General features: G+C 45.4%; 136 protein-coding genes, 2 tRNA genes, 1 pseudogene and 2 riboswitches (1 of these 141 running past the window's edge). Of the genes and pseudogenes, 20 read left to right on the top strand and 119 right to left on the bottom strand.

Annotation, left to right across the window (positions count from 1 at the left end):
- Positions 1-1,402, bottom strand: partial view of an adenine deaminase gene (locus ACNFN4_RS13345; RefSeq protein WP_202729454.1) — the 5' portion only. 341 nt of this gene lie to the left of the window's left edge; the window shows 1,402 of its 1,743 coding nt (coding positions 1-1,402); its start codon is at positions 1,400-1,402; its stop codon lies beyond the left edge, outside the window.
- Between the two features lie 121 nt (positions 1,403-1,523).
- Between ACNFN4_RS13345 and ACNFN4_RS13340 the strand changes: the two genes are divergently transcribed.
- Complete coding sequence (locus ACNFN4_RS13340) at positions 1,524-1,754, top strand: YgaP family membrane protein (RefSeq protein ID WP_032872536.1); 231 nt, start codon at positions 1,524-1,526, stop codon at positions 1,752-1,754.
- A 156-nt stretch (positions 1,755-1,910) separates the two neighbouring features.
- Here the strand turns inward: ACNFN4_RS13340 and purD are convergent, their stop codons facing one another.
- The 29 genes from purD to ACNFN4_RS13195 form a co-directional block, all read right to left on the bottom strand.
- Positions 1,911-3,179, bottom strand: a complete 1,269-nt coding sequence (gene purD, locus ACNFN4_RS13335; RefSeq protein ID WP_127070314.1) for a phosphoribosylamine--glycine ligase — start codon at positions 3,177-3,179, stop codon at positions 1,911-1,913.
- A gap of 15 nt (positions 3,180-3,194) precedes the next feature.
- The gene (gene purH, locus ACNFN4_RS13330; protein WP_232489398.1) at positions 3,195-4,733 is read right to left on the bottom strand and encodes a bifunctional phosphoribosylaminoimidazolecarboxamide formyltransferase/IMP cyclohydrolase; all 1,539 of its coding nucleotides are present in this window, start codon (positions 4,731-4,733) and stop codon (positions 3,195-3,197) included.
- Positions 4,730-5,317, bottom strand: coding sequence for a phosphoribosylglycinamide formyltransferase (purN, locus tag ACNFN4_RS13325; protein WP_007408902.1), 588 nt, complete (start codon positions 5,315-5,317; stop codon positions 4,730-4,732). Before purN ends, purH begins: the two co-directional genes overlap by 4 nt.
- A complete protein-coding gene (purM, locus tag ACNFN4_RS13320) occupies positions 5,314-6,354 on the bottom strand; it encodes a phosphoribosylformylglycinamidine cyclo-ligase (RefSeq protein WP_065180626.1) in 1,041 nt (346 codons plus the stop codon). The genes purN and purM overlap by 4 nt, the downstream gene beginning before the upstream one ends.
- Positions 6,355-6,445: 91 nt before the next feature.
- The gene (gene purF, locus ACNFN4_RS13315) at positions 6,446-7,876 is read right to left on the bottom strand and encodes an amidophosphoribosyltransferase (protein ID WP_007408900.1); all 1,431 of its coding nucleotides are present in this window, start codon (positions 7,874-7,876) and stop codon (positions 6,446-6,448) included.
- On the bottom strand, positions 7,852-10,080 hold the full coding sequence (gene purL, locus ACNFN4_RS13310) for a phosphoribosylformylglycinamidine synthase subunit PurL (protein WP_029973747.1): 2,229 nt from the start codon (positions 10,078-10,080) through the stop codon (positions 7,852-7,854). The genes purF and purL overlap by 25 nt, the downstream gene beginning before the upstream one ends.
- Positions 10,064-10,747, bottom strand: coding sequence for a phosphoribosylformylglycinamidine synthase subunit PurQ (gene purQ, locus ACNFN4_RS13305; RefSeq protein WP_014417103.1), 684 nt, complete (start codon positions 10,745-10,747; stop codon positions 10,064-10,066). Before purQ ends, purL begins: the two co-directional genes overlap by 17 nt.
- Complete coding sequence (gene purS / locus ACNFN4_RS13300; RefSeq protein ID WP_017419024.1) at positions 10,744-10,998, bottom strand: phosphoribosylformylglycinamidine synthase subunit PurS; 255 nt, start codon at positions 10,996-10,998, stop codon at positions 10,744-10,746. The genes purQ and purS overlap by 4 nt, the downstream gene beginning before the upstream one ends.
- Complete coding sequence (gene purC, locus ACNFN4_RS13295) at positions 10,998-11,717, bottom strand: phosphoribosylaminoimidazolesuccinocarboxamide synthase (RefSeq protein WP_007609852.1); 720 nt, start codon at positions 11,715-11,717, stop codon at positions 10,998-11,000. The genes purS and purC overlap by 1 nt, the downstream gene beginning before the upstream one ends.
- Positions 11,718-11,792: 75 nt before the next feature.
- Positions 11,793-13,085: an adenylosuccinate lyase gene (gene purB / locus ACNFN4_RS13290; RefSeq protein WP_014417100.1), complete on the bottom strand. Its 1,293-nt coding sequence runs from the start codon at positions 13,083-13,085 to the stop codon at positions 11,793-11,795.
- A complete protein-coding gene (gene purK / locus ACNFN4_RS13285; protein ID WP_022552700.1) occupies positions 13,085-14,266 on the bottom strand; it encodes a 5-(carboxyamino)imidazole ribonucleotide synthase in 1,182 nt (393 codons plus the stop codon). Before purK ends, purB begins: the two co-directional genes overlap by 1 nt.
- Positions 14,220-14,708 carry a 5-(carboxyamino)imidazole ribonucleotide mutase gene (purE, locus tag ACNFN4_RS13280; RefSeq protein ID WP_007609846.1) on the bottom strand — a complete coding sequence of 163 codons (489 nt, stop codon included), beginning with the start codon at positions 14,706-14,708 and terminating at the stop codon, positions 14,220-14,222. Before purE ends, purK begins: the two co-directional genes overlap by 47 nt.
- 132 nt (positions 14,709-14,840) lie before the next feature.
- Positions 14,841-14,942: riboswitch (purine riboswitch) on the bottom strand.
- Positions 14,943-15,020: 78 nt separating this feature from the next.
- Positions 15,021-15,218, bottom strand: a complete 198-nt coding sequence (locus ACNFN4_RS13275) for an NETI motif-containing protein (RefSeq protein WP_007609843.1) — start codon at positions 15,216-15,218, stop codon at positions 15,021-15,023.
- Positions 15,215-15,769: a DUF2179 domain-containing protein gene (locus ACNFN4_RS13270; RefSeq protein WP_014469850.1), complete on the bottom strand. Its 555-nt coding sequence runs from the start codon at positions 15,767-15,769 to the stop codon at positions 15,215-15,217. The genes ACNFN4_RS13275 and ACNFN4_RS13270 overlap by 4 nt, the downstream gene beginning before the upstream one ends.
- Positions 15,770-15,891: 122 nt before the next feature.
- The gene (locus ACNFN4_RS13265) at positions 15,892-16,065 is read right to left on the bottom strand and encodes a Fur-regulated basic protein FbpA (RefSeq protein WP_003155777.1); all 174 of its coding nucleotides are present in this window, start codon (positions 16,063-16,065) and stop codon (positions 15,892-15,894) included.
- Positions 16,066-16,203: 138 nt separating this feature from the next.
- Positions 16,204-16,986, bottom strand: coding sequence for a hypothetical protein (locus tag ACNFN4_RS13260; RefSeq protein ID WP_094296458.1), 783 nt, complete (start codon positions 16,984-16,986; stop codon positions 16,204-16,206).
- A gap of 197 nt (positions 16,987-17,183) precedes the next feature.
- Positions 17,184-18,506 carry an NCS2 family permease gene (locus tag ACNFN4_RS13255; RefSeq protein ID WP_007408891.1) on the bottom strand — a complete coding sequence of 441 codons (1,323 nt, stop codon included), beginning with the start codon at positions 18,504-18,506 and terminating at the stop codon, positions 17,184-17,186.
- Between the two features lie 131 nt (positions 18,507-18,637).
- Positions 18,638-18,739: riboswitch (purine riboswitch) on the bottom strand.
- 123 nt (positions 18,740-18,862) lie between these two features.
- Positions 18,863-20,305 carry a DUF4179 domain-containing protein gene (locus ACNFN4_RS13250; RefSeq protein WP_053285250.1) on the bottom strand — a complete coding sequence of 481 codons (1,443 nt, stop codon included), beginning with the start codon at positions 20,303-20,305 and terminating at the stop codon, positions 18,863-18,865.
- A complete protein-coding gene (locus tag ACNFN4_RS13245; protein WP_014417094.1) occupies positions 20,287-20,820 on the bottom strand; it encodes a sigma-70 family RNA polymerase sigma factor in 534 nt (177 codons plus the stop codon). The genes ACNFN4_RS13250 and ACNFN4_RS13245 overlap by 19 nt, the downstream gene beginning before the upstream one ends.
- Positions 20,821-21,137: 317 nt before the next feature.
- Complete coding sequence (locus ACNFN4_RS13240) at positions 21,138-22,370, bottom strand: MDR family MFS transporter (protein ID WP_014417093.1); 1,233 nt, start codon at positions 22,368-22,370, stop codon at positions 21,138-21,140.
- Positions 22,371-22,434: 64 nt separating this feature from the next.
- Positions 22,435-23,634: a pyridoxal phosphate-dependent aminotransferase gene (locus ACNFN4_RS13235; protein WP_014417092.1), complete on the bottom strand. Its 1,200-nt coding sequence runs from the start codon at positions 23,632-23,634 to the stop codon at positions 22,435-22,437.
- 57 nt (positions 23,635-23,691) lie between these two features.
- Positions 23,692-24,579: an isocitrate lyase/phosphoenolpyruvate mutase family protein gene (locus ACNFN4_RS13230; protein ID WP_020861284.1), complete on the bottom strand. Its 888-nt coding sequence runs from the start codon at positions 24,577-24,579 to the stop codon at positions 23,692-23,694.
- A gap of 11 nt (positions 24,580-24,590) precedes the next feature.
- A complete protein-coding gene (locus tag ACNFN4_RS13225) occupies positions 24,591-25,802 on the bottom strand; it encodes an ATP-grasp domain-containing protein (protein WP_061861924.1) in 1,212 nt (403 codons plus the stop codon).
- On the bottom strand, positions 25,765-27,027 hold the full coding sequence (locus ACNFN4_RS13220) for an ATP-grasp domain-containing protein (RefSeq protein ID WP_061861923.1): 1,263 nt from the start codon (positions 27,025-27,027) through the stop codon (positions 25,765-25,767). The genes ACNFN4_RS13225 and ACNFN4_RS13220 overlap by 38 nt, the downstream gene beginning before the upstream one ends.
- A gap of 363 nt (positions 27,028-27,390) precedes the next feature.
- Positions 27,391-28,932 carry a glutamine-hydrolyzing GMP synthase gene (guaA, locus tag ACNFN4_RS13215; RefSeq protein ID WP_061861922.1) on the bottom strand — a complete coding sequence of 514 codons (1,542 nt, stop codon included), beginning with the start codon at positions 28,930-28,932 and terminating at the stop codon, positions 27,391-27,393.
- A 162-nt stretch (positions 28,933-29,094) separates the two neighbouring features.
- Positions 29,095-31,302, bottom strand: coding sequence for a DUF4129 domain-containing transglutaminase family protein (locus ACNFN4_RS13210; RefSeq protein ID WP_448200240.1), 2,208 nt, complete (start codon positions 31,300-31,302; stop codon positions 29,095-29,097).
- A gap of 18 nt (positions 31,303-31,320) precedes the next feature.
- Positions 31,321-32,505, bottom strand: coding sequence for a DUF58 domain-containing protein (locus ACNFN4_RS13205; protein WP_419691142.1), 1,185 nt, complete (start codon positions 32,503-32,505; stop codon positions 31,321-31,323).
- Positions 32,505-33,467 carry an AAA family ATPase gene (locus ACNFN4_RS13200; RefSeq protein ID WP_160182450.1) on the bottom strand — a complete coding sequence of 321 codons (963 nt, stop codon included), beginning with the start codon at positions 33,465-33,467 and terminating at the stop codon, positions 32,505-32,507. The genes ACNFN4_RS13205 and ACNFN4_RS13200 overlap by 1 nt, the downstream gene beginning before the upstream one ends.
- A 138-nt stretch (positions 33,468-33,605) precedes the next feature.
- Complete coding sequence (locus ACNFN4_RS13195) at positions 33,606-34,478, bottom strand: cation diffusion facilitator family transporter (protein WP_014417084.1); 873 nt, start codon at positions 34,476-34,478, stop codon at positions 33,606-33,608.
- Between the two features lie 385 nt (positions 34,479-34,863).
- Here ACNFN4_RS13195 and gabP point away from each other — a divergent pair, with 385 nt between their 5' ends.
- The 4 genes from gabP (at position 34,864) to ACNFN4_RS13175 (ending at position 38,566) form a co-directional block, all read left to right on the top strand.
- Positions 34,864-36,249, top strand: coding sequence for a GABA permease (gene gabP / locus ACNFN4_RS13190; RefSeq protein ID WP_012116987.1), 1,386 nt, complete (start codon positions 34,864-34,866; stop codon positions 36,247-36,249).
- A 108-nt stretch (positions 36,250-36,357) separates the two neighbouring features.
- Complete coding sequence (gene cotA, locus ACNFN4_RS13185) at positions 36,358-37,896, top strand: outer spore coat copper-dependent laccase CotA (RefSeq protein WP_182072388.1); 1,539 nt, start codon at positions 36,358-36,360, stop codon at positions 37,894-37,896.
- A 203-nt stretch (positions 37,897-38,099) separates the two neighbouring features.
- Positions 38,100-38,309, top strand: coding sequence for a cold-shock protein (locus ACNFN4_RS13180; RefSeq protein ID WP_007408879.1), 210 nt, complete (start codon positions 38,100-38,102; stop codon positions 38,307-38,309).
- A gap of 98 nt (positions 38,310-38,407) precedes the next feature.
- Positions 38,408-38,566, top strand: coding sequence for a hypothetical protein (locus ACNFN4_RS13175; protein ID WP_003155794.1), 159 nt, complete (start codon positions 38,408-38,410; stop codon positions 38,564-38,566).
- Between the two features lie 30 nt (positions 38,567-38,596).
- Here the strand turns inward: ACNFN4_RS13175 and ACNFN4_RS13170 are convergent, their stop codons facing one another.
- Both ACNFN4_RS13170 and ACNFN4_RS13165 read right to left on the bottom strand, forming a co-directional pair.
- Complete coding sequence (locus ACNFN4_RS13170; RefSeq protein WP_182072386.1) at positions 38,597-39,643, bottom strand: TolB family protein; 1,047 nt, start codon at positions 39,641-39,643, stop codon at positions 38,597-38,599.
- Positions 39,644-39,708: 65 nt separating this feature from the next.
- Positions 39,709-40,077 (bottom strand): RlpA-like double-psi beta-barrel domain-containing protein, encoded by a 369-nt coding sequence (locus ACNFN4_RS13165; protein WP_182072384.1) that lies wholly within the window; start codon positions 40,075-40,077, stop codon positions 39,709-39,711.
- Between the two features lie 363 nt (positions 40,078-40,440).
- Here ACNFN4_RS13165 and ACNFN4_RS13160 point away from each other — a divergent pair, with 363 nt between their 5' ends.
- From ACNFN4_RS13160 to ACNFN4_RS13145, 4 genes are all read left to right on the top strand, one after another.
- Positions 40,441-41,481, top strand: a complete 1,041-nt coding sequence (locus ACNFN4_RS13160; RefSeq protein ID WP_007408876.1) for a 2,3-butanediol dehydrogenase — start codon at positions 40,441-40,443, stop codon at positions 41,479-41,481.
- 188 nt (positions 41,482-41,669) lie between these two features.
- Entirely contained in the window at positions 41,670-42,167 is a 498-nt protein-coding gene (locus ACNFN4_RS13155; RefSeq protein WP_182072382.1) for an RNA polymerase sigma factor, read from the top strand.
- Entirely contained in the window at positions 42,167-43,027 is an 861-nt protein-coding gene (rsiV, locus tag ACNFN4_RS13150; RefSeq protein WP_014417080.1) for an anti-sigma-V factor RsiV, read from the top strand. Before ACNFN4_RS13155 ends, rsiV begins: the two co-directional genes overlap by 1 nt.
- 271 nt (positions 43,028-43,298) lie before the next feature.
- Positions 43,299-45,230 (top strand): acyltransferase family protein, encoded by a 1,932-nt coding sequence (locus ACNFN4_RS13145; RefSeq protein ID WP_022552693.1) that lies wholly within the window; start codon positions 43,299-43,301, stop codon positions 45,228-45,230.
- Between the two features lie 42 nt (positions 45,231-45,272).
- Here the strand turns inward: ACNFN4_RS13145 and ACNFN4_RS13140 are convergent, their stop codons facing one another.
- The 8 genes from ACNFN4_RS13140 to gutB form a co-directional block, all read right to left on the bottom strand.
- A complete protein-coding gene (locus tag ACNFN4_RS13140) occupies positions 45,273-46,277 on the bottom strand; it encodes an SPFH domain-containing protein (RefSeq protein ID WP_029973761.1) in 1,005 nt (334 codons plus the stop codon).
- Between the two features lie 26 nt (positions 46,278-46,303).
- A complete protein-coding gene (locus ACNFN4_RS13135; RefSeq protein WP_014417077.1) occupies positions 46,304-47,065 on the bottom strand; it encodes a TPM domain-containing protein in 762 nt (253 codons plus the stop codon).
- Positions 47,065-48,090 (bottom strand): TFIIB-type zinc ribbon-containing protein, encoded by a 1,026-nt coding sequence (locus ACNFN4_RS13130; RefSeq protein WP_017419002.1) that lies wholly within the window; start codon positions 48,088-48,090, stop codon positions 47,065-47,067. The genes ACNFN4_RS13135 and ACNFN4_RS13130 overlap by 1 nt, the downstream gene beginning before the upstream one ends.
- 50 nt (positions 48,091-48,140) lie before the next feature.
- On the bottom strand, positions 48,141-48,827 hold the full coding sequence (locus ACNFN4_RS13125) for a PspA/IM30 family protein (RefSeq protein ID WP_021495204.1): 687 nt from the start codon (positions 48,825-48,827) through the stop codon (positions 48,141-48,143).
- A gap of 113 nt (positions 48,828-48,940) precedes the next feature.
- Entirely contained in the window at positions 48,941-49,258 is a 318-nt protein-coding gene (locus tag ACNFN4_RS13120) for a YjdJ family protein (protein WP_038463695.1), read from the bottom strand.
- A gap of 232 nt (positions 49,259-49,490) precedes the next feature.
- Complete coding sequence (locus tag ACNFN4_RS13115) at positions 49,491-50,453, bottom strand: carbohydrate kinase family protein (protein WP_167409188.1); 963 nt, start codon at positions 50,451-50,453, stop codon at positions 49,491-49,493.
- A gap of 101 nt (positions 50,454-50,554) precedes the next feature.
- Complete coding sequence (locus ACNFN4_RS13110) at positions 50,555-51,931, bottom strand: MFS transporter (RefSeq protein WP_025284356.1); 1,377 nt, start codon at positions 51,929-51,931, stop codon at positions 50,555-50,557.
- 73 nt (positions 51,932-52,004) lie between these two features.
- Entirely contained in the window at positions 52,005-53,066 is a 1,062-nt protein-coding gene (gene gutB, locus ACNFN4_RS13105) for a sorbitol dehydrogenase (RefSeq protein ID WP_448200239.1), read from the bottom strand.
- A gap of 200 nt (positions 53,067-53,266) precedes the next feature.
- On the opposite strand from gutB, the gene ACNFN4_RS13100 reads away from it, so the two are divergent.
- The 3 genes from ACNFN4_RS13100 to ACNFN4_RS13090 all read left to right on the top strand — a co-directional run bounded on the left by ACNFN4_RS13100 (position 53,267) and on the right by ACNFN4_RS13090 (position 57,848).
- Positions 53,267-55,768: an NB-ARC domain-containing protein gene (locus ACNFN4_RS13100; protein ID WP_448200238.1), complete on the top strand. Its 2,502-nt coding sequence runs from the start codon at positions 53,267-53,269 to the stop codon at positions 55,766-55,768.
- Positions 55,769-56,775: 1,007 nt separating this feature from the next.
- Entirely contained in the window at positions 56,776-57,123 is a 348-nt protein-coding gene (locus ACNFN4_RS13095) for a DUF4064 domain-containing protein (RefSeq protein ID WP_014417068.1), read from the top strand.
- A gap of 536 nt (positions 57,124-57,659) precedes the next feature.
- Entirely contained in the window at positions 57,660-57,848 is a 189-nt protein-coding gene (locus ACNFN4_RS13090) for a hypothetical protein (protein WP_205161048.1), read from the top strand.
- Between the two features lie 767 nt (positions 57,849-58,615).
- Here the strand turns inward: ACNFN4_RS13090 and ACNFN4_RS13085 are convergent.
- Positions 58,616-58,696, bottom strand: a pseudogene (locus ACNFN4_RS13085) (peptidoglycan-binding domain-containing protein); the annotation flags it as partial.
- Positions 58,697-58,816: 120 nt separating this feature from the next.
- The gene (locus tag ACNFN4_RS13080) at positions 58,817-59,317 is read right to left on the bottom strand and encodes a hypothetical protein (RefSeq protein ID WP_088612288.1); all 501 of its coding nucleotides are present in this window, start codon (positions 59,315-59,317) and stop codon (positions 58,817-58,819) included.
- Positions 59,318-59,398: 81 nt separating this feature from the next.
- Here ACNFN4_RS13080 and ACNFN4_RS13075 point away from each other — a divergent pair, with 81 nt between their 5' ends.
- Positions 59,399-59,614, top strand: a complete 216-nt coding sequence (locus ACNFN4_RS13075; RefSeq protein ID WP_088612287.1) for a hypothetical protein — start codon at positions 59,399-59,401, stop codon at positions 59,612-59,614.
- Between the two features lie 13 nt (positions 59,615-59,627).
- Here the strand turns inward: ACNFN4_RS13075 and ACNFN4_RS13070 are convergent, their stop codons facing one another.
- The 64 genes from ACNFN4_RS13070 to ACNFN4_RS12755 all read right to left on the bottom strand — a co-directional run bounded on the left by ACNFN4_RS13070 (position 59,628) and on the right by ACNFN4_RS12755 (position 96,374).
- Positions 59,628-60,791, bottom strand: coding sequence for an N-acetylmuramoyl-L-alanine amidase (locus ACNFN4_RS13070; RefSeq protein WP_205161047.1), 1,164 nt, complete (start codon positions 60,789-60,791; stop codon positions 59,628-59,630).
- A gap of 55 nt (positions 60,792-60,846) precedes the next feature.
- Positions 60,847-61,110: a phage holin gene (locus ACNFN4_RS13065; protein WP_095315831.1), complete on the bottom strand. Its 264-nt coding sequence runs from the start codon at positions 61,108-61,110 to the stop codon at positions 60,847-60,849.
- Positions 61,111-61,125: 15 nt separating this feature from the next.
- On the bottom strand, positions 61,126-61,353 hold the full coding sequence (locus ACNFN4_RS13060; protein WP_411859513.1) for a hemolysin XhlA family protein: 228 nt from the start codon (positions 61,351-61,353) through the stop codon (positions 61,126-61,128).
- Positions 61,354-61,466: 113 nt separating this feature from the next.
- On the bottom strand, positions 61,467-61,688 hold the full coding sequence (locus ACNFN4_RS13055; RefSeq protein ID WP_202274251.1) for a hypothetical protein: 222 nt from the start codon (positions 61,686-61,688) through the stop codon (positions 61,467-61,469).
- 13 nt (positions 61,689-61,701) lie between these two features.
- Positions 61,702-61,869, bottom strand: a complete 168-nt coding sequence (locus tag ACNFN4_RS13050; RefSeq protein ID WP_014471524.1) for an XkdX family protein — start codon at positions 61,867-61,869, stop codon at positions 61,702-61,704.
- An 18-nt stretch (positions 61,870-61,887) separates the two neighbouring features.
- Positions 61,888-62,175, bottom strand: a complete 288-nt coding sequence (locus ACNFN4_RS13045; RefSeq protein WP_007408580.1) for a hypothetical protein — start codon at positions 62,173-62,175, stop codon at positions 61,888-61,890.
- Between the two features lie 11 nt (positions 62,176-62,186).
- Positions 62,187-65,381: a phage tail spike protein gene (locus tag ACNFN4_RS13040; protein ID WP_448200237.1), complete on the bottom strand. Its 3,195-nt coding sequence runs from the start codon at positions 65,379-65,381 to the stop codon at positions 62,187-62,189.
- Between the two features lie 12 nt (positions 65,382-65,393).
- Complete coding sequence (locus ACNFN4_RS13035) at positions 65,394-66,158, bottom strand: distal tail protein Dit (protein ID WP_448200236.1); 765 nt, start codon at positions 66,156-66,158, stop codon at positions 65,394-65,396.
- Entirely contained in the window at positions 66,151-71,295 is a 5,145-nt protein-coding gene (locus ACNFN4_RS13030; RefSeq protein WP_448200235.1) for a hypothetical protein, read from the bottom strand. Before ACNFN4_RS13030 ends, ACNFN4_RS13035 begins: the two co-directional genes overlap by 8 nt.
- Before the next feature lie 4 nt (positions 71,296-71,299).
- Entirely contained in the window at positions 71,300-71,608 is a 309-nt protein-coding gene (locus tag ACNFN4_RS13025; RefSeq protein WP_041481949.1) for a hypothetical protein, read from the bottom strand.
- A 47-nt stretch (positions 71,609-71,655) separates the two neighbouring features.
- Positions 71,656-72,162 carry a tail assembly chaperone gene (locus tag ACNFN4_RS13020; RefSeq protein WP_448200234.1) on the bottom strand — a complete coding sequence of 169 codons (507 nt, stop codon included), beginning with the start codon at positions 72,160-72,162 and terminating at the stop codon, positions 71,656-71,658.
- A gap of 57 nt (positions 72,163-72,219) precedes the next feature.
- Complete coding sequence (locus ACNFN4_RS13015; RefSeq protein ID WP_223609737.1) at positions 72,220-72,507, bottom strand: fibronectin type III domain-containing protein; 288 nt, start codon at positions 72,505-72,507, stop codon at positions 72,220-72,222.
- A complete protein-coding gene (locus ACNFN4_RS13010; protein ID WP_031378544.1) occupies positions 72,476-72,757 on the bottom strand; it encodes a fibronectin type III domain-containing protein in 282 nt (93 codons plus the stop codon). The genes ACNFN4_RS13015 and ACNFN4_RS13010 overlap by 32 nt, the downstream gene beginning before the upstream one ends.
- Positions 72,732-73,256 (bottom strand): phage major tail protein, TP901-1 family, encoded by a 525-nt coding sequence (locus ACNFN4_RS13005; RefSeq protein WP_017417511.1) that lies wholly within the window; start codon positions 73,254-73,256, stop codon positions 72,732-72,734. The genes ACNFN4_RS13010 and ACNFN4_RS13005 overlap by 26 nt, the downstream gene beginning before the upstream one ends.
- 13 nt (positions 73,257-73,269) lie before the next feature.
- Entirely contained in the window at positions 73,270-73,668 is a 399-nt protein-coding gene (locus ACNFN4_RS13000) for a DUF3168 domain-containing protein (protein WP_053574172.1), read from the bottom strand.
- 18 nt (positions 73,669-73,686) lie between these two features.
- Positions 73,687-74,103: an HK97 gp10 family phage protein gene (locus ACNFN4_RS12995; protein WP_266024811.1), complete on the bottom strand. Its 417-nt coding sequence runs from the start codon at positions 74,101-74,103 to the stop codon at positions 73,687-73,689.
- Positions 74,096-74,434 carry a phage head closure protein gene (locus tag ACNFN4_RS12990; RefSeq protein WP_003155851.1) on the bottom strand — a complete coding sequence of 113 codons (339 nt, stop codon included), beginning with the start codon at positions 74,432-74,434 and terminating at the stop codon, positions 74,096-74,098. Before ACNFN4_RS12990 ends, ACNFN4_RS12995 begins: the two co-directional genes overlap by 8 nt.
- Positions 74,431-74,739, bottom strand: a complete 309-nt coding sequence (locus ACNFN4_RS12985; RefSeq protein WP_003155853.1) for a phage head-tail connector protein — start codon at positions 74,737-74,739, stop codon at positions 74,431-74,433. Before ACNFN4_RS12985 ends, ACNFN4_RS12990 begins: the two co-directional genes overlap by 4 nt.
- A gap of 8 nt (positions 74,740-74,747) precedes the next feature.
- Positions 74,748-75,020, bottom strand: a complete 273-nt coding sequence (locus ACNFN4_RS12980; RefSeq protein ID WP_014304502.1) for a hypothetical protein — start codon at positions 75,018-75,020, stop codon at positions 74,748-74,750.
- 1 nt (position 75,021) lies between these two features.
- Positions 75,022-75,357, bottom strand: coding sequence for a hypothetical protein (locus ACNFN4_RS12975; RefSeq protein WP_115998546.1), 336 nt, complete (start codon positions 75,355-75,357; stop codon positions 75,022-75,024).
- A gap of 4 nt (positions 75,358-75,361) precedes the next feature.
- Positions 75,362-76,279 (bottom strand): phage major capsid protein, encoded by a 918-nt coding sequence (locus tag ACNFN4_RS12970; protein ID WP_115996162.1) that lies wholly within the window; start codon positions 76,277-76,279, stop codon positions 75,362-75,364.
- A gap of 14 nt (positions 76,280-76,293) precedes the next feature.
- On the bottom strand, positions 76,294-76,875 hold the full coding sequence (locus ACNFN4_RS12965) for a DUF4355 domain-containing protein (protein WP_202274327.1): 582 nt from the start codon (positions 76,873-76,875) through the stop codon (positions 76,294-76,296).
- Between the two features lie 90 nt (positions 76,876-76,965).
- The gene (locus ACNFN4_RS12960) at positions 76,966-77,247 is read right to left on the bottom strand and encodes a hypothetical protein (RefSeq protein ID WP_202274328.1); all 282 of its coding nucleotides are present in this window, start codon (positions 77,245-77,247) and stop codon (positions 76,966-76,968) included.
- Positions 77,248-77,253: 6 nt separating this feature from the next.
- A complete protein-coding gene (locus ACNFN4_RS12955) occupies positions 77,254-78,174 on the bottom strand; it encodes a phage minor head protein (RefSeq protein WP_101605526.1) in 921 nt (306 codons plus the stop codon).
- On the bottom strand, positions 78,161-79,564 hold the full coding sequence (locus ACNFN4_RS12950; protein ID WP_448200233.1) for a phage portal protein: 1,404 nt from the start codon (positions 79,562-79,564) through the stop codon (positions 78,161-78,163). The genes ACNFN4_RS12955 and ACNFN4_RS12950 overlap by 14 nt, the downstream gene beginning before the upstream one ends.
- Entirely contained in the window at positions 79,564-80,772 is a 1,209-nt protein-coding gene (locus tag ACNFN4_RS12945) for a PBSX family phage terminase large subunit (protein WP_044802087.1), read from the bottom strand. Before ACNFN4_RS12945 ends, ACNFN4_RS12950 begins: the two co-directional genes overlap by 1 nt.
- A complete protein-coding gene (gene terS / locus ACNFN4_RS12940; protein ID WP_202274330.1) occupies positions 80,759-81,520 on the bottom strand; it encodes a phage terminase small subunit in 762 nt (253 codons plus the stop codon). Before terS ends, ACNFN4_RS12945 begins: the two co-directional genes overlap by 14 nt.
- 163 nt (positions 81,521-81,683) lie before the next feature.
- Positions 81,684-81,866 carry a hypothetical protein gene (locus tag ACNFN4_RS12935; protein WP_202274331.1) on the bottom strand — a complete coding sequence of 61 codons (183 nt, stop codon included), beginning with the start codon at positions 81,864-81,866 and terminating at the stop codon, positions 81,684-81,686.
- Between the two features lie 132 nt (positions 81,867-81,998).
- Positions 81,999-82,211 (bottom strand): helix-turn-helix domain-containing protein, encoded by a 213-nt coding sequence (locus ACNFN4_RS12930; RefSeq protein WP_072177182.1) that lies wholly within the window; start codon positions 82,209-82,211, stop codon positions 81,999-82,001.
- A 298-nt stretch (positions 82,212-82,509) separates the two neighbouring features.
- Positions 82,510-82,647, bottom strand: coding sequence for a hypothetical protein (locus ACNFN4_RS12925; protein ID WP_014304494.1), 138 nt, complete (start codon positions 82,645-82,647; stop codon positions 82,510-82,512).
- Between the two features lie 105 nt (positions 82,648-82,752).
- Positions 82,753-83,268: a sigma-70 family RNA polymerase sigma factor gene (locus tag ACNFN4_RS12920; RefSeq protein ID WP_342005286.1), complete on the bottom strand. Its 516-nt coding sequence runs from the start codon at positions 83,266-83,268 to the stop codon at positions 82,753-82,755.
- A gap of 13 nt (positions 83,269-83,281) precedes the next feature.
- Positions 83,282-83,410, bottom strand: a complete 129-nt coding sequence (locus ACNFN4_RS12915) for a hypothetical protein (protein WP_003155870.1) — start codon at positions 83,408-83,410, stop codon at positions 83,282-83,284.
- Between the two features lie 95 nt (positions 83,411-83,505).
- Complete coding sequence (locus ACNFN4_RS12910; protein WP_053574182.1) at positions 83,506-83,688, bottom strand: hypothetical protein; 183 nt, start codon at positions 83,686-83,688, stop codon at positions 83,506-83,508.
- Positions 83,689-83,698: 10 nt separating this feature from the next.
- Positions 83,699-84,133, bottom strand: coding sequence for a hypothetical protein (locus ACNFN4_RS12905; RefSeq protein ID WP_448200232.1), 435 nt, complete (start codon positions 84,131-84,133; stop codon positions 83,699-83,701).
- Positions 84,133-84,444, bottom strand: a complete 312-nt coding sequence (locus tag ACNFN4_RS12900; RefSeq protein WP_448200231.1) for a hypothetical protein — start codon at positions 84,442-84,444, stop codon at positions 84,133-84,135. Before ACNFN4_RS12900 ends, ACNFN4_RS12905 begins: the two co-directional genes overlap by 1 nt.
- Before the next feature lie 4 nt (positions 84,445-84,448).
- Positions 84,449-84,631, bottom strand: a complete 183-nt coding sequence (locus ACNFN4_RS12895) for a hypothetical protein (RefSeq protein ID WP_053574155.1) — start codon at positions 84,629-84,631, stop codon at positions 84,449-84,451.
- Positions 84,628-84,993, bottom strand: coding sequence for a hypothetical protein (locus tag ACNFN4_RS12890; RefSeq protein WP_319921069.1), 366 nt, complete (start codon positions 84,991-84,993; stop codon positions 84,628-84,630). Before ACNFN4_RS12890 ends, ACNFN4_RS12895 begins: the two co-directional genes overlap by 4 nt.
- Complete coding sequence (locus tag ACNFN4_RS12885) at positions 84,990-85,190, bottom strand: hypothetical protein (RefSeq protein WP_319921070.1); 201 nt, start codon at positions 85,188-85,190, stop codon at positions 84,990-84,992. Before ACNFN4_RS12885 ends, ACNFN4_RS12890 begins: the two co-directional genes overlap by 4 nt.
- 12 nt (positions 85,191-85,202) lie before the next feature.
- Positions 85,203-85,430: a hypothetical protein gene (locus ACNFN4_RS12880; protein ID WP_063636452.1), complete on the bottom strand. Its 228-nt coding sequence runs from the start codon at positions 85,428-85,430 to the stop codon at positions 85,203-85,205.
- The gene (locus ACNFN4_RS12875) at positions 85,431-85,850 is read right to left on the bottom strand and encodes a YopX family protein (protein WP_448200230.1); all 420 of its coding nucleotides are present in this window, start codon (positions 85,848-85,850) and stop codon (positions 85,431-85,433) included.
- A complete protein-coding gene (locus ACNFN4_RS12870) occupies positions 85,847-86,122 on the bottom strand; it encodes a hypothetical protein (RefSeq protein WP_448200229.1) in 276 nt (91 codons plus the stop codon). The genes ACNFN4_RS12875 and ACNFN4_RS12870 overlap by 4 nt, the downstream gene beginning before the upstream one ends.
- 56 nt (positions 86,123-86,178) lie before the next feature.
- On the bottom strand, positions 86,179-86,397 hold the full coding sequence (locus ACNFN4_RS12865; protein WP_073982313.1) for a hypothetical protein: 219 nt from the start codon (positions 86,395-86,397) through the stop codon (positions 86,179-86,181).
- Between the two features lie 11 nt (positions 86,398-86,408).
- Positions 86,409-86,546 carry a hypothetical protein gene (locus ACNFN4_RS12860; protein WP_448200228.1) on the bottom strand — a complete coding sequence of 46 codons (138 nt, stop codon included), beginning with the start codon at positions 86,544-86,546 and terminating at the stop codon, positions 86,409-86,411.
- A 109-nt stretch (positions 86,547-86,655) separates the two neighbouring features.
- Positions 86,656-87,480 (bottom strand): DNA adenine methylase, encoded by an 825-nt coding sequence (locus ACNFN4_RS12855; RefSeq protein WP_448200227.1) that lies wholly within the window; start codon positions 87,478-87,480, stop codon positions 86,656-86,658.
- Between the two features lie 3 nt (positions 87,481-87,483).
- Positions 87,484-87,744 (bottom strand): hypothetical protein, encoded by a 261-nt coding sequence (locus tag ACNFN4_RS12850; RefSeq protein WP_017417489.1) that lies wholly within the window; start codon positions 87,742-87,744, stop codon positions 87,484-87,486.
- Positions 87,741-87,962, bottom strand: coding sequence for a hypothetical protein (locus ACNFN4_RS12845; RefSeq protein WP_123117358.1), 222 nt, complete (start codon positions 87,960-87,962; stop codon positions 87,741-87,743). Before ACNFN4_RS12845 ends, ACNFN4_RS12850 begins: the two co-directional genes overlap by 4 nt.
- A complete protein-coding gene (locus tag ACNFN4_RS12840) occupies positions 87,959-88,288 on the bottom strand; it encodes a VWA domain-containing protein (protein WP_123117359.1) in 330 nt (109 codons plus the stop codon). The genes ACNFN4_RS12845 and ACNFN4_RS12840 overlap by 4 nt, the downstream gene beginning before the upstream one ends.
- 31 nt (positions 88,289-88,319) lie before the next feature.
- Positions 88,320-88,523, bottom strand: coding sequence for an XtrA/YqaO family protein (locus ACNFN4_RS12835; RefSeq protein ID WP_448200226.1), 204 nt, complete (start codon positions 88,521-88,523; stop codon positions 88,320-88,322).
- 81 nt (positions 88,524-88,604) lie between these two features.
- A complete protein-coding gene (locus tag ACNFN4_RS12830) occupies positions 88,605-88,757 on the bottom strand; it encodes a hypothetical protein (RefSeq protein ID WP_169509751.1) in 153 nt (50 codons plus the stop codon).
- A gap of 119 nt (positions 88,758-88,876) precedes the next feature.
- The gene (locus ACNFN4_RS12825) at positions 88,877-89,335 is read right to left on the bottom strand and encodes a DUF1064 domain-containing protein (protein ID WP_448200225.1); all 459 of its coding nucleotides are present in this window, start codon (positions 89,333-89,335) and stop codon (positions 88,877-88,879) included.
- A complete protein-coding gene (locus ACNFN4_RS12820; RefSeq protein ID WP_448200224.1) occupies positions 89,322-89,723 on the bottom strand; it encodes a YopX family protein in 402 nt (133 codons plus the stop codon). The genes ACNFN4_RS12825 and ACNFN4_RS12820 overlap by 14 nt, the downstream gene beginning before the upstream one ends.
- A 57-nt stretch (positions 89,724-89,780) precedes the next feature.
- Positions 89,781-89,942 carry a hypothetical protein gene (locus ACNFN4_RS12815; protein WP_193551603.1) on the bottom strand — a complete coding sequence of 54 codons (162 nt, stop codon included), beginning with the start codon at positions 89,940-89,942 and terminating at the stop codon, positions 89,781-89,783.
- 93 nt (positions 89,943-90,035) lie between these two features.
- On the bottom strand, positions 90,036-90,179 hold the full coding sequence (locus tag ACNFN4_RS12810; RefSeq protein ID WP_013351200.1) for a hypothetical protein: 144 nt from the start codon (positions 90,177-90,179) through the stop codon (positions 90,036-90,038).
- Positions 90,176-91,147: an ATP-binding protein gene (locus ACNFN4_RS12805; RefSeq protein ID WP_448200223.1), complete on the bottom strand. Its 972-nt coding sequence runs from the start codon at positions 91,145-91,147 to the stop codon at positions 90,176-90,178. Before ACNFN4_RS12805 ends, ACNFN4_RS12810 begins: the two co-directional genes overlap by 4 nt.
- Positions 91,032-91,751, bottom strand: coding sequence for a DnaD domain protein (locus tag ACNFN4_RS12800; protein WP_448200222.1), 720 nt, complete (start codon positions 91,749-91,751; stop codon positions 91,032-91,034). Before ACNFN4_RS12800 ends, ACNFN4_RS12805 begins: the two co-directional genes overlap by 116 nt.
- A 164-nt stretch (positions 91,752-91,915) precedes the next feature.
- Positions 91,916-92,758: a recombinase RecT gene (locus ACNFN4_RS12795; protein WP_053574365.1), complete on the bottom strand. Its 843-nt coding sequence runs from the start codon at positions 92,756-92,758 to the stop codon at positions 91,916-91,918.
- Positions 92,759-92,760: 2 nt separating this feature from the next.
- Entirely contained in the window at positions 92,761-93,711 is a 951-nt protein-coding gene (locus ACNFN4_RS12790; protein WP_053574364.1) for a YqaJ viral recombinase family nuclease, read from the bottom strand.
- Complete coding sequence (locus ACNFN4_RS12785) at positions 93,711-93,899, bottom strand: hypothetical protein (RefSeq protein ID WP_014304477.1); 189 nt, start codon at positions 93,897-93,899, stop codon at positions 93,711-93,713. Before ACNFN4_RS12785 ends, ACNFN4_RS12790 begins: the two co-directional genes overlap by 1 nt.
- A 102-nt stretch (positions 93,900-94,001) precedes the next feature.
- Positions 94,002-94,199: a YqaI family protein gene (locus ACNFN4_RS12780; protein WP_095315792.1), complete on the bottom strand. Its 198-nt coding sequence runs from the start codon at positions 94,197-94,199 to the stop codon at positions 94,002-94,004.
- Complete coding sequence (locus ACNFN4_RS12775; protein ID WP_014304475.1) at positions 94,196-94,453, bottom strand: YqaH family protein; 258 nt, start codon at positions 94,451-94,453, stop codon at positions 94,196-94,198. The genes ACNFN4_RS12780 and ACNFN4_RS12775 overlap by 4 nt, the downstream gene beginning before the upstream one ends.
- Positions 94,450-95,022, bottom strand: coding sequence for a helix-turn-helix domain-containing protein (locus ACNFN4_RS12770; protein ID WP_003155916.1), 573 nt, complete (start codon positions 95,020-95,022; stop codon positions 94,450-94,452). The genes ACNFN4_RS12775 and ACNFN4_RS12770 overlap by 4 nt, the downstream gene beginning before the upstream one ends.
- 57 nt (positions 95,023-95,079) lie before the next feature.
- The gene (locus tag ACNFN4_RS12765) at positions 95,080-95,808 is read right to left on the bottom strand and encodes a Rha family transcriptional regulator (RefSeq protein ID WP_071181571.1); all 729 of its coding nucleotides are present in this window, start codon (positions 95,806-95,808) and stop codon (positions 95,080-95,082) included.
- Positions 95,805-96,110 carry a hypothetical protein gene (locus ACNFN4_RS12760; RefSeq protein WP_071181570.1) on the bottom strand — a complete coding sequence of 102 codons (306 nt, stop codon included), beginning with the start codon at positions 96,108-96,110 and terminating at the stop codon, positions 95,805-95,807. The genes ACNFN4_RS12765 and ACNFN4_RS12760 overlap by 4 nt, the downstream gene beginning before the upstream one ends.
- Positions 96,111-96,122: 12 nt before the next feature.
- The gene (locus ACNFN4_RS12755) at positions 96,123-96,374 is read right to left on the bottom strand and encodes a helix-turn-helix transcriptional regulator (protein WP_071181569.1); all 252 of its coding nucleotides are present in this window, start codon (positions 96,372-96,374) and stop codon (positions 96,123-96,125) included.
- Positions 96,375-96,539: 165 nt separating this feature from the next.
- Between ACNFN4_RS12755 and ACNFN4_RS12750 the strand changes: the two genes are divergently transcribed.
- The 4 genes from ACNFN4_RS12750 (at position 96,540) to ACNFN4_RS12735 (ending at position 99,646) form a co-directional block, all read left to right on the top strand.
- Positions 96,540-96,917: a helix-turn-helix domain-containing protein gene (locus tag ACNFN4_RS12750; RefSeq protein ID WP_205161025.1), complete on the top strand. Its 378-nt coding sequence runs from the start codon at positions 96,540-96,542 to the stop codon at positions 96,915-96,917.
- A gap of 288 nt (positions 96,918-97,205) precedes the next feature.
- Positions 97,206-97,766 (top strand): DUF4352 domain-containing protein, encoded by a 561-nt coding sequence (locus ACNFN4_RS12745; protein ID WP_088612256.1) that lies wholly within the window; start codon positions 97,206-97,208, stop codon positions 97,764-97,766.
- Between the two features lie 183 nt (positions 97,767-97,949).
- A complete protein-coding gene (locus ACNFN4_RS12740) occupies positions 97,950-98,423 on the top strand; it encodes an ImmA/IrrE family metallo-endopeptidase (RefSeq protein ID WP_448200221.1) in 474 nt (157 codons plus the stop codon).
- A gap of 11 nt (positions 98,424-98,434) precedes the next feature.
- Entirely contained in the window at positions 98,435-99,646 is a 1,212-nt protein-coding gene (locus ACNFN4_RS12735; RefSeq protein ID WP_448200220.1) for a site-specific integrase, read from the top strand.
- A 78-nt stretch (positions 99,647-99,724) separates the two neighbouring features.
- Here ACNFN4_RS12735 and groL read toward each other — a convergent pair whose 3' ends face one another.
- Both groL and groES read right to left on the bottom strand, forming a co-directional pair.
- Positions 99,725-101,359, bottom strand: a complete 1,635-nt coding sequence (gene groL / locus ACNFN4_RS12730) for a chaperonin GroEL (protein ID WP_003155941.1) — start codon at positions 101,357-101,359, stop codon at positions 99,725-99,727.
- A 41-nt stretch (positions 101,360-101,400) separates the two neighbouring features.
- Positions 101,401-101,685 (bottom strand): co-chaperone GroES, encoded by a 285-nt coding sequence (gene groES, locus ACNFN4_RS12725; RefSeq protein ID WP_003155970.1) that lies wholly within the window; start codon positions 101,683-101,685, stop codon positions 101,401-101,403.
- A 236-nt stretch (positions 101,686-101,921) separates the two neighbouring features.
- Here groES and ACNFN4_RS12720 point away from each other — a divergent pair, with 236 nt between their 5' ends.
- Together ACNFN4_RS12720 and ACNFN4_RS12715 are read left to right on the top strand one after the other, a co-directional pair.
- Complete coding sequence (locus ACNFN4_RS12720; protein ID WP_429774556.1) at positions 101,922-102,656, top strand: CPBP family intramembrane glutamic endopeptidase; 735 nt, start codon at positions 101,922-101,924, stop codon at positions 102,654-102,656.
- A complete protein-coding gene (locus ACNFN4_RS12715; RefSeq protein ID WP_003155975.1) occupies positions 102,653-102,844 on the top strand; it encodes a YdiK family protein in 192 nt (63 codons plus the stop codon). Before ACNFN4_RS12720 ends, ACNFN4_RS12715 begins: the two co-directional genes overlap by 4 nt.
- A gap of 38 nt (positions 102,845-102,882) precedes the next feature.
- Here the strand turns inward: ACNFN4_RS12715 and tatC are convergent, their stop codons facing one another.
- Genes tatC through moaC form a run of 4 tightly spaced genes read right to left on the bottom strand, consistent with a single transcriptional unit; the run spans position 102,883 to position 104,993 of the window.
- Positions 102,883-103,641, bottom strand: coding sequence for a twin-arginine translocase subunit TatC (gene tatC / locus ACNFN4_RS12710; protein WP_007609791.1), 759 nt, complete (start codon positions 103,639-103,641; stop codon positions 102,883-102,885).
- Positions 103,642-103,647: 6 nt separating this feature from the next.
- Positions 103,648-103,818 carry a twin-arginine translocase TatA/TatE family subunit gene (locus ACNFN4_RS12705; RefSeq protein WP_003155981.1) on the bottom strand — a complete coding sequence of 57 codons (171 nt, stop codon included), beginning with the start codon at positions 103,816-103,818 and terminating at the stop codon, positions 103,648-103,650.
- A gap of 18 nt (positions 103,819-103,836) precedes the next feature.
- On the bottom strand, positions 103,837-104,484 hold the full coding sequence (locus ACNFN4_RS12700; RefSeq protein ID WP_003155984.1) for a redox-sensing transcriptional repressor Rex: 648 nt from the start codon (positions 104,482-104,484) through the stop codon (positions 103,837-103,839).
- Positions 104,481-104,993: a cyclic pyranopterin monophosphate synthase MoaC gene (gene moaC / locus ACNFN4_RS12695; RefSeq protein ID WP_003155986.1), complete on the bottom strand. Its 513-nt coding sequence runs from the start codon at positions 104,991-104,993 to the stop codon at positions 104,481-104,483. Before moaC ends, ACNFN4_RS12700 begins: the two co-directional genes overlap by 4 nt.
- Positions 104,994-105,132: 139 nt before the next feature.
- Here moaC and ACNFN4_RS12690 point away from each other — a divergent pair, with 139 nt between their 5' ends.
- Positions 105,133-107,061: an ABC-F family ATP-binding cassette domain-containing protein gene (locus tag ACNFN4_RS12690; protein WP_448200219.1), complete on the top strand. Its 1,929-nt coding sequence runs from the start codon at positions 105,133-105,135 to the stop codon at positions 107,059-107,061.
- A 222-nt stretch (positions 107,062-107,283) separates the two neighbouring features.
- On the opposite strand, the gene tsaD is transcribed toward ACNFN4_RS12690, so the two are convergent.
- The 7 genes from tsaD to ACNFN4_RS12655 all read right to left on the bottom strand — a co-directional run bounded on the left by tsaD (position 107,284) and on the right by ACNFN4_RS12655 (position 111,268).
- Positions 107,284-108,324 (bottom strand): tRNA (adenosine(37)-N6)-threonylcarbamoyltransferase complex transferase subunit TsaD, encoded by a 1,041-nt coding sequence (gene tsaD, locus ACNFN4_RS12685; protein WP_046559393.1) that lies wholly within the window; start codon positions 108,322-108,324, stop codon positions 107,284-107,286.
- Positions 108,317-108,772 carry a ribosomal protein S18-alanine N-acetyltransferase gene (gene rimI / locus ACNFN4_RS12680; protein ID WP_003155993.1) on the bottom strand — a complete coding sequence of 152 codons (456 nt, stop codon included), beginning with the start codon at positions 108,770-108,772 and terminating at the stop codon, positions 108,317-108,319. The genes tsaD and rimI overlap by 8 nt, the downstream gene beginning before the upstream one ends.
- Before the next feature lie 10 nt (positions 108,773-108,782).
- On the bottom strand, positions 108,783-109,472 hold the full coding sequence (gene tsaB / locus ACNFN4_RS12675; protein WP_070081451.1) for a tRNA (adenosine(37)-N6)-threonylcarbamoyltransferase complex dimerization subunit type 1 TsaB: 690 nt from the start codon (positions 109,470-109,472) through the stop codon (positions 108,783-108,785).
- A complete protein-coding gene (tsaE, locus tag ACNFN4_RS12670) occupies positions 109,453-109,929 on the bottom strand; it encodes a tRNA (adenosine(37)-N6)-threonylcarbamoyltransferase complex ATPase subunit type 1 TsaE (RefSeq protein ID WP_014417064.1) in 477 nt (158 codons plus the stop codon). The genes tsaB and tsaE overlap by 20 nt, the downstream gene beginning before the upstream one ends.
- A gap of 15 nt (positions 109,930-109,944) precedes the next feature.
- Entirely contained in the window at positions 109,945-110,922 is a 978-nt protein-coding gene (thiL, locus tag ACNFN4_RS12665; RefSeq protein WP_061861911.1) for a thiamine-phosphate kinase, read from the bottom strand.
- A gap of 182 nt (positions 110,923-111,104) precedes the next feature.
- Positions 111,105-111,181, bottom strand: a tRNA-Asp gene (locus tag ACNFN4_RS12660).
- Positions 111,182-111,191: 10 nt separating this feature from the next.
- Positions 111,192-111,268: transfer RNA gene (locus ACNFN4_RS12655), tRNA-Met, on the bottom strand.
- Positions 111,269-111,287: the final 19 nt, after the last annotated feature.

Here is a 111,287-nt window from a genome sequence, read left to right as displayed (position 1 = left end):
CAGTTGTCGTGTAGGAACTGACAAAGCCCTGCACCCGATCGGCAAAACCTTTCAGCATTGTATTAACCCGCCATTTTCCATGCTTATCGAGAAGCGTGAGATAGCATTCATCATGATCAAAAGAAAGCTGGTCAACAGAATTATCAATCGCAATCATATACGGCTCCATAATGACCGCGTTGCGCATGGACACACCCATCGGCATTGAAAACTGTAAATCATCCATCGTCATATCATATGAAAGCTCAAGAGGGACAAGACCGCCCTTTTTCCAATCCGTTTCTGTAAACGCATTCATATTTCGGCCGTCTTCCCTCAGCAGGATGCCTTTGGAGATCACCGTGACCGGGTCAGGATTCATCGGGTCATCGAGAATGTTCAATGAAGCAAGCCGGCCCGGACCGATCACACCGAGAAAGTCGTCCATCTGATAATACTTCGCGATATTAAAGGACGCCATATTGTAGGCATCGATCGCCGGAACCCCTTCCTCCAAAGCGATTTTGATCAATTCATTCGTCATGCCGCCTTTATAAAAATGCGGCGTCGCTCCATCCGTCGTGTAAAAGAAATGATCATAATGCCGGAAGCCTTTTTGATGAAGATCCTGCAAAATCGTTCTCAAATCAGGGCGGATGGATGAATGTCTGAGCGAAACATAGTAGCCCAATTCAAGCCGTCTCATTACCTCGCCGCCATTCATCGCCTCGTGGTCGGAATCAGCTCCGAACAGTTTCATCTTCGTCAGTGTTTTTTCAGAGGCTCCGGGAAAATGCCCTTCTATCCGCTTGCGCAGTTTCTTTGTCGCCTGCATGCAATGAAGCATCAGGTCATCGCCGTCCATGAGGCGCGGCCATCCGGTCAATTCTCCGCCTTGAATGACATCCGGGTGCTCAATCCATTGCTTTCGGACATCAAAAGAAAGAAGCTGATCCTCATTCAGCACTTCAGTCTGCAGATCATATCTGGACCACCAGAAATATTGCACCGGCTGTTTTTTCAGTTCTTCCAATATAGTAAGCGCTTTCTTTTTACCGCTGTGCAAAAGAAAAAACAAGTTATCATTAACAAACGTCGTTGTTCCGAATTGAGACACATATTCGGCGAGCGTTTGGGGATTATATATTTGAAAAGGATGTGTATGCGGTTCAATGTAACCTGGCACAATGTATTTTCCTTCACAATTTATGGTATGAATGTGCTCAGCTGCATCAGGAAGCTCATGACCAACATATACAATTCGGTCTCCGTAAATCCAGACGTTCTTTTTCAGCCATTGTTTTAAAAAAGGATTTAATACGAGAGCATCCCGTAAAAGTAGCGTTGGAAGCAGCTTTGAGTCTACAACATCCGCCTGTGATCTGATGTCTTTATTTTTCCAGTTAAAGGTACGTTCGGACATTCACATACTCTCCTTCGCTTATATTAGACCCATCGTATCACATCCGCACAATTATCGCACGGCTAAAACGTTACAAATTATTGAAGATGAATGAAAAACTTTTTCTAAGGGAGCTGAAATGATGAAACCGAATATCAGTTTATTAAATGCCGTTATGCGCATCACTTGCGGCCTCACCATTTTGTCTGCTGCTTCAGCGAAATACACGAGAAAACCTTGGTGCAAGATGCATCTCTTCTGTATGATAATGGGCGCGATGAAAGCGGCGTCCGGCATCCTCCGCTTCTGCCCGGTGACATATATGTTCCAAACCGGAATGAATCAGGATGACAGCCATCAGCAAGAAAAATAACAAGCCGTTTCGGCTTGTTATTTAATTTCTCCTGTCCCGCGAGTCTGAGAAGAATCCGTCTATACGCCTTCATCGATGACTGGCAAGCCGACAACCTAGGCCGTCCTCAGCTTACGTAAAAAACCCCGCAGCTCGGGTGCTGCGGGGTTCTGCTTTCTATCGTTGAGAAGCTTTCAGCGCACGGGCGCCGATGTCGCTTCTGTAAAACAGTCCGGGTTTTGTCAGCCCTGAAACGGCGCTGTACACTTTATCTCTCGCCGCTTCAAATGTCTCAGCAAATGCGGTGACATTGGCGACCCGACCGCCGTTTGTAACAAATTGGCCGCCGTCTTTTTTCGTTCCGGCATGAAAAACAGCGATCCCGTCTTCAGCGGACGTCAAACTGCCGATCGGCGTCCCTTTTGCATAGCCTTCCGGATAGCCTTCAGAAGCCAGCACAACGCTGACAGCGGCCGTATCCTTCCACCTTAGGTCAACATCCTTCTCATGCAGAAGATCTAAGAGCACCTGAATGAGGTCAGATTCCATTCTCGGCACGACAACCTGTGTTTCCGGATCTCCGAAGCGCGCGTTGAATTCAATGACTTTTGATCCGTTTTCCGTCAAAATCAGCCCCGCGTACAGCACGCCCGTGAAGGAGCGTCCCTCTTTCACCATTGCTTTTGCCGCCGGCTTCACAATCGTTTCGACTGCGCTTCTGACGATATCATCGGAAATGTGCGGCACCGGTGAGTAGGCGCCCATTCCGCCCGTATTCGGCCCTTTGTCTCCATCGAAGGCGCGTTTATGATCTTGAGCGATTACCATCGGATAGACGGCCTCCCCTTTTACAAACGCCATTAAAGAAAATTCTTCGCCGGCGAGGAACTCTTCAATGACCACAGATGCGCTCGCCTCGCCGAATTTCTCATCTTCAAGAAAATCGTGCAGGCATTCAATCGCTTCTTCTTCCGTCATCGCGACCGTGACACCTTTTCCGGCGGCAAGCCCGTCCGCTTTAATGACAATCGGCGCGCCTTTTTGCTGCACATATGCTTTCGCCTCTTCAAATGAAGTAAACGTCTCATACTCCGCCGTCGGAATGCCGTATTTTTTCATTAAATCCTTGGCAAACTGTTTGCTTCCTTCAATGATAGCCGCTTTTTCAGACGGTCCGAAAACAAGCAGTCCGGCTTTTTCAAACTCGTCGGCTATCCCTTCAATCAGAGGAACTTCGGGGCCGATAATCGTCAGGCCGACATGATGTTCTTTCGCAAACGCAATGAGTGCGGCATGATCGCTTTCTTCAATGTTGACCAGCGTCGCGCAGTCTGCCATACCGTCATTTCCGGGCGCGGTGTACACCGTGTCAACAAGCGGGCTTTGCGCCGCTTTCCAAGCCAATGTATGCTCTCTGCCGCCTTTTCCGATAATCAATACATTCACGCTTCGTTCCCCCTCTTAATGTTTGAAATGTCTGATGCCGGTGAATACCATGGCGATGCCGTATTCATCCGCTTTTTTAATCGAATCTTCATCGCGGACCGATCCGCCGGGCTGGATAATCGCCGTGACACCGGCTTTTGCGGCTTCTTCGACTGTATCCGGCATCGGGAAAAACGCGTCTGATCCGAGCGCGCTGCCTTTTGCTTTTTCTCCGGCCTGCTCAATGGCGATTTTAGCTGAACCGACGCGATTCATCTGTCCTGCGCCCACACCGACCGTCATATGGTCTTTTGCAAGAACGATCGCGTTGGATTTCACGTGTTTGACGACTTTCCAGGCGAGCTTCAGATCTTCCCATTCCTGCTCGTTCGGCTCTCTTTTTGTCGGGATGCTGATGTCGGCGTCATCAAATCCATGGACGTCTAAATCTTGAATCAAAAGGCCGCCCTGTACGGATGTCAGCTGTTTTTCTTTCTTCCCTGATGCGGTCACGTCAAGCGTGAGCAGACGAAGGTTTTTCTTCGCCGTCAGCACGTTCAGCGCTTCTTCACTGAAAGAAGGGGCGATAATGATTTCTAAAAAGATGCCGTGAAGGGCTTCAGCCGTTGCCTGATCAACTTCACGGTTCAGCGCGATGATGCCGCCGAAAATGGAGGTTTTATCAGCTTCTTTCGCTTTATTGAATGCTTCCTCAATTGAAGCTCCCGTACCGACTCCGCACGGATTCATATGTTTAACGGCAACAGCTGCGGGTTCTGTAAACTCCCGGACGATTTGAACGGCCGCATCCGCGTCCTTAATATTGTTGTAAGAAAGCTCTTTGCCGTGAAGCTGTTTTGCCGCCGCGATGGAACCGGAGACAGGGAGTGCGCTTTGATAGAAAACAGCCTCTTGGTGAGGGTTTTCACCGTAGCGGAGCGATTGTTTTTTCTCAAATGTAACGGTGAATTGCTCAGGGTCTTTCTCACCGGCCTCGCGTGTTAAGTAATCAGCGATTAATGCGTCGTATGCCGCGGTATGGCGGAATACTTTGGCCGCAAGCTCGCGTTTTCTTTTAAGCGAAACACCGCCGTGTTCTTTAATCTCATTGAGCACGGAGCTGTAATCGGCCGGATCTGTGATGACCGTCACATCCTGATGGTTTTTCGATGCGGCGCGCAGCATGCCGGGGCCGCCGATATCAATGTTTTCTATCGCTTCATCGTATGTTACATCTTCTTTTGAAATCGTTTCTTTAAACGGATAAAGGTTGACAACCACAAGGTCAATCGGTGCAATGCCGTGCTCATTGATCTGCGCCATATGCTCTTCATTGTCTCTTACGGCAAGCAGGCCGCCGTGAATATTAGGATGGAGCGTTTTTAACCGTCCGTCCATAATTTCAGGAAATCCGGTCACTTCTGAAATGCCGATGACATCCACACCGTTTTCCTGAAGTAGTTTTTTTGTTCCTCCGGTCGAAATGACTTCGACGCCGATCTCTGTCAGTTCCTTTACGAAAGGTACGAGATTTGTTTTATCAGAAACACTGATTAGTGCGCGTTTGATTGTCATGCCTTTTCACCTCTGTTATTTAGTCCCAGCAGCTGTTTCACAACGCTCGGATACCATTTGTGCTCAAGCTCGTGTATTGTATGCTCTATGTCTTCAAGCGTATCGTTTTCCTGTATTTCGAATGCTTTTTGCGCGATAATCGGTCCTGTGTCCATGCCTTCGTCGACGTAATGAACGGTAATGCCCGCCACTTTCACACCGGCCCGATACGCCTGTCCGACAGCGTCAATCCCGGGGAATGCCGGAAGAAGCGAGGGATGTATATTAATAATGCGGCCCCCGTATGCTTCAAGCAGCGTATCTCCAATCAGTCTCATATAACCGGCGAGAACGATTAATTCCGCCCCGTGCAGGCGCAGCTGTTCAATAACGGCCCGTTCAAAGGCCGCTTTGTTTTCAAAAGATGACGGTTCAAAGGCAAATGACGGAATGTGTAAAGCCTCCGCCCTTTCCACCGCCTTTGCCTGAGGCTTATCCGTCACGAGAAGCGAGAGCTCCGCATCCCACTTCTCTTCTCTCATGCGTTTGGCAATGGCCTCGAAGTTCGATCCGTTTCCTGAAGCAAATACCGCAAACTTTTTCATGAAAGAGCCGCACCGCCGAAAGAAATGCCTTCGCCCCGCTTGACCCGGCCGATCAGATAAGCCTTCTCGCCCTGAGCTTCAAGCGTGTCGATGACGTCTGTCAGGTTTTCTTCTTTAACGGCAAGGACAAAACCGATGCCCATATTAAAAACATTGAACATTTCTTCTTCTTTCAGCTTGCCGTGCTCCTGCAGAAACGAAAAAATCGGCGGGATCGGCCATGATCCGTGATCAATTTCCGCACTCAATCCGTCCGGCAGCATCCGCGGGATGTTCTCGATGAATCCTCCGCCTGTCACATGCGCCATGCCGTCCACCTTACCGCTTTTCACCGCCTTGAGCACCGGCTTCACATATATTCTCGTCGGTTCCAGCAATTCTTCTCCGAGAGGACGCGCAAACGGTTCATAGACAGTATCCAAATCAAGTCCGCCGTCATCAAGAAGCACTTTTCTCACAAGGGAAAATCCGTTGCTGTGAAGGCCGCTTGAAGTAAGTCCGATTAAGAGATGCCCCTCTTCGATATGTTCACCGGTGACGATTTCGTCTTTTTCCGCGACGCCGACTGAAAAGCCCGCAATATCGTATTCATCAACCGTATACAGTCCCGGCATTTCCGCCGTCTCACCGCCGATAAGCGCTGATCCTGACTGCTCGCATCCGTCCGCCACGCCCTGAACGATCTGCTCAATTTTTACCGGATCAGCCTTGCCGACCGCCAAATAATCAAGGAAAAACAGCGGCTCCGCTCCTTGGGCAAGCACATCATTTACACACATCGCGACCGCATCGACGCCGATCGTGTCATGCTTATCCATTGAAAATGCGAGTTTCAGCTTGGTGCCGACACCGTCTGTTCCGGAAATTAAAACAGGCTTTTGATACGGAAGCTCTGACAGATCAAACATTCCGCCAAAACCGCCCAGGCTTCCCATAACGCCGAGCCTTTTCGTGCGCTCCACGTGTTTTTTCATTCGTTTGACGGCTTCGTATCCGGCTTCGATGTCAACTCCGGCATTTTTATAAGCATCAGACATCCCTATCACTCCTTGTCAATTCGTTTCTCCTTAAAAGGCAGAAAGAGAAAGGCAGCCTGAATTCCCGCTGCCTTTATGTCATTTTCAGATTTTATTTTGTCAGCACCGCTTCTTTTACGTGAGGAAGCACTGTATCCTGATAAATTTCCGTCGGATATTTGCCCGTAAAACAAGCGAGGCATTGTCCGCAATTGGTGTCTTCAAATGTTCGGCCGACTCCTTTTAACAATCCGTCTACACTTAAGAAAGAAAGCGTGTCGGCACCGATGATCTGGCGGATTTCTTCCACGGAATGAGAAGAAGCGATCAGCTCCTCATGGGTTGATGTGTCGATGCCGTAGAAGCACGGATGAGCGATCGGCGGTGAACTGATCTTGACGTGCACCTCTGTCGCTCCCGCTTCTCTGAGCATTGTGACAATCCGGCGGCTTGTCGTCCCGCGCACGATGGAATCATCAACCATGACGACCCGTTTTCCTTCAACAACCCCGCGCACCGCAGACAGCTTCATTCTCACGCCTTGCTCACGCAGAGCCTGGGACGGCTGAATAAATGTTCTGCCGACATAACGGTTTTTAATGAGACCGAGTTCGTACGGAATGCCCGTTGCCTCGGCATAGCCGATGGCTGCAGAAATACTGGAATCAGGCACGCCTGTGACGACATCCGCTTCAACCGCGGACTCCTGGGCAAGCATTTTTCCGAGGTTTTTTCGGGCGCTGTGCACGTTAATGCCGTCGATATTGCTGTCAGGTCTTGAGAAATAAATGTACTCCATGCTGCAGATGGAACGGTTGATATTCATGGAGAAACGCTCTGATTTCATGCCTTCATCATTGATGATCAGCATTTCGCCCGGCTCTACCTCGCGAAGGTATGTCGCGCCGACCACATCGAATGCGCACGTTTCTGAAGCGACGACGTAAGCATCACCCATCATGCCGATTGACAGCGGTCTGAGTCCGTTCGGGTCAAGCGCTACGATCATTTCTGTTTCAGTCATGATTAAAAAGGCATAAGCGCCTTTCAGCATAGACAGCGAATTTTTGATCTGATCCTTCAGCGAAAAGTGTCCGCTGCGTTTAATCAGATGAGCCAGCACTTCCGTATCGGAGGAAGTCTGAAAGATGCTCCCTTGGTTTTCAAGCTGCTGCTTCAACTGTGTGGCGTTGACCAAGTTGCCGTTATGAGCAAGCGCGAGGCTGCCGTTGTTTTGCGAACGGAACAGGAGCGGCTGGACATTTTCATATCCGCCTCCGCCTGCCGTCGCATAACGGACGTGCCCGATCGCGCCTTTTCCCTTCACTTTGCTCAGTTCGCCGTTTTGAAAAACCTCGGTAATAAGCCCCTGTCCTTTGTGCGCCGTCAGTTTTTCACCGTCAGTTGCGACAATTCCCGCGCCTTCCTGTCCTCTGTGCTGGAGGCTGTGCAGGCCGTAATATGTGATCTGCGGAGCTTCTTCATGTCCCCAGATGCCAAACACACCGCATTCTTCATTCAGGCCTTTGATTTCAGCAAGCATGGAATAGCTCCTTTCCACGCGCGCTCAAGTTCTTTCGTTTGCGCGTGAACCAATTGTTGTCCGTCCTGGTTTTGAATCGCCAGAAGTCCGTCAGCCGTTACCTCACCGATATGAACCGCATCAGCCACAGCCGCTTCAAACGCCGCTTGGTGTTCTTTTTTCACCGAAACGACGAAGCGTGATTGAGATTCAGAGAATAATAATGCCGCTTCCCCTTCTACAGTCACGTTGGCGCCAAGGTTTTCCGTCGTCATGACGCTTTCTGCAACCGCCACGCCTAAGCCGCCTTCAGACACATCATGCGCTGATTGAACGAAGCCTTTTTTAATCGCGTCAAGCAATGTTTTTTGGCGTGACAGCTCTATATCAAGATCGATTTGCGGCGCTTTGCCGTAAATGCGGCCTTCTGTCATTTTTTGCAGTTCGCTTCCGGCAAACTCAGGTTTTGTTTCGCCGATCACGTATACAAGATCCCCCGCTTGTTTGAAATGCTGTGTCGTAATATGAGCGGTATCTTCAATTAAGCCGACCATGCCGATCACAGGCGTCGGGTAGATCGCCGTTCCGTTCGATTCATTATAAAGTGATACGTTACCGCCGATGACGGGAGTGCTGAGAACATTGCACGCCTCGCTGATGCCGTCGGCCGCTTTTTCGATCTGCCAGAAAATTTCAGGTTTTTCCGGGTTTCCGAAATTCAGATTATCCGTGACCGCAAGCGGTTCGGCGCCGGAGCATACGATGTTGCGCGCCGCTTCGGCAACGGCGATTTTCCCGCCTTCTTCTGGATCAAGATATAAATAACGCGCGTTGCAATCCGTCGTCATCGCCAGCGCTTTTTTCGTGCCGCGGATTCTGAGCACACCGGCGTCAGAGCCCGGAGCGACCACCGTATTTGTGCGCACCATGTAGTCATATTGATCGTACACCCACTCTTTGCTGGCGATTGTCGGCTGCTGCAGCAGGGCAAAAAGCGTCTCTGTCGCATCTTTTACTTCAGGCGCGGGAACTTCCGTTTCCTGAAACTCGCGGTAGTACGCGGGTTCTGCTGACGGCTTGTGGTATACAGGCGCTTCTTCCGCCAGCGCGTCGACCGGAAGCTCGCAAACAACCTCTCCGTTATGGCGGAGGCGGAGCATTTTATCATCCGTAACATGACCTACGGAAACCGCTTCAAGATCATATTTATCAAAAATATCGACAATTTCCTGTTCACGTCCGCGTTCAATGACGAGAAGCATGCGTTCCTGAGACTCGGAAAGCATCATTTCGTAAGCGGTCATACCTGTTTCCCGCTGCGGAATGAGATCAAGGTTCATTTCAATGCCTGAGCCGGCTTTGCTTGCCATTTCAGCACTCGAACTTGTCAGACCGGCCGCCCCCATATCCTGAATGCCGACTAAGGCGTCGCATTGGATGACTTCAAGGCATGCTTCCAGGAGAAGTTTTTCCATGAAAGGATCGCCGACCTGCACCGCGGAACGTTTTTCTTCAGATGAATCTGACATTTCTTCTGATGCGAAAGTAGCGCCGTGTATGCCGTCGCGGCCCGTTTTAGCGCCGACGTACATGACCGTGTTGCCGACACCTTTCGCCTGGCCTTTTTTAATATCTTTATGATCAATTAAGCCGACGCACATTGCATTGACAAGCGGATTGCCCTCATAGCTTGCGTCAAACTGCACTTCTCCGCCGACCGTCGGAATGCCGATACAGTTTCCGTATCCCGCGATTCCCGCCACTACTTCTTCAAACAAGTACTTCACACGAGGTGAAGTGAGCTCACCAAATCGAAGAGAGTTTAATACAGCTATCGGACGGGCGCCCATTGAGAAAACATCACGGATGATGCCGCCCACTCCCGTCGCAGCACCTTGGTATGGCTCAATCGCTGACGGATGGTTATGAGATTCAATTTTGAACACGACCGCCTGATTGTCACCGATGTCAACGATTCCCGCGCCTTCTCCGGGACCCTGCAGCACGCGTTCGCCGCTAGTCGGGAATTTGCGTAAAACCGGTTTTGAGTTTTTATAGCTGCAGTGCTCTGACCACATGACGGAAAAAATCCCGATTTCCGTGTAGTTCGGCAATCTTCCGATAATAGATTCAATGAGTGCGAACTCGTCATCACTGACACCCATTTGCTGATAGAGTTTCTCTTCTTTTATTTGTTCTTTACTTGGTTCAAGCAGTAGCGACATGAGTTTCCCTCCAATTTTTCACGATAGACCGGAACAATGTAAGACCGTCTGCGCTGCCGAGCAGTTCATCGACTGCGCGCTCAGGGTGAGGCATCATGCCTAATACGTTGCCTTTCTCATTCACGACGCCGGCAATGCCGCTGACGCTTCCGTTAATATCGCCGCCGTATGTGAAGGCGATTTGATCGTTTTCTTTTAATCTTTCAAGTGTTTCGTCATCACAGTAGAAATTGCCTTCGCCGTGGGCAACCGGAATCGTAATCGATTGTCCTTTTTCATAGGAAGATGTGAATAACGTGCCGCTGTTCTGCACGATTAATTCAACCGGGCGGCAGATGAACTTTAAATCTTTATTGCGTCTCATCGCGCCGGGCAGAAGTCCGAGCTCCTGCAGAATCTGGAATCCGTTGCAGACGCCGAGAACCGGTTTTCCTTCGGCAGCCGCTTTTTTCACAGCCGGCATGATGTTTGCGAATCTGGCGATGGCGCCGCATCTCAAGTAGTCGCCGTATGAAAACCCGCCGGGGATGAGCACGCCGTCAAATCCGTCAAGGCTTGTTTCCTCGTGCCAGACATACTCGACTTCTTCGCCGAGTTCGTCCTTTACGGCGTGGAACATATCAATATCACAGTTGGAGCCGGGTAACACAATCACCGCAAATTTCACTGTGCGACAACCTCCTCAACTTCATATCGGTAGTCTTCAATGACTGTATTGGCAAGGAGCTTTTCACACATTTCTTTCACGAGCGCGTCAAGATCGCGGTCAGATTTTTCGATCGTCAGCTCCATGTATTTTCCGATGCGCACATCCTGCACTTCATTGTAGCTCATGCTGTGCAATGCATGCTGCACCGCGCTTCCTTGAGGATCGAGCACACTTTCTTTTAAGCTGACATAAACTTTCACTTTATACATTATGAAATGCCTCCCAGTCTTTTGAAAATCTCTTCATATGCGTCGGTTAAGCTTCCCAGGTTCCGTCTGAACAAATCTTTATCGAGCTTTTCGTTTGTGTCTTTGTCCCACAGACGGCACGTGTCAGGAGAAATTTCATCTGCTAAAAGCACCCGTCCCTCTGCGTCTAAGCCGAATTCCAGCTTAAAATCTATTAATCTGACGCCGCAGTCTTCAAAAATATGCTGCAGCTCTTGATTGACCTGTTTTGTAATCGATTTGATCGTTTTGACCTGCTCAGGAGCAGCCGCTTTCAAGAGCCAGATATGATCTTCTGTGATGAGCGGATCGCCCAGCGCGTCATCCTTGTAGTAAAATTCGATAATCGGCTGCGGAAGCTCTGTTCCTTCCGGGATGCCGAGACGTTTCGACATGCTTCCGGCGGCAATGTTTCTGACCACGACTTCAAGCGGAATGATGCTCACTTTTTTGATAAGCTGCTCTGATTCTGAAACACGCTCCACAAAGTGGTTGTCAATTCCTTTGGCGTGCAGATGTTTGAAAATCAGGCTTGAAATTTCATTGTTCAGACGGCCCTTTCCGCTGATCTCCGCTTTTTTCTCACCGTTAAAGGCTGTTGCGGAATCCTTGTAGACCACGCGGAGAATCTGTTCGTCTTCAGTTTGATAAATCCGTTTCGCTTTTCCTTCATAAAGAAGATTATTGTTCACAATATTCACGGAAGGCCTCCTAACCCGAATGTTGGGAATATTCAATCTATGGCGGCTGAAGAAGCCGCCTCCGGCTGGCTTCTTCTATAAACCTAAACGATCAAAGATCAAGTCGACGTTTTTCAGATGATAATTGTAGTCAAAGCAATCGGCAATCTGTTCCGGTGTGAGACGGGACGTGATTTTTTCCTCCGCTTCGACAAGCTGGCGGAACGGCACTTGTTTTTCCCACGCTTCCATCGCTTTCGGCTGAACCGTGTCATATGCTTCTTCACGAGGCAGACCCGTGTCGATTAAAGCGAGCAGCACGCGCTGAGAGTAGATTAAACCGAGTGTGCGGTCCATGTTGCGTTTCATATTTTCCGGGAATACCGTTAAGTTTTTGACGATATTGCTGAATCGGTTCAGCATGTAATTCAGCGCGATTGTCGCGTCAGGAAGAATGATGCGCTCAGCTGATGAATGAGAAATATCACGCTCATGCCATAAAGGTACATTTTCGTATGCCGTCAGCATGTACCCGCGGATCACGCGCGCCATGCCCGTCATATTTTCCGACCCGATCGGATTCCGTTTATGAGGCATAGCCGATGAACCTTTTTGTCCTTTCGCAAAAAACTCTTCCACTTCACGTGTTTCACTCTTTTGCAGACCGCGGATTTCCACTGCGAATTTTTCAATGCTCGTCGCGATCAAAGCCAGTGCCGCCATGTAATCCGCATGACGGTCGCGCTGTAATGTCTGAGTGGAAATCGGCGCCGCTTTCAGGCCGAGTTTTTCACAGACATACTGCTCTACGAACGGATCAATATTTGCATATGTGCCGACCGCGCCGGAAAGCTTCCCGACTTCGATCCCTTCTTTTGCCTGCTTGAAACGTTCAAGGTTGCGTTTCATTTCTTCATGCCAAAGCGCGAGTTTCAGGCCGAATGTCGTCGGTTCCGCGTGTACGCCGTGCGTGCGGCCCATCATGACCGTGTATTTATGTTCTTTCGCTTTTTCTTTTATAATGTCAACAAATCTCTCAATGTCCTTGAGCAAGATCTCATTCGCCTGTTTTAATAGATAGGAAAGAGCGGTATCCACGACATCTGTTGACGTCAGGCCGTAGTGAACCCATTTTCTTTCTTCGCCTAATGATTCTGAAACCGCGCGGGTGAATGCAACGACGTCATGGCGCGTATCCTGCTCGATTTCCAAAATGCGGTTGATGTCGAAAGACGCGTTTTCGCGCATGACCTTGACGTCTTCTTTCGGAATGACGCCAAGCTCAGCCCAGGCTTCACAGGCTAAAATCTCGACTTCCAGCCATGCCTGGTATCTGTTTTCGTCCGTCCAGATCGCGGACATTTCAGGTCTTGAATAACGTTCGATCATTATGCTCGTCCTCCGTCTCTATTCATCCATATGTTCGTGATGTCCTGAATCCATGTTTCATCAGGCTTCCGCAAAAATGTCATATGCCCCATTTTGCGGCCTTTTTTAATCTCGTGTTTTCCGTACAGGTACAGTTTGGCTTCCTTTAAAAGCTCCGTATGCTCCTCCGCAAGCTTCACTTCATCACCGAGCAGATTCACCATCATTCCCGGTTTGAGAAGATCGGTTCTGCCGAGAGGAAGTCCGCAGACCGCTCTGATGTGCTGTTCGAATTGGCTCGTTTCACAAAGGTCGAGCGTATAATGCCCTGAATTGTGAGGACGCGGCGCCAGTTCATTAATCAAAAGGTCTCCGTCTTCCGTGACGAACATTTCCACCGCAAGCGGCCCGACAAGTTCCAATTTCTCCGCGAGCTGAACGGCAAGCGCCTCTGCCCGCTTCTGAACCGTTTCCTCCGCTCTCGCGGGCACGATGCTTTGGAACAGAATATTATTTTTGTGGATATTTTCAGCAGCCGGAAAGGTTGAAATCTCACCGTGCACCGATCTCGTCACGATAACGGAAAGCTCCATCCGGAACGATACCCAGCTTTCAAGTATGCACGTGCCGTTTTCTAACAGCGCAGCCGCTTCATCTGTCTGTCCTTCTTCCTTAATGACAAATTGGCCTTTGCCGTCATATCCGCCGCGGCATGTTTTCAGCACCGCCGGGAGCCCCAGTGCCTGAACGGCTTCCTCAAGCTCCCGTCCGCTGTTTACGATCCGATAAGGAGCGACTTGACAGCCTGCTGACTGGATCGCCTTTTTTTCCGTTTCCCTGTTTTGGGTGATGAGCAGCAGCTCGCTTCCCTGGGGAAGATATGCATGTTCTTTGAGCCAGTTGAGCGCCTCGTAATCGATATTTTCAAATTCGTACGTAATGATGTCACTGACTCCGGCCAATTTTTGAATCGCTTCACGGTCATTGTACTGGGCGGTAATCTCAATATCGGCGATCTGTCCGCATGGCGAGTCTTTCACGGGATCGACGACAGCGACTTTATAGCCCATCTGTTTTGCGGCGACAGCCATCATTTTTCCGAGCTGTCCGCCTCCGATAATGCCGATGACGGCGCCGGGAAAAATCGTTTTTTTATCAGACAAGCTGATCACTGCTTTCCAGCACCGTTTGTTTTGTCGCATTTCTTCTCGCCTCTAGTTTATCCGCAATGTCATCGTCAAATGCCGACAAAATTTGCGCGGCTAACAGACCCGCGTTCACTGCGCCCGCTTTCCCAATCGCCGTCGTCGCGACCGGCACGCCGCCGGGCATCTGTACGATAGACAGAAGAGAATCAAGCCCGTTAAGCGATTTCGTCTGAACCGGTACGCCGATCACCGGCAGCGTCGTTTTGGCCGCCGTCATTCCCGGCAGATGCGCCGCTCCCCCGGCTCCGGCAATAATGACTTTTAAGCCCCTGTCTCTGGCGCTTTCTGCATATTCAAACATCAAATCAGGCGTCCGGTGCGCGGATACCACCTGTTTTTCATAAGGAATGTGAAGTTCGTCAAGTATGTCGCATGCATGTTTCATTGTCTCCCAATCGGAGGTGCTTCCCATGATGATTCCTGCTAGCGGCTGCATTCTGTTCCCACCTTCTCATGCTTTGTTTTTCAGAAAAAAAAGCCCGGCTTATATTGCAACTATGAGGAAGCAATACAAACCGGGCATGGCGCGCGTATCGTCAGTCGTTCGCTTCTGCGATATCCATGTCAGCTGTTTATCACTTTCCTGCATAGTCCGGCCGTTTACGGCAGCCGGGTAGAAACTTATGGGCCATATTCCCAAGATTATATGAGGTCGTGTTTTGATTTCATGTTTATCTTAACAACGGACTTGGATAATGTCAACGACATTATCGAACGATATAAAAATTCTTTCTTTTAATGTTCGTGTTTAGATCAATTTCCCTTCAAATACGATTTTTTTCCCGCAAGGAACGACTTGAATTGATCCATTTTCTTTCTTTTCTGTAAAGATCGGCTCTTCCATCCGCCGGACCGGCATATAACCCTCTTCCTTCATTAAAGTGAGAATGGTGTCAATCGTTTCATCTTCCGTTACTTCAAACCGTTTCTTTTTTGGCTTTGTCATTCCTTAATTCTCCTCTTCTTCACTGCTTTCACCCAGAATCCGCCGTGGATCGTTTTCGGCTCAAAGGCGATAATAAACGCTTTTTCATCAAGCGTTTTAATCGTATCATAAAGCTGAAGCTCATATTTGCGCGGCGTCAGAATCTGCATGGCGGTCCGGTCTCCTTCAAGTCCGCCCGCAACCCAGCTTGTAACCCCGTATCCTTTTTCCCGGAGCTGTTTCGGCAGGTCCAGATCGAGCTCCTTCGTAATGACGTTGACTGTAATATAGCCGAGCGCCAGTTTCTCTTCAATTTTCATTCCCACTATGACGCCGAGGCCGTAGCCGAGCGCATAGGCAATGACGTTTTGAATTTGATTCAGATTGCCGAGCACGAGACTCAGGCCGGTCACATACACAAGGATTTCAATCGTACTGATGCCTGCGGCGAAATAGCGCTGTCCCTTTAATGTCAGAATCATCCTGATCGTAAAGAAAGAGACATATATAATGTTAATGATGAGAATAATGAGAACCATACCTATACTGTTGGATAAAATCGTCTGCATCACTGATTCCCCTCCTCTGATACTTTGAAAAGCATCAATCCTTCAATTAAGGATAGTTTACCCTCTTTTCATCATTTTCAAAAGAAAAAAAAGCCCGCCCCGCAAGGCAGACTGTTAAGCTCTTATCAGTGAAGCTCGGCTTTTTTCAATCGTTTGACGGCTTCATATTCCTTCTCAAGTTCACTAAGCGTGTACCCGGACAGTTCCTGAACATGGTCTTGATAAAACCCTGAGCGGATCAGCTTTGTCCTCAGGTGCTGTTTTTTCCGATTAATGGCTTCTCGCAACAACGGGGCCATCTTCATCATCCCTTTCCGAATCATAAAGAGTAGTGCCGCTTTCGAATTGCTGTTGCTCTCATCATATCTCGGCCGGGTCCTCAAAACAATACGCTTTATTAGAAAAATTTGTAAACATTGTGAAAGACAAATTTCGACTTATAAAGGGATCAGCGAAGCAGTAAAGTACTCGGAAATGAGCGGCCATGTCACAGCCGTAAAAACGAGCATGATGATGACCGCCGCGGAAATACAGTACATCACGTCAGCCGCAGGCTTTTCAGCCGATTTGTATAGAATCTGCACAAACTGCACCATCGCCGAGGCGGCCAGAAACAAGGTCAGCGCCGTAAACACCACGGTGATGACCGGCAGATTCAATATCGCGAAAATCATCCACACGATAGAGCAGGCGACAGCCGGAACCAAAAGCGATCCGACCCCCGCGGCCGCATCCCGCATCGTAATTTTCTGTTTCATCATATAACGTGATACAAGCCAGACCGCGCCGGCCGCAGCGGCAAAAAAGACGAGCGTATACACGAGAACGACGGTAAAGCCGTCAAAAAACGTATGATGCCGCTCCCCGTATCCGAGAGGCCTTTGCTGGCTTGCCCTCAGCTGAAACCAATTTCCGATTGAGAAAAAGATACTGAATACAAGCATTGAAATAAGAGCATATTTAAAGCGGGAAAAGCCGTCTTCCCCAACGACCTTCACCGGTGATGTCAAAATGCGCAGCGCGAAACGGCAATAACGTTTGACCGCGGCCCATGCAGAAGCGAGTTTTTCCGTAAAAGCCGGAGCCGGGCGCCGTTCCTTTACTTTTTTCTTTTGCTTTTGATAACGTCCCGCATTTCTGGACATTCTCGACAGCGGTTCTTCATCAGTCCCCTGATGCTGTTTTTCTTCTTCCAACGTTTCTTTTCTTTCTTCCGTCATGTCAGCAACTCCTATCAAAAAAATACGGCGGAATTTGTTAAACAAGAAAATAAAACACTTATATAAGGTACCGAAGCGTCCTTAAACAGTCAAGCGGTTTTCTTCACCCGGACACCCACATGACGTTTTATAGTATGTATTGGTTTTACGGAATAGGACAAAAACAAAAAACCGGCTTTCCTCAGCCGGTTTTTCCGTTATTTCAAGAAGATGAAATACAGGATAAAGATGACGAACAGCCCGTACATAATCGGGTGAACGCTTTTTCCTTTTCCTTTGCAGATCATTGTAATCGGGTAGAATATAAAACCGATCGCAATCCCCGTCGCAATGCTGTACGTCAGCGGCATCATAATCATCGTTAAGAATGCCGGCACAGCCACCTCGAATTTATCCCAGGCGATCTTACCGAGCGGCGCCACCATCAGCGCGCCGACAATAATTAAAGCCGGAGCCGTCACATTCGTGGTGACAACTGACAGAAGCGGCGAGAAAAACATCGCCAGCAAAAAGAGAATGCCCGTCACAACAGCCGCGAAGCCGGAGCGCGCCCCCGCCGCAACGCCTGAGCTGGATTCAACATAAGAAGTCGTTGTAGACGTACCGAGTACGGCTCCGATAACGATTGATGTTGAATCTGCCAGAAGCGCTCTTCCCGCACGCGGAAGTTTGTTTTCCTTCATCAGCCCGGCCTGTGTCGCTACAGCCACCAGCGTTCCGGCCGTATCGAAAAACCCGACGAACAAGAAAGTTAAAATGACAATCAGCATTTGTACGGAGAAGATATCCGGAAGATGCATCCACGCCTGTCCGAAAGTCGGCGCAAGACTCGGCACGCTGCCGACAATGTGCGTCGGAACCGGAATCAGCCCGCAGACCATGCCGGCAACCGCCGTCAGAAGCATTCCGATAAATACGCCGCCGTTTACGCGAAGCACCATCAGAATGACAGTCACAATAACACCGAAAACCGTCAGAAGCACAGGGCCGCTGTGAATATTGCCGATAGACACCAGAGTCGATGAGTTCGCTTCAATAATGCCCGAACCCTGCAAACCGACAAATGTGATAAACAAACCGATACCCGCGCCGACCGCCAATTTCAGCTCAGGCGGAATCGCATTAATGATTTTTTCCCGCAGTCCCGTCAGCGAAAGCGCCACGAAGATAATTCCGGAAATCAAGACGCCGGAAAGCGCAGCCTGCCATGAAATCCCCATGCCGAGGACGACAGAGAAAGCAAAAAACGCATTTAATCCCATACCCGGCGCAATCGCGATCGGATACTTTGCAATGAGCCCCATTAAAATACAGCCGGCCGCAGACGCCAAGGCTGTAGCGGTGAACACCGCGCCCTGATCAATTTTTAATGCTTCCGGAAATCCCTTCACACCGTTTAAAGACAATGTCAGCGGATTGACGAACAGAATGTACGCCATTGACAAAAAGGTCGTTAAACCGCCGATGATTTCATTACGATAGCTTGTCCCCAGCTCATCAAACTGAAAAAATTGCTTCAAGCCAATTGCCTCCTTCATTCTCTCCCATTTATTCTGCCCGTTATCCGCCAAATAAAAAACGCCCCAAATACATTTGGGACGCTTGACTACATACGTTCAGTCTGAATAAATAAGAATGGATTATTTATATCAAACGATTGAGATTGATCCGTAGTCAAGCCATTTACGGTAGCTTGGTAGAAACTTGCGGGCCATATCCCCGCCATTATACGATATCTGCATATTTGATTTCTGAGTCTATTGTATCAATTCAATTTTGAAAACTCAATAAAAAAAACGAACAATCCCGTTAAAAAAATTTGGTTTATTCGTTAATTGACCAAAAATGGAAGACGGCAAAAGCCGCCTTCCAGACATCATTTTCCGTCCGCAGGCCGAACCGGCACCGCGAATGTGATCCCCTTATCATCCGCCAGCAAGTTCATAACCGTTTGATTGACGTACAAAGCGTATGAATCGAATGAGAAATCGCGCAACGAATAGTCTTTATCGGTTGAATCATCTAATTCAAAAACGGATTCCATTTCACCCGTTTTAAGGTTCGTGACTTTCGCCTTATTCCCTTTCAGATAATAGCCTTTTTCATACTCATTAAGCGATGGCCAGGTTTTCATTTTTTTCGTATTACCGAGACCGATTGACTCACCGACATTGATCAGCTGATCTTCATCCGCCTTGCTGTAATTGATTCCGGTGAATTGATAATCGACGATTACCGTTCTGCCTTGCTGTTTGATCTTTTTGATGGTAATGCCGACATGATGATGTTTCGTTTTATAACTGACGGGCAGTTTTGTTTTCAGAGGCACGATTTCTCCCGGCTCTGATTCTGTTTTTATATCGCCCGTTATGAAAAGTGTTTTCGCTTTCGGGTCTATCGGTTTGCTGAATTGAGTTTGGCCGCGTATTCTTTTCCCGCCGCCGGGAAGATTCTTTCTGCCGCCAAGTTCAATATTCGACGCCGTCATTTCATAATGGTTTCCGGCATCATCCGTTGCCTCGTAAATCGAGATGGCATCATTTTTGGCTGCATCATAGAAGTCGATAGAATACAGGAGAGCCGATCCCGTCGTTCCGTTTTCCGCCCGGATATCGAAAAAGCGGTATAATCCGTGATTTACATTCACAGCTTTCGTTCCTTCCAGAGAAACGGACTTTTGTTTTTTAATAGGGAGTGTAAAGCGCCAGTTTCCCGGGATGTCCTTGATTTTTGTAATGACAAGCGGAAGCTTATCACCGTCTTTCAGCTTTGAGCCGTCCGTGAACAGGCGAAGCTGTCCCGCGTACCGTCCGTCTTTCATTTTTTTCATATCACTGTTGTCATAATCCTCTGCTAACATATTCCATGGATCTTTATAATCAACTTGAAAAGAGATGCTCTCCTCATCTGATTTCAAATTGTCAACGGTAAAATTGTAAACGAGCTGTCCGCTGTCGTAATACACACTTTTCACTGTCACCGTGATTCCGCGTGATTCCGCTTTCTCATTCAGTTTTGTCACCAAATTGCTTTTAAACAGCGCAGAACCTGCCTTATCCTGAAACAGACTGTAAATTTGTCCGGCAACAGGAATGTTTCCCATAGCCGTATTAACGGAGGGCATGAATAAGCCTGAGGACAGATACAGAATAAACAAAGCAGCAGCAACCGCGAGTCCGTTTATCAGTTTTCTTCCCCATCTCCGTCTGACGGCGCCTTCTTTTCCGACACGGACAGCGGCGCTGTGTATCACATTTTTCAATTCAGCTTTCGGCACGTCAATGTCCTGATACAATTGCTTCATTTGATGCTTTTCCATATATGTTTATCCTCCTTTTCCAGCTCCTGCTTCAATGCTTTTCTCGCCCTGTGCAGATGCGTTTTTACAGTGCCTTCCGCCATACCGGTCTGTTCAGCGATCATAGCAATCGAGAAATCTTGAAAATAATAAAGCTGAATGGTCAGCTGTATATGTTCGTCAAGCGTTTCCAGGGCATTCCGAAGATCTATGTATTCTTCAATGTTCTTATTCTCCGCGCGCGTATCATGCTGCGGCTCAAACGGGATGACGTCTCCGTGCTTTTTCCTCATCGCAAAAATCGTATGAAGCAAAATCCGGATCAGCCACGTTTTAAAATATTTCGGCTCCTTCAGCTGCGCGATATGAAGAAAAGCCTTGTAAGCCGTTTCCTGAACAGCGTCCAGCGTATCTTCCTTGTGATGCGAATAGAGATAAGCTGTTTTATATAAAGTATCCTGGTGTGCGGTGATCAGTTTTTCAAAGGCTGCGGCATCACCTTTTTTCGCCTTTTTGATCAATCGTTCTTCCTTCACCTTATCCACCTCCTATGCTGTTAGATATGAATCAAGGCAAAACGGTTTCAAAAAGATGAAAAAAAACGCCTCAAAGTCTAATTTCGGATAACAACGATCCGTTTTCAAACTTGAAGGTGTTTTTTATTTGTCTCATCTTATGGTGTCAGTCCCTTAGATTAATACCTTCTTTGTTCGCCGTTCAGTCTGTATTCCTCTCCCCAAAAATATAAACACTCTTGTTTCCCATTCTGATGGGGCGCTGCTGAAAAGAAAAAAGCCTTTAAACCTTTGAGGTTCAAAGACTTTGCCATTAATTCTTCATTGTGTTAAAACATTTAACTCCTATGAGATTCTGTTACATCAACTTTTGAACGTCCGCTCTTATCAAGATGTTTTTTTGCCAAAAATAAAACCGGAATTCCCGAGGCTGTCGTTATAAAAATGATCAAAAACATATAGAAGGACCCGTTTACACCAAAAAAGGAAAGAAGAATCCCTCCCAGCCAAGGACCGATTACATTTCCTAAACGGTTAAAGCCTGCTGCTCCAAAGTATGTCCCTTTGAAGCCTGGTTTTGCAATTTCATCCACCAGCATATCAACCATCGAAAAAATCAAAACTTCCCCTATTGTGAAAAACACGACGATAGAGCCCCATATGAATGGGTTGGACGATAGCGAAAAAAATAATAAACTGAAACTAATTAAAGCATTTCCCAGAATGATTGAATGAATCGGCGGGAACTTTTTCATGATATTCACAATAGGGTATTGAACAATTAAGACGACAATTGCATTCAAAGCTAAAAGCCATGAAAATATGGTCACCCCGTCCTCTATTTTGGCGGCAAAATATTGGGGCAATGTTGTAGAAAAGTGCGCATATCCGGATATTGATAATATCACTCCAAGTAATGTGATAAGAAAAACCTTGTCTTTCCTTGTCACATTAAAGGCCGTAGCAATAGTCGTTTTATTTTCTTTTCGATTGTTCTCGTCTAATTTAAATTTTCGGAATGAAAATAAGAGAGATAGACCATAAAGAAAATATGTAAAACCTGCGAACAGAAATGGGAGAGCCGTCTTGGCAGCTCCCAATCTAAGGCCTAAAAGAGGACCGAAAACTACGCCGATATTAATCGCAGTATACCGCAAATTAAACATCTTCAAACGATTTTCTTCTTTGCTTATATCGGATAATAATGCTCTTGACGCCGGTTCAAAGATAGATTGACACAGCCCGTTAAGCGCATTGATGACAAAAAATGCGAGTACACTATCTGCAAACATAAAACTTACAAAAACAAGCGCCCAACAAAATACAGACGTTATCATCACAATTTTCCTGCCAAAAAGATCAGACAAATACCCTCCGTAAAAGCTCATTACAATCCCAGCCAGCGAACTTACTGAAACAATGATGCCGGTTAAAGCAGGAGAAACACCTTTTACTTGTGTTAGGTAAATAGAAAGGAAGGGAATGCTCATCGAGACTGACATTCTGCTAAACAAGGTGCCTAAAATGATATTCCAGCCCACAGGGTGAATTCTTAATCGTATGCCTTTCAAAAAACCACCTGCCTAAACATTAGATGCAGATATAAAGAGGCTCGTTTAAGCTTTCAGCGCTCTGTTATACCTTAACTGCCAGCTGAGTTGTAAAATTATTAATTCTTTTCAAAGCCTCTGTGATAAGATCCTTTGGGATGGCAAAATTCAAACGAATGTTGTTCGGCTCTCCGAATGCTGTGCCGGGAACAGCTGACACGTGCTGTTTTTCCAACAGAAGATGACAAAATGTCTCCGCATCAATTATTTGTTGATCTTCAAACATTGTTCCGAAAAATTGTGAAACATTCGGAAACGCATAAAAGGCTCCATTTGGTTTGGCGCATTGAATGCCCTCAATTTGATTTAAACCATCGACTAATATATCGCGTCTTTTTTTGTATTCTTCGACCATCGACTTGTCAAAACCGTTTAAAGCAGAAATACCGGCATATTGAGAAATAGTTGACGGGCTGCCTGTAGCATGGCTTTGAAAGCTGGCAATGGCTTCGGCTATATCCGATGGGGCTGCGATATAGCCGAGCCTCCATCCAGTCATTGCAAAGACTTTGGAAAATCCATTCGTTATGATGGTCCGATTCAGCAATTCGGGAAAAATGAGCGGCAGACTGATATGCTTGCCCTCATACACAAACTGATCATAAATTTCGTCGGAAATAATAAAAATTTCAGAATAATCTTTCAACACATTTCCTAAAGCTTTCAGTTCATTTTCTGAATAAACGGACCCTGTCGGATTATTGGGAGATGTGATAACAACAGCTTTTGTCTTAGGGGTAATTACTTCTGCAAGCTTCTCGGGTGTGATTTTAAAATTTGTAGTTTCATCACAGCTTACAATAACAGGAACCGCCCCCGACAGTTTGATTTGTTCCGGATAAGATACCCAGTAAGGTGAAGGGAGGATAACTTCGTCGTCTTGATCACAAATTGCTTGAAAAACATTATATAGCGGCTGTTTTCCCCCGGCAGATGCAATTATTTGGTTTGGTTTATATTCTAAACCTCGTTCGTTAAGCAGATATCGCACAATGGATTCTCTTAATTCAATCAGCCCTGCTGCCGGCGTATACCCGGTTTTCCCCTTCACTATTGCCTGAATTCCTGCATATGAGGCTGTTAATGGCGGATGAAGATCCGGTTCTCCGACACTCATATTTATAATGTCTTTTCCTTCTTTTACCATTATCTTCGTTTTGGCATTTAATGACATAGTGGCCGAAGGTTTTATATTCATGACTCTATCGGATAATCTTTTATTCAATTCAAACGCCTCCAATGTCTTTATGGGCCATTCTTAAAATAGCACGATACAAAAACCTCAGTTAGCCGGCTGTCTATGGATCAAACGCTCCAGTTGCTTCATCCCCGGAACGTCTTGAATGTCAAATATCTCATTAACGCTCACGATGTCATTTTCAATCTGCAAAGACGATTTATTATTTATAATGCTTTCGAATGTATCATTTATAGCCTTAACAGAAGCGCGCAACGCCTGATTCGCATAGATGGAAACCTTCACTCCCAATTTCTCAAGCTGTTCCATTGAGAGCGTCGGATATTTAGTCGGAACCACAACCAACGGCGCATCCACGTCCCAATTGTTAACAAACTCAATAATTTCATCAGGCGATTGTTCTTTTGAATGAATTAAAATTGCATCTGCTCCAGCATGAACATAAGCTTTTGCTCTTGTATAGGCTTCTTCTTGACCCAATTTAGCAATTAAAGCTTCGACACGGGCAATCAATACAAAATCGTCATTTTGCTGAGCCATCTTTGCGGCTCTAATTTTTGCGCAAAATTCTTCAGTACTGACAAGGATCTGTTGTCTGTCGTCAAATGAGTTTAATTTTGGATATACTTTATCTTCAATACAAACTCCGGCAATACCAGCAGCTTCGTATTTTTTGATCATGCGGGTGACATTGTGAATGTTCCCGTAGCCGGAATCACAGTCAGCGATGACCGGCAAATTGCATGATTCATTCATAATGACGGCGGCTTCAAGAAATTCAGTCATCGTTAATATACTGGCATCAGGTACAGTTTGCACAGCCGAGATTCCCAAACCGCTTGCCCATACGGCATTAAATCCGTTTTTCTCTGCTAATTTGGCGCTTAAACCGTCATGAGCTCCCGCAACTTTCACCAAACCTTTACTGTTTAAAGCATCTCTAAAAATTGATGATTTTCTGTTTTTCACCATCATTCTCCCCTTCACCTAATGATTATTTTTATTTTGTCAATCGCATCATGTAATGCGTGATTGACTTCTCGCTCATTTTTCCCCTTTACAATCATCCATCCTGCTCTATCGTAGCTGTTTTTGATCGGTCTGATTCTATCACCGACACTGCAATTTACATGAAAATCTACTACATTCCCCATCATTTTGAGATCGCTGATCCCTTTGATTGCGCGTACAACCCCTTGGTTCGTTTCTAAAAAACGAACGGCGCATACTTCGCTTTGAGCATGTTTCCTTTCCGGTTGATATGGGATGCCCGCCAGTTCCGCAAAAATAGGTGTATGCATATCACAATTCATGGCGATTTCTGTAATGGTCACTATGTTGTCTCCGCCATAGCGGGTGTGTACCTCGCCAACCACAAATCCTTTATTTGTGTGATACCCTTCAATATGCAAGGGCCCAAATACGATCCCCATGGCATGAACAACTTCCTTGACCAGATTCTTATACAAATCCTGATGTTTTTCTTTATGTTTATACGGCGATATATGCCCGGATTCTACAAAAGTCCCGGGGTATAGCAGCTTTTCGGTCACACCAAATATGTCGGCCTTGCCTTGGCAGACAACGGCTTCTATTGAAATTTCCTGCCCTTCTATAAATTCTTCGGCTAATACCGACTTCTCCTCGTCATGTTTTGAACACTCTTTAAAATACGCCTCAATGTCCTCTTTTTTCTCAACTTTTATGACGCCTATACTGCCTTGCTGAGATCTCGGCTTTAAAATGATAGGATGTTGAGATGTATTCCAAAAATCGTATACGTCTTCCACGCTCCTGCACAATCCAAAATCGGGAGAGTTTAGTCCTGCCTTTTTTAAAAGCCGGCGCGTTGTATATTTATCAAGGCATGCTTGCACCACAGACGGAGGATTTCCTTTTAAATGAAATGCCTGCTGAAGTTTGGATACATTGAATAAGCCGGCTTCTTTGAAAGTAAATATGGCATCTAAAGGCTCTTTGTCATGGATTTCTTTAGCGACTGAGAATAGATTCTCATGATTGGTATAATCTAATGCGATTTTTTGGTCAGCTTCCTTTATTAAATGCTCATATTTTTTTAATGAAGCTTCTGTATCTCCTAATAAGACGTCAAAACCAAGTTGTTTTGCCCTCGCAACGGCCTTCTCAATATGCGTTTCAGGAATCCCGATCAGGAACAGTCTTTTCCTCTCCATTGATGAAACACCTCACTTCAGATAAAGCATTTTGAGCATATTCGATCGCTTTTTCTGTATCTTCGGCTTCTGTGATGACATAAGCAATCCGGGAATCATGAAACTTTTCAGGCGGCAGGCCAACATGATCGCCCGGCTGCTTTTCTAAAACAAATTCAACGACCCCGGGCATTTCTTTGATCGATTCGACACCTTCCCACTTTTCTATCACACCAGCACGGTCTGCAATTAAAAACCTGACGCAGGCAGCTCTTCTTTTCGAAGCTTCAAAGCTTATTGTTTCTCCTAATACAGCCAATAGGTTTGCGCGCGTTATATTTATACCTTTGGCTAGAGGAACCAAATGGGTAGTAATAAAATCGCCGCCCAGACGACCGTTGATCTCGATAATCTTGCACCCTTTCTCTGTGATCATGACCTCGGCATGAAAACCACAATTGTTCAGCTCCAAAGCTTTTATCCCTTCACTGGTGATGTGGAATAATTCACGTTCCACAGCCTCCGGCAGCCTGGCGGGAAATGCATGCTGGTATTCTTCGAAATACTGATCCGTCCATTTTTCAGTAACACCTGCAAAGTGAATGACTCCGTCGGAAATCACTCCCTCAATGCTGACTTCTTGTCCGTTCATAAACTCTTCAACAATATACTCGTTTTGATAAAAAGAAAACATTTTATCGTTTTCCGGCACCGCAGCGTTTAACAGCTGCTGATATGCGCGATTTAAATCTTCAGGCTTTGATATTCGGAATACGCCTTTACTGGCAGAAGCACCCACAGGTTTAACGATCAATGGGTATTCCATATCAATGCTTGCATGATATAATTCGGTCCAATTTGTAAATTTGCAATATTTTGGATGAGGAACTTGTGCGCAGTTCAAAAATTGACGCATCTTCCATTTATTTCGAGCCCGTTCTGCCGCTTCCACCGGACTGCCCTTTAAGTTAAGTTCTCGGGCAGTTACCGCCACCGGAACCACATCTCTATCCCAGAATGTAATGACTCCATCAAAAGGATTTTCTTTGGCAGTTTCCTTCAGAACAGCTATAGTCTCATCAATCTGATAAGTATTTGCGGAAATGTAATGGTCAACGAATGGCCGCGACCATTCAGGCAGTTCAGGTCCGACAACAGAAACCGTCAAGCCCAAATTTTTAGCAGTCTCCAAAGTAGAAATTTTTTTAATATAAGTAGCATTAAAAAATAAAATATGTTTTTCCATCCTTCCGAGCCTCTTTCAACATTTTTTTCTGCAAATTAGAAACCTTCTGCGTTTCTAAAGAACTGAATGCAGAAGATAAAAAAACCCCTTGGAAAACACAAACCATCATATGTTTTATTTGTATATATTCATAATAACATACATTATTTGTTATTAAATGAATATTTTATGAATTCAGTTTTATTAGAAAAAATGAAATTATAGGGAGAATATTAGGAATACAACTGATTAAAAAACTCGAATATATAAAAAACTGCTGCACATCTTCTCCGGTGTTAATGATAAAAGGCCCATTATTCCTAGAACCATGTAAATTAAAAAAGCCTCAAATCTTTATAAATAAAAGATTTGAGGCTTTTCTCATTATTCCCACTCAATCGTTGCAGGCGGCTTGCTCGTAATGTCATACACGACGCGGTTGATGTGTTTCACTTCATTGACGATCCGTGTCGAAATCACTTCAAGCACATCCCAAGGGATACGCGCCCAGTCAGATGTCATGCCGTCGATTGATGTTACGGCACGGATACCGATTGTGTAATCATACGTTCTCGCATCTCCCATGACGCCGACGCTGCGGATGTCAGGAAGAACCGTGAAGTACTGCCAGATGTCGCGCTCAAGGCCGTGGTTCGCCACTTCTTCACGCAGAATCGCGTCTGATTCACGAACGATCTCAAGTTTTTCGTCCGTTACTTCGCCGAGTACGCGGATGCCAAGTCCAGGGCCCGGGAACGGCTGACGCCATACGATATCATCCGGGATGCCGAGCTCTGTGCCGAGCGCGCGCACTTCATCTTTGAAAAGGGTGTTCAGCGGTTCGATCAGTTCAAACTGCATATCTTCAGGAAGTCCGCCGACATTGTGGTGCGATTTGATCGTTTGCGCAGTTGCCGTTCCGCTTTCAATAATGTCTGTGTAAAGCGTTCCTTGCGCAAGGTAGTCGATTCCTTTGAGCTTGTCCGCTTCATCATCAAACACGTAAATGAATTCGTTGCCGATGATTTTGCGTTTTTGCTCAGGATCAGAAACACCTTTCAGCTTGTTTAAGAATCTGTCTTTCGCATCAACTTTAATGACATTCATATTAAAGCCTTCGCTGAACGTTTTCATGACGCCTTCCGCTTCGCCTTTGCGGAGAAGGCCGTGATCTACGAAAATACAAGTCAGCTGGTCGCCGATCGCTTTATGAATCAAAACGGCTACGACAGAAGAATCGACTCCGCCGCTCAAAGCGCAAAGCACTTGTTTGTCTCCGACGGTTTCGCGGATTTTTTGCATTTCGATTTCGATAAAGTTTTCCATTGACCATTCGCCTTTACATTCACAAGGCCCGAAGACAAAGTTTTTCAGAAGGTCATTTCCGTATTCTGAATGACGGACTTCCGGATGGAACTGAACACCGTACCATTTTTTGTCTTTTTTGCTCATCGCCGAGTTCGGGCAGTGATGGCTTGTCGCGTCTACCGTAAACCCTTCCGGCACTTGTACGACTAAGTCGCCGTGGCTCATCCAGACAACTTGTTCTTCCGGAAGATCTTTGAACAAGTCAGGAGTTCCTTGAATCTGGATGTTCGCTTTTCCGTATTCGCGCTGGCTTGCCGCCTCGACTTTCCCTCCGAGGTAATGAGTCATCAGCTGCATGCCGTAGCAGATGCCCAATACAGGAATATCAAGTTCAAAGATTTTTTCATCACAGCGGAAAGATCCTTCATCATATACACTGTTTGGTCCGCCTGAAAGGATAATTCCTTTTGGATTCATTTCTTTGATTTCCTCAGCTGTCAACGTATGGGGATGCAGCTCGCTATATACGCCAAATTCACGGATCCGGCGGGTAATCAGCTGGTTATACTGACTGCCGAAATCAAGAACAAGAATCATTTCATTCACTAACTTCGTCATGGTTGTCACCTAATCTCCTCTAAGTTTTTGACACAGAAAAAACGGAGGACACACGTTCAGCCCTCTGTCGGCAAGACTTGTCCGGAAGCCCGGCTTTTTAACGCTCCCGGGCTCCCATTTAACATTCATTTATTCTAACAACAGGACGATATGCGGTCAAGACTATCTTCTTTTAATTATATTTTCCCACAACTGTCCCGATTCATTCCAAAGCTTTGCGGCATTATCGCTGCGGTATAACGCACGCTCATAGCGCAGCGTCAGCTCGGACATGTCGTTTGTATGGTGCGCCTCGTCAACCCTCGCGGCAAAATCACGGAGCGTTTCTCCGTCTCCCCTGCTGAACCCTTTTCGTTTCAGCTGTCGGAGCAGTGCGGCATATGCGTCGAAAAAGACGTCTTCATCCGTTCGCCGCTTCAATCTGGCTGCTGTAACGTGCGGAATCCAGCGCGCCCGGAGCAGCCAGGCGAGTGCCGCCGCGGCTGAAATCAAAATGACGATGGCTGCATACGGCCATAGCTGTGCCGCGGTTTTGTTGCGGATCACAGGCTGCGGTGCCGCGCTGTGATCCCGCTTTTTCGGCTTTTCCTCTTTTTCCGGCTTTGTTTCCTGACGCTGCTTGTCAGACGGTTCATCCGAGTTCCCCGCTGAGCCTCCGCTGTCTTTTGCCGCGGTATGATTTTGCTCTGACGTAAACTCCGTCGGATTGGTGAAGCCTTTCGTCGGCTCAAACGTCACCCAGCCCTGATCCGGAAAATACACTTCTACCCACGAATGGGCGTTGTTGTTCGTGACTTCATAAATGTGGCCGTTATGGTCGCCTGCCCCTTTATACTCGCCGGATGTATAACCCTTCACCCAACGGGCGGGAATACCCGCAGATCGGAGCAGCACGGCCATTGCCGATGAAAAGTTATCACAATATCCTCTTTTCGTTTCAAACAGAAATTGATCGACATAATCCTGATTGTGCTCCGGAACCGCGACATCCTGTGTATGATACGAAAATGCGGAAGATCCGAGATAATCCTCGATCGCCTTCGCTTTATCGAACATATTATGATGATCCCGCGTCAGTCTGTCCGCAAGCTGTCTCACTCTTTTCGGAAGGCTGTCGGGGACCTGTAAATACCGGTCATTGAATTGATTCTGCTCACGGTATCGTTTTACTTTCACTTTTCTGAGATCATTCAGCTTAAAGACGGGCGCCTGAAAAGTCACCGTGTACCGTCCCATATTGCGGATGTTGCCCACTTGTTCACTGACCGGCGTAATTTGCTCGGTGTTTCCGTTCATTTCAAGCTGAATCGAGTGCTTCGGTTTAATATTGGAGACGCCGATCGGATACATGACGTGATTATAGAGATAATTCTCATCAATGGACACCTGTGCCGTATATCGTCTCGTCTGCACACTCCGGTCAAACCATATATCTTCCACGTTGCCGCCGTTCAGTTTATAGGACATGCCCTGATCGGTCTCCACCCAGCCTTTCCCCGTGTATGTATCCTTCGTTTCCACCCGGAAGTACGCCCGTTCTTTTCCCTTCCATGTGAAAACCGGCGTATCATCCTCCTGAAAAGGGCCGCCCAATGTTTCATCATGATTGCCGTAGCCGATTTTGCTTTCGGCGGCGGGCACTTCTTTGTGGTTTGTTATTTTTTTAAGAAACGGCACGGGGTCCGGCCAGTTCGGGTCTGATTTCGGAGCCGCCAGACCGAATACGACGGAAGCGCAGATAAACAGCATCAGCGGCAGAAACCATTTGAGTATCAATCTTTTTTTAAACGCTATGTGTTCCGTAAGCCGGATGCGCTCCATATACAAAAGCCCCATCATCAAAAAGCCGATAAAGACGATCCGGATGACGGCGTATGCGGCATCATAGGGAGTAAACGTATCAAGCACGGTGATATACGCCACCGTCATGATAAAAAAGAATAAGATTTTCCGCTGATAGATCACCCAGTAATGCAGCAAATACACGAGCAGCCATAAAAGCACAAAAAACAGCAATGTGCGGAATGACGGATTCATATCATTCCATCTTCCGTTCCCGATGTGGCGGGCATTTTGCATCACGTCCCGCAAAAAAGAAACGAGCCATTCCGGCTGAAAAACCGAACCTTTATAAAACAGGATGTGAATACTGATCAACGTAAACAGAATGCAGGACGGCACGGTTACGTACCACCTCATCCGGAAGAATGACAGCAGAAATGCCAAACCGATAAAAACGATGAAAAAACCGGTATGTTTTGTATCCGTAAAATTGTGCAGCGGCCTGAGCCATTCCCATAACAATAAAAAAGCGAGAAAATAAAACAGCAGCAGACTCAGCCTGCTTCCCTGGTTCTCGTCATGCGGCATGGCGCGCCACCTCTCTTTCTAAACAACATGGGACACCCGTTTGTCCCTGATCATTTGCACCTTAATATTTTTTTGAGCGAAGATGAGAGCGAGTTTCCGTTCTTTCTCCGAAAGCGCGGCATTCGTTTCTTTCGCCAAAAACACCGTCATGTCAGCACGGCCGGGCTCAGCCTGTTTGAGAAGGTCTTCTGTAAGACTGCCCGTCACGACGGCAATGGAAGCTTTGCGGACGCGCGGATCCGCCAGCTCTTTTCCTAAACGCCCGCCTGCATCAGCTTCTTCCGATTCTGAAGCTGATGCCAGGTAACGCAGCATCTTTCTGAAATGCCGGTCTCCCTCCCCGACGGGAAATACGGTCCGGTCGCTCCCCAATGAAATAAACCCTGCGGGAGAGCCCTTCATAAGCGCCGTGTAAAGCAGGGATGCCGAAGCTGACACCGCGGCTTCAAACGAAGGGGACGGCCTGCAGTCCAAAAGGAGAATCATATTCATACTCTGCAGCGGGTCAAATTCCTTCGTCATCAGCTCATTTCGCCGCGCCGATGTTTTCCAGTCAAGTGCGGAAAACCGGTCGCCCGGCTGATAATTTCTGACGCTCGCAGCCATTGCGGAACGGTGTACCTGAAACGGAGCGCCGGCACCCGCACCCTCTTCTCCGGATACGGCCTGCGGCTTATAGTGAACAGACCCGTACGCCGGGAAAACCAGAACCGTATCCGTTACGGAAAACGACGCCGTCTTGTCCAAAAGCCCGAGAACATCTCCCGTCCGCACTCTTATCGTATGTAAATGATGCTCTCCGCGCGGCACCTGCGGCAGCTCATATTGTAACGTCAGCTTCCTTTGAAACCACGGAAACACGAGCTGTTTCGCACTGCGCCTCTCGCCAAGCGTTTCCGGCATCACATCTTCAATGACCATATATGTCAGCGGAAACGGCAGGCGCCTCGTCAGCCTGATGGTGACAGACAGCCTGTCGCCTGAGGTTAACTGGGCAGAGGACACGTCACGCGTCACCTGAAACGCCCGCAGCGGGTACACAGCGACCAGCCCGGCGTAAACGGTAAACGGCAAAAACGCATAAAATAAAAACCAGCTCACAAATCCGCCCTGAAACATGGCATAAGAAAAGACAGCCGCCGTCAGTACGGCCAACATAAGCAGCTTCCAGCCATATAGAAGCCAATGCATCTTCTTTCTCATTAGCGGACCGACATCCTTTGGACGGGCACTTTTTCCGTTTGCATGATGTCTTCTATAATCGCTTCCGGCGTCACATCGTTAAATTTCGCCTCGGCGGTCAGGATCATTCTGTGCGGCAGCGTATACGGAGCCAAATACTGGACGTCATCAGGAATGACGTAATCGCGGTCATGAAGCAGCGCGTACGCCTGCGCGGCTTTCATTAATGAGATTGAACCGCGCGGACTTACGCCCAGATGTACGGACGAATGCCGGCGGGTATGCTGAGTAATGCCGACGATATACGCTTTAATTCCCTCATCCACCCGCACCTTCTCCAGTTTTTGCTGAAGGCTGATAAACTGTTCTTTAGAAATGACGGGCTCGATTGTTTCAAGCAGATTGCGCCCTTCCTGCAAAGACAGAACTTGAAGCTCTTCCTCGGCAGTCGGGTAGCCCATGCGCAGCTTAAATAAAAACCGGTCAAGCTGGGCTTCGGGAAGCGGATACGTTCCTTCATATTCAACCGGGTTTTGTGTGGCCATGACGAAAAACGGCTCAGCCAGCCGCATTGTCTTTCCGTCAATCGTGACATTCCCTTCCTCCATTGCCTCAAGCAGGGAAGACTGCGTTTTCGGAGAGGTTCTGTTAATTTCATCAGCCAGCACGATATTCCCCATGATCGGTCCAGGGCGGTATTCAAATTCCATCGTTTTCGTATTATAAATAGAGACACCCGTCACATCTGACGGCAGAAGATCCGGCGTGAACTGAATCCTCTTAAAGTCAGCTCCGATCAGCTTGGCCAAAGCGCGGACCATCATCGTTTTTCCGACTCCCGGCACGTCTTCCAGCAGCACATGCCCTTTTGCGAGAATGGCGGCCAGACTGAGTATGGCGATATCCCGTTTTCCTATGATGATGTTTTCAATATGCTCAACGGCTTTCTCCAGCAGCGGATGCAGCTCTTCTTTATAAGCCATTCTTCTCCTCCTAGTCATCTCTCAAATTTCAATTATCGTAACCTAACTTTACCACAAAATATAAACAGTATAAAAAAACGTTTCCAGCAAATTGTTTCCAGTCTGAAAAAGGAAAAAGCTCCCTTTAGAAAGGAAGCTTTATTTCAGCTGGAGAGGCTCCATATGAACGTGTGAATGGTCAATGGCATGTTCCTCTTTCATCTTGCGTTCTACCTCATTTGCGATCTCATGACTCTCTTTAATGTTCAGATCAGACGGCACTTCAATGACGACATCAATATGAACGGAGCTGCCCAGATATCTCGCTTTAATATCTTTTAAACGGCTGACGCCCGCAATCTGTTCAATCGTCTTTTTATAATCAGAAATATGTTTGACATCAAAACCGTCAGTCAGCGAATGAGAGGATTCCTTAAAAATATCCCACGCGGTTTTGCAGATGATCAATCCGATGATAAACGCGGTAACCGTATCCACCCAAGCCAAATGGAACTGTGAAGCAAAAATTCCGATAAACGTGCCGATACTGACGAGCGCATCTGATTTATTATCAGCGGCCGCAGCTGAAAGGGCCTGGCTGTTTACCTTTTTGGCAAGCCCTTTCGTATAGCGGTAGACCATCAGCATCACGACGGCGCTCCCCGCGGCCGTCCAGGCGGCTATCATATCCGGTGTTTCCTCTTTAACGGAAAAAATAGATTGCGCGGCGCTGAACAGCACTTGCATTCCGACAAGCATCATAATAATGGAAGCGATGAGTGACGCGACGGTCTCCGCCCGAAAATGGCCGTAAGGATGATCTTCGTCAGGAGGTTTCTGAGAGATGCGCAAACCGATGAAAACAGCCGCAGATGCCACGATATCAGTCGTATTATTTAAACCGTCGGCCTGAAGCGCTTCTGAGTGAAACAAATAACCGATCACAAGCTTCACAGCCGACAATGCCGCATATGCGCCAATACTGACAATCGCTCCGGTTTCGCCTTTTTTCAATTCATGATATCTCTCCACTGAAAATCCTCCTTCCCGTTCAATTTTTCCTTCATTATCATACAAAGCGAAGACACAGTGGGTCTATAGAAACATGATTCACTTTCCACAGAAAAATAGTAAGCATAGAACATTTATGCGCTCAGGAAACTTATTTTTATTCACGAAACCCCTCTCATCCCAATCGTATCAAGGATTCTCGCCATCCCATGTTCATGGAATTATTTTCAAACCCATTAAAACACAAAAATAACAGAAAATTATTTCTTTTCCTTCCGGCACCTCTGCTGTACGGACGAGAAAAAATGTCATATTTTCTTACATCATTTTCAACTGTCTGTGGCATTTATGATAGAATAATACTTGTCGGAATATTCAGCATAAACAAGCCAAAAGGAGGCAAAGAATGAATCAGCCTAACTCTTTATCAAAGGGATTAAAAACCCGGCATATGACTATGATTTCAATTGCCGGCGTGATCGGCGCCGGATTATTTGTCGGAAGCGGATCCGTCATTCATTCCACCGGACCCGGAGCGATTGTCTCCTACGCTTTAGCAGGATTATTAGTGATTTTTATTATGAGAATGCTGGGGGAAATGTCCTCCGTCAACCCGACAAGCGGTTCGTTTTCACAGTACGCGCATGATGCCATCGGTCCTTGGGCCGGTTTTACGATCGGATGGCTGTATTGGTTTTTCTGGGTCATCGTCATTGCTATTGAAGCCATTGCAGGCGCCGGAATCATACAGTACTGGTTCCCGGGCATTCCGTTATGGCTGACGAGTCTGCTTCTGACCGTGCTGTTAACACTGACGAATATTTATTCAGTTAAATCGTTCGGCGAATTTGAATACTGGCTTTCCTTAGTGAAGGTAGCGACGATCGTTGTCTTCTTAATCGCGGGATTTGCGTTCATTTTCGGAATCGTCCCCGGCAGCAAGCCGGTCGGGCTGGAAAATCTGGCGGGCAGCGGCGGATTTTTCCCTAAAGGTCCAAGTTCCGTTCTGCTCGGCATCGTCGTTGTCATTTTTTCTTTCATGGGATCTGAAATCGTCGCAATCGCAGCGGGAGAAACGTCAAATCCGGTCGAATCCGTCACAAAGGCGACCCGCTCAGTCGTTTGGCGGATCATTATTTTTTACGTCGGCTCCATTGCGGTTGTGGTCACACTGCTGCCGTGGGATTCAGCCAATATTTTGGAAAGCCCCTTCGTTGCCGTTTTGAGCCATATCGGGGTTCCCGCAGCCGCTCAAATCATGAATTTTATCGTCCTGACAGCCGTTCTGTCCTGCCTGAACTCCGGGCTTTATACGACGTCACGGATGCTGTATTCACTGGCAGAGCGAAATGAAGCGCCGCGGCGTTTTATGAAATTGAGTAAAAGAGGCGTACCGGTTCAAGCCATTATCGCCGGCACCTTTTTCTCCTATATTGCCGTTGTTATGAACTACTTTTCTCCCGACTCCGTATTCTTATTTCTGGTCAATTCATCAGGGGCGATCGCACTGCTCGTCTATCTCGTCATCGCCGTCTCACATCTGAGAATGAGAAAGAAAATCGAACGGACAAACCCTGAATCTCTTAAAATCAAAATGTGGTTCTATCCGTACTTAACCTACCTGACGATCATCGCCATTTGCGCCATCTTGTTATCTATGCTGTTTATCAGCTCAATGCGGTCTGAATTTCTGCTGACAGGATTTATTACTCTGCTGGTGCTTGCCTCATATGTATTCCGCAAAAAACAAAAACCGAAAGAGAGCGCTTCCGAAAGCCGGGTTGCGCAATAACCGCAAACACCCCCCTCAAAAAAGGGCGGGTGTTTTTTTAACCAACCTGTTCCAGGCAGCATTAACTGTAGTACAGGATTTCAATAAATGATAAGGACAGGATGAAAAATGGCACTAGAAAAATTTGCAGATGAACTGCCGATTATTGAAACACTCCAGCCGCAGAAGAAATCAGACGGCAGCACGTATTATGAAGTCACCATGAAGGAATGCTTTCACAAGCTGCACCGCGATCTCCCGCCGACCCGGCTGTGGGGGTATAACGGTTTGTTTCCGGGCCCGACGATCGACGTAAACCAAGATGAGAACGTCTATATTAAATGGATGAATGACCTTCCGGATAAGCATTTTCTGCCAGTGGATCATACCATTCACCATTCAGAAAGCGGCCATCAGGAACCCGATGTCAAAACCGTCGTCCATTTACACGGAGGAGCAACGCCGCCGGACAGCGACGGCTACCCGGAAGCCTGGTTCACAAAGGATTTTAAGGAAACGGGTCCTTATTTTGAGAAAGAGGTATACCATTATCCAAACAAACAGCGCGGGGCTCTGTTATGGTATCACGATCACGCCATGGCGATTACGAGGCTCAATGTGTACGCCGGGCTTGCCGGGATGTATATCATCCGCGAGCGAAAAGAAAAGCAGCTGAAGCTTCCCTCCGGAGAGTACGACGTACCGCTTATGATTTTGGACCGCACGTTAAATGATGACGGTTCCTTGTCTTATCCGAGCGGACCTGCTACCCCTTCCGAAACGCTGCCCGACCCTTCCATCGTCCCGTTTTTTTGCGGAAATACCATTCTCGTCAATGGTAAAGCGTGGCCGTATATGGAAGTTGAACCGCGGACATATCGTTTCCGCATCCTTAATGCCTCCAATACGAGAACATTTTCTCTCTCGCTCAATAACGGCGGGAAGTTTATCCAAATCGGTTCTGACGGCGGACTGCTTCCCCGCTCTGTCAAAACACAAACGATCAGCTTAGCCCCGGCAGAGCGGTATGATGTGCTCATCGATTTCTCCGCCTTTGACGGAGAACATATCATTTTAACGAACGGCACCGGATGCGGGGGCGACGCCGATCCGGATACAGACGCCAATGTGATGCAATTCCGCGTCACAAAACCGCTGAAGGGAGCAGACACAAGCCGGAAGCCTAAATATCTTTCAACCATGCCTAATGTGACATCAAAGAGAATACACAATATCAGGACGCTTAAACTTACAAATACGCAAGACAAATACGGCCGGCCCGTTTTGACGCTGAATAACAAGCGATGGCATGATCCTGTGACAGAAGCGCCGAAGCTCGGCACAACGGAAATCTGGTCGATTATCAATCCGATGGGAGGAACCCATCCGATACACCTGCACCTTGTTTCCTTCCAAATCCTTGACCGGCGCCCTTTTGACTTAGAGCGTTATAACAAATTCGGCGACATTGTGTATACAGGGCCAGCCGTCCCGCCTCCTCCAAGTGAAAAAGGCTGGAAAGATACCGTGCAGGCGCACTCGGGAGAGGTCATCAGAATCGCGGCGACTTTCGCTCCTTACAGCGGACGCTACGTATGGCACTGTCATATTTTAGAGCACGAAGATTACGACATGATGAGACCGATGGACGTCACGGATAAGCAGTAATAAATATCACCCCTTTTAAAGAAGGGGCTTTTTTATTTATCCAAAAAGAAAAAATAAGAAGACACTTATTTGCATATACTGTAATAACAGGAAGACGATGCACCCTCATTGGAAATCTGGATAGAAAAAGGAATTAGGAGATTAGGGAAAAGTATGAGACAATGAAGGAGTGCACGAAAATTCATAAGGGAAGAAGTGACTTTATGTCTTACTACAACAAACGTAATCAGGAACCGCTGCCTAAAGAAGATGTCAGTACGTGGGAATGCACAAAAGAGGACTGTATCGGCTGGAGCAGAAAGAATTTTGCCGGCAGTGATACCCCGACTTGCCCCCTTTGCGGCAGTAAAATGATCGACGGCGTCCGTTCGTTGGTAAATCTCCAAAACAATAATCAAACGGCATCAAGTTAGACCTCCCTTTTACGAGTCTCAACATAGAGAAGGCCTCCATGTCTCATGAGAGGCCTTTGCGTTATCACGTCCTTTTATGATGCAAAGGAGTAATGAACATGAAAAACGATCGGCAGCAGAAAGATCTGAAGGAAATGGCAAAACGCCGGAAAATGAATCTTGCCGCACAGTCATTCATCGAAACGCTTCATTTTGCCGTTCCGATTCTCCGTTTTTTCAAATGGCTCGCCTCAGCCGCAGCCAGCTTTGTTCATTAAAAAACACCCAGCGGGCGCTGAGTGTTTTTTTCATGATTGGATGACGGAAAAACTGTTGATAATGCCGTTGTCATTTTCCCAGACTTTTTCGCATTTTTTCGTATCCAAATGATAAGCATAAATGGTCCGGACCTTCGCATTCCGCCCCGTTTCATCTTTCAGACGCTTAGCGCCTTTTGCTTCCGCCATGAAATAAATGATGCTGCCGTCTTTAGAAAACTGAGGCTGGGCATCAATCAGCGGAGCGAAGTCCTTCCCGTTTGAGATAATCGTTTCATCTTTTTTCGTTTTGACATTCATCAGACGGATGGACGCTTTTTGTTCCGTCCCTTTTTGAGTATAAGATGTAAAGACAAGATTCTTTCCGTCCGGTGACACCGCGACATCGCTGATAAACTGTTCAAGGTTTGTCAGATCCTGAAGGTGTTCGCCCGCTCCTGCCGCAAACCGGATATTCGTCGGTTCAGGGTCAATCCCCTTCTCATTTGCCTCATCCGTTTTTTGATAATCCTCTTTTACGGAATAATGCAGAAGCGCAAAATCGTTTTGGCTGCGGTTATAAAAGAAGCTGCTCACACTGTCGTCTTTCTCATCGGCGGCGGGATACAGATTTTCATAACGTTTCGTTTTCAAATCAAAAGATGCGAGACGGAAAATATCTTCATCCGCTTTTCCGAGACGGAAATAAATGTGCGACAGATCCTTTGATAAAAACAGACTGTCAGCGCTTGCCGTTCCTTTATAAAGCACCGTCTTCTTTTTCGTCTTCAGATCAAGCTTATACAGACGCATCTCATTTTGGTCATTATTCCCGACAAAATAGAGCACCTGATGGGTGTCATCCAGCGCAAACGCCGGATATGCCGAAAGCTTTTCCTCGTACAGCACGCGGCTGTCTTCGTAATATTTCGTCATCAGATCTTTGTCTGTAATGGAAACAAGCAGCTTGTCATGGCCGCCGGAGACAACGGCTTTTCCGCCGCCGTCGCTTTTTCCTTTAATCAGTAAAACGGCCGCGATGACCGCCGCCGCCAAAACGGCGGCCAGCAACATCCAGATCCATCGTTTCTTCTTCATTATCAATCTCTCCGTCAATCAGAAAAAGCAAGAATCAGTGTCCTTGCTTTTTAAGATGGTCTATTTTAATAGCTGTAGTGTCCGGATACTCTTCCTTTGCTTAATGGATATCCGAGCGCTTTGAACGCTTTCGGGCTGACATCCAATACGGCATTCGGCATACGGCCTACATCATTTTTGTATACGGTGATAACCTTTTTCGGTTTTGCTTTGGCATAAGCTCTGATTTTCGTTCCGTTTCTCGGAACGTCAAATCCTAATTTTGTCGCGCAATCCCAGTGTCCCAGTTTTTTACCGGACGATCCTTTTTTACCGACTCCATTATACCATGTAATATTTCCGTTCACTTTTTTAGCACTTGCATCAGAAGAGTAACTGATCGCTCCCAGCGTGCTTCCTGCTAAAATCACTAAGGCTAAGAATAACTTCTTCAAGCTTTCGTCCTCCTGATTCTTTATTCTAGGCAAAATTATACACCAAGAAGACGATTATAATATTTCAATCACTTTACATGTTCGTTACAACGTGATGAGACATGCACATAACGACGGCACAATTTCCTGTTCTATATAATTCCATGGTAAATTATACTACAAAATTTAATTCATTAGCGTTATAATATTCATAGAGTATTTCTGCATTCAATATGGACTTTTTATAAGGCCTATTGATAGTTGCATAATATGATATATTTTGAGAAATCAGGCTTTAGGAAGCAGGCACTTTATTCCTTTTAACCGTGGTTCATATTGATCATGTACCTATACTCGTTTCAATCAGACTAGGAGTGATAATCAATGAAAGCGGCAAGATGGCACAATCAAAAAGACATTCGAATCGAAAACATTGATGAACCTAAAGCAGAACCGGGTAAAGTCAAAATTAAAGTCAAATGGTGCGGGATTTGCGGAAGCGACCTTCATGAATATTTGGGAGGCCCGATCTTTATTCCGGTCGGCAAACCTCATCCGTTAACAAACGAAATGGCGCCCGTCACGATGGGTCACGAATTCTCAGGAGAAGTCGTTGAAGTGGGCGAAGGCGTCAAAAATTACAGCGTCGGCGACCGTGTCGTCGTGGAACCGATTTTTGCCACACACGGACATCAGGGAGCCTATAACCTTGATGAACAAATGGGATTCTTAGGCTTAGCCGGAGGAGGCGGCGGATTTTCTGAATATGTATCCGTTGACGAAGAATTGCTGTTTAAGCTTCCTGAAGAGCTTTCTTACGAACAGGGCGCGCTTGTTGAGCCGTCAGCGGTAGCGCTTTACGCCGTCCGCCAAAGCAAATTAAAAGCGGGCGACAAGGCGGCAGTTTTTGGCTGCGGACCGATCGGGCTGCTTGTGATTGAAGCCCTGAAAGCGGCCGGCGCCACAGATATTTACGCGGTTGAACTTTCACCGGAACGTCAGGAAAAAGCGAAAGAACTCGGCGCTATCATCATTGATCCGTCAAAAACGGACGATGTCGTTGAAGAAATCGCTAAACGCACAAACGGCGGCGTTGATGTTTCTTATGAAGTAACAGGCGTTCCTGTCGTTCTCCGCCAGGCGATCCAGTCAACAAACATTGCCGGTGAAACGGTTATCGTCAGCATCTGGGAAAAAGGAGCGGAAATTCATCCGAACGATATCGTCATCAAAGAACGGACCGTAAAAGGCATTATCGGATACCGTGACATCTTCCCTTCCGTTCTTGCACTGATGAAAGAGGGCTACTTCTCAGCAGATAAGCTCGTCACGAAAAAAATCGTGCTCGACGATCTGATTGAAGAAGGCTTCGGCGCTTTAATCAAAGAGAAAAACCAAGTGAAAATCTTAGTCAAACCGAACTAAACCGTTCAGCTGAATATCAGACACATCCGAAAAAGAGCCGTTCCGGCTCTTTTTTTCATCTCATCGTCTTTCCTTCCTTTTCCTTTTAAAAATGATCCCCTCTGCGCAAACTATTTTTTACCCTGTCCCGTCTATCCTTAGGCAGCAGCCTATGATACGTATTTTTAAAAAAGGAGCCCTTTGAAGCAATGAAGAACGAAACAGCCAAAGCGTCGCTTGTGACGTGCATAACTGAGCGCAAGGAAGACTTTTACCGGCTTGCGTACAGTTACGTAAAGAACAAGGATGACGCGTTAGATATTGTTCAGGAATCAATTCAAAAAGCGCTGACATCGGTCGAATCCGTCAAAAACCCCGATGTGATCAAAAGCTGGTTTTATAAAATTTTAGTGCGCACGGCCATTGATTTTCTCCGCAAACAGAAAAAACTGAAAGTGATGGACGATGAAACGATCGAGTTTTTAAGCCGCGGAAAGGAAGATCGCTACAAAGACACAGACCTTCACGAAGCGCTTGATGACCTGCCGCATCAATATAAAACCATTATCATTCTGCGTTTCTTTGAAGACCTGAAATTAGAAGAAATCGCGGACATCACGGGGGAAAACATCAACACCGTCAAAACACGCCTTTACAGGGGGCTGAAGCTCATGCGCATTCAGCTGACGAAGGAGGATCTTTCTTAATGGAAAAGAGATTAGAACAATTAAGAGAAGAGTATAAAAGTGTGCCCATTCCTAAGGAACTGGACAGCATTGTCGAAAAAGCCCTTCGGCAAAAACCGAAGAAAAAACGAATCGTGATGTGGCCGACATCCGCGGCAGTCGCTGCGGCCGTCTTATTTACCGCCGTTGTCAATATCAATCCGGATGCCGCACAAGCCATGTCTAAAATCCCCGTCATCGGCAAAGTCGTCCAAGCCATCACATTCACGGAGATGAAGGAAGAAAAGAACCAATCAAGCATTGATGTGAAAACGCCCGCTCTGTCCGGACTTTCCGATCATAAACTCGAAGACAGCATCAACCGGCATTACATGAAAGAAAGCAAAAAGCTGTATCAGGAATTTATGAAGGCGACCTCAAAAAGCAAAAAAGGCCACCTCAGTATTTACAGCGATTATGAAACCGTTACTGACACAGCGGATCTGATCTCAATCCGACGTGATATCGAAAAAACGCAAGCTTCCTCTTATACACAAAGCCGTTACATCACGATTGATAAAAAGAATGAGGCCGTACTTACGTTAAAGAGCTTATTTAAAGATGACCGTTATATTAAAGTCATCAGCCAAAATATTAAAGAACAAATGAAAAAACAGATGAAAGAAGATCCGAATAAAATATACTGGGTCGAAGATGATGATATGACGGAGCCTTTTAAAGCCATCCGCGCCGACCAGAATTTTTATATTACAGATAAGCACAAACTTGTTATTTCATTTGACGAATATGAAGCGGCACCCGGATATATGGGCGTTACAGAGTTTACAATACCGACCTCCGTCATCTCCAAGCTGCTTGTCGGAGACCGCTACATCAGATAAAGAAAGAAAAAAATCCATGATATCCGCAGATCATGGATTTTTTCTTTCGTCCCGCAACAGCCAAGATGCACAAGGGACCCTTTTCATATAACAGACGCCGGACGGGGGCTGAAAAGTTTAAGAAAATCACAGCATTTCATTCATTTTTTCTGAAACAAAATCCCCTTCCGAATGCGTCTAATTAACGGAACAAATGGAAGACTGTACAGAAATCTGCCATAGCCATCCGCAAAACAGCGAGAATTTCCGCGCACATTATTGGAGGAATACCATGTCAGACAAGTCACTGCATCACCGCTATATTCCCGGACTGGATGGACTTCGCGCCTTTGCCGTCCTCGCAGTTATCGCATATCATCTGAATTTTAACTGGGCCGACGGCGGTTTCATCGGTGTTGATATCTTTTTTGTTTTATCGGGGTATTTAATTACATCTATTATATTGCCTGCCCAAGGCAATGCCATCACCCTTGATTTGCGTGATTTTTGGGTGCGCCGGATCAGGCGGCTTCTGCCGGCGGCTTATCTCATGATTATCACGACGGTCATTTGGGTCGTATTGTTTAACAGCGAGCTCCTGCATACCGTACGCGGAGATGCGGTCTCCTCACTTTTTTACATAAGCAATTGGTGGTTTATCTTTCATAAACTTTCTTATTTCGACAGCTTCGGCTCCCCTTCGCCATTAAAAAACCTTTGGTCGCTGGCGATTGAAGAACAGTTTTATATCATATGGCCCTTCCTGCTGCTTGCGGGGATGTACATATGTAAAACACGGGCCCGGCTTGCGGCCGCGGTCATGTTCCTCGCGTTATGTTCAGCAGTCGTGATGAGTATGATGTATGTGCCCGGCGGAGATCCGAGCCGCGTTTATTACGGGACGGATACCCGCTCATTTGAATTGCTGATCGGCTGCGCTTTAGCTTTAGTGTGGCCGATGAAACGATTATCTTCCAAACGGCTGCCGAGCAGCATGAAACACTTGCTTCACGGGACGGAGCTTGCTGCTTTTGCCGCGCTGCTGCTTTGCGTCTTTTACACGGATGAATATGAACCCTTCCTGTACAAGGGCGGCATGCTTTTGATCAGCATCACCGCAGCGGTTCTTGTCGCATGTTTATGCCATCCGAGCAGCTTTTTGGGACATGTTCTTTCATGGAAGCCGCTTCGCTGGATCGGAACGAGATCATACGGAATCTATCTTTGGCATTACCCGGTTATCGTACTGAGCACACCCGTACAGGAAATCGGAAATCCGGTTTATTGGCACTGCGCCGTCAGAATCGGCGCCACTTTCATTCTTGCCGAGCTATCTTACCATTTCATTGAACAGCCGATCCGCACTGCGGGCTTCCGGCCATTTTTACGCCGCGTGTTTCTGAACCGCTTTCTGGAATGGAAGACATCCTCTGTCATCAGCAGAATGTCGCTCGGCCTCATTCTTGCCGCCATTCTCGTATTTGCGGGCGGGCTGTCAGGGATAGCCGAAGAGAAAAAACAGCCGCAATGGACGTACGCGCAAAATGATCAGCAAGAAACCGCCGCCTCTTCGCACAAAACGGCCGATCACGATCAGCCTGCAAAAGAAGAAGACAGCAAGAAAAAACACGGCGGCGAAAAAACGGACACCGCGTCAGACAAAAACAAGAAAGAACCAACAGACAAATCAAATACAAAGAAAAACGAAGAGAAAAAGGAACGGTCATCTCAAAAAACGGCTGATTCAAAACAAACACAGCCTCAGCAAGACGTGCTGGCCATCGGTGACTCGGTGATGCTGGACATTGCGTCATACCTGCGGCAGTCCCTCCCTCATGTCACCATCGACGGAAAGGTAGGAAGACAAGTCTCTCAAGCACTCCGGCTCACTTCGGAATATGCGTCATTTAATCAGCCGAACAAAGCGGTCATCATCGAGTTAGGGACGAACGGCTATTTCACAAACAGCCAAATTGAATCACTGATCAGCTCCTTTTCAAAAGCCGATATCTATCTTGTCAACACACGTGTGCCGCGGCAGTGGGAAAGCAAAGTAAACGAGTCATTGCGCCGGCAGGCCGAGTCACGGAAAAATGTGACGCTTGTCGATTGGCACGCAAAAGCATTGCAGCACCCTGAATACTTCACACCGGACGGCGTCCATCTCATACCTGAGGGTTCTAAAGCGCTGACATCTCTCATCGTTCAAACAATGAAATCATGACAAAAAAAAGAGGCCCCAAAAAGGCCTCTTTTTCGTATATCGTCAGGCAAGCTTCTGTCCGCAATTCGGGCAAAAATTCGCGCCTTCCGTTTTCGTTCCGCAGTTCGGACAGAATTTCGGCTTAGCCGCTCCTTCCGAGCCGTTCGCCGGTGCCGTGCCCTGATTCTGCTGACTTTGATCTTGCTGCGGCTGGTTCTGCTGATTTTGATTCATTTGGTTCATCATTTGATTTGCCACATTCATTCCCATCATCATGCCCGCCATGTCGGAGGCGGCGCCGCTTCCGTTCATTTTGCCGGATGACATTCCGTCCGTCATGGAAATCTGCTGATAGCGGTTCACATCGCCCACCATGCCGTAAGAAGCGTTTTTCGTAATCATATCCTGAACTTCCTGCGGATAGTTAAAGCTCATAATATTGAAGCCCGTAATCGACATGCCGTCTCCGATCAGCTGCATATCAAGATCTTCTTGAATCCCTTTTCCGATTTCAAAGGAATTCGACTGCAGATTGAACATATCTTTTCCTTCTCTGGTGATCCATTTCATCAAAAGCTGATCGAGAATAGACGTAATCCGGATTTTAATGTCCTCCACTAAATAGCTGTCTTTGACACCCGCAATCTTATCAATCAATCCGATGTAGTCAATGACCTTGAAGTTAAATGTGCCGTTTGCGCGGATCGGCATACCGCCCGGCATACCTGCCGCCGGAATGTTGATGGCGTTTTTTGTGCCCCACTTCACGGTGAACTCCTTCGTATTCACAAACAGCACTTCAGCCCGCATGCCGCTGTTAAAACCAAACTTAAACCCTTTTAGTGTAGATAGAAATGGAATGATTTCTGATTCGATATCATAATCGCCGTCATCACGGAAAATCCCTTCAATCTTCCCGTTGTATAAAAAGATGGCATCCTGTCCCGGCCGGATGATCAGACGGCTGCCTTTTTTAATTTCACGGTTGTTCCATTTATAGAAAACCATGTCGTCTCTGAATTCTTCCCACTCCACCACATTTGCTAACTGATTTCTGAAAAAACCCATGTATGCTCAAATCCTTTACATATAATTTAAAAACTTCCCTTGCTTCCGCTGTAACTCGTTCCGCCCCTCGTGACTCCGCCGTCATTGTCATTATCTTTATCAGGCTTTTTTTCTCTTGTAACGTCGGTTCGGATATATGTGTCGTGCTGGCTCAGCACTTCAGACGTATCGTGATCCATATACGTGCTGCCGGTGACGGTGACCTTGCCGCCGGAATTGTACACCATCACAGTGACGGCGATTCCGGCCGCGGCTGCGGCAATAATGAGCTGAAACCACCATGTGAGCAGCAGATTGTCAGACTTGTCGTCCGGGCTTTTCCCCATATCTTTATAAGCCATCTTGATGTAGGTCTGAAACGCCTTTTCATAATGGCCTGCGGAAATATCTGACGAGATCGTATTCCTGATCGTATTCAGCCGGCTGTTATTCAAATACGTCTCCGCCTTTTTATATCCCGAGATAAATACTTCCCGATTTTTCATATCAATGGTCAATATCGCCGTACTTCCGCTAAAATGACTGTCATAAAAATCACCGGCGTACTGCTCGATGTCCTTACCGCCCGTTCCGTTTGCGGTCAGAATGATAAAATCGGTATGGCGCTTTGCCCCCAGCTTCCCGGCCAATTCCTCAAGTTTCTTCGTTTCATCCTTCGTTAATAAATGAGCATTGTCATAAACATATTGCTTCTGTTCCGCGGCAGACGCCGATGTATGTAAAGAAAAAGACAGCATCAGAAAAAGGACAAAGCAGAAGAGACACGCTTTTTTTATCGATACTTTCATCAAAAACCGCCTCCTATCATAAGTGAGACGAGTCTTAATGCTACAAACGCACCGGCGGTTATGCCGCCGAACCACGCGGCCACTTTTCCGGCACTGATCGGCGGTTTGCCGACAACCTTGCCCGTCTGCCCGTTCATCGCAAAAATGTGCTCAGCCCGCTCATAGTCGTAGCTGACCATCCAGACCGGAAGCAGTACGTAAAAGCTGCTGATTTTATCGGTCTGAATCTGCTCATCCGTAATGTCAGCCGTCGTATATCCGGAGAAGGTGGATCTGATATAAGAATCAATATAATGGCTGATTTTATCCTTCGCCCGCGGAAAGAGATCGTCATCGGTATAATTGTACTTTTCCGCTATATATCCCGCTAAATAGGCCGTATTAAACTCCTTCAGCTCACTGTATGAGTAAGGTTCCAATTTGTCCATTAATTCATCATTCATTTTTTCTGAAGCGTCGACCGGAATTTTGAGATAATCAAGATTGATATCGCGGTACGCGTTGTAATACTCGGTCTCCGTCACCCGGTATTCTCCATCATCATAGTGATGCACTCTCGTACAAACGGCATTGACCTGAACCTTGCTGTTTAAATCAAACATCCAAAACGGCACGTACATGCCGGTTATGCTCTTCACCCGGTCGGCAGACATAAATCCTTTCGGTGTCAGACGGCCGTTTCGGCACCATTTTTTAAAAGCGCTCATGGCCTCTTCTTTACTGATCGTAAAAGGGATCACCATCGAAGGCGCGAGATTTCCCGATAATCGGTCGGCGAGAACGGCGGCTCCTCCGCAAAACCCGCACGTCGTGGCCGTCGTTTCCGCCTCAGTCATTAATACCGCGCCGCAATTCTCACAGCGGTACTCGTTCGCCTCATTTTCGGAAAATCTCGTCGTTATATACTCTTTTGGCAGGCTCTCAATCTGATCCTGCCGCCCGCAGCTGTGACATGTCAGCATGCCGGATGAACTGTCAAAGACCATATCATCGCCGCAGTTCGGGCATTTATAAGAAATGATCATTCTGTTTCTCTCACTTTCTCTTTATATCGGACAAAGCTGCAGCCCGCTGTCTATTGATCTTTACTGAAAAGCATTTTCTGCTTGAGCGCCGCCAATTCATCATCGACACTGCTTTGATTGCTGTCATATTTAGCCGTCAGCTCGTCAATATCGTCTTTCGGAGACGCGTTCAGCTCAGCCATCGCATTGGCGTGATCAAGCGCTTGGTTGACCTTGTCTTCCATTCTGCCGAAAGCTGTCAGCGATTGGCCCGCATTTGACACAGAGGACCCCAATTTGTTCATTCTCTCCTGCGTTTTTGCCACAGACCACTTCGCTTTGATGGCATTTCGGCGCGACTCAAGCTCTCCGATATCAGCGACAAGCTTGTCATGCATTTTGCGCATTTGAGACGCGTTGGATGAAGCGAGCTGATAAGCCGTTTGCAGCTCGGTCAGTCTTGATTCAACAGCCGCTTTCCTTTCCAAAAATGTCCGCGCATCAGCTTCATTGCCGGCCTGCAACGCTTTCATCGCATAACTTTCCATCTTTTCGGCATCAGCCTGGCATTCAGTTAGCGCTCTTTTCGCCCGCTGTTCCTCAGCCATGACAGAAGCCGTCTCCGCTTTCACTTTTCCTAAATCACTGTTCAGATTCCGCAAATATTGATCAACCATTTTTTCAGGGTTTTCAGCTTTATCCAGCAACGCATTGATATTACTTGACATGATGTCTTTAAATCTTCCTAAAATACTCATTTTTCATTTTCCTCCCAAAATTAAATAGTAACAAGTTCACAGTTATATATACTGTTTTTTTCGAAAAAAGTTTCATTTTCTCATGAATTTATGTATTTTATATGAAAATAGTCTCATTCAGCCCATTTGTGCCGGCGGAAATTCTTTATGACCAGATACAGTGAGAACAAAAAATAAATAAACAGCCCGATCATCAACCCGCTCACTAACGGATAATGCTTCGCCGCATACACAAAGAAATCCAGCTGCGAAATCTGTTCCGGACTTGTAATCGTATCCGTCCCATTCAAAAGCTTTGAGAATTTAGCCGTATAATTCCAATCAAACGAATCAGAAACAAGCTCACTCCCCTGATACCAATTGACAGCGGCGAGACAAAGAAAACAAAAAACAGAAAACGCGCATTGCACAATAAGAAAAACATGTTTCATGAAAAACATTCCTCCGCGGTTCAATATCATAGGCCGTCACACTATACATGACGGCAGCAGCAGAAACTTGGTTTTACTCAGAACTGATAAAAAAGTGATTGTATGTACTTCACAGCGGTTCAATTTACTGGATGCCTTTCTAAAGTATACCGTATATCGTAAAGGGTTTCAGACCTAAATAAAGAGGATGCTTCCCGAAGTCCGATGACTTTCAAGAAACATCCTCCATACTTTACAGTGATACTTCAACCTCTTTTAAGCTCGGCAAAGCATCGATCGCACCGATTTTGGTGCACACGAGCGCCCCCACCTTATTGGCAAATGAGACAATATCACGCAGCTTCGCAAAATCATCGGCTGCCGTCTGAATCTCATCGGTGCGCGCCAGCTGATACAGCGCCGCGCCGACAAACGCATCTCCCGCTCCCGTTGAGTCTATTGATGTCACCGGAATGCTCGGAATGATGTCAATATCCTTCCCATTTGATAGAAGGGTTCCGCTTTTCCCGAGTGTCACCGCCACAATGCCGGCTCCGATCTCATGAAGAACCGCAACACCTTCTTTATGATCCTTCGCACCGCTGATGATCTCAAGCTCTTCGTCACTGACTTTCACAAAATCACTTACGGCAACGGCTTTTTTTGCGGTGTTTATAAACTCTGAAACTCTTCCTTTCCATAAATCCTCACGGTAGTTAGGATCGAAGGAAATAAACTGTCCATTGTCTTTCGCAATCGACATCAGCCGTAAATAGGCTGAGCAAAACGGATCAGATAATAATGCTGTCGCTGATCCGAAATGAAGGATTTTCGCATCGTTTACCTTTTCCAGGTCAATATCATCCAGCGTAAACAAAGCGTCCGCTCCTCTGTTAAACACAAAGTCGCGCTCCCCATTTTGTTTTAATGAAACAAACGCAAGCGTTGTAGGCGCTTTCTCATCCATGACGAGCATAGAGGTATCGACGTGTACGGCGTCCAATGTCTGCTTCAGAAAATACCCGAACGGATCTTTGCCTGTTTTTCCGCTGAAAGCCGCGTCTCCGCCCAGCTTAGCAATCGCTGCCGACACATTCGCCGGTGCCCCGCCGGCACTTTTTAAAAAATTACGTCCTACCGTCAAATCAACATCCACATCGGTACAAAAGAAATCAATTAACAATTCTCCAATACAAATAACAGATTGGCTTCCCACATTATCACACTCATTTATCAATTCTCGATTATAGTTTCAGTATAGTGCTTTCTGTCATAAATACAACCGTTTACATAGAATATTTTAAATTTTACATATACTCATCTTGCAGCTCTTTGCTCCAGATCAGACATCATCTGCTGATATTTTTTTTCAGTTAAAGGATAAAAAGAAATAAGAATAATAGACAGCAGAATGAACAATCCCGGGATGAGCGCATTCATATTTTTAATCGCATTCAATGACGAGGCTGTCTGATCGGTATTCGCGGCATATCCGGCGATTCCGAGATAAACGGCCGAAAATGACCCGGCTAACGCAACTCCGAGCTTATTGATGAAACTCATGCTCGAAATCACCACGCCATCAGCCCGGACACCGGTTTTCCATTCCGCATAATCGACACAATCGGCAACCATTCCCCAAGCAAGCGTATTTAAAGGCGTCGTAAAAAATCCCGAAACGAAAAGCCAAAAGAAAATAAGCGGCAGCGAAGAATACGATGTAAACTGAAGGCCCGCATAAGAAATCAGCGATAGCGCCGCCGTGATGATCATGACCTGCTTCCGGCCCCGCTTCTCAGAAAAGAAAGGAATAAACAGATTGCTGATCAGCGCCGCTCCGAAAAATAATACAGTTCCTAAAAACACAAATTCCTTATGGCTGACGTTATACGTAAAATAGTACACCATCGTGCTGAGCTTAATGTTAAACCCGATCGCAAACGCCAAAAATGCAGAAACCAAAATGAGCAAAGGCTTGTTTCGGAACAAAACAGACAACGTCTTTTTCATTCCTTGTTTTTTTCTTTTTTCAGGCTGAATCCGTTCCCGCACAGTAAAGAAGCTGAACAGATTCAATGCGATGCTCACCGCCGCATAGATAAGCGCCGTCATCTGGAATCCAAACGCCTGATCTTTCCCGCCAATGGCGTCCGCAAGCGGTGTCGCACAGGAAATCGATAACAGAATGCCGATATAAACCAAAATCATCCGGGTCGTCGTCAGAACCGTCCGTTCCTCCACGGAATTCGTCATCCGTCCCGTTAAGCTGTTGACCGGAATCGTCTGCATGCTGAAGGACATCCCAAGCAGAATATAAGTGATGTACGCATAAACCATGTTCCCCGTCTCGCCGAAATGAGGGGTCGTGAAACATAAGAATGTGAATAGCGCAAAAGGAAACGCCACCCACAAAAGATACGGCCTTGCCTTTCCCCATCTTGTATTCGTCTTGTCTAAAATCACGCCCATAATCGGGTCAAAAATAGCGTCCAGCACCCTTACGATAAGAAACAAAGCTGCAATGACCGCAGGCTTAATGCCGCCGACGTCTGTATAGTAGAATAATAAGTATGCGTTTACAAACTGAAAGATAATATTGTACGACATATCGCCGAATCCGTAGCCGATCCGTTCCATCCAGGACAGGCCGCGATATTTCGTCTTTACTGCCGCTGCTTTTTCTGTTTCAATCATCATTTCCCACCCCAAGAATCCGTTTTCATTTTTGATAAGCAAGAGGGAGAATGCAAAGATCCTCCCCGTTCACTCAGCGATTTGGATACACCATCACTTTTAAGCATTCATTTTTGTATTGAAAGGCCCGTTCCATCGCCTCTTGCGTCTTCTCCAGCGGATATTGGTCCGTTATAAGGTGCTTCGTGTCCACTATGCCGGAAGCGAGAAATTCAATTCCCTTCGGATACGTATTCGCATAACGGAAGATTCCGTAAATATCAATCTCGTTATCCGCAATAAACGGCACATTGAGCGGAATCTCGTTCTGAGAAGGCAAACCGACAATCGCCAGTTTTCCGCCCCGGCGCACGGAAGCCAGTGCGGATTGCAATGCCGCCGGATTCCCCGCTGTTTCCCAAGCAGCATCAACGCCTCTGTCATTCGTGATCGTTTTGATTTCTTCACCGGCATCCTGTTCCCGGACATTGATGACATGCGTCGCTCCCATTTTTTTCGCAGCTTCTAACCGCAGCGGCTCCAAGTCGGTCACAATAATTGTGCCTGCCCCGTATGCTTTCGCTGCCGCAACGGCCATCAGCCCCACAGGGCCCATTCCCATGATCGCAACCGTTGAACCGGGCTGAAGCTTCGTTCTCGAGGCCGCATGAATGCCGACAGAAAACGGTTCAATCAAAGCCGCATCTTCATAGGATAGTGAATCCGGAATCGAGAAAACAAAGTCCTGGCGCATTTTGATATATTGGACAAACGCGCCGTCAACCGGCGGTGTCGCCAAAAACTGTACATCCGGGCAAAGGTTATAACGCCCCTCCTTACACGCCTCACAGCGTCCGCATGTGACACCGGGTTCGACAGCGACCCGGTCTCCTATTTTAAATTGATCGACAGACGATCCGATGGCGGCAATTTCTCCCGCGCATTCATGACCGAGGATAAATGGTTTTTCCACTACATAATTGCCTATTCTGCCATTTGTATAGTAATGCAGATCAGATCCGCAAATTCCGACAGCCATCACCTTAATCAACACTTCATCATGATTGATGTCAGGCACGGGCAATGTTTCGATTTTGATTTCTCTCGTGTTGTGCATAACCGCCGCTTTCATGTTTTGAGGCACTGTGTGAGTCATTTGGCAAAATCCTTTCTCTGCTTTGAAATGTAAGTGCATACATTTTTGTTTTCTCTATTACTGCCCCTATTTTATCTGCTTTTCAAGACGTACAACAGCCTTTCCTGCTGTATAAAAGGACAGCCTCACTGTACTTTTTATTTTTTCATATACAAAAAACACTGAATTGATAAAATAGTACTAATAGGAGGTGCAGGCTAATGGCTGAACTTGAAAACCGGACACAATTTGCAGAACTGCTGGCACCTGCCGTCAAATCGCTGAAACATCATCCTGATTACAAAATCAAAAGGACAAAGAACGTAAAATCCGGACAGTCTTATATAGATCAAATCGCACTCCGAATAGGCGTTTCCTCTAACACGATCAAAAGCTGGATCGGACAGATGGGCGCAAACTACATTCCCGGACGAATTGACGACGGAAAGCTGTTCGGAATGATCTGGATCATTATAGAAAAGACTGACATGGATCCTGAATGGCTGACCGGCCTTCTGGAAACCACCACCATTCCCGTCATCAAACCCGCATTGCCCGTTTGGACGGCGTCTTGTCTAAAAAAAGCAAAAATACTCCGGAAAGACGGATCATTCGGAGCGCCGAGTGATGAAGATGTTGAAAAAGCAGTAAAGCGGCTGTTTCATGACAGACCAAGCCACGAAACGAATGCGCTTACAAGAAAGTCCGTCACGCATAACTTACCGTCACGCCGGACGGGGAACTTTATCGGCCGCTGCTTTGATATGGAAGCGATCCGGCAATGGATGCTGTCCCCGTCACCGGTCTGTTTAATCACGGGCTGGGCCGGCATGGGAAAAACAACAATCGCTCTTGAAGCAGCCTACCTTTGTGCCGGCAGTTCACCAGATTGGCCGGCATTCAACAGCATCATCTGGATCAGTGCGGATTGGAAAGGATTGAGCTTCAGCGATTTTTTAAACACGATCGCCTATCAGCTCGGACGCACAGAACAAATCGACAAATCAATCAACGAAAAACGGTTCGTCGTCCGCAATGCATTAGCCGCTCATTCAAACGAAAAACCAGTATTGCTGATCGTTGACAGCATTGATACAGCGGAACGTGACATTCACGAATTTATCATCGGCCTTCCGCAAGGCGTAAAAGTCCTTCTTACGGCACGGGAAAACGTAAAACAGACATACCGGGACGGCCTCGGGGAACTGGCGGCCATCCAGCTGAGCGGCCTTGAACAAACGGATGCCCTTGAATTTTTCCATCAAGAAGTGCACCGCTGTCTGCAAACATGCAACCTCCCGCATAAACGGGAAAAGCTGGAGCAGCTGTTGCAGCTATCGCCTGACCTTAAGAATGAATTCATCTCGGCAGCCGCCGGCAATCCGAAGGCGATGGCACTCAGCATTGCATACATGTCAGACGACGACATCCCCGCTCCCCAGCTCATACAAGAGCTTAAACAAGCAGGCTACTCATTATTGGAATTGTTTGAGGTTCTCTTTGGCCGCACATGGGACAGATGTCATGATGACACACGAAAACTATGGCAGACGCTTTGCTTTTTCGCTAAGCCCCCTGATGAAAAAAGCTTGGCTCAAGCGGCCGGATTAGACGTCCGGCGGTTTCATTACGCGATTGAGCAAATGCGGTCATATGCTTTAATACAGCCGGAACGAAGCGAAGGAAGTATTCAATACGCTGCCCATCAAACCGTTGTCGCTTACGGAGAACAGCACTTATCCGAAAATCACGAATTTGCAAAAGAAGCCCGCAGCCGCTGGGCGCATTATTATATTGATTATGCGGAAACCCATATAAAGCGGGAACAGCCCAATTCTATCTATTGGAGCTACCTGCTGGGACGGAATTTAGAGCAAATGAAAAAGGAATGGCCGAACATCCTAAAAGTCATCGAATGGTCGAGCGAAACCGGACAACATGACATCCTGATCAAACTCATCATCCGCATCAGCCATTTTCTAAGCAGAATCAACCTGCCCCTGCGAATCGAATACGGATTAAAAGCCGCCGGTGCCGCCCATCAATCAGGCGAACACACGCGGGAAGCTTACTTTCGGATCGACACGGCAGGCTGGGCGCTGATGGAAGTCAACGATTCAGACGGAGCTCTCAGGCAAATAGAAGCCGGCCTGAAGATACTCGAACAATCAGGCGCGCCGGATCACGACGACTTGAAAGTATGGGGAACCGCCCTGCAATCGAGGCTGCTGTTAAAAATCGGAGAACCGGAAAAAGCGGCAGCAATGCTGGACGGCATCAAAGATCAGCCCGTCTCGCCCATTATCCGGCACAGGGTTCTTCTGGTCTGCGGCGACCTGAGTTTCGCCCGCTCTCACTACGAAGAAGCCATCACATTATACGAAGCGGCAAACACAACCAGCGCCGCATACGGCGGCGAAAAAACAATAGAAGCCTATTTCAACCTGGGCATGGCTTACGTAAAGTGTGATCAACTCGAAAAAGCGGAAAAAGCCTTTGAACAAATGCTCTATGACAAACACAACGCCAATCAAGTTGAACTGATCTACTATTATTACGGGATGGCGCAGCTGTTGTATCGAAAAGGAGAGAAAACGAAAGCGATGGAATCCAATCAGAAGGCAATTCGTCTGATTGATTCGTGGGAGCCTGGGATTGGGATTCGGGGTGAGGTTGAGCAGCTGAGAATGGTGCTTGAAGGAAATGGTGAAGTCACATTGTAGTTAGGAAAGTGTGAATTCCATCTAAGATAAACCCCTCACACCTTATTTATAAATAAATCAGGCCTTATCAGTTGAGTTAACTGATAAGGTCTTTTTTGCTAGAATGCATGAGCAATTCAGATGAAATCAAATATCCACCCTTGATATAACAAGGGTTTTTGCTGTTTATTTGCATTATTCCTCCTAACATCATGAAAAATTAGTTTTTAATAGATATTTTTGAATCAATGTTTAGCAGTGATGGGATACCAAATCTGTCAAAATGATAAAACCAGTACTAGGGCTACACTAGAACTTAATAGGATGTCAAACTGTATGTGGCCTTTAATGTTTAAAGCTAGCAGTAAGTTGAATGATTTCCAACTTTGATATTTCAAGTGATATTTTATAGCTTATTCTCTTCCGCTAAGAATTTTTTAGAAAAAGTGGTAATTTCCCCTTGAAATTTAATTGATTATAGTCGATTATATATAGGTATTATATTATATAAACTGGGGGTTTTAGGTGAAGAAGTAACTCTTTTTATTCATGTCTTTAGTACTATCATTAGTTTTTAGCGGCTTGTAGTAGCTCGACAAATGATGTCTCACAGGGATAGTGATTCAAAAAATAAAAAAGCTTGAAAGACTAAAGATGACTGTTCTAAAAAAGTCGTTGCAATATGCTGAAGCACTGGGCATGAGTTAATCTGGGCGATATAAAGATCATGAGAGACAAGATAAACGTCGTAATAAACATCAAAAATACAACTGACAAAAACCTGACCTTTTATTCTGACCAAAGAATGTCGTTATTGGCAATTAGCTGCAAACATGTTCTTAACTGATGGAGAAGTCCAAGGCGGAATAAAACAAAAAGGCGTATTTGAATTCTCTGCTCCAGATGAAAAAATGATGTTGATAAAGTCAAAGAAATGAAATTAAACCTTGGAGATGTTGTCACATAGACTTCATGAAAAATAAAGCTGTATCAATTACAGTACCAGTTAAGTAAGGGAGAGTTTAACAATGAAAAGAACAACTGAATTTGTTTTAGGATTATTGGGTGGAATTTTTGGTTTTATTGGGGCGATCATGGCATTGATTATTGGTGGACTTGATGCCTCTTTTAATTCAAGCGGTACAAGCGAAATCATTGGTTTAGGCTGGGGAGCTGTTGTCCTATCAATTTTGGGTATTGTCGCTTCAGTAGTAGTTAAGAAGAAACCTAAAGTCGGAGGAGTATTGCTTCTTATCTCAGGAATTGGCGGAGTAATTTGTATATCAATGTTCTATTTACTGCCTGCTGTTCTTCTTATTATTCCAGGGATCATGGGACTTGTCAGAAAAGATAAAACGACAACAACAGCAGCTTAAAGAAAGGCCCTTAGCAGGGCCTTTCTTTTTTAGCCAATAAAAAGTAAAAGTTCTCGATATGTTAAATTTATACACATTTTAAAAATCCACCATTGTCAGAATTATATAAGCAAATTGCAGATTTACTTGCCGTAATGTAAAAGCATAACAATACTAAAAGTTTATCCTTCAAAATGAAAGAGGATGCTTCGCAAAAGTCCATTAGACTTTCGGAAACATCCTCAATTTCAGAATTTCATGAAGAAATGTTATCAAAATGTTATTTTTTTGAGCATTTCAGATGATATCAACGGTCAAACCCTTGGTATATCAAAGGTTTTCTCCGTTTGATTACATCATTCCGCCCATAAATCAATCACTTTCAAGAACATACATTCCTATTCATTTAGGTAATTCGATATTTGTTTTTTCGCTCGATTGCCCTCACATCTTTCATTGTTATTCATATTTGAATTTATAAAGTGTGACCAATTGTGTGACCAAAATTGAAATCAGAAACTAAATTCGTTTATACTCCCGTTAGGAGTTGATTCAGAATGACCGATTTTGAGCGTAAAGTGTATCGGATTATTTTTAACATGAGCCGCTTCGGGAAAAATCCCTCCATGGAACAATTGAAAAGGAAAACCGGGAAAGATGAGCAGACGATCCGTGCTGCTGTGAAAAGTTTGATGAGGCAGCGCATTTTGAAGTGGGATAAATTAAAGAAAAAGTGGATTTTGTGACTGAGAGGAAATGTTTTCATATTCCAAAAAGAATAATTAGTATATTTTTAACAAATGACATGTTATAATGATGTCGTGGTTAATCTTTGATTAAACAAGTCTAGATAGCAGAGGTAGTTGAAGAGGTTACGTACAACAGAATTTCAAAAGGTTTTTCGTCAATAGTCAGCGTTTTGAGTTTCTGTATATAAAAAATAATTTGCAACCAAAAACACCCTCTATCTTATCCTCTGGACAAAGAGCAACATTGATAAAAAAACCTCTCGCGGACTGGTCATCTGCATAAGAGGTTTTTTTCTGTTTAAAATTGTTCTAATACGGAAAAGATATTCATAAATAAAAAAAGACACCAGAATATTTACTAAAGACAAAAAAAGACGCTTTTCCTCCGCAAGGTTTGTAATATTGCGCATGAGTTAGGAAAAAGTGGTCAGCTCTCTCCCAGAGCTTCTTTATCTTTTTCAACATCTGGTGTGTTCAAGATCATATCAAATCAACGGAGACTCAAAAAGACTTGAACCAAGTAGTACGCCCCCTTCGCAGCGTTTCCAAAAACCGAAAAAGCTACTTGAAGGGCATGTGGTTTATCCTTGCTAAACAGGTCTACTCCTCCTTCCATTCCTTGCTCGGTCTAATTACAAATACAGGAGGAGTAAGCGTACTCAGCTATTAAAATATATCAAATATTGACGATAATTGGTAGATCTTTTTGCCATATTATTCTTTTGAACACAAAAAAAGCCCTACTGTTAAAGTAGGGCTTTTCTTTATTTTAATAATGATTCTAGCTTTTCTTTCGTTTTCGACCCATAAATTCCGTCAGCAGACAGGCCATACATCACAAAAAACCCTCCTCGTCACGAGAAGGGAATCATTCATCATACAAACGATACTTCTTAACGCTCTGCCTCTGATTTTTTCAGAGCTTATACATTCATCAAGAGAATAAGTAGGCATTACACCAGCTTTTAGAACAACAATAGATTAATAGCATAATAAACACCATCAGCAATTATTTTGGCTGATCCCCCGCCAATCTTACCCTTCAAAGCCTTAAATAGCTTGTCCGAAATCATATGTGCAGTAACATCGGGAAGTTCAGCTATTTCATCTATCTTATCTGCTATGTAGCCTGAATTCTTTTTAAATGCTTTTGCTGCTTTAGCGTCGGCATGTTTTAATATTTGGCCAACCGCTGCTCCGCCATGTCTAATTCCTAAGGAGACTGTATTTGCAGCTAATTTGACTAGAAAGCCTTTAATGCCGGTAGTGTGGAACACTGGCTCCTCACTCTGTTCCTCAGCCAAATTGTTCACAGTGTTAGTTTGAACATTAACACTCTGTGTTGTTCCTTTAGTCTCAGTTTGACTATTAGGAGTTGCGGCACTTGCAACGCTTGGTAATAGTGTTGATACTAAAAGTAAGCCTGTGAGAGAAAGAATAATTACGCTTGACATAATCTTTTTCATTTTACCACCTCCTTCCAATATAGTATTATATACTAAAATTTATAATTTTTGTTTAAAATTAGTTAAAAAAGGAGAATTATCATGAGAAAAATTTACAATCATATGAACGTTGACCAAAAAAAGACTGCTATTAAATTGTTTAAAGAGGATTTAGAAGAACTGAAGAAGGAGCAGAAACAAGAAAGTGAAAAGGGTTATCCTCGTGTTGTAAGGGATGCCATTGAGGAAACTATACAACGGTACATACAAGATATAGAATACCTAACAAATGACTTAAAACAGAATGAGCAGGCCTAATGCCTGCTCATTTTCATTTCAAAAGCGCTTCGATCTTCACTTTGGTCTTCGGCCCATAGATGCCGTCAGCAGTTAACCCGTACATAGATTGAAATCGTTTGACCGCGTTTGCTGTTTTCGGGCCATATGCGCCATCAATTCCGAAGTTCTTTGCGCTCTTATCGGGATAATAATGAAGAGCCGCCAGCGCCGTTTGAATCTGTTTTACGGCCTCTCCTCGGGTCAATGGGCTTGTGACTTTAAAAGTACCCGCAGGCAGGCTGAATTTTGATTTCTGAGTGTTTTTAGGCTTTGAGGCTGTTACCTTCTTCTTGCCGCCGCTTTTCAGCTCGTTATCACTTTTGATATAGGAGACATTCACATACCCGTGGAATGTCTGGCCTTTTGAATTGGTGTATTCAACATATCCCCATCCGTTGACAGTTGATCCAAGCTGATATTTTACAACCGTACCATTCGGCAGGTTAAGCACCATGGAAGAAGAGGCGTTCCGTTGCGTACGTAAAACAAGGCCGTCACTTGAAACCACCGTGTTTTTGATAAAACGGCCTTTATTCGAATCGGTGTTGGTTTTCGATTTGTTGTTAGTTGGTTTGTTAATTACTACCCCACCTAATCGCGCTTTTACTCCATTCTTGAAATCAGTAAACCCTTGGGATCTGCTTACCCATGGGGCCGGACAGATTTTGTGTGTAATGTCATAGTGCCGCACGATGTCATTGATCGGATCAAGTTTATACATTTTGCACAGCTCGGCACAAACTTGTTCTGCGCGGGCAATGGTATCAGGATGGAAAGTGCCGTTCTTTTCAATGCAAAGCTCCACGCCTATAGATAAGAAATTCGCATTCGGTTTCAGTGCAGCGACGCCCCGGTAAGGCTGTCCGTTGACGAATTGCTGAACGTCATTCGCATGATAGGCCACCTCATTCAACGGAATGATGCAAATAGCCTCTGTACGATCGACAAAGATGTGGGCCGATGCAAACGTCTGTTTTTTCTCAGATAGATTTCTGTTCTGTGCGGGGAGCGTTTGACCAAAGTATCTATAATGATTGGCAGCAGGCGCGCCGGGGTTGGCCGTGTAATGCACCACAAGTTTCTTCACGCCGTTGTTTTTGATTCCCGGCCGCGTCCATTTATTAATATCAATATATTGGTTTTTAAATGCTGACATAAAAAATCTCTCCTATTCTGTTTTGAAATATAAAAAGGCCGCCGAACGGCAGCCCTTACTTGGTTAAATCATGCTGTTTTAAAACGGCTTTTTGCTTATGGCCTTTTTCAGTCACATAGTTGTTTTTAAACCATGCTACAAGCGTAGTGCTGATAGTAAAGATTACAGAGCCGGCAGTATACAGGGCATCAGCAAGCTGATTCACCTGACCCTCTGTAATATCCAAAGATGATTTGCCAAACATCAGCATAGTTTGGTTGATAAGCGCAATTAAAAGAAGCACCGTCCGGACGACCGTGCCTTTGTCAAATTTTTTCATTTTGTGTACTCCTCCTTATTTTTGCAAAACAGTATAAAAAATAGCGATTGCGCCGCCGATGATGCCAGTGCATACCGCTGTAATGATAGCGCCAGTGATTGTGCGCTTGATCCAAGTTGTGTTCTCTTCGATCTTGTTGAGTTTTTCGTTTAATGTCATGATCTGCTGGTCTTGCCTGTCGGAAACGCGCTCAAGAACATTTACACGCTGTTCGATTGATCTCTGACCTGCCTTCATTTCCATTATCTCTTTTTGTAATGCATGCACATCTGGTACCTCCGTCACTTCTGACATTAGTACGCCCCCCTTTTATCTATCTCATACGCTTCACCTCCTTCGAGGCAAAATAAAAACACCTATTCAGTTACAGGTGCTGGTTCACTTTTATTTTCTTTCGCTGACAGTGCAGCATTTAATTGTTCTTGAAGTTCCTCGCGCTTCTTTTGCGCAAATGTATATAAAGCCTTGTATTCGGCGCGCTCCTTATTCTTTTGATTCAATTCTTCCTGTAGCGAAATGGATTTATAGATTTCAATCTGTAGCTGTTCCTGAAGCTGCTCTTTTGTCATTTCTTGCATCCTGTTCCCCTCCCTATTCTTGATCTGGATACGCATTACCGCGCTCTTTTGCTGTAATTTCATCATATTCCGCTTGAGTGATGCGGCCTTTCTCAACGGCTTTTCTCATTTCAACGGTCAAAACAGTTCCATTTTTCCAGCAGTCTTCAAAAAAACCGAAGAGAACGCTTCGATTCTCCAATGAAATTTCCTCCGCTTCTTATGATTGGTTCATTAAGAGATTGCAAACACGCTGAAGATCAAGAGTTCTGGCTTTCAAATTTTCCTCTTCATCAGTTTGTGAACCTTCGCTTTCTTCTTTAATACGTTCAATATCTTCCGTTGATAAGCCCTCAGTCCAGCAGTTATTTTCAAAATCTCTTTTAACCATAAAAAACTGTTCGGCCGGAGCTTCATAAAAACCTTCAGGCGGCTCACGATCTTCAGAATTCTGATAAAACACACCGTTTACAAAACCTTCTTTATCAACTCCTAAAAAAGTTTTCATGGCAATCCCACCTATTTATCTTTTGGTCTAAAATGAATGTTGCTAATTGACACTTCATATTCTCGCCCGTCAGTCGGTCCATAAAATAGCTTTATATCGCCGCTCGGATACACAGTAAAACGTTCCTTTCCGGTTCCGTTCCAAACGTAAGCAGGAAAGATCTGCTGATACTCCGGTGCAACTTCTTCAGGCAAACTGCAAATTACATAATCACGCAGTTCCCCAGCACCCATTTTCCTCAAAAAGCCCCGCAACATTACATCGCCGCTTTCATTAATTCGATATCTAACTGGACCAAAAGAGCCTCCTTTACTTGCGAAAGGGCTCATAACCTGCAAGAATTCCCACCCACTGTCTTTATTTCTTATCACAAATCTTGATTTTTTGTGCTCCAAAACCGCTTCATATCTATCTCCAACTAAGCCGTCGTAATTTACAGTGTTTTTCAACTGCATAACAACCTCATTGTTCAGCGAAAAATCAAAATATGTGCCAGCTGAATCACGAGTATCAATTTGATTTTGTGAATAGATTTTCAGGGCCGAAGTATAAGTTTCTTCCGGAAATGTTTTGCCTCCGTCTATCGTAATTGTGCCATTCTCGATTAACACACGGTTTATATCATATTCAACATTACCGCTTTTATCTTCAGATTGCCTTCTTTGTGAGAATGATGAAGCAGTCAATTCTAAAACATCATATTCTAACCAATTTGCTCTTTTTCTTTGATATATTGTACCCGCTTCAATATAGGCAGTTAGTGAATCCGAGTTTGAGATTGGCTCAAACCGGGCTCCTTTTATCAAAGAACCTTCTATCGTGATCCCCTTGATCGTGCCGGCATTTATTTTATCAGCAGACAAATTGGCGATTTTTGCGTTTGTAATTGCGCCGTCAACGATATGCGCAGTGTCAATTATGGCCGTTCCGAGATGCGCCTTTTTAATTGCGGCGTTCGCGATAGCAGCAGATCCTACCGCCGCGTCTGCAATTTTCGCTGATGTTATTGCGGCTGATTGAATATTGGCGGAACCGACCGCAAGGTTTGCGAGATAGTTATTCGTGATGACCCCATCAACCAGGGCTACGTCATAGGGACTGTAGCCATATTCTTTAATTACCGCTCCTTTTCTGACTTGAATTTTTCTTACGACATAACTGCAATTACTGTTATCATCCGAACCACGGCCGCCCAAACCAATTGTGTAATTATTACCGGTTTCTGGTGCCGTGAATTGAATATTCACTCTCACGAATTCATCAGCCGGGTAATTGCTTATGTCAGTGAGCCCGCTTGCATCCAATGAAATGAATGTGCTGCCTTTTTTTAGATGATTCCAAGATATATCTGTTGTATTATTTCGTTTCACTTCAAAAGACAAAGTATATACTTGATCTTTCACAAGCGCCATCGTCTGTTTTACAGAGAGTTGACAAACACCAAAAGCCTTGGTGCCATCCTGAGAAATTGTCATTTCATTGAATTCTTTTTTGTCTATCGTGTACTTGGCGCCTGAATAGGCATACCACCAGTTGCTATCCAACAATGAACCCGGCAAAATATTGGCATCATCAAAGTTTCTGGAAAGCTTATCTGCGTCAACGGCCAGCTCGGCCAGTTTTTCCTTTGTGATCGCTCCGAAAACAATGTCATCAGTCAGAATGCGCTGAGTGGTCGCGGAAAACTGATCCGTGAATTCGCTCGCAGTGCCCCGTGTGTTGATTGAGCGTAAGCGATAATACCAAACTTCATTTACTCCCGTAAAATGCTCATATCCGCCTGTTTTGCCTCTGAAAATACGATTCTCTTTTAATGGAGTGAATCCATTTACTTGTGAAGCATATACCTCATAGGCTGCAATATAACTGGACGGATCATAATCCCATGTCAGGGCCACATTCTGAAACATTGGCTTGATCACTACATTCGACGGAACAGGCGGGGCTTTGTCAGGGAAGCTGCCATCCGTAACTTCACCAGCATCCGGTTTGCTCTCCCAAGTACCGCGGTTTTTTTCAATTACGCTTTCAATTTGATCAATCCGGCCGTCTTTTTGTAATGCTGATAAGAATTGTCCGATCTCAACGACGCAAGTATTTTCAGGGTCGGTAATATCGTATTCCATTGAAATAACGCGCTGCGATGTCTCAATTGGGATAGCGAAGTTTCGATCAATTGCGATCGTTGTATCTCCCAATTCCACATGTTCGTGTTCGTGTCCCGGAACGCTCTCAAGCAGTTGCACGGACAGCTCATAATTGATTTCTGTCTTGCATGCAGTCGTAATCAAATGATTATATGTGGCCTTTAAGAGCTCTTCCGGCTCCGTTATGTCTTCATTATTGAACTGGCCTTCCCGATGGATCAACTTTCCATCTTTAAGGCGCCCCAATCGTTCTAATAAGTCCGGATCGCCAACCCATTCCTGGCCTAAAGGCTTATCGACCGGGTCGCCTTTTGATTTTTTCCATTCTACTTCAGAGAAATCAATAAAACGGGAATAGCCGCCCGTTTCCTCTCCTTCCTCATCCGTAGATGCTATGGATGCCCCGTAACCCCAAAGGGCTGTCACCGGGTAACTGATAACGGTCCGCCGGATATTCGTTGTATCCTTATCACTCTCAAAGCGCTTCCCGCCATCTTTACCGCGACGGGGAAGTATTTTTATGATTCGTTTGACGACCTGATTTCCATCAAATTCTATAGTGTCCTGAAGCTCTCCGCCCCATATATTGATCACATCTGCGATACAATCCAATGCTGTTTTTTTATAGAAGGTAGTCGTATTCACTCCAAGCTCCGCCGTTACTTCCGCCACCCATCTTGATCGAGAAAGAACGTTATCCAGTACAAACTGTGCAGTTTTATTGGTAGGACGGAAATCTTTTACAAAGGTTTCAGCAAGCTCCATCATGGCAGCTTCACAGGTAACCTGAGTGTTAACCTCTCCTTCTTCGTCTGCATCATCCAATTCCTTGATTACAAACAGACGCAGTACACCGTCCTTATCCCTGAACACCACTTGATTCTCTTCGAATAGGAAGCGTGCGTCAGGGTGAGAGGCATCGGCTACAAAAGAAAAAGAAGAGCCCTTGTTGAGCTCTTCCTTGTATTTAGCATCCCAAAACGTACAGGTTTCTCGTCCGTGGCTGGACAGCACTGTCAATAATTTATCATCTGGTGAAAGTATATAAATGTCAGCCATGACCGGACCTCCTTACAAATATGCCTCATTAAATTTGATGCTGCTCTTATGACTGAACTTGATTTTAACTGGCGTCCTGGGCGGCAGCAGAAACCAATCTGATTGAATTTGAAGTGCTGTCATGATTAAATTACCGCTGCAAGTGACCTTTCTTTTTGCTGAATCAATTACAAGAGTGTCACCAGCGATGAAATCGTACAGCAGCTTGATCGTTTTCGATACAGACCCATCAGCATTAAGAAGAGCCACCTCATATGAAGTGGCTTTCTCTTCAAAAACGCATTCGATTGTTGGGTCTGCGGCTGCATAGCCCGGATTAGTAATAGTTTGAACACCTGAATTAATTTCAAAATCCTTCGCCGGGCCGTATTTTTTTGGATCGGGACAGATAAAAGTCAATGTTGCAGTTTGAAAGCCTCCCTGTTCTTCGCCTTCTGAAATGCTTTCAAAGACAGCATTATAGACTCTGTCAGGCTCATCGTTAAAAATTAACGGCTTAGGCTCTTCAGTGTGCAGAATAAAAGTCAGTTCCTCCTGCTTTTTCTTCAGCTCTTCTTCACTACGGAAGGCAAAAAGAACCTCAACGGTTATGACTCTTACAGGAATTCTTGTGTCCCGCAGGAAACCTCCCGGACGATTTCCAATAGTGGCTGTATTCACTTCCCTCCCTGTCACGCCTCGGCCGCCCGTCGACTTTACATAAAAGAAGGGTGATATATCAATGCCGTCAAACGTGATTTTCCATTGGTTAGGCAGCAGTTCCTGATAATTAATCATTGAATCTCACCCTCCTTGCGTTTGACCTTTTTTGTGCGTTTGTGACAGGCTTTTCTACTCCTTGACCGACCTTCTTGCTGTCCATCTCAATAACAATCATTCTGTCAGGCAATTCAAGGTTCCGGATGTCCGCGCTCAATTCTTTTCTAACCGTGCCGAGTTCGCTGCTAGAAATGGATGTGTCATATGCAAAATTCAGATCCTCCTGCTGAATAGTCATGGCATTACTGACGGCGCCCATAGCTTTCTGAACAGTGCCGATACCATTCTGAATCCCAACAGCGATACCGGCAGGAACCATGATCCCGACCTGATCCCGCATCAATCTGGATGGGGAGTGGATTTTTAATTTTTTCTTAATCGTTTTCTCAATTGTCGAGGCGATGGAATTTGCTTCTTTCGCCAGCTCGCCTTGCATATTCTTCATTCCAGAAATAATGCCAGCCATTGTATTTGAACCGATGGCTTTTCCGCTTTTCTTGAGAGAACCAAGCTGTTTTACATCCACTGTAAGCTCCCCAATTTTGCGGAGATAGTCATTTTTCAAAAGTGCCAGTTCTTTATTTGCGGCAGATCGTAATTCAACTATTTTCTTGGTTGTCTCGTTCTTCAGTCCGGTTAATTCTTGTTCCGCCTGAGTGCTCGCCAGCTTATGCTTTTCCTGCCACAGCTTGACATACTCATTTAACTCGGAATCTGTCATGCGTGAAATCGCATTAATCTGATCAGCTGACCCGATACCCATTTCTTTCAATTCGTCTGTGAATGCCTTGGGTGCCCGGCTTGCTATTTTTGTAATGTCAGTGTTGAACGTTTTGATCTTGTCCAGCTGCTTTTTAAGATTTGCAGTCAGCTTGGAGCCGTTCACTTTTTGACTGGAGACATCGTCAAATAGACCGATGGCGTTATAAATCGCGTCAGTTCGGTCTTGCAGCTCCTTTTTATAGGCATCGTTGGCCGCCTTAATATCGGCAGTCAGTTTATCATTCACACTTTTGAATTTTGAGAGATAAGTATTGTTTGCAGAAAGAATGCCCTTGTTAAGTTTGTCAGCCGCTTTCTTTTCGGCTTCCTTCTGCTTTCTGGCCTTATCAGACATCGCTTTTTGAGTCTGATAGATTTCCCGTTGAACCTTTATTTGCTGGTCAGAATTCAGCTTGTTCTTCTTCTTGATTTTCTCAAGCGTTTTGATATAGGTATTCCCGCTGATTTTTCCTGTATCGTATTTTGCCTCAGCTTTCTTAATCTGATCTGATACTTTCTTGGTATACGCCAGTTTCGCCTTCGCTTCCTTGCGCTGCTGATCTTTCAGTAGCTTCTTCTGTTTATCAGAGGCGCTTTTGGATGCCTGATATATCTCGCGCTGGATTTTTCGGTTTTGCTCACTGGTCAGCTTGTTTTGCTTCTGAATCTTCTGCAATGTTTTGATATACGTATCGGCGCCCATTTTCTTGGTGTCATACTTCACTTCAGCGTTCTTAATTTTGTTGGATACCTTTACCTCAGCCGCCTTCTGAGCTGCTTTTGCTGCTTTTGCCGCGGCCGCTTTTACTTTGGCCTGTGATTTATCAATACCAGCCGCCATACCGGTGCCGACGTGATAACCGACCTGGTCACGCATTACCCTTGACGGAGAATGGATTCCCAGAAGTTTTTTCATGCCGTTGGGAATAGCATTTGCCATTGATTTTACTTTGCTCGCTAATGCTCCCGCCATGCCGCTGATACCTTTTATTAAGCCTTGGATGATGTTCTTACCGATCTGCCACAAGTTAATGCCGCGGAAAAACTTCATGACACCGTTCCATATGCTTGTAATTGTTGATTTTGCTGATTTCATTATGCCGGAAATAGCATTTTTCATACTATTGAATAGGCTTTTAGCTGTACTCACGAGCCCTTTCCAGAGCCCTGTCACAAAACCTTTAACGGCGTTCCACACGCTTGTGAAAACACTTTTGGTGCCATTCAGCATGCCGCTAAAAAATGACTTCAATCCATTCCAAATGCTCTTGGCAGTAGAAGATACAGCTTTCCATACTGTGGTAACAACAGTTTTTATCGCATTCCAAACAGTGCTGAAGATTTTCTTTTGCGTATTTAGCCAACTGGTGAAGAATGTTTTCAATCCATTCCAGATTGATTTTCCAACTGATACAACGCCCTTCCAGATCGAAGTAGCAATTGTTTTGATACCGTTCCAAATGCTTGTGAATGCTGTTTTCATTCCATTCCAAACAGATGAAAAGAACGTTTTCAAACCATTCCAGACAGACTTCCCGACTGACACAATGCCTTTCCAAGTTGAAGTGGCGAATGACTTAATGCCGTTCCAAACCGTTGTGAACGCGGTTTTCATCCCATTCCAGAGTGATGAAAAGAATGTTTTCAGGCCGTTCCAAATGCTTTTAGCTGCCGATACAATTCCATTCCAAACAGTAGAGAAGAACGACTTTATTCCGTTCCATGTTGATGTTGCTATCGTCTTTATACCTGTCCAGACAGTAGACAACCAACTGGAAATAGCCCCCCATGCCGCAATTGTAGCCGATTTTACCGTGTCCCAATTCGCAATGATCAAGGCTACCAGACCGATGACAGCCGCCGTAATCCATCCGATAGGCCCCATTGCGATGACCCATGATGCCGCCATACGTGCCGCCTGCGCTGCCGCTTGTGCCGCAAGCACGACGAGTTGCCGGCCGAATAAAACCATTTGCTTACCGCCTGCAACCAACAAAGATATAAAATTGCTGATCTGCGCCGCCGTCCAAGCCGCTGCCATGCGGGTTGCCTGTGCTATGGATTGCGCTGCGAGCACGGTCATTTTGGCAATGAAAAGACCCATCTGCTTAATCCCGTTTGTCAGCATTGTGATAAAAGAGGTGATCTTCATTGCTGTCCATGCGGTTGCTGTACGGACAGCACTTGCGATTGATTGAGCAGCCATTACAGTCATATTCTTGATCCATAAACCCATTTGAACAATGCCGCGCTTCAGAGCAGAAACAAACGCTGATATTTTCATGGCTGTCCACGATGCCGCCATTTTCACAGCATTAGCTGTTGCGCTTGCTGCCATCGCTGTATACTTCGCAATGAATTGACCCATCGTGACAATTGCTGATTTTAATTGGGTAATCAATCCCACAGTTCTGATCCCTGAAACCGCCGAACCAAAGCTCCGCAAATATTGAGCTGCAGTCATAAAATCTTTAAGCCCATTTGTGACAGCACTGACCGCTACTATCGCTGGAACAATAGCTCTTAAAGCACCAATTAATGAAATACCAGCTGCTATAAATTTCCCGATTGCCGGGTTTGCCTCCATCGCAGCATTAGTAAATTTCAAAAACCCGTTTACATTCTCCAAAATCGTTTTACCGAGTGGAGCCATGCCAACAAGCAAGTTGATGATAGTCTTCGCGATCTGCCCCAATGTGCTCCATACTGTAGGGCCGTTGGTTTTGATATAGTCAATGAACGATTGAAATTCTTTTGTTTTCGTAACGCTGCCTGCCCACTCATTGAACCGCTTGGTCAGATCTACGAGTGATGTCATCATGTCTTGAGACATAGGAGCGAATCCAGTAAACAGCTTTGTCAGGCCGCCCGAAAAGTTTCTGATGATCTGTAGCAGTTTCGGGCCGTTGGTTTTTGTATACTCCACGAAAGCCTGAAATTTCTTTGAAGAACCCAAGTTCGCTGACCATTTCACCCATGATTGGGTCATTCCTTCGATGGATTTTGTCATGCTCTTTCCGGTCGGTCCGAATGCTACGATCAGATTAAAAACTGTCCGTAAGACATTCCCGGCAGATCGGCCGAATGAAGCAAACGCCTTCGGAGCTTCTTTGTTCAGATAGGAAATGAATCTCTGCATGTCCGGAGCTTTAAAAGCTTTGTCCATGCTTTTCGCCAGTCCCACGCCCTCTTTCGCCAGTCCGTCAAACATTGGAATGAGTGAGTTGAGAGCGAGTTTAAACGTATTTAGAGACATACCGAATGTTTTCAAGATCGGCTTTTGAACCATCGTACCGATGTCCCGCCAGTTGTCTTTAAAGTCTTCGAGGTTCTTTAATGCCTCTCTCTCTTCTTTTCCAAGAGATTTTTGCAGATTATTGATCTGTTTCATGATCTTAGCGCGCTCTTTTGCGCTTGTTGCATTGTCCAGCTTCTCCTGCAGCTTGGAAAGGTCTTCGGATGCTTTGAATACACCGCTTATCGAAGTAATAGCAAGGGCGCCGAATGCCGCCGCGCCTGTTCCCGCTGTTGCAAATGCACTGGTTAACCCCATTACTCCGCCGGCTGCCACCCCGAGCATAGGACCCAATGAGCCGATTACCCCGACAATACTTGCAAGGGCTGGCGAGATTGCAGGGAGTAGGGACGTTAGTGCCCCGGCAATTGAATGACCGATGACTGTTGAAACTGAGTTTGTGATCTTGGCAAGTCTGTTCATTGACGTTTCAAACCGATCAATTCGAGCCTCTATACTTATCCATACTCTTCTCGGTAAGGACGCCAGAGCAGCGCGAGCCGTTGCCACAGAGCGCATAAGTGCAGCCGTGTTTCCGTTTATGACCGTGGTAATTCTGTTTGGCAGTGAAGCCAAAGCTGAACGGACTGCCGAAACCCCGCGCATGATAGGCGACGTGGCCGCATTAAAAGTGGTAGTTACGTTATGAGATACTGATGCTATGGCTGACCGCGCAACAGCGACAGCACGCCCTAAAGGAGTGGGATTTCCATCTATCGTCGTTGTGATTCTGTTCGCCACCGCCGATAGCCCGGCTTTAGCGCGTGCCAATGCGGAAGATAACGGCCGCACATTCCCCATTAATTGCGTGGTGAAAGTTTGGGGAATCTGTCTTAATCTTTGCTTCGCCCAATTGATGGCCCGAGTTAAAGGGTCTGAATCCGCATCTAAATCGACTCGCGTGCGTTGATGTCGATGAACAAAGTTATCTATTTGTTGCGCCGCCTGCCGTACTCTTGCCTGAAAGCTGGAAATCTCGGCGTCAACCTCGACTGTGTGATGATCAGCCATCCGGCGCATTATATCGTTGACACGATCCATACTGCGATTAAATTTTCTTGTCTGTGCTTCAACTATTGCTGTCAGTCTTTCGATCATTCCCTCACCCCATTCCTTGGCCGAATTTTGCAAAGTGGTTGCGGATTGCATCATTAAACCGCTGAACCCCTTTGGCTCGTTTGCCGAGCTCGTTTACATCTGACTTGCGCCATTTGTCGTTATCGCCAGTGATATTGCGCTCCAATTGACGTCTGGCCTTATCCGCATCATACATCTTCTTTTCTTTGGGGCGCTTCTCATTCATGGCATAACGGTGAAACATGGCATTTTTTGCCATAAGCTCCAATTCATCTATTTTTCGCAATTTGGCCCCTTTGAGCAGAAGCTTGTATTCATTAGGAGTCCATGACATGATTAAATCCACATCATAAACCCCGAGCCAATGTGCGGAATTCGTAATTATTTGGTCATAGTCGATCCCGTTCTCTCTTTGTATGCCTCTTTCATCATCTTCAAGACTTCCTTGCCGTTCTCTTCGTCCTCCAGCCGTTTCGCTTCCATTTCCGGTGTTTCGTTCGGAGCCGGTTTCTTCCCTTTGTTCATCTTCTCCATCATCTTCCAACGCTGACGGATTACGCCTTTGAAAAAACCCGCTGAATCCAGTGTTGTGAATGCTTCATTGATCATCTTGTCAATTGCGTCGCCTGTCTCGTCTTCATCAATGATTTTCATGATTGCTTCTTCAATAGCCTCAGTTGATGGCTTTTCTTTCTTCAAGTAAGCGAGTGCACAATCCCAAAAAGCAGAAAGATAGGAAGCCTCTTCGTTGAGCAGGCTCATGTAAATATTCATTGTGCCGCCTTTGCCCTTTTCGTCCGCAGTGGAATATTTTTCGTTTGCCAATCTGTCAAAAGCAAAGTCGCAGCGTGATTTGTATTCTTTATCTCCGATAGTTAAGTAAGCCATTTATAAAACCTCCGATTATTGTTGTATGTTAAAAAAAGAGCCCGGGAAGCCCGGACCCTATAATTCCTTTTCTGTTCGTATCGTAAAATTGGCCGATCGTTCCGATTCCCCGGCCGAGTTCACTGCCGACACGTTAAAAATGTAGGCGGTATCCGGCTTCAGGTTAGGATTCGACGTGTACGAATTCTTTGAGACAGTCGCTATTTTTGCATAAAATCTGTAAATGTTGTAAGATGTCGCCCCTTTCACCGCATCCCATGAAAAACTCACCTGATTTGAAGTGGCGCTTTTCGCAGTTATATTGCGGGGTACGTTAGGGCGTAACCGCTTGTGTTTGCGTAACAATCTCGGTCATTGAGGACTCGCCCGCATCGTTCACAGCAGAGACGTTGACCGTCAGTTTCGTGTCGGCCGCAATTCCTGTCAAGGTGTGGGATGTGCCTGTGACAGTTGCGTCCAGCTGCTTGCTCGCTCCCCTATATACCTTATATGAAGTTGCCCCATCTACCGCATCCCATTTCACGGTCACGCTGTCAGCCGTAGCCGTGAACGATAGATTTTGGGGCGCCTTAGGGCGTAGTTGTTTTTTTGGCATTCTCGCCAAACTGCATGAACTCTTTGGCACCCGCAGAAGATCTGATCTCGTCAATTAATTCTTGAGGCAGAGGATCAAGTTCACCTTTACGGGTCTTACCGAGAACAGGCAATGTTGTTGAAACCTCAATAAACCCATCTTGCGGTGCACTTTTCTCTAAGTTCTCGATGATTGCATGTCCATATTCAGAATCATGCTTATCGTTTTTGTTTTTATTCAGGTTTACTTTCCATACCTGAACTGTCTCTTCGTTGTCATAAGCATCTTCAATCGCCGTTTGACCCGGATCAGAGACAGCAGCATAATATGTCAGTTCGATGCTCTCAGATTTAGGGCCGTACCCAACAATTCGGCCAGACTTTGTTGATTCATCTTTTGTATCTTGTTCTTTCGTATGACTGCCTTCTGTTTGGAATGCGATAAACAGACCTTCAGTTGAAGTAGCATTCATCGGTTGAACAAAGTAAACCTCATCAATACCATTCAATAAATCTGCCATTTTGTTCATCCTTTCAATTGTTTATTGTGAAGCGCATTCTGAGAATGCCGTGACGCGTGTACCCGTCAATATCGGTGATCACCTGCATGCTGCGCATCTCAGAACGGCATAAAGAAAAGCCCTCTACTGTTAGGGGCCTGCTTGTTAACGCTTGAAGCATGAGACTCAGAATCTCCATCGCTTCTTTTTTTCCGTTGTAACCTGACCAGCAGTGTAAAACCACATTGATTTCTTCACCGCTGGATGTCTTGGTTTTAAATGGGGATACATCATCATCGCCCATTGTCACATAAGGTTTTTGCTGATCTTTCGGGACTGCATCAAAGACGCCCGTGACGCGCCCGTTCAGCTCTTCGTCTGTTGATAACCTCTTAAATAGAGCAGCCTGCAACGGCCACAGGGCAGATCGCATGATGACAGCTCCTTTCTATCACATTTGACTGGCAAAATACCGCATGCCTTCGTCCACCGCTGGATTCCAGAACGGCTGCGCCCGCATTCCCCGGGTGACCACCCATCTATTAAGCTTGGTGTCATAATAAACCCACGGCGTTTGCCGGCCGCCGCCTTCCTCTGCGTAAATCCCTGTTCCGTATTCCACATATACGGCATAATCGGCACCAACAGAAATAACGGCCCGTAAGCCGCCCTCTTGGTAGTCGATTTCAATTGAATTTTTCAGGTTCCCCCCATCTATTGCGGCGGTCGGTGCATTCAGAACAGCATGGCCGTAAATCAGCTCGGCCGTGTCTGTGACCAGTTGCTTAATATCATCTATGACCCGGTTTCCGAACTCGCTTGTGGCTCTTTGCATCTGCCTGACCCATCTACCGCTCACCTCAGCCATTGCCCTTAAGCACCCCCGTAACCTGACATTTCAAATTCATAATCTCATGCATGCCGCCCTGGTCGATCGGATCTGATTTGAAAGTCAGCACCTTGTTTTCGTAGATGATCCGCATTGTCTTCTCAATATCATGGCGATACGGGAAATATACATTGCAATCAACCGGGTTCTGAAGTTGCTGAGCCTGATAATATTCCCGGGACGTAATCCCACCGACAAAGGCCTCTGTTGTGAGATAATCAGTGAATTTTTCAACATAGCCCCCGCCGCCGTCCGGCACCTCTTCCAACCGTTGAAACGTTATGACGTGCGGGAATTCTTCATAGATCATATGACTCTCAGCTTTCTGTATGGAGCAAGAAGCTTCGTAATGCTGCTTGGCAGATCTGTTTCATAAGAATATGAGACATCTCCCATACTTCGGCCGGAAAGATTGGACGGAGTCATGTTATGCTCGATCGCTTTCGCGACATACAGCTTTACCCCTGCTGGTAATTTCTCATCTCCATTGACCATGAATGAGTTGTTGCACCAGTCTTTCGCTTGATCTATGAACAGAGGTAGGACCTCGGCCAGATAGGTATCGTGGCTGTCTGTTTTTATGCCAAGCATATTTTTTACGGTTTGAACATCCATAGAATCACCTACACTTCACCGAGAACAATTTTGATCAGTTCCTCTTTAGGCGCTTTGGGATCAAATTCATATTCGTTCTCCTTCAGAAAGGCAACGATTTCATCCTTATTCACCTTTTTCAATTGCTCTTCAGTCATATCAAGAAGGTTTGTACCCGGCCGTTCATTCAGCTCTTTAGATTGTTTGGCCTCATCCACTCTCTTAAAACCAATGTGAGAATAAACCACCTCAAAAGCCTTTTCAGTGCATTCAATGGTTTTGGAACCGTTAGATGCTTTCATATCACGCGCCGCCTCCTTCCAGTGCTTTTATCCGATTCTCTAAATCAGATAGTTTGGCTGTCACATCGTCACCGAGTTTAGCTAAAGTAACTGCCTTGGCACCGATGTTGGCATTTTGTACACTACCAGTGCCGATGTTACGATTTTGGACAGAACCATCACCGATATTGATGTTTTTCACTTCTCCGTCGCCGATCATTTCCGAAGTGATAGTTTTAGGAGCAGGCGCAGACCCCGATAACCCGGTCACCTTCGCGCCCTCTTTTATTTCAAGCTCGCCGCCGATCACCAATTTGTCGCCGTTATTAGTTTTATAGTTTTTAGATGTGTATCCCATAAACTTACGCCTCCGTTGCTGGTGTAATAGCAGCAAAAGCATCATCGGTCAGTGTCATGAATCCGACTTGCTGAGTCACACGAAGAGCAACCATATCACGCTCAAATAGGTTGATTTCTGCGCCGTCTTCGCCTTTCGCCGTTGTTAATGTCGCATCCTCGGAGATTTTGTATTCCATACCCTGAGGGATACCAAAACGAGTGTAATTCCAGTCAGCCGCAAGTAATGCCGCTTTTTCGTAATCCCATGACTTAGAATCCACATATCCGATCGGAAGGCCAAGGGCTTGTTGTGTGGCACCGCCTGTCGCATCGTTGAAGATCGGAAGCCCGTTACCGTCCTTAGTACCACGAAGTTTCTGACGGAATCGGCGTGTTGTTGTAAAACCGTTCACATCCTTATCAGCATCCTCAACAAGCGCCATTAACCCGTTTAGTTCGTCATATAGGTTTCCCAATGAATTCAAGGCAATAGTATTGCCAGACTTTTGAATCTTTTCAAATACGGATACGCCTTTACCAAATGGTGAGTTAATACCGAATAACGCAGCCTGATCGAATTTAATCGCAAAGGCTTCAGCGATTGAAGGGCGCATTTGTGTGAAGAAATCAGCGATAGTGTAACGCAAAAATTCCTTAGACACCGGAATGATTACACCTATTTTCTTTGAAGTCATTTTTGCTGTTAGCCATTCAGCCTTAGACGTTTGGATTCTCTCTCCTTCTCCAACCCAGTAAGCCCCGGGTCCAGAAGCTAAGTACGTGAATTCTTTTTCCGGCTTATTCATTTCTTCAAATTTTGCCAGTTTCGTTACAGCTGATTGCGTCATAAACTCCTTTAAAACTAGCGTTCCTTGTTCAGTTGGAACCTTCCCGTTTACTGCGTCTTGCAATAATACATTGTTTGGATCGAATGTCGGCATATTAATAGTCCTCCTTATTTTCTAATACTTGCTTCAGCTGCAAGCGAGCTGATGTCTAAATCTTGATTTGTCGGTTCATTGCTGCCGGACTGGACATCACGGCCATTCTCTTGAAACTTGGATTCAATAGCCTTTTGAAGTGCAGCATTGTACTTCTCTTCGAATGCTCCGAGGTTCTTCATCGTTGATTCTTCATCCTCACCGATAAAGAATTCCACTACATCTGCCGGCAGTTGCTTTTCAGAAGCATAAGAAACAGCCTTGTTTAAAAGCTTTTCACGTTGTGCCGCTGTCTTTTGATCTTCCAGCTCCTTTTCGAGCTTCCTGATCCGCTTTTGCTCTTCTGTTTCTTCCGGATAAAGCTCTTTTACCTTTGCATCAACCAGAGCATCGAGGTTGTTCGCCTTCCACGTATCAAGACCTTTTGTAAAGTGAGAATCCAACCGAGGCTGAATGAGACGTTTTCCTTCTTCTGTATCTAAAAACCCATTCACCTTGTCAGCAGACACGGCAGAAAGTTCATTCAGATACGACTGTACTTCTTCGTTTTCTTTATTTTCTTCAAGAAATTTTTTCACATCTTCTAATGTTGGCATTACGCTTCTTCCTCCTTTGCCCTCTACAGTGCGCGCCTGTTATGAGTGCATGAAAAATAAGCCTTTTAACGTCGTGCTCAGGACAGGTCTTTAATGACTATCTTTATACAACTGGTAATTTTGCAACGCTTCACCCTTAAAAATAACGGTCAGACTGCTTTGTTCATTCTGTTTTTCAAGCTCCTCTAAGTTAGCCCTGTACATATCCTGTGATTCAATAAGCTTTTTGGCTTTTTTTGCATCGAATGTTTTTGTTGGCAACAGTGTTTGTTTCAGCTCACTCATAATCTCGTCGTAACTATCAGAGTCATCGTAACGAATAGCGCAATTCAGCATTTCAAGCAAATATTGAATACGTTCATTCACTTTCATAGATCATTACCCCTTTTCCTCAATGGATTTGTACCACTCTTCATAGGTTTGGTATGGGATTGTTTGGCCTGCCCCGCTGCCGCCTTCCCTCGCCCTTCTCGTATCCGGCAGCACGCCGTTTACTTTAAAAGCAATCGTACAACGGCAGTTTATGTCATCTTTCGCATTATTCATGTGCCCCGGAGCCGGGCCGACGCCGCCGTAAATAGATTTGAATAGCCCATTTCGTTCAACAGTCTTGCCGTCCAGTTTCCTGTGCCCGGCTCGTGTTTTAAGATCAAGGGTAGCATTCCACATCTTTTTAAGATTGCTCCGTTTCGAGGCCTTTTCAGCGCTTTCCATCCTCGCCGAGACTTGTACCCTATGAGCTTCTGTTCTCGCCACGTCACGGGCTTTCCTGCGGGCAAATTCGGTCGCTCTTTCAATGCGGCGGGCGATCTTGGAATAATCCTCCCCCGCTTGTAGGCCCTGTGCGACGGAAATTTGAATCTGCCGGACATAATCGTCTCGATGCCGCCTGTATATCGCTGACAAAGTCAATTCAGCTATAGGGTTTAGAATGGCCTGCCGAATGACTTCGGCTGTCGGGATGCTAAAACCCAAGTTAACCACGGATTCCATTTCAAATAGATAAGCAGAACGCATATAATTCTCTAAAAACTGCTTGGCTGCTAATGCCTCAACAATAGTCAGAATGGTTTTAAAGGCCTTGTGGGATTCCTCGGCCATCCTCTCCATTTCCTTGTTCAGACGATTGTATTTGTTGGCATCGGCTAAAGTAAGCTGGCCGTCCTTACTGTACTTCGCATACAGCCGGGCAATTTGTGCATTGATCTCCTTTAAGCGAGATGCAAAAACGACATCAATCTTTTGAGCATCCTCAGTGATCATGTCGTCCAGATACTTATCAATATCATTCTGGTTCATCTTCATCACCGCCCGCGTCTGTTTCCACATCCGTTAACGGCGGCATATTGAGCCTGTATTCCTCTTCTTCCTCTTCCATCTTCTTCAGCTCATACTGGACATCATCAACAAACGACAACAGAGACAGGCGAGTTTCTTCACTTACCATTCCTTTAAGCTGTCCCGTCGTGTTTGCTTCTTCCAGTACATTTGCCGGAAGGTTTCTCTTAAATCCAAACCAAACTTTTTTATAATCTTCCGCTGCCGCTTGCCTTTTAGTGCCCCATGCAGAAAAGATCAGTTTGTATTGATAACGCAGAGCAGCAGTCATTTTCCGCTCCATCGTGATGCATTTGTTTTCAAGCGACATCAATTTATATTTCATCGCAACCCCTGAAACATTCCCGCCAAAAGATTCATCGGAGAAATTGACTGATTTCGCAAAGCGCAGTATATTCTCTTCTAACCTATCAAGATGGTTTTCTATGATGGCATCGTTTATATCCTTTGTCAGATAGCTTACGTCATCTTTTTCGTCATACAATTCAAGGACTCCGCTCTTTTTGAGCTGGTCAAGCGTCTCTTCATCAGCACCAAGCCCTTTTAAAATCAGATATGCCAGCCGGTATTGTTCAATCTCATTCGATGCATCGGACAATGTGCGGTCATACGCATCAATTAACGAAAGAACCTTTTCTGCATCTCCCTTTAACTCCTTGTTATTTGCTAAACCAAATAAGGGGCAGCCATCAAAAAGATGCAAGACCTTTTTATCAAAAGTGAAGGCCGAGCTGTCTTTCGTACTGAAATAATAGACATATTTCTCATCATAGAATTCTGCTTTGGTCTTGCCGCCGTACACCGTGTAGTATCGCAAAGCGTAAGTAGGTTCATGGATGCTTCCGTCAGTAATAAAGGCGCATTCCCATGGATCAATATTTTTTACACGCTCGTTTCCGGAGCGATCAACATAAGCGAGACGGGCGCCGTAACCGCAAATAGAAGCCATCTTCCCCCACTCGCTGTCTTCATCAGCAATGTTATTTTCCATATTAAAATCTTCGATCAGCTGTTTTACAGGTATTGTAGTGCTTGTCGCATCACTCTCATCAAACTCATATGCAATGGGATGACCAAACAGATAGCCCACTTTTGTATCAATGATTTCAGAGTCAAACGAGTTGTTCAGCCGATTGTTTACTTTATGATCAATACGTTTTAATTTTCCTGTTTCAAAATCCTCGTATTCAATGGCTTCTCTGGATAAGATCGGAACGCCTTGAACCTCAGCCTCGTACCGTTCATAAAGCTTTTTCATTCTGTCATGATCTGGCTTATGTTCCTGAATGATCTTGTCAATCAATTCAGGCGTTATGCCGGACTGCTCAATCATGTCTATAAACTGATTCATCAGCTCACCCCTTTCCGCCTTTTCGGTTTATTATGCGAATACAGAGCGTACCGGAGTGAGTCCAGCACGTCGTCCCATTCCTTCACAGGATCGCCAGTCTTTTGATTCCAAACATACATAAAAATTTCCTTTTCGAAGCGAGCGACCTTATCTTTCACGATGAACAATTCATGTCGCTTAAACAGCCGCGCCACTTCCTCGATACCGGATATGACCGCCTTATCAGCGTTCAATGCACGCAGTTTCTCCCTGCGGAACCGCTGAACGTGTTCCGGCCGCGCAGTATCGCAGTAGAAATTGATGTTGCCGTATCGCTCTTTGATGTCCTTCGCTATCTTCACCCAGTAATCAATTTCCTCATGTTGCTTGGCATATTCTTCGAGCAAATAAAAACACCCCTGGTCATCTTGTCCGATTACAACAATAGAACCCGGGTGCTCATATCCCCAGTCAACGCCCGCAAAATACTTTTTGAAATTGACGCGCCTGTTTTCCAATTCCTCAGAGCTGATATAGTGAATATCCTTATTGAAATCCTTGTATATGACTCCTTCAGGCGCCACCCAATAACCGTGTATATCCCGATCTGTAAACATGCCGCTCGGCGTCGATGCCACGATGCTCTCCACATATTCCGGATCGAGAAAATTGTTATCGAACAGCGAGAAATGAAATGACCGGATGTTCAGCCGGCCGCTCTTCAATCTTTGCCCGTCTTTGTCGATATAATCGGTTTTGACGGTATGCATCGGGTTTTCGGGGTTTGTATCCATCATGACCACAGCACCTTTATAAGAGCACCGGGAAATGACTTCCTTTACAAATGAATCATGCAGGGCAGTCGCCTCATTCAGAAACGCACCGGCTGACGTGAATCCCCGCGCTTTTTTCCATGAATTTGCGTTTGCTCCGTCAAAGCAATATACCTGATTACCGAATATCTCAACGGCGCTTGACATATTGAGCTTCAATTCCTTCCCAAGAATCTGCTCTAAATCAGTCAGAACGTTCCGCCTGATAGTTCCCAGATTCGCACCGCCAATGATAAAATTCAGGCCCATATTTTGATACTTACTGACGTGAGCAAGAAACGCCAAAAGGAGCACGAATGTTTTTCCTGCCCTCTTTGCACCGCTACAAATTAGAATTTTGGGTTGCTCTTTAATAAAGCTGTCCCAAACTTCTTTTTGCTTTTTATTCAGTTCCATCGGCGTTCACCATTTTCCTCAACATTGCGGCAATATCATTTTCTTGGGTGTTTCCGTCGCCGCCGTTAACAGCTTTCTTCGTCTTCTCGATATTCAAGCGCATTTGTTCCAATTTGAGGCGCCGCTCATCTTGCTCATGCGCCAGTTGGTCGAACTGTTTTATCAGACTCCGGAGCTCTCCCATTGCCCGAGATTGAGCGTTTAAGAGAGTCGCATGACGATCCCAAGCGAATTGTATTTCAAGTTCTTCTTCTACAATGTTTTTTTCATATGTTAAATTGTCTTCTTCGTCCTCATCTTGATGATAAACGTATTTTGCCTTTTTCAGCTCTTTTGCCGTATCATCTTTATCCTGCACAAACATAATGCGTTGCGCCCGTAAAATGGCCGCGTATTGGATCTGAATTTGATCCCATATCATATCAGCAGGGGAACGCTCCTGAATCTCTTCCATGATTTCAAGCGTTTCTTCCGGCAGATACTTTGAGAAGAACCCATGTGATACAGCGTTTTGATTTCTTGCTGGAGCCGCCCCGCCGCTATTTCCTAATGCGTTTTTGTTGCCGGGTTGCCCGCCTATTTTTGTGTGCACACTTTTTTCAGGGGGTGCACCCTTTTTCCTTTCCCAACCATGCCGTTGCTTCCACGATTTAATGGTGTTCACCGACACCCCGTACTTCTCAGCAAGGTCCTTATATTTCATGCCTTTGACGTAATCCTTATACGCCTGAATGTGCTTTTCAGCCATCTACATTCACCGCCGCCCCCTTCTGATTCGTGTTTGTTTTGGAGAAGATATTCCCTCTAAACCGACGCCGCACTCAGACCGTTAACCGCCAATTGTTTTTCTGAGATTTACCGGAATCAGTTTACAGAGAACATAAAAAAGCACCCGTAAGGATGCTTTAAAATTACATTACAAATTCGACAGAGTATAATTCATCATAACGTCTAACTATATTCCCGTTAAGTGTGAGAGTTGCGTTGTTCTTTTTCCCATTCACAATTGTTTTCACAAAATCTCCTTCACTTCCATCCAACTCTGATTCAAACAGCATACCGTCCTTAAATTTAAACAATACTTTTAATTTCATGGTTTCACCTCCCACCTTATTATCGGTTAAGGAGTGTGATAAAGGAACTATTTGCAAAATTTGTCGAACGAAAGCGCCCTTCATAAATAGGTGGCAACCGTAAGACGAAAAAACACCCTTTTGACAGGGTGCTCATTTCCGTCTATTCTTTTGAAAATCCAAAATATCCTCTTTCAGAAAAAGCCTGTCCCGAGGCATTTCTTTCATCGGCTCTAATTCCCCGGTCTTTACTAATTGGTTCAGATACTGACGGGTGAACCCCAATATCTCAAGCGCTTCACTTGTATTGAGTATCTCTTCATTCAAGAATTTCTTGATTGCATCACGCTCTTTAGGCTTGTACATTTTTGAATCATCCTTTTTTCTCGCGATATTTCAAGTAAAGGGAAAATGCTTTCTCAATGATCGAAACAACAAATAAAATGATCAGACTAATGTCGAGAGCCGTTTTCAATGGTCCCGCTGCCACATCCTGACGGAAAAACAACATATACGCCAGGGCGAGAAGAACAACAATATCGGTTGTGGACTGTACACTTTTCATTTTTTTGAAAGTGGCTGGCTTTCAGGTATTTTTCTTTAGTCGCCGCATTTGCTATACTTGGAGCAAGGGAGAAGCGCTACCTTCTCCCTCGGCTCAAAATCATCTGCGCTTTCTTGGACGTCTGCGTTTTTTGATTTTGGGCTTTTTTGTTTTAAGCTTTTCCCTGATGATGAGGACTTTTTCAACAACTGTGAGAGTTGTGAGGATAATCCCCAGTACCAATGCGATTTCAGCCACTCTCTTTCCCTCCTTTCTATACTTTAATTATACCTCGTTTGTTTACTCACGTCAAGTAATTTCATGGGCTTTTTTCATTATTTCTCCAATAAAAAAAGAGCCTATTCACGCTAAACAGAATAGGCTGTGATCTGCTCTATTTTTCATTTTCAGGCGGGAACGTTCAATGTTCTTCTGCACGGTTCCTTTTTTAATCCCCAATAACTGCGCTATCTCTTCGAATGACATGTTTTGCACAGCATGCATCATGAATATGTCTTTTTCTCTTTCGGTAAGCACGGATAGGGCATCAGCGATTCTTTCCTTATCCCAATCACTTACCTCTCCCTCAGCTTCTTGAACGATTGCGTATTCTTCCGGCAGCGCATCAATTAAGCGCGGATCTGCAAGAATCGTCCTTTGATATGCATCTCTTCTGTCAGCACCTCGGCGGGCGCCCGGCTGTCTTCCGTTCTGCAGCCATTCAAGAGTGAATTCAATGTCACTGATCATGCTACTGATAATCTTTTTGTCGTTGATCTGTTCAGCTGTCAGATTGACTTCAGCCGTATCTTTGTAGAGCCGATACATTTTTCTTGTTTCTTTTAAAGCTCGTTTGTATTCAATGATTAAATCCTGCATTCTGATCCTCCCCTTATTTGCGCTTAAATGCGCCGCCCTTGCCTCGTTTAAGTGTTTGCATGTTTGTGTTCATCATTTGTTGCCAGAAACGATCTGAGCGCTCCTGCGTGTTTTTATTGGGTTTTTTCTTTTTCTGCTTCATGTCATCCCTCCGCTCAAATAAAAAACGGACACCAATCAGAGCACAGTGATTCTGTGCAATGATCAGTGTCCGCAGGCTTTCCGTCTTGGACTTATTCAGTTAGATTCGTTCTTATTCTTCTCTATATACTTATCAATATCTTGAAAAAACGCCGCGGCCGTGAATGCGAGAATTGCGCCTATTAACGTGATGTTTGCTTTCATGTCCGGCCTGTATTCGTACTGAAAATAAAACCAGAATCCTAACCCCATCAGCAGAAAAACTATTCTCAGCGCCATCGAATCCCCCTTATTTGATTTGGAATTTTGCTGATTCAAATGTTCCGATATAGTTCCGTTTGCCGGAATCAGAGTAGCAGTCCAGCTGGATGACATAGGTTCCCTTTCCGGTCTTATTCCGGATCGTTTTCACGTTGAATGATTTCAGAGGCGTTGCCGTTTTGAAGCTGCCCCGCTGTACCAGATTCGTATCAGTCAGCCCGCCGCCGCTGCGCTTCTTGTATACGCCGGCCGTGTAATAAAGTGTCCTTGATCCTTTTTTCTCGGCTTTCCAGTCCACCGTTGAGGCGCCGGCCGTGTAAGTCGTGGCATCCGTAAACACCCGGCCGCTGTACCCGGATTCGTTTTGCCAGCCGGACCATGCTGCAGAAGCAGATGGCGCAACGGCCGTGGCTCCCATAAGTAATACAGATGATAGAATGATTGATTTGAATAGTTTTTTCATTATTTCATTTCCTCCACTCCGAGAATCTCTTTCATGTATTCGACTGTCTTACCGATCTCAAACCAACTGCCGTCTGCGACTTCGATCCGGGAGACGCCGGACGATGATTTCACGATGTCCACAACATCTTTTTTATCAAATGCGCACAGGATTTTATCCCCTCGCCAGATTTTTATTTCTTTGTTCTTATTCCTGTTTGCGATAGATTCATGAACGGATTTCATAAAGCAGTCAGAGCAAGTGCCTCCACCAAACTGTTCAAGCCGCTTTCCACATTCACAATGCATTAAGTCATTTTCGGCTCCTGTCATTCCGTCACCCCCAAAAATGATTTGCGGCACTCGCGATGCCATACACGACCCAAGAGAGGGCGAAAAACAGGATTCGCCAGTTCTGCCCCCGGATCATTTTGTTTTGCTCCTGAATCGTCCGCGCTAAATCTTCGTTACGCGTTTCCAGTTCGATGCACCTTGCTTGAAGCTCTTCGTTTTCTGTCATTGTTCCGTGCCCTCCTGATTCAAAATGATCTCTTTCAGATCATTCAATTCAACGACAACATCACTGAATGCATCGCGCAACGGATTTTCCTTTCGTGATACGGCATCTGCTCTTCTCTCATATACACTTATCAGCCTTTCAACTTCTTCTAATGGTGTCTTCAGCTTTTCGAAATCCCCTTTCACTACCGCTTCAACTAATGAATAGCGAGAAATATTGTTTAAAGGGGCATATTTCATATTGCCAGTGTCTCCCCATCTTCCGTGAAAATAAATGATTTCAGAAATAATCACATCTTTATTTCCTATTCCTAACAATGTGCAGAATGCATTGTACTGCTCATCTGTCAATTTAAGCTTCACTCCGCGCCCTCCTTAACCTGTTTCATCCTGCCCGTGAATGATTCTTCGTTCCGCAGATAATTACGGGCACTTGCGTAACTCGGAAACCAAAGATAGAGTTTTTGACCAAGAACATCAACAGTGAGATCAAAAATTCCGTCTGCTCTTTCCTCTATGGTGTATGTGCAATTTCCTTCTTTTGCCGTCCACTTCATCACTCCGCGCCCTCCTCAATAATTCCCTGTCAAAAGACAACCATCCCATGGTCCGGATTCGTGTATCTCCTCAAACTTTTCTATGATGCATTGAAGCGCTTTTTTCGGAAGTAAGTCAATTAGTTCGTTCTCAAAGAAGTCCTGAAGCATGTTATTGTACTCATCATATTCGGCAATTCCTCCGTCTTCATATCCGGCACTTATCATATGTCTGACCTTATCTCTCATCTGATCGTTTGTCATTCATGCGCCCTCCAATAACTCAGGATCTTGGTAAATGTCTCCGATGACTTTATTTGTCGCCGTCTCAGAAAACAACGGTCTGCACTCTTCTTTTTTCTCATTGACGATGCACCATGAGCCGTCAATCATTTTCACTTCGCCTATGAATGGCTGCGGATCATACAAACCGCCGGGCGCTGTTTCCTCCTGTTTAACGATATCGCCCGCATAAATTCGTTTCAGTGCTCCATATGTTTGAAACTGATCCGTGCCATGTATTAGAACGGATATCCCATCTAAATTAGTTGCGACTATATCAGGACATAAACCTGCGGATTCTTTATACAACGTCCATTCCTTACGCCTTATGAACAGGTTCAGATTTAAGTCATCCCCATAATACATCTGCTTGCCGTTCCAGACTCTGTATATTGCGTTCATTGGAGCGAACCATCCATGATAAGTACTTTAATGTCCGGATCGTTGAAAGTGCCTGAAATATAGGTGTAAGACATCAGCTCTCCATCTTCACCCTTTACTTGCGAATACATAATGAGCGCATAGTCTCGTTCCACTTCTCGGATTTCATCGTCTTGAAAATTTTCGTAATCGTCCGTGTCAGAAATATACTCGTTGTAAATCCTTTCAGCATCCGTCTCGTCTTTCGCTTTGATAAGCGCGTAATATGGATCATGGATTTCATAAAATTTCATTGTTCTTCCCCCTTCAAATGTTTGGATGTCTGAAATGATCGGGTTGTCGGTGTGGTTCATTCCGCTGCCCCCGGTATAACTTTTTTGATCATTTTCAAAGCGAGAGCAGCTATGTCTTTCACATCTGTTACACGGAAACATTTTCTCTCTTCTGTATCGCACAGAGGAATTTTTATGGCTATGTTGGACTGTTCATAGATTTTATATGTGCTAGTTTTTCTATTGCACAATGCACATGGTTTACTTTCCGTTGATGAGATGCTCCCTATTTTCATTTCGGTTCCCCCTATTTCCGTCCGCCGACGGTATTTTGTAGAAATTCATGCACATGACACATAAGCAGCATGCCGCCTGTTTCCGGTCCGTGCTTTTCACGGAAGACAGCCAATGCTTGTTCGAAAGCCTGCCTGTAATCCTGGTTCAAGCTATTTCCTCCTCAGCGCCCATGACGCGCCCACAATGCGGGCAGCGTGCACCTGCGCGGATTTCTAAATCAAGTTTTTTATAATCGCAGTCCGGGAAATGGCATTCGATCATGGCCGGACCACCGAATCAAATAAGCTGAGTTGAGTGATCTTATAGTTGAACAGCAATAATTCTTCAGCTCCGCGGCTTTTTCCAGATCCGCCGACAACCTGTTTGTATGCGGAAAAGGTTTCTGACTCCCAGTTCGGGTAGATCTCGAGTATCAAAGGATCATCGTAATAAGAAAGAACCACTTTCCCTTTGACCTGATTAAGCATCCGGGCCAGTTCCCGGTGATCCTCTTCGGTAAAGCCGCCAGCATAAAACCGTTCGCGCCCAACATATGGCGGATCCACATAAAACAGAGTATCCGGGCTATCGTATTTCTCGATGATGTTACGAAAATCCTTACATTCGATCATGACGCCCTTCATACGGTTAGCGAAAGACTCGAAGGCAGCGCAGGCGCTTATGTATCCGCCAGCAGGGTTCTGTCCGCTTTGTGTGCTATGCCTCCAGCCTGTCTGCGGTACTTCCTCCGCGCTCCCCTTACTAATGCCGGAACGGTTCATATAAAACCACCTGACAGCCCCGTCAAAATCATCTTGTGGGTAATCTTCAGTTTTCCATTTCTCATAGAGCGCCCGGCTGTACGGAATGGATTCGCAGGCCTGCTGCATGGCCTTCGGATCCTTTCTGACTTGCATCAAGAAATTCACCACATGGCCGTCAATATCGTTATACACTTCATGTCCCATTTGCGGCTTATTCGCTATGACATGAGCCGCGCCGCCGAAAGGCTCGACGTACACCTTATGGGCGGGCATTTTATTTATGATGTGATCGGCGTATTTTGCCTTGCCACCGAACCAGATTAACGGTGAGCGCGCCATCCCTTAACCCCCTATCAAATTCGGCAAGACGGAGATAGTGAAGAAGATGAGCCCCACGCATGCCCCGACAAGCCAGATATTTGTTTTATCCCGTTTAGCGATAATGGTATGGTCGCCGATCATTTTCAGATCGTCAGACCGAGCGACCAGCGTCGGTATGTAGTCCGGGTGGACCTTTAAAAGCTCGGCTGCCTGCTCGACGGTCATTGCTTCGTCCTTCGTGGCCTTCACGTTCCGTTGTAGTTCTACTTGTAATGGCATCATTTTTCTTCCTCCTCGCAAAAACATTCACTTTCTTTTTCGCCACATTCTTCACAAATTTTTTCGACCTGCCAACCCTCGAAGCGATACTGCGGCATAGAATAATAATCTTTATTGCATTTCGAACACGTTACAGTTCCGTCGCTGTCCGAATCCCAGTTGGCATAGCATTCTTCTTCTGTGCAACCACAGTACGGGCAAATTTGTTTATACGAATTCATTCCGCATCACCCTCCAATGCTCTGCCTTCAAGAAGCTCCTTCGCATATCGGGAATACCTTTGAATTACCAATTCAGGCGCCGTTCTCACTGTTTTCATATTTGCGAACAGATGGAAAGCTTTTCTGAACCTGTCATTCTCTTTTGTAAGCCGCTGAATCTCTTCCTGAGCCTGCCGAAACTGATTGACCGCGATTTCCTGCTGACGCTTGTTTTCCTCGATGATTTCCTGCTGCTTAACAGTCTGTTCAGCTTGCTCAATAAGCCAAGCAATTTCCTTCCGCGGAATGTATGTCAGTTTTTTCAGACGTTCAATTCTCTCTTTCATGCCCGTTCCTCCCCCGCAGGGGAAACCCCTGCTATTTGAATTTATGGCCGATCTCGTAATCACAACGAGCCAGGCCGCCTTTTATTGTTTGAATGATTGTTTTACCGTGTTCCGGGGCTTCCATTAAGTGGGCTGTCCCTTCAGTGCCATCTAAAACGATGATGCGGACTTTCCCCGGCTCGATGCTTTGCTGAATAGTTGTTTCATAATTTTTTATTTCTGTTGGCTTGTTCACTCTGGCCGCCCCCTGTGCTATGATAGAAGTACCAGTTCATATCAAGGGCACTGAGGCGCAGCTTCGGTGCTTTTTTACGTTTTACGACGGAAGCCGCATCGTTAAGCCGGCAGATGGCTTTAATTCCTCGCGGTAGATGATCGGATGCTTTTCGACGTATGCCGCCAACTGCTCCGGCGTCATTTTCCACTCCTTAACTGGACCGGGCTTGTATGGATTGATTTTTTCTTGCATAGCGATAACCTCCTGAATTGATTTTGGGAATTTCTGAACCTCCAAGCTTTTTGCAATCCGCTCATATGCGGCTGGCGCATCGTTTGTAATCGGAACAGAGCGTCATGCAGGCCATGAGCTTATCTTCTTCCTGCACCCACAACGGCCGATCGTCTACGATTACCACGTTTCGCAGTAGTCTTCCCCGCCTTTCTTTTGAGTTTTTTCAGCTCGTCCAGCTCAATGAAGCCGAGTGTCTTATCCAGCGCCAGCACCTTGAGTGGCGTCTCGTAAAGCCGCTCATACAGCTTGCGTTTGATGGCAAATTCCGTTGTTTCCACGCCCTTGATGTCAATAATCTCGATGCTGCCATCCAAGTTATGAACCTCAAAATCTGCAATATATTCAATCTTCCGAAAAGTCTTGCCGTTCTTTTTGAATGCCTCTTGAAGCAAGAACCGCGGCTGCAGCTTAAAATCTTTGATCTGCTTGCTCACCTTGAGCCATTTCAATTGCTCATAGTATTTGGCTTCGGCCCGGCTGTCGAACGTGATGCCGTCTACCTGTGTTTTCCTAGCGCCGTACTTATTTGCTGGCATACAAGGCCTCCAAAAGCTCAGGATTTTGATAGACTGTTCCGAGAAATTCAGAATCCGGCCCGCAATCACCAAGAGAATCATAATGCCCGTTGGTATATTCTCCGTAAAATGCAGCTAAATCATTCTCGTGAACAACCTTAAATATTCTCCCCAAAGCGTCTTTTCGAATGTCTCCCTCATAAATCTCCCGGCCGTTTTTGTCCTTTAATCCAGTGAATTGCCCAACTGTTTCCGGCCTCACACTGTAAGCAAATGGAACCCCAGTTTTATTAGAGATATAAGAACCGGGATCAATACCCATGCTCTTGATTCTTTGTTTAATAATTGATAGGTTCCCGCAATACCATTCTCCGTTGATGCCCATTCCTCGAAACAAAACTTCTCTCATTCTTCCGCCTCCATATCTCTGACTATTTCCTTATCGGCTCGTTCCCGCGTGCCGTCGTTACCTCCCGTCAATTGGTCTAACATTTTTAAAATTCTCTATTTCTTCAACATATTCAACATATTCAACGTCCTCTATTTCGATATTTCCCGAGGCATCTTGATGTACCCATGCTTCCATTTCGACTACCGCTGTTGCTGTCACTTTCGCTTTATATCTCATTTCCCTTACCTCCCGTCAATTTGTTCCCAGTGCTGGATCTGCTTTTCCTTGTATGGCGCCGTGAAGATGATGGCCGGCAGCAGGATAACCGCTTTAAGCACTGTGCATCAGCTCCATTTGTTTGATTTTTTCCTCAAGCACCCGGATCGCCGGAGTAAGGTCCTGGCCGGCCGTTTGCTCGGCGGGCCCGAACAGATACATGCCGCCGGTTGCTGTGAAGTTCGCTTTTTCCGTCATTCCCAATCTCCTAACCTATGATTTAATTGCATCCGGTCGCCCTTAATGATCACCGTGTAATCTCTGCACATTTGATGAATCCGGGAGCCCAGCGCCTCGTCAATATCCAAAAGTTCACCCGTGTCGAGTTCGGAAGAGATTAGCAGAGGCTTGTGATTCAAGTACCGGTAATTCACAACCGATTGAATTTGCTCAATCTGCCATTCGGTAGCACGAGGCTTTTTGATTCGCCCCTCCATGGTCGTTGCAAAAACTGGCTTGAATAAATCATCAATGAACAGAACCTCAGCTTTTCGCATGGCATCGAGCTTTGTTTCCAGTTGATCAAAGTCACTTCGCAGATCGCCCATTCCCTCAACGTACGGGAAATACATGCAGTAAATTGATTTTTTCTTGATCAGATTGTTCATGATCGCCGTTAACAGGTGCGTTTTTCCGCTGCCCGGCTGCCCGAGCAAAGCGATACTGTTTGAACGTTTTCCCCTGATGCTCTGAAAATCCTTATAGTATTCCACCGCGCACTCATAAGCGTCCTTGATCATGTCCGGCTTCCCGTCCTTAATGAAGTTGCCAAAAAGGAGCTTTTCGAATTCCTCCGTGATGCCGCTGGCCTTCATAAGCCGGGCGATCTTTTTCCGTTTTACACACTCACATTGCTTTGAAAATGTGGTTTTCCATTCTCGGGCCTTATCCGGCAAGCATACTTTCCCTGCAAGATAATCCTCTTCTCTGACCATTTGATCAGGGGCCAGGCTTTCCATTGTCTTATGCTCTTTTCTCAATTGGCGCTCGGTGTCTTGGTGAATACGGTAAACAATAATGCCCTTATCCTTGCAGTCAGAACACTCGTATTCAGCCTTTTCTTCTGAGGCGGCCTGTCCCGTTGAAGATGCTGCTGACCGATCCCGGAGCTTGGTTAGAATGGCCTTCATTGCCGCGTCCATATCTTGCGTTTTGTGAGCTTCCATACTGCTGTTTCTCCTTTCGTCTCTGGCTGAATGGGTTTGAGAGGATTGCTTCAATGTAATTCAGATTGACGTTGTTTCCCTTGCTTCTGAACGCCTGTTTCATTGCCTCCATGACTTTCTCTTCGCCGTAATCATCCACCATATACCCGAGCCGCTGAACCTCCATCGTGCCAATGGTGCGGGCTGTTTTGTTTTCGAATAGTTCAAATGCGTTTTTCATATTTTCGTCAACCTCCTGCTGTGCTCTTGGCGATGATTCTTCTTTCGGCAATACCACGTCTGGCGTATCCGCTTTACAGTTCTCCATTTCCTCATAACGTACTGGATTTTCAAAAGAGATCAGTTTGTATTTCCCGGCCTTTCTCCCCTGCGGCTCGTATTCTATTCGTTTGAGCTCGATCAGAATTTTCCGGTGCTTTATCAACGTGTTTTCTGTTATCTCGATTTTTGCTTGAAGAGTGGTATTTGAAGTGGTGAACCACTCCCGCCACCCGGTTTTATTGTTGATGTGCATCAGATGGAACCATAACGCTTGTGTTGTTGCAGACAACGGATTCGTTTCTAACCAATTCATGAAGCCGTTCATTTCTTTCAGGTAGTTCATGGCTCACCTACTTCCTTTCACACAGTGCTGTCATGCCGCTGATGCGGACTAAACGTAAGCCAGGTTCATTTGTTCTTAGATAGCCTTCGACATAATCACGGAACAGTTGGGCACGATTTGGGGCCCCTTCCGTCATCCACTTGTAACAGAAAGGGATGCCAACCTTAATCAAATGGCAGGTCATTTTCACTAATGTCAACAGGCTTACCGTCAAAAGGATCAGCATTCTGCGCGCTTGGCTTTTCTTCCGACGCTTCGGCATCAATGATTTCTGCATCTGCCATTTCGTCAGTAATGTCGATCCGTTCACGTTCCTCGTCATCCTCAATGACTGCCTTCTGCATTTCCACAGAAAGTATGCCCCACTTGCTCAAAATAGCTTTCAAAACTGTTTTCAGTGCCATAGCATCCCAATCGTTTTTCCATCCAAAATCTGATTTACTGAATTTCTTTTTATGCTTCTCGACCTGAGCTTTTGTCCAGTAGACAGTTTTTCGAAAACCGTTTAGCAGTTCAAAGTATGCAGCGTACCCTATCACGTCCTCAGACGTACGTTGTTCAAAATCAATTTCAATTTCTTCCGTCAGTGGGTTCCATTTCTGAAGCTCCCCTTCATGAATAGCAATGCAGTTGATAGATTTGTATTGGCCTGTTCGCAATGCCAGCTGAATATACCCTTTGTATCCGAGCTGGAACTGTGCTTTGCCGCCATACGGAACTATCCACGCATAACCCAAGTTTTTATCAACCGGAAGATCAAGCGTAGCCGCCACCATCGCCGATGAAATTACGCTCATAGGCTCTGCCTTTTGGAGCATTTTTTCGCCGTTGTAAAGGCTCAGAATTGATGCTGTGAACTGTGGCGCCCTTTTACCTAAAACCTCCTCAAACCGGCCCATGACCGCTGGAGAAGAAAGCAGTCCCTTTATCGTTGTTCCTTGCTGTTGTGCTGGAGAACTGTTTTGTTTCTTCTGAATGCTGTTTTTAAGCGATTGATTTGTAGCCATGTTTAGCTAACCTCCTTAATTCCGAAGCGTCTGTACTGCACTTCTTTTGTGACTTTCTCATATACATCTGGAAACTGCTCTTTTAGTATCTTGCTGTCGATCCGGTTCGTTGAAACTGACTTCCAGCTTGTTTGATAATTTCCGATGAAGCCATATTCTGCTTCCTTCATTTCATGTTTGATCTGGTTTTCTAATTCCTTTGCCTGCAATGTAAGCTCGTTGATCTGTTCTTTAAGCTGCAAATACTGCTGAATGCGTGTTTTATTAGCAGATGTGAGATCAACAACCTTACCGCCCTCAGCCTCGGAATAACGTTGCTTGAGATATTCTTCTGCAGCACTCGAACCATCAAGAGCTGGCGCCTTTCCGCCCAAGACCTTTTCATTCCAGAATTCAACCTCCGCTTGAAAGATCATCGCAATGAGCTCGTCATCGCGCTCAATCTCTTTCCAAACGAATTTATTACCGCCGATAAGCACAGCGAAATATGCTTTTTTATACTCGGGACCAAGAACACCAAGATAATGCTGAACCTGAACAATATAGCTGTCAGGAATCTCGTTATCTTCCCATTCTTTCAGGTTATATGCTGACGTGGTTTTGCACTCCAATATGGCTTTTTCGCCTACAATCATTCGGTCAACATTCGCTAAAATGAAGTCATATTCAGGATGTTTGAGCATGGACTTTTTACGCCTAACCTTTTTCCCGCTCCGCACCTCAAATTCTTTTGCAACAATATCTTCAAGAAGAGAACCGAAGTATGCAGCTTCACTGCCTGATTCGCTCACAGGCACCTGTCCAGTTTTGTCTAACCATAATTCAAACGGCGTTTGCCATTTGTTTATGCCTAAGATTACGGAAGCATCTGAACCGCCGATTCCCTTCCGTCGCTCAAGAAGCCATTCGTCCCGACTCATGTCCGCTGTCGAAGCGAAAACCTCTGCTTGCATCAGATCAGCCCCACCTTTCTTTTGTAAGCCTCCGCGCCAAGCTGCTGCCATTCCCGGTAGTGATCCATTGAAGGGAAACTAAACTGCGCTTTACCGTTTTTGGCGAATACAATTGAACCGCCTACCTGCCTTAAACGTTGCTGATCCTCAGCACGCTCGCTGAATGCCACTTTAACTGCTTTAGCCATGTATAAAACCTCCATTGTTTTTTGTGGGGCGTTTTGGTATAATAGGAATACAATCAATTATCAAAACGCCTTACCTAGTCCACTCTGCAAAGTGGGCTTTTTTTATTGTGCTGAATGAAACCTAAATCCAAGTTGCTCCTTCAAATAGCGTTTAAGATTGTCTTGTAAAATCACCTCACCGCTGTCGACTACATAATTATCTGCTGACGTTACTTCATCTCCGAAAAAGTCCTTTTTTGTTTCCGGTTCAGTCGCTTTGTCATGCCAGTTGTTCAGAATCATCGGGTTTTCAATATTCATTGTGAACACCTACTTACAACACTCAGGTGAATCCCGCGGGCCGCCATATTTAAAACGGTTTGATGTAAGCGTCCTTTATTCGCCAGCCGGTTAATATCCTCTGCAAGAACTTTGATGCTCCCTGCAAGACTGATTGCTTCTTCGTAATCGCCATCTCTTAACGCTTCCGAAAGCATGATAGAGAGCCTTTCCGCCGACTCGATTTTCCTTTTTACTGAATCTGCATCCGATTTAAGAAACTGATTGAACTTCATACCAGCACCGCCTGCCTTTCTTCTGTTTTCGCCATTGCAACCTGACTCATTAGCGCTTTCCGCGTCCACCTTTCGGCCAGTTCCTTCATGTTCAATCCATGACTACGGGCCAGCGAATATATCAGCGTTTTATTTGCCGGGATCAGATCAAAAATCTGTTTAATATCGGCCATTGGCAGTTCTTCAGGTTGTCGGCCTGGCCTATCGTTTGCCAGCCAGCGTGCTAAATGCCTTGTTGCTTGCAATGCTTCTTCAAGCTGATGAATCATATTGATTACCGCCGCGCTTGCGCTCTCGTTAAGTGCTGGATCAATTGGCGCCGCGGTCGTCGGGTGCAATTTGAAGAGGTAATGTACCAGATCAATATGTTCGTATGCCTCGCACGCCTCAAACCACTTGATGCATAATTCCGGGGTAAGCTTACTGAATCCATTTTCAACGTCCGAAACATACCGCTGATCCTTTCCCCCTATCAAATTACCGATCTGATATTGTGCAAGTCCTGCCGCTTTGCGGACACTACGCATGATCCGGGGTAGATTATGCAAATTGTATGGGTTGTTCTCCATATGTTTGCCTCCTGATATATCCAGTTGTTCACTGGTAAAATTTAATTAATGAAGGAACTAGCTCGCTTGCTGTTTTCTCAGCTTGTCGATGATAAAGGCCTGTCCCTTTGGCGTAATGCGGATAGTCAGCCATGATTTAGATGAACCGTTTACTTGTCGCACTCCCTGTGCTATCTCAAAATAACCGCGGTCGATATATTCCTGGTATGGCTCGTTCTTATTTGCTAAGATCATCTTCCATTCGCGCAGCTTTTGGAACAGCCGTTTTTCTCCGATGCTGATACCCTTTTTAGATGCAAGCTTCGCCAGTTCCCTCACAAGCAATGATTTTTCAGATGCCATACAACTCTCTGCAAAGTTGATAAGTGGCTGCTGAATCTTCAGTGTGTGCTGAAGTCGTTGCCGCTCTTCCTCTTCGGTGATCCATCGCTTTGCCCGGCTGATCGGATCATCAATCATGTAAGAGGGTTGATTGAGCCTTTGAAGCTCATTTTCCATACGGTTAAATTCTGCAATGTATTTTTCTTTAAATATTGCGGCCTTTGCGCCTGTGTAACCAAAAACCAAAAATGTGAGTCCATCACGTTTTATGAGATATTTTTTGTATGTTCGGTTTCTGTCATCCTGATAATCAACCTCCGCAAAATTGTGGAGATTAAATTCTTTGCTGGAATCAAGGTTTCTGATGTCCCGAAGAACCGTGTCATGCCGTTTCCCAAAGACTTCAGCGACCGTCAGGCTGTCCGTTACAACTTGATTGCCTTCGATGAAAACCAATTGACTCATGCTGTAGCCCCTTTCTTGTAGTAGTCAGTGTTTTCGGCAACCCAATCTGTGTTTTTCTCGATCCACTTGAAAAGCAAATGAGTCGGTATTCTTAACCCGGCTTCTTTAAAAACAGGAAAGTCAGCACGGTTGATAAGTTGGGATGCCTTTGTTTCTTTGATTTTCATAAACTCCATAAACTCTTGCTTTGTCAGCATTGGCGGGAGTTGAGTGGTTCTGAAATCCTGAAGAGCTCCAGCGACCTCTTCCGCTATGATTTCGCGGAACATGTTTCTAAAAGCTTCATGATCTAAATTGAACATGCTTTTGACCTCCTATGCTGTGTTTGATTTTTGCCTCATTTCGTGGCAATCATCTTCAAAAAAAAGGTCCGGAAATAGACTTTCAGACTTCTCATTGAAATGATTTGACATTTTAACCATAAGCTTAACACCGGGGTTTCTTTCACCGTTTTCCATTGCAGATAGATACTGGCGAGAGATACCAAGCTTTTTAGCTACCAAAGACTGAGAACCTTCTTTTTTTCTTAAAGATGTCAATACATGACGACTTTTTGCTTTACCCATATATTCCACCACCTTTGCCACATATCGTAACAACTTATGACTTTATTTTAATGCAACATATTGTGGCTGTCAACGTATTTTGGCTCATTTTGTTGCAAATATTTTTTTGCTACATTATGTGGCGTATAATGATTATTGTTATGTAGATGAAAGTAGGTGATTTTCGTGTTAGGCAAAAGAATAACTTCTTTGAGAAAAAAAGCAAATTTAACCCAAGAACAGATGGCCACAAAACTAAATATCACACGTTCTGCACTTTCGCAATATGAGTTAGGAACTCGGAACCCTGACTATGATTTGTTAATAAAAATTGCGGATTTCTTTGATGTCTCTATAGATTACTTGCTGAGAGGCGAAGATCATTACAAAGATAAGGCCAGAGAACTCCGTAAACAGACTGACGTTCGTTTTGCCGCTGTCGATGGTCGGGAATTCACTGATAGTGAAAAAGAGGCAATTCTTGCAGATGCTTTAAAACGAATTGATGGCATTGAAAAACTCATTGAGGAGAATTTCAAAAAGAAGAACGAAGATAAGAATTAATTATTTATTTATTATTGTTTTGTTTAGTTTAAATAATGCTGAATAGTTCACCTCAAAAATTGAGGTTAAGTGTTCAGTTGAATGGTGTTCAACCTCAAAAATTGAGGCGAACACTTCAGTGATACCTTCGGTCATTTCCCTTTCAACCGCAATTATTGAGGTAACAACTTCAGCCTTTTTGCGCCCATCCAAGAAAATACTAGAAGAATTGGTAATACTCTCTTGAAATATCAAGCGTTTTAGTTGATCATATATAGGTATTCTATTATATGAACTGGGGGAATTAGTTTGAAAAAGTGGTTAGTTTTATTCATGTCTTTGGGCTTGGCTCTCGCTTTAGCTGCGTGTGGATCAACGGAAAACGCCTCGTCTGACAAAAACGGGGAAAGCAAAAATGAGAAAGCCGAAAAGAAATCCTCCGATAAAGAGGTTAAAATGGGCCAAGATATTAAGGTTGGCGATATGATTTATAATATTAAGTCCAGAAAAGCAGCTGATCAAGTAGGCCCGTCTGTACTGCCGGAGAAAGCAAATGACAAATACCTGGTCATTGAAGCGACGCTTAAAAATACCGGTAATGATAAAATCACTGTGGATGCCTCTTTCTTCAAATTGAAAAAAGGCAAAAAAACATATGAAGCCGATTCCGCGGCGAGTGTTTCAGCGAACCAAAAAGAAGACGGCAGCATCGACAACAGTTTTCTCATGCAGGATTTAAACCCTGATTCTACAATGAGTGGTAAAGTTGTTTTTGATGTGGCGCCAGAGGTTGCGAATGCAAAAGACCTAAAGCTTGTTGTCCAAACTGGCATTTACGGCACGCAAAAAGGTACAATATCACTAAAGTAAGCCTTCGGGCTTCCTTTTTTTGAATACAAAACAGAACAAACGTTCTTTATAATGCCACTTTAATCTATTTATGGACGCATTTACCGGTGTAAAATGGTACATTTTTCCCCTATAATTACATACAAGCAAACAGATTTTCCACAATTTAAGCATTGACAAGGTAATGAGGGGGTCAATTACAACATGGGGTATACGCAAAGTCACTTAGAGGATTGGATCGAAAGTTTTCTCAGGGAACACAAAATAACAACGCCTTCAGAACTTAAACTTGTTAAATTATGCAGGAAGCTCAATGTATTTGTACTTTTTGATGATCGAGAAAGTTATATGTTAGATATTGCGGGGGTTCATATCGTAGGCATAAACAACCGGTTAAGCTATCAACAGCAACGATCGGATTTAGCTCACGAATTATGGCACATCTTATTAGAGGGCGGCGACAACGAGCTTATGCCGCCCCACTGGAGACAGTACCAAGAATCAAAAGCAGGTTATTTTTCGTATCACTTTTGTGTTCCAACATTCATGTTGCGACAGATGAACTTACCTTCAGATGAGGAAGCCGCTGCACGGTTGGTATCAGATACTTTTAAAGTAACCTTTGACTTTGCAAAAAAGAGATTAAGAATTTACTTTAATAAATTAAACTATCGTTAGGGAGGATTAAAATGGTTGTCTTTAAAAAGGAGAAATCAAAGCGTTCAACTAAAGGATATACTTGGTATTTTGTGATGGAAAACGGCCGCGATCCAAGAACAGGAAAACGCAGACAAATAAAAAGACGTGGTTTCCAATCAAAAGCATCGGCGGAAGCCGCTTATCTTGAATTGAAAACGAAGCTCATTTCAGGGATTGATGTCGGTAAAGAGAACATTCTTTTTCAGGAAATCAAAGACCTATGGTACAAGGAATACAAGCATACTGTCAAAGTCAGTACCCTGCGAGCACGAAAAAGTGAAATAGAGAGTTTGGAAGAATACTTTGGAAAGATGAAAATTAAAGACATAACCAGGGGTGTTTATCAGAAGTTTTTAGATTATCTGAGAGAAGAAAATTATTCCTTCAATACAATAAGTGGTATCCACACTACAGCAAGCATGATCTTCAAATATGCGAGACAAGAGGACATCATAAGCAAAAGCCCGACGGAATTTGTTAAACCGCAGCGTCCAAAGCTTACAGTAGAAGATATTGAATCTCAAGAAGAAGTCGAAAACTTTCTTGAAGGAGAAGAACTTGTTGAGTTTTTAGACCTTACAGAAAAACACGGCCTTTTTCTCGACTTTGAATATTTCTGCATGGCTGCATTTACAGGCACTCGTTCCGGTGAGCGATTGGCCGGCAAATGGAGAGACTTAACTTTAGAGGGAGACGACCTCAAAACATTTCGAGTTACCAAAACGCTTTATTGCCCATCAAACAAAGCATCTGACTATGAACTGTTGCCACCGAAAACGCCAGCTGCTGTTAGAGACGTACCTTTGTCGGACTTTTTAGCATCTTTGTTGAAAAGACTGAAGCTCAAACAAGCTAAAATGGCATACGCGAATGGACGCACATTCAGTGATGATGATTTTATATTCGCTCGTCCTGACGGCCACCCTGAGAACATTAAAAAGATGGATACCAGAATGAGAAGGATTTTAAAACGGATGGACCTAAACAAACATATTACCCAGCATACTTTTAGGCACACATTCACTTCGCTTGCTGCTGAAGCAGATGTACCTTTAGAAGAGATACAAAAAATATTAGGCCATCAAAATGATGACATAACGAAAAAAGTCTATTTACACACTACTAGAAAAACCAAAGAAAGAACTTCGCAAAAATTCAATTCTTTCATAGGTGACCTCTCAATGAAAATACAGTTATCATGACTCCTATGTGACCAAAATGTGACCAATTTCATAAAACAAAAAGAAAAACCCCTTGAAATCAAGGGGTTTCGGCACTCTTTACATCATGCCGCCCATACCGCCCATGCCGCCCATGTCAGGCATTCCTGCGCCGCCGGCGTTTTCTTCCGGTTTGTCAGCGACAACGGCTTCAGTTGTTAAGAGCATTGCTGCTACAGAAGCTGCGTTTTGAAGTGCAGAACGTGTAACTTTTGTCGGGTCAACGATTCCTTTTTCGATCATGTTTACCCATTCGCCGGTTGCAGCGTTGAAGCCTACGCCGATTTTTTCGTTTTTCAGGCGCTCAACGATGACAGATCCTTCAAGACCTGCATTGTGCGCGATTTGACGGATCGGCTCTTCAAGCGCGCGAAGCACGATGTTGATACCTGTTTGCGCATCGCCTTCAGCTTCAACTGCAGCGACTTTGTTGTATACGTTGACAAGCGCTGTACCACCGCCGGATACGATGCCTTCTTCAACAGCTGCGCGAGTTGAGTTGAGGGCGTCTTCGATGCGAAGTTTACGCTCTTTCAGCTCAGTTTCAGTCGCAGCGCCGACTTTGATGACAGCTACGCCGCCGGCAAGTTTCGCAAGACGCTCTTGTAATTTTTCTCTGTCGAATTCAGAAGTTGTTTCTTCCACTTGAGCGCGGATTTGGTTGACGCGTGCAGCGATTTTTTCAGTGTCGCCGGCGCCTTCTACGATTGTTGTGTTTTCTTTCGTTACCACAACTTTAGAAGCGCGTCCCAATTGTCCGATTTCAGTAGATTTCAGGTCAAGGCCTAAGTCTTCTGTGATCACTTCTCCGCCTGTAAGAACAGAGATGTCTTCAAGCATTGCTTTACGGCGGTCACCGAAGCCAGGAGCTTTAACGGCAACAGCGTTGAATGTGCCGCGAAGTTTGTTGACAACGAGTGTAGCAAGAGCTTCCCCTTCAACATCTTCAGCGATCAGAAGCAATGGTTTGCCTTGCTGTACAACTTGCTCAAGCACAGGAAGGATTTCTTGAATGTTTGTGATTTTTTTGTCTGTGATTAAGATGTAAGGATTGTCAAGAACCGCTTCCATCTTATCAGAGTCAGTCACCATGTAAGGAGACGCATATCCGCGGTCGAATTGCATACCTTCCACAACTTCAAGCTCAGTTGTGAAACCTTTAGACTCTTCGATTGTGATAACGCCGTCGTTTCCTACGCGCTCCATTGCTTCAGCGATAAGGCTTCCGACTTCCTCATCAGCAGCAGAGATCGCAGCAACCTGAGCGATAGACTCTTTGCCTTCGATCGGCTTAGAAATTTCTTTTAAGTTTTCGATTGCTACAGTCACGGCTTGTTCCATACCTTTACGCACGCCGACAGGGTTAGCCCCCGCAGTTACGTTTTTCAAGCCTTCGCGGATCATAGCCTGCGCAAGTACAGTCGCAGTCGTCGTACCGTCACCGGCAACGTCGTTTGTTTTGCTGGCTACTTCAGCTACAAGCTTCGCACCCATGTTTTCAAACGCATCTTCAAGTTCAATTTCTTTTGCGATTGTCACACCGTCATTTGTAATTAACGGAGAACCGAATTTTTTCTCCAGAACCACGTTGCGTCCTTTTGGCCCTAAAGTTACTTTTACAGCGTCAGCAAGCGCATCGACACCGCGAAGCATAGCGCGGCGTGCTTCTTCACTAAACTTAATATCTTTTGCCATGTTAACGAAACCTCCTCGAATTTTTAAAAATATTTATTTGCTTAGCCGATAACAGCTAAAATGTCGCTTTCACGTAAGATTAAGTATTCAGTACCTTCGTATTTCACTTCAGTACCGGCGTATTTTGAGAAGATAATGCGGTCGCCCTCTTTTACTTCTAAAGCAACGCGCTCTCCGCTTTCCAACACGCGACCTGAACCGGCTGCCACGATTTTGCCTTCTTGCGGCTTTTCTTTTGCAGAATCCGGTAATACGATTCCGCTGGCAGTTTTTTCTTCAGATTCTACGAGTTCAATGACAACGCGATCACCTAATGGCTTTAACAATGTAATAACCTCCTCAATAGTATGAATATGTAATTTTAGCACTCAGCTCTAAAGAGTGCTAACACAGTTATTATAATAAAGAATCTCACTTCCAATTTCAAGTCATAAGAATAAAAAATTTTCACGCTTACATGATTCTCTCTCACACTGATTTTCTCCTTTTTTCACGTCAAGTTCACTTGTGTTACAATAAGAACAAATAAGTTGATTTTATAGGATAAAGGAGTACATATCATTTGAGAAAACAGTATTGGTATATCATTTTGACATATGTTATCATGCAGCTTTCCGCATTGATCGGCATTCCTTTAATGTACAAATTCGGCTATGCGGGCGGGCACCCTACGAATGCGAATCTCACCATGGCTCAGGGGATTTATTCCGTCGTAAGCTTTTTCATCTGCCTGATTATCGTTCTCTTGATTTTGAGAACCGCGCCGAAGCAGACATTAAGAAACGGGAAGAAAGCATCCGCCGGCATGTCCGTTCTCTGGGCGGTCGCGGGAATATGGCTCGCTTTATTTTCTCAGGGAATCGCCGGGATGATTGAGCAGTATGTCTTTCATGTGGGCAGCGGTTCCGAAAACACGAAAGCCATTCTCAACATTATTAAAGCCATGCCGCTCATGATTATCGTTTCTTCTATCGTCGGGCCGATTCTTGAAGAAATCATTTTCCGGAAGATCATCTTCGGTGTATTATATGAAAAAACGAATTTCTTTGTCGCCGGACTGATCAGTTCCGTCATTTTCGGCATTGTGCATCAAGACCTCACGCACCTGCTGCTGTATACGGCCATGGGCTTTACCTTTGCGTTCTTGTATGTGCAGACGAAACGGATTATTGTGCCGATATTCGCCCATGTCATGATGAATACCATTGTCGTGGTCATGCAGCTCGGCCCCGCCCAAAAATATATTGAACAGCATACTGAGCAAATGCAATTAATTATTGGAGGATTGTTTGTATGAGGAACCCAATGACTTGGGGCTTGATTTATTTCGCAGTCGGCTGTATCTTTACGTATTTGGCCGCAAGCTCTCCGGGAAGCATGTGGTCTTTTTATTCCATACTGCTGATGGTTTTCGCCGCTTATAATATCAGCATCTCGTTTAAAATGTTCGCTTTCTCATTTAAAGTGAAAAAAAATCAAAAATAAAAGAAAAGCCATTTCTCATCATGGAGAAATGGCTTTTTTTATGCTGATACGTCCTGATCAGATTCACTGCCGGTCTGCCTTTTCCGATACGCCGCTTTTGAGATCAGAATACTGATCTCGTATAAAATGCAAAGCGGAATGGTAATCATCAAGTGAGACAGCAGCTCAGGCGGCGCAATCATCGCGGCGATCACAAGCAGCACAAAATACGCGTACTTCCTGATCTTTGATAAAAACCTCGGCGTGATAACACCGAGTCTCGTTAAAAACATGATCAGCACCGGCATCTGAAACAGCAGTCCGAACGGAATCGTCAGCTGCAGCAGAAAATGAAAGTACTCGGTAATCCCGATCACCTGGTTGACATCCAGGTCATTCGAAACCCGCTTCATAAAATCAACGACCAGCGGAAATAAAATATAATAAGAAAACGACACACCGCCGACAAACAGCACGATCGAAATCGGAATATAGCTGAGTGTTACTTTGCGCTCCTTCTCATACAGACCCGGGCTGACAAACGCCCAAATCTGATAGAGAATAATCGGCGAAGTCAAAATGATGCCGATGATAAACGCGAACTGCAAAAAGATAAACAGCGGATCCGTCAGGTTAAAAGCATTAAGGGTGAGCTCTTTTACTTCATCGGCTTTTTGAAGGTACACAATGATAGGTTTTGCCAGAAAAAAGCCGGCAATAAAGAAAACCGTAAAGGATAACGCCACAATCAGCAATCGTTTCCGAAGTTCGGCAATATGCTCCACAAGCGTCATTTGATTCACTCTCATACGCGTCATCCTATCTTACTGTTCTTCTTTCTTTTTTTCCTCTTCTTCACCGGCTAATCCCTTAGTAGCGTTCTTAAATTCACGAAGCGTGTCTCCCGCCGCTTTTCCTAATTCGGGAAGCTTCTTCGGACCGAAAATAATCACCGCCACCACACCGATAACCGCCAGGCTTCCAGGACCGATCATGTGCAGCTCCTCCTTTCGCTATTCAATTTCTTCCAAAACAGAATAATGCTTTAAGAAATAAACCAATGATTGAAGCTCTACAGCTAAATCTATATGATGAATTCGAATGTGATCCGGCACATTCAAACGGGCCGGCGTAAAGTTAAGGATCCCCTTGATGCCGAGCGACACGAGCCGGTCGGTGATTGACTGCGCGGCAACCGCCGGAACGGTAAGAATTGCCACGGGTTCATCCTTAATGTGAAGCTCTAAATCATTAAGATCAAAGACAGGCACACCGCCTACCTCAGTTCCTATTTTACTCTGATTCACATCAAAAGCCATAGATATTTTTGTGTTATTATTTTTTGTGAAATTATAGTGAAGAAACGCCGTCCCTAAATTCCCGACACCGATCAAAATGACATTCGTCGTTTCATCCTGATCCAGTGTTTTTCTGAAAAATGACAGCAGGTAATCCACATTATAGCCGTATCCTTTTTTGCCGAGCGCCCCGAAATAGGAAAAATCCCGGCGGATCGTGGCCGAATCGACTTTTACCGCATCGCTCAGTTCAGCTGATGAAACGCGCTGCTTTCCTGACGCGTGTAAATTCTTTAAAAAGCGATAATAAAGCGGCAGCCGTTTTGCCGTCGCCTGTGGAATTTTTGATTGATCCTTGTTCATGATTGGTCCTCCACTTTATACTCAGATGCATCTCTTTTAAAATCACCGTTTTTGCCTCCTGTTTTTTCCATGAGGCAGGTCGGGCCGATGACCATTCCTTTATCCAGCGCCTTGCACATGTCATAAACGGTCAAAGCGCAGACTGAAGCGGAAGTTAGCGCTTCCATTTCCACACCTGTACTCCCTTTCGTTTTTACGCTTGCCTGTATATGAAGAACGGCTTCGGAATCCTTTTCCTCCCAGCCGAATGAAATGTCGACGCTGCTTAAAGAAAGCGGGTGGCACATCGGGATAATCGCTGACGTCTGCTTTGCGGCCATAATTCCTGCCACCTGTGCGACAGCCAGCACGTCTCCTTTTCCGATCTCGCGGTTTTTGATTCTGCTGTACACGTCATGCTTCATGTGTACGCTGGATATCGCAGCGGCAGTACGGACTGTTGAAGATTTATCGCTTATATCCACCATGCGGGCACGGCCTTCTTCATTAAAATGAGAAAATCCATTCATATTTAAACTCTCCTTACTTCTGATCATACACTATTTTCTCCCTGATGTCTTATCCTATAATGTTCCAATTCTGATGTATTGTTTGCTGACAGCAGGTTGATAAGCTACACTTAACTTATTATAACAGAGGTGAAATAATATGATGATCTTACAAATTAATCAGCTATCCAAATCTTTTGGCGCTGATCCTATTTTAAACAATATAAAGCTTGAAGTCAGATCTCGGGATCGCATCGCCATAGTAGGCAGAAACGGAGCCGGCAAATCAACTCTCCTTAAAATTATCGCAGGTCACCTTTCATATGAAAAGGGTGAATTAATCAAACCGAAAGAATTAACGATGGGATATCTTGCCCAGCACACAGGCTTGGAATCCCAGCTTACCATAAAAGAAGAACTGCTGAGCGTTTTTGATTTCCTGAAAGCAATGGAAAAAGAGATGCGCTCTATTGAAGAAAAGATGGCCACGGCCGCCCCGGCGGAGCTTGAGACGCTGATGAAAACCTATGACAGGCTTCAGCAGGATTTCAAGGATAAAGGCGGCTATCAATATGAAGCGGACGTCCGCTCTATCCTTCACGGCCTCGGCTTCGGAAAATTTGACGATTCCGTGAAAGTGCAAAGCCTGAGCGGCGGTCAGAAAACAAGACTTGCGCTCGGAAAGCTGCTGCTGACCCAGCCTGATCTGCTTATTCTGGATGAACCGACGAACCATCTCGACATCGATACGCTTACATGGCTTGAGCATTATTTACAGGGATATTCAGGCGCCATTCTGATCGTTTCCCACGACAGATACTTTCTTGATAAAGTCGTCAGCCAAGTGTACGAGGTCTCACGGACAGAAAGCAAAAAATACCTCGGCAACTACAGCGCCTATTTAGAACAAAAAGCTGAGCAGTATGAGAAAGACCTGAAGCTGTATGAAAAACAGCAGGACGAAATCGCCAAGCTTCAAGATTTTGTCGACCGCAATCTGGCCAGAGCTTCTACAACGAAAAGAGCCCAAAGCAGACGAAAACAGCTTGAACGGATGGACGTCATGGCAAAGCCGCTCGGGGATGAAAAATCAGCCGCCTTCCGTTTTGACATTACAAAACAGAGCGGAAACGACGTCCTGCGCGTACAGGATGTTTCCATCAGCTATGACGGCCAGCCTCCGCTCTTGAAAAACCTGACCTTCGGCATTACAAGAGGCGAAAGCGCCGCCCTCGTCGGACCGAACGGAATCGGCAAATCAACTTTGCTGAAAACCATTATGAATACAATCAGTCCGGAATCCGGGTCGATCACGTACGGTTCCAACGTCACAATCGGCTATTATGATCAGGAGCAGGCTGAACTGACCTCGTCCAAACGCGTGCTGGACGAGCTGTGGGATGAATATCCGGACATGCCGGAAAAAGAGATCAGGACATGCCTCGGCAACTTTCTGTTCAGCGGAGACGATGTCCTGAAACCGGTCCGTTCGTTAAGCGGCGGGGAGAAAGCAAGAGTCGCGCTTGCCAAGCTGATGCTTCAAAAAGCAAACTTTCTCATCCTAGATGAACCGACAAACCACCTTGACCTGGACAGTAAAGAGGTGCTGGAAAACGCCCTGATCGACTACCCGGGAACACTGTTATTTGTCTCGCATGACCGTTACTTTATTAACAGAATCGCCACAAGAGTGCTGGAGCTGTCACCTGATCATGCAGAAGAATATTTGGGTGACTATGACTATTACACCGAGAAAAAAGCCCAGCAGCTGGAACTGGAAGAAATGAAGCGGCAGGAAAAAGAGCAGGCTCAGCCTGCCGGCAAGGTCAAACAGGATACGAAAAGAACTTACGAGGAAGAAAAAGAATGGAAGAAGAAAGAACGGCAGCGACTGAGACGCATTGAAGAAATCGAAGCGGCCGTCTCATCCGCCGAAGAGAAAATCAGTGCCAATGAGGAGCTGCTGTGCGACCCTGACGTGTATCAGGATCACGAAAAGGTACAGACCATTCACTCAGAGAACGAAGCTCTGAATCAAGAGCTGGAACGATTATTAGCGGAGTGGGAAGAACTCTCCTCAGAAGAATAGAAAAAGTCAAGCACCTCTTTAAGGGGTGCTTTTTTATCCACAGCTTTTCTCCTTGCCTGCTATTTAAGTAAGCGCTTTATACACACTATCCACAAAATTTTCTGACTTTATCCACTTTACTAACAACTTATAGTCCCTTATCCAGACTGGATTTCTGAATATATTCACAATCCTGTGGATATGTTAGAATTATCTGTTAATAAGTAAAAAAAAACTCACGTTTTACAACGTGAGACGATCAAAGGATGTTAATTCCAAACCGGGCTGTCCGTTCATATCATATGAGCCCCGGATCCCCTTTTCAAAAGCAACGGTTCCGGCAGCCGCAATCATCGCTGCATTGTCCGTGCATAAAGAAAGCGGCGGGATGACAAGCTCGGGATCTCCCGAATGGCTGAATTCCTGCTGCAGTGCGGCTCTCAACCCTTTGTTAGCGGCTACGCCCCCTGCAAGCAGCACTTGTTTAACCCCGTATTCTTTCGCGGCCTTAGAGGTTTTTGCCGTCAGTACATCAATGACACTCTGCTGAAAGCTTGCGGCAAGATCCTCCGGAGGAATCACCTCATTTTTTTGCGAGGCGTTATGAAGCGTGTTAATCACGGCTGATTTCAGGCCGCTGAAGCTGAAATTGTAAGACCCTTCTTCCAGCCACGCACGCGGAAGCGGAATGGAATCCGTTCCCGCAGCAGCCAGCTTATCAATCTGCGGCCCTCCCGGATAGGGAAGCCCCATCGTTCTTGCCACTTTGTCGTAAGCTTCGCCTGCGGCATCATCCAGCGTTTCACCAATAACCTCGAATGAACCGTGCTCTTTCATATAAACCAATTCCGTATGTCCGCCTGACACAACCAAAGCAAGCGCCGGGAACTGAAGCTCTCCTATCAGCCTGTTTGCATAAATATGACCCGCAATGTGATGGACGCCGACTAACGGTATTTGATGGGCAAAACTTAACGCCTTTGCCGCATTGACTCCGATTAACAAGGCTCCGACAAGTCCGGGTCCTTCCGTTACAGCAATCGCATCAAGATCATCAAAGCCCATCTCCGCCTTTGAAAGAGCTTCCTCAATCACAAGGGTAATCTGCTCCACATGATGTCTGGACGCTATTTCAGGCACGACCCCGCCGAAACGTTTATGGCTTTCAATTTGAGAAGCGACAACGTTTGAAATGATGTCTTTTCCGTTTTTCACGACTGAGGCCGCAGTTTCATCACAGCTCGTTTCGATTCCTAATACATAAATATCTTGTTTTTCACTCATGTAATGTCACCCACATTAATAACGCATCTTCCCCGTTATCTGTATAGTATTGTTTTCTGATTCCTCCGGCCTGAAGACCGAATTTCTTATATAAGGATTGGGCGGGATGATTTGAGACCCTGACTTCGAGAGAGAGCCTTCTTGCCTTTTTTTCTCTGCACAATTCTATTGCAGAGCGAAACAGCGCTTCTCCCAACGATTGGCCCCGATATTCCGGCTTAATGGCTATATTCGTAATCTGCGCGTCATCTATAATAATCCAGATTCCGCAATACCCCGCCAGACAGCCGTCCTTTTCAATGACAAGGTAGTGGGCATACGGATTTTCCAAAAGCTCATGATAAAATGAATCCTTCGTCCATGGAGAAGTAAAGGATGCTGTTTCAATTTCATAAATTTGATCAATATCTTCCGGCCGCATGCTTCGAATCGCCGTTTTCGTTTTCATCCCTATCACCCTATTTTTGAGATTCCATCCATTTCGCTTCAGCCTCTGCCAGACGCAAATAATCCGGAACAAGGCTGTGGACATCCGTTTCTTCTTTTTCCAAGCCTAAAAACGCCAGCTCTGACGGCCGCGGATTATGCTGTGCAGCCGTTCCTATCACTGCTTGAGATGTCATTTCATGCAGAATGGTTTCTTCATGAATGGCTGTATCGTGCCCTAAAAATAAAACCGGAGACGCTTTTTCTTTCAGCATGCCGAGCCAATCAGTCAAAAGGACATTCTGATCAGGAAGAACGGATTGTAATCGGCCGTCCTGATATTCATAAAGTCCCGTATATACCTGTCCGCGCCGGGCATCAAATAACGGGCAGATCAGTCCTTGAAAGTGCCGTCCGTTAGCCGCCAGCACCTCCAGGCTCGAGACAGCGGAAACCGGAAGCTTCAGCGACCATGCCAATGTTTTTGCCAGCGTCACACCGATTCTGACACCTGTGTACGATCCAGGTCCTTTCGCCACCGCTATTTTCGTAAGGTCCTGCGGTGTTAGGCCGCAATCCTTCAGCAATGAATTGACAGCAGGCATCGCCCGCACGGAATGATTCTTTTTTAAATATGTAATATACTCCGCCATCACCGTTTTCTCACGAACGAGCGCGGCACCCAGCGTGTAATTTGACGTATCAATTGCCAGTATTGTCATGTTTATTTATCTCCTCACAAAGCGTTTCATACCGTGTTCCGCAAGCCGTAAAGGTAATGTCCCTTGCCTCATCACCGGCTCTCTTGATGACGATCTGCAGCCGTTCAGCAGGCAGCTGATCCTGAATTAAATGAGCCCATTCAATTAAACAGACGCCTTGTCCCTCAAAATATTCTTCAAGCCCTAAGTCTTCGCTTTCATCCTCCATACGATACACATCCATATGATATAGAGGAAGCGAACCGTCATGGTATTCTTTTATAATTGTAAAAGTCGGGCTGTTTACCACTCTCGTGATTCCCAGTCCTTCGGCAAAACCCTTTGTAAAAGTCGTTTTTCCCGCGCCTAAGTCACCTTCCAGTGTCAAAATGTCTCCCGGCTTTGCCAAAGAAGCGGCAAGCTTGGCTACGGCTTTCGTTTCTTCGGGGTTTTTCGTTCTCCATTGTAATGTCTTCAAAGTGAGTCACCCGTCTTATTTAAAATGATTGTATCCTTTTTTCTCAAGGACGATTTGTCTGTGATCATTGGCTGTCAAAAGAACACATGCTTCCTTCCGTTCAGACACCGCTCCTATCTTCGCAATCGGAATGCCTGATTGAGTGCAGTAATCAAGCAAAGAAATCCACTCTTGCTGAGAAACCGTTCCAACCAATTCAAAATCTTCACCGCCGAATAACACCCATTTCTTCCACTCAGAATCTGCCTCAGGCAAATCCGGATGCACCGGCAGAAGTTGTTCTTCAATTTCTATCGTAACTGAACTTGCCGCAGCTATTTCATGCAGCTCACTGGCCAATCCGTCACTGATATCATTCAAAGCCGCGCGCTGAAGCTGAGAGCAGAAGCGGCCGACCTGAACTCTCGGAATGGGCCGTTTATGTTTTCGGATAAAATAATCACTCGTATGAAAAGCAGAAGGGAGTGTTTCTCCCAATAAAAGAGACAGTCCTGCTGCGGACGAGCCGATATCCCCCGTAACAAACACAACATCCCCGGGTCTTGCCGAGCTTCGCAGACAAGCGCGATCCTTCTCAACTTCTCCGATGACAGTAACGGTAATTACGGCTTGACCGGAAGCGGAGACGGTATCTCCCCCGATCAAATCCATTTGATATAGTTTCGCCAGTTCCGCCATTCCTTCATACATTGCCTGGACGTCAGCTTTCTGCCAGCAAGAAGGAACCGCTAGAGACACCAAATAAAACTTCGGAATGCCTCCCATCGCCGCCACGTCACTAATGTTAACAGCAAGCGCCTTATAACCGATATCATGAGGAGAGGAATACTCTAATTTAAAATGGACATTCTCCACCATTGTATCAAGGCAGACAATTTGCTGCATATGGGGTGACGCTGTATAAACCGCACCATCATCACCGATCCCTACATCGACGGAAGGATGATAATGCGAATGCGGCGTAATACTGTGAATCAAATCAAACTCATCCATATATCTCCCGTCTCCCTTTCTGACGCTCTTGTGAAATACAGCTCTTTCTAGTGTATCGGATTATGTTTCAATATCCAAGACTTTAACGATATAAAAGAAAGCTTGGTTAGATACCAAGCTGCCAGCATTTAAAAGAAAACACAAAAAAAACGAAAACATGATCGTTTCGTTTACAATAAAAATGGCGGTCCGGACGGGACTCGAACCCGCGACCTCCTGCGTGACAGGCAGGCATTCTAACCAACTGAACTACCGGACCATTTAATTTTTGGTTGCGGGGGCAGGATTTGAACCTGCGACCTTCGGGTTATGAGCCCGACGAGCTACCGAACTGCTCCACCCCGCGATGATAAAATTTTAGAAAA

The organism is Bacillus sp. N1(2025), assembly GCF_053470005.1.
Note: the sequence above shows the minus strand (reverse complement) of the source record. Positions and strands in the feature narration are given on the sequence as shown.

Excerpts from the sequence above, each read along its gene's own strand:
- ACNFN4_RS13340 (WP_032872536.1), top strand. The coding sequence starts at position 1,524 with ATGAAACCGAATATCAGTTTATTAAATGCCGTTATGCGCATCACTTGC.
- purH (WP_232489398.1), bottom strand. The coding sequence starts at position 4,733 with ATGACAATCAAACGCGCACTAATCAGTGTTTCTGATAAAACAAATCTC.
- purN (WP_007408902.1), bottom strand. The coding sequence starts at position 5,317 with ATGAAAAAGTTTGCGGTATTTGCTTCAGGAAACGGATCGAACTTCGAG.
- purM (WP_065180626.1), bottom strand. The coding sequence starts at position 6,354 with ATGTCTGATGCTTATAAAAATGCCGGAGTTGACATCGAAGCCGGATAC.
- purF (WP_007408900.1), bottom strand. The coding sequence starts at position 7,876 with ATGCTTGCTGAAATCAAAGGCCTGAATGAAGAATGCGGTGTGTTTGGC.
- purL (WP_029973747.1), bottom strand. The coding sequence starts at position 10,080 with ATGTCGCTACTGCTTGAACCAAGTAAAGAACAAATAAAAGAAGAGAAA.
- purS (WP_017419024.1), bottom strand. The coding sequence starts at position 10,998 with ATGTATAAAGTGAAAGTTTATGTCAGCTTAAAAGAAAGTGTGCTCGAT.
- purB (WP_014417100.1), bottom strand. The coding sequence starts at position 13,085 with ATGATCGAACGTTATTCAAGACCTGAAATGTCCGCGATCTGGACGGAC.
- purK (WP_022552700.1), bottom strand. The coding sequence starts at position 14,266 with ATGCGACAAAACAAACGGTGCTGGAAAGCAGTGATCAGCTTGTCTGAT.
- purE (WP_007609846.1), bottom strand. The coding sequence starts at position 14,708 with ATGCAGCCGCTAGCAGGAATCATCATGGGAAGCACCTCCGATTGGGAG.
- ACNFN4_RS13275 (WP_007609843.1), bottom strand. The coding sequence starts at position 15,218 with ATGACAAAGCCAAAAAAGAAACGGTTTGAAGTAACGGAAGATGAAACG.
- ACNFN4_RS13265 (WP_003155777.1), bottom strand. The coding sequence starts at position 16,065 with ATGGCCCCGTTGTTGCGAGAAGCCATTAATCGGAAAAAACAGCACCTG.
- ACNFN4_RS13260 (WP_094296458.1), bottom strand. The coding sequence starts at position 16,986 with ATGACGGAAGAAAGAAAAGAAACGTTGGAAGAAGAAAAACAGCATCAG.
- ACNFN4_RS13250 (WP_053285250.1), bottom strand. The coding sequence starts at position 20,305 with ATGGAAAAGCATCAAATGAAGCAATTGTATCAGGACATTGACGTGCCG.
- ACNFN4_RS13230 (WP_020861284.1), bottom strand. The coding sequence starts at position 24,579 with ATGGTGAAAAACAGAAAATCATCAATTTTTAGAGATGCTTTAAACAGT.
- ACNFN4_RS13225 (WP_061861924.1), bottom strand. The coding sequence starts at position 25,802 with ATGGAGAGGAAAAGACTGTTCCTGATCGGGATTCCTGAAACGCATATT.
- ACNFN4_RS13220 (WP_061861923.1), bottom strand. The coding sequence starts at position 27,027 with ATGGAAAAACATATTTTATTTTTTAATGCTACTTATATTAAAAAAATT.
- guaA (WP_061861922.1), bottom strand. The coding sequence starts at position 28,932 with ATGACGAAGTTAGTGAATGAAATGATTCTTGTTCTTGATTTCGGCAGT.
- ACNFN4_RS13210 (WP_448200240.1), bottom strand. The coding sequence starts at position 31,302 with ATGCCGCATGACGAGAACCAGGGAAGCAGGCTGAGTCTGCTGCTGTTT.
- ACNFN4_RS13205 (WP_419691142.1), bottom strand. The coding sequence starts at position 32,505 with ATGAGAAAGAAGATGCATTGGCTTCTATATGGCTGGAAGCTGCTTATG.
- ACNFN4_RS13200 (WP_160182450.1), bottom strand. The coding sequence starts at position 33,467 with ATGGCTTATAAAGAAGAGCTGCATCCGCTGCTGGAGAAAGCCGTTGAG.
- gabP (WP_012116987.1), top strand. The coding sequence starts at position 34,864 with ATGAATCAGCCTAACTCTTTATCAAAGGGATTAAAAACCCGGCATATG.
- cotA (WP_182072388.1), top strand. The coding sequence starts at position 36,358 with ATGGCACTAGAAAAATTTGCAGATGAACTGCCGATTATTGAAACACTC.
- ACNFN4_RS13180 (WP_007408879.1), top strand. The coding sequence starts at position 38,100 with ATGTCTTACTACAACAAACGTAATCAGGAACCGCTGCCTAAAGAAGAT.
- ACNFN4_RS13175 (WP_003155794.1), top strand. The coding sequence starts at position 38,408 with ATGAAAAACGATCGGCAGCAGAAAGATCTGAAGGAAATGGCAAAACGC.
- ACNFN4_RS13170 (WP_182072386.1), bottom strand. The coding sequence starts at position 39,643 with ATGAAGAAGAAACGATGGATCTGGATGTTGCTGGCCGCCGTTTTGGCG.
- ACNFN4_RS13160 (WP_007408876.1), top strand. The coding sequence starts at position 40,441 with ATGAAAGCGGCAAGATGGCACAATCAAAAAGACATTCGAATCGAAAAC.
- ACNFN4_RS13155 (WP_182072382.1), top strand. The coding sequence starts at position 41,670 with ATGAAGAACGAAACAGCCAAAGCGTCGCTTGTGACGTGCATAACTGAG.
- rsiV (WP_014417080.1), top strand. The coding sequence starts at position 42,167 with ATGGAAAAGAGATTAGAACAATTAAGAGAAGAGTATAAAAGTGTGCCC.
- ACNFN4_RS13145 (WP_022552693.1), top strand. The coding sequence starts at position 43,299 with ATGTCAGACAAGTCACTGCATCACCGCTATATTCCCGGACTGGATGGA.
- ACNFN4_RS13140 (WP_029973761.1), bottom strand. The coding sequence starts at position 46,277 with ATGGGTTTTTTCAGAAATCAGTTAGCAAATGTGGTGGAGTGGGAAGAA.
- ACNFN4_RS13135 (WP_014417077.1), bottom strand. The coding sequence starts at position 47,065 with ATGAAAGTATCGATAAAAAAAGCGTGTCTCTTCTGCTTTGTCCTTTTT.
- ACNFN4_RS13130 (WP_017419002.1), bottom strand. The coding sequence starts at position 48,090 with ATGATCATTTCTTATAAATGCCCGAACTGCGGCGATGATATGGTCTTT.
- ACNFN4_RS13125 (WP_021495204.1), bottom strand. The coding sequence starts at position 48,827 with ATGAGTATTTTAGGAAGATTTAAAGACATCATGTCAAGTAATATCAAT.
- ACNFN4_RS13120 (WP_038463695.1), bottom strand. The coding sequence starts at position 49,258 with ATGAAACATGTTTTTCTTATTGTGCAATGCGCGTTTTCTGTTTTTTGT.
- ACNFN4_RS13110 (WP_025284356.1), bottom strand. The coding sequence starts at position 51,931 with ATGATTGAAACAGAAAAAGCAGCGGCAGTAAAGACGAAATATCGCGGC.
- gutB (WP_448200239.1), bottom strand. The coding sequence starts at position 53,066 with ATGACTCACACAGTGCCTCAAAACATGAAAGCGGCGGTTATGCACAAC.
- ACNFN4_RS13100 (WP_448200238.1), top strand. The coding sequence starts at position 53,267 with ATGGCTGAACTTGAAAACCGGACACAATTTGCAGAACTGCTGGCACCT.
- ACNFN4_RS13095 (WP_014417068.1), top strand. The coding sequence starts at position 56,776 with ATGAAAAGAACAACTGAATTTGTTTTAGGATTATTGGGTGGAATTTTT.
- ACNFN4_RS13090 (WP_205161048.1), top strand. The coding sequence starts at position 57,660 with ATGACCGATTTTGAGCGTAAAGTGTATCGGATTATTTTTAACATGAGC.
- ACNFN4_RS13080 (WP_088612288.1), bottom strand. The coding sequence starts at position 59,317 with ATGAAAAAGATTATGTCAAGCGTAATTATTCTTTCTCTCACAGGCTTA.
- ACNFN4_RS13075 (WP_088612287.1), top strand. The coding sequence starts at position 59,399 with ATGAGAAAAATTTACAATCATATGAACGTTGACCAAAAAAAGACTGCT.
- ACNFN4_RS13070 (WP_205161047.1), bottom strand. The coding sequence starts at position 60,791 with ATGTCAGCATTTAAAAACCAATATATTGATATTAATAAATGGACGCGG.
- ACNFN4_RS13065 (WP_095315831.1), bottom strand. The coding sequence starts at position 61,110 with ATGAAAAAATTTGACAAAGGCACGGTCGTCCGGACGGTGCTTCTTTTA.
- ACNFN4_RS13060 (WP_411859513.1), bottom strand. The coding sequence starts at position 61,353 with ATGGAAATGAAGGCAGGTCAGAGATCAATCGAACAGCGTGTAAATGTT.
- ACNFN4_RS13055 (WP_202274251.1), bottom strand. The coding sequence starts at position 61,688 with ATGCAAGAAATGACAAAAGAGCAGCTTCAGGAACAGCTACAGATTGAA.
- ACNFN4_RS13045 (WP_007408580.1), bottom strand. The coding sequence starts at position 62,175 with ATGAAAACTTTTTTAGGAGTTGATAAAGAAGGTTTTGTAAACGGTGTG.
- ACNFN4_RS13040 (WP_448200237.1), bottom strand. The coding sequence starts at position 65,381 with ATGGCTGACATTTATATACTTTCACCAGATGATAAATTATTGACAGTG.
- ACNFN4_RS13035 (WP_448200236.1), bottom strand. The coding sequence starts at position 66,158 with ATGATTAATTATCAGGAACTGCTGCCTAACCAATGGAAAATCACGTTT.
- ACNFN4_RS13030 (WP_448200235.1), bottom strand. The coding sequence starts at position 71,295 with ATGATCGAAAGACTGACAGCAATAGTTGAAGCACAGACAAGAAAATTT.
- ACNFN4_RS13025 (WP_041481949.1), bottom strand. The coding sequence starts at position 71,608 with ATGTCATGGACTCCTAATGAATACAAGCTTCTGCTCAAAGGGGCCAAA.
- ACNFN4_RS13020 (WP_448200234.1), bottom strand. The coding sequence starts at position 72,162 with ATGGCTTACTTAACTATCGGAGATAAAGAATACAAATCACGCTGCGAC.
- ACNFN4_RS13010 (WP_031378544.1), bottom strand. The coding sequence starts at position 72,757 with ATGCCAAAAAAACAACTACGCCCTAAGGCGCCCCAAAATCTATCGTTC.
- ACNFN4_RS13005 (WP_017417511.1), bottom strand. The coding sequence starts at position 73,256 with ATGGCAGATTTATTGAATGGTATTGATGAGGTTTACTTTGTTCAACCG.
- ACNFN4_RS13000 (WP_053574172.1), bottom strand. The coding sequence starts at position 73,668 with ATGCGATCTGCCCTGTGGCCGTTGCAGGCTGCTCTATTTAAGAGGTTA.
- ACNFN4_RS12995 (WP_266024811.1), bottom strand. The coding sequence starts at position 74,103 with ATGGCTGAGGTGAGCGGTAGATGGGTCAGGCAGATGCAAAGAGCCACA.
- ACNFN4_RS12990 (WP_003155851.1), bottom strand. The coding sequence starts at position 74,434 with ATGATCTATGAAGAATTCCCGCACGTCATAACGTTTCAACGGTTGGAA.
- ACNFN4_RS12985 (WP_003155853.1), bottom strand. The coding sequence starts at position 74,739 with ATGGATGTTCAAACCGTAAAAAATATGCTTGGCATAAAAACAGACAGC.
- ACNFN4_RS12980 (WP_014304502.1), bottom strand. The coding sequence starts at position 75,020 with ATGAAAGCATCTAACGGTTCCAAAACCATTGAATGCACTGAAAAGGCT.
- ACNFN4_RS12975 (WP_115998546.1), bottom strand. The coding sequence starts at position 75,357 with ATGGGATACACATCTAAAAACTATAAAACTAATAACGGCGACAAATTG.
- ACNFN4_RS12970 (WP_115996162.1), bottom strand. The coding sequence starts at position 76,279 with ATGCCGACATTCGATCCAAACAATGTATTATTGCAAGACGCAGTAAAC.
- ACNFN4_RS12965 (WP_202274327.1), bottom strand. The coding sequence starts at position 76,875 with ATGCCAACATTAGAAGATGTGAAAAAATTTCTTGAAGAAAATAAAGAA.
- ACNFN4_RS12960 (WP_202274328.1), bottom strand. The coding sequence starts at position 77,247 with ATGAAAGTGAATGAACGTATTCAATATTTGCTTGAAATGCTGAATTGC.
- ACNFN4_RS12955 (WP_101605526.1), bottom strand. The coding sequence starts at position 78,174 with ATGAACCAGAATGATATTGATAAGTATCTGGACGACATGATCACTGAG.
- ACNFN4_RS12950 (WP_448200233.1), bottom strand. The coding sequence starts at position 79,564 with ATGAATCAGTTTATAGACATGATTGAGCAGTCCGGCATAACGCCTGAA.
- ACNFN4_RS12945 (WP_044802087.1), bottom strand. The coding sequence starts at position 80,772 with ATGGAACTGAATAAAAAGCAAAAAGAAGTTTGGGACAGCTTTATTAAA.
- terS (WP_202274330.1), bottom strand. The coding sequence starts at position 81,520 with ATGGCTGAAAAGCACATTCAGGCGTATAAGGATTACGTCAAAGGCATG.
- ACNFN4_RS12935 (WP_202274331.1), bottom strand. The coding sequence starts at position 81,866 with ATGAAATTAAAAGTATTGTTTAAATTTAAGGACGGTATGCTGTTTGAA.
- ACNFN4_RS12930 (WP_072177182.1), bottom strand. The coding sequence starts at position 82,211 with ATGTACAAGCCTAAAGAGCGTGATGCAATCAAGAAATTCTTGAATGAA.
- ACNFN4_RS12920 (WP_342005286.1), bottom strand. The coding sequence starts at position 83,268 with ATGCAGGATTTAATCATTGAATACAAACGAGCTTTAAAAGAAACAAGA.
- ACNFN4_RS12915 (WP_003155870.1), bottom strand. The coding sequence starts at position 83,410 with ATGAAGCAGAAAAAGAAAAAACCCAATAAAAACACGCAGGAGCGCTCA.
- ACNFN4_RS12910 (WP_053574182.1), bottom strand. The coding sequence starts at position 83,688 with ATGGCGCTGAGAATAGTTTTTCTGCTGATGGGGTTAGGATTCTGGTTT.
- ACNFN4_RS12905 (WP_448200232.1), bottom strand. The coding sequence starts at position 84,133 with ATGAAAAAACTATTCAAATCAATCATTCTATCATCTGTATTACTTATG.
- ACNFN4_RS12900 (WP_448200231.1), bottom strand. The coding sequence starts at position 84,444 with ATGACAGGAGCCGAAAATGACTTAATGCATTGTGAATGTGGAAAGCGG.
- ACNFN4_RS12895 (WP_053574155.1), bottom strand. The coding sequence starts at position 84,631 with ATGACAGAAAACGAAGAGCTTCAAGCAAGGTGCATCGAACTGGAAACG.
- ACNFN4_RS12880 (WP_063636452.1), bottom strand. The coding sequence starts at position 85,430 with ATGACAAACGATCAGATGAGAGATAAGGTCAGACATATGATAAGTGCC.
- ACNFN4_RS12875 (WP_448200230.1), bottom strand. The coding sequence starts at position 85,850 with ATGAACGCAATATACAGAGTCTGGAACGGCAAGCAGATGTATTATGGG.
- ACNFN4_RS12870 (WP_448200229.1), bottom strand. The coding sequence starts at position 86,122 with ATGAAATTTTATGAAATCCATGATCCATATTACGCGCTTATCAAAGCG.
- ACNFN4_RS12865 (WP_073982313.1), bottom strand. The coding sequence starts at position 86,397 with ATGAAAATAGGGAGCATCTCATCAACGGAAAGTAAACCATGTGCATTG.
- ACNFN4_RS12855 (WP_448200227.1), bottom strand. The coding sequence starts at position 87,480 with ATGGCGCGCTCACCGTTAATCTGGTTCGGTGGCAAGGCAAAATACGCC.
- ACNFN4_RS12850 (WP_017417489.1), bottom strand. The coding sequence starts at position 87,744 with ATGATGCCATTACAAGTAGAACTACAACGGAACGTGAAGGCCACGAAG.
- ACNFN4_RS12845 (WP_123117358.1), bottom strand. The coding sequence starts at position 87,962 with ATGAATTCGTATAAACAAATTTGCCCGTACTGTGGTTGCACAGAAGAA.
- ACNFN4_RS12840 (WP_123117359.1), bottom strand. The coding sequence starts at position 88,288 with ATGAAAGAGAGAATTGAACGTCTGAAAAAACTGACATACATTCCGCGG.
- ACNFN4_RS12830 (WP_169509751.1), bottom strand. The coding sequence starts at position 88,757 with ATGCAAGAAAAAATCAATCCATACAAGCCCGGTCCAGTTAAGGAGTGG.
- ACNFN4_RS12825 (WP_448200225.1), bottom strand. The coding sequence starts at position 89,335 with ATGCCAGCAAATAAGTACGGCGCTAGGAAAACACAGGTAGACGGCATC.
- ACNFN4_RS12820 (WP_448200224.1), bottom strand. The coding sequence starts at position 89,723 with ATGAGAGAAGTTTTGTTTCGAGGAATGGGCATCAACGGAGAATGGTAT.
- ACNFN4_RS12815 (WP_193551603.1), bottom strand. The coding sequence starts at position 89,942 with ATGAGATATAAAGCGAAAGTGACAGCAACAGCGGTAGTCGAAATGGAA.
- ACNFN4_RS12810 (WP_013351200.1), bottom strand. The coding sequence starts at position 90,179 with ATGACGGAAAAAGCGAACTTCACAGCAACCGGCGGCATGTATCTGTTC.
- ACNFN4_RS12805 (WP_448200223.1), bottom strand. The coding sequence starts at position 91,147 with ATGGAAGCTCACAAAACGCAAGATATGGACGCGGCAATGAAGGCCATT.
- ACNFN4_RS12800 (WP_448200222.1), bottom strand. The coding sequence starts at position 91,751 with ATGAACTACCTGAAAGAAATGAACGGCTTCATGAATTGGTTAGAAACG.
- ACNFN4_RS12795 (WP_053574365.1), bottom strand. The coding sequence starts at position 92,758 with ATGGCTACAAATCAATCGCTTAAAAACAGCATTCAGAAGAAACAAAAC.
- ACNFN4_RS12790 (WP_053574364.1), bottom strand. The coding sequence starts at position 93,711 with ATGCAAGCAGAGGTTTTCGCTTCGACAGCGGACATGAGTCGGGACGAA.
- ACNFN4_RS12785 (WP_014304477.1), bottom strand. The coding sequence starts at position 93,899 with ATGGCTAAAGCAGTTAAAGTGGCATTCAGCGAGCGTGCTGAGGATCAG.
- ACNFN4_RS12780 (WP_095315792.1), bottom strand. The coding sequence starts at position 94,199 with ATGAATATTGAAAACCCGATGATTCTGAACAACTGGCATGACAAAGCG.
- ACNFN4_RS12775 (WP_014304475.1), bottom strand. The coding sequence starts at position 94,453 with ATGAAGTTCAATCAGTTTCTTAAATCGGATGCAGATTCAGTAAAAAGG.
- ACNFN4_RS12770 (WP_003155916.1), bottom strand. The coding sequence starts at position 95,022 with ATGGAGAACAACCCATACAATTTGCATAATCTACCCCGGATCATGCGT.
- ACNFN4_RS12765 (WP_071181571.1), bottom strand. The coding sequence starts at position 95,808 with ATGAGTCAATTGGTTTTCATCGAAGGCAATCAAGTTGTAACGGACAGC.
- ACNFN4_RS12760 (WP_071181570.1), bottom strand. The coding sequence starts at position 96,110 with ATGTTCAATTTAGATCATGAAGCTTTTAGAAACATGTTCCGCGAAATC.
- ACNFN4_RS12755 (WP_071181569.1), bottom strand. The coding sequence starts at position 96,374 with ATGGGTAAAGCAAAAAGTCGTCATGTATTGACATCTTTAAGAAAAAAA.
- ACNFN4_RS12740 (WP_448200221.1), top strand. The coding sequence starts at position 97,950 with ATGGGGTATACGCAAAGTCACTTAGAGGATTGGATCGAAAGTTTTCTC.
- ACNFN4_RS12735 (WP_448200220.1), top strand. The coding sequence starts at position 98,435 with ATGGTTGTCTTTAAAAAGGAGAAATCAAAGCGTTCAACTAAAGGATAT.
- groL (WP_003155941.1), bottom strand. The coding sequence starts at position 101,359 with ATGGCAAAAGATATTAAGTTTAGTGAAGAAGCACGCCGCGCTATGCTT.
- ACNFN4_RS12715 (WP_003155975.1), top strand. The coding sequence starts at position 102,653 with ATGAGGAACCCAATGACTTGGGGCTTGATTTATTTCGCAGTCGGCTGT.
- tatC (WP_007609791.1), bottom strand. The coding sequence starts at position 103,641 with ATGACGCGTATGAGAGTGAATCAAATGACGCTTGTGGAGCATATTGCC.
- ACNFN4_RS12705 (WP_003155981.1), bottom strand. The coding sequence starts at position 103,818 with ATGATCGGTCCTGGAAGCCTGGCGGTTATCGGTGTGGTGGCGGTGATT.
- ACNFN4_RS12700 (WP_003155984.1), bottom strand. The coding sequence starts at position 104,484 with ATGAACAAGGATCAATCAAAAATTCCACAGGCGACGGCAAAACGGCTG.
- moaC (WP_003155986.1), bottom strand. The coding sequence starts at position 104,993 with ATGAATGGATTTTCTCATTTTAATGAAGAAGGCCGTGCCCGCATGGTG.
- ACNFN4_RS12690 (WP_448200219.1), top strand. The coding sequence starts at position 105,133 with ATGATGATCTTACAAATTAATCAGCTATCCAAATCTTTTGGCGCTGAT.
- tsaD (WP_046559393.1), bottom strand. The coding sequence starts at position 108,324 with ATGAGTGAAAAACAAGATATTTATGTATTAGGAATCGAAACGAGCTGT.
- rimI (WP_003155993.1), bottom strand. The coding sequence starts at position 108,772 with ATGAAAACGAAAACGGCGATTCGAAGCATGCGGCCGGAAGATATTGAT.
- tsaB (WP_070081451.1), bottom strand. The coding sequence starts at position 109,472 with ATGACAATACTGGCAATTGATACGTCAAATTACACGCTGGGTGCCGCG.
- thiL (WP_061861911.1), bottom strand. The coding sequence starts at position 110,922 with ATGGATGAGTTTGATTTGATTCACAGTATTACGCCGCATTCGCATTAT.